Origin of the sequence: Streptomyces sp. NPDC050504 (assembly GCF_044458065.1) — a bacterium.
In the GTDB taxonomy this organism is placed as follows: Bacteria; Actinomycetota; Actinomycetes; order Streptomycetales; family Streptomycetaceae; genus Streptomyces.
This window is the reverse complement of the sequence record NZ_JBITHO010000001.1, coordinates 1,004,309-1,119,651: the sequence shown is the minus strand read 5'-3', so window position 1 is coordinate 1,119,651 and position 115,343 is coordinate 1,004,309. Positions and strand designations below refer to the sequence as shown.

88 protein-coding genes (2 of these 88 running past the window's edge) are annotated in these 115,343 nt (G+C 73.7%); 39 read left to right on the top strand and 49 right to left on the bottom strand.

What is annotated here, in order from left to right; translation table 11 throughout:
• From ACIBNE_RS04585 to dxs, 8 genes are all read right to left on the bottom strand, one after another.
• On the bottom strand, positions 1-1,510 hold the 5' portion of the coding sequence (locus ACIBNE_RS04585) for a germacradienol/geosmin synthase (RefSeq protein ID WP_399269433.1). It extends 839 nt beyond the left edge of the window; only the first 1,510 of its 2,349 coding nucleotides appear in the window; its start codon is at positions 1,508-1,510; its stop codon lies beyond the left edge, outside the window.
• Between the two features lie 90 nt (positions 1,511-1,600).
• Complete coding sequence (locus tag ACIBNE_RS04580; RefSeq protein WP_399269431.1) at positions 1,601-3,028, bottom strand: family 2B encapsulin nanocompartment shell protein; 1,428 nt, start codon at positions 3,026-3,028, stop codon at positions 1,601-1,603.
• Between the two features lie 82 nt (positions 3,029-3,110).
• A complete protein-coding gene (locus tag ACIBNE_RS04575; protein WP_399269429.1) occupies positions 3,111-4,190 on the bottom strand; it encodes a polyprenyl synthetase family protein in 1,080 nt (359 codons plus the stop codon).
• A gap of 74 nt (positions 4,191-4,264) precedes the next feature.
• Positions 4,265-5,125: a geranyl diphosphate 2-C-methyltransferase gene (locus tag ACIBNE_RS04570; RefSeq protein WP_399269427.1), complete on the bottom strand. Its 861-nt coding sequence runs from the start codon at positions 5,123-5,125 to the stop codon at positions 4,265-4,267.
• Between the two features lie 75 nt (positions 5,126-5,200).
• Positions 5,201-6,484, bottom strand: coding sequence for a family 2 encapsulin nanocompartment cargo protein terpene cyclase (locus ACIBNE_RS04565; protein ID WP_399269424.1), 1,284 nt, complete (start codon positions 6,482-6,484; stop codon positions 5,201-5,203).
• A gap of 323 nt (positions 6,485-6,807) precedes the next feature.
• Positions 6,808-8,232 (bottom strand): family 2B encapsulin nanocompartment shell protein, encoded by a 1,425-nt coding sequence (locus ACIBNE_RS04560; protein WP_399269422.1) that lies wholly within the window; start codon positions 8,230-8,232, stop codon positions 6,808-6,810.
• A 57-nt stretch (positions 8,233-8,289) separates the two neighbouring features.
• Complete coding sequence (gene ispG, locus ACIBNE_RS04555) at positions 8,290-9,450, bottom strand: flavodoxin-dependent (E)-4-hydroxy-3-methylbut-2-enyl-diphosphate synthase (RefSeq protein WP_399269420.1); 1,161 nt, start codon at positions 9,448-9,450, stop codon at positions 8,290-8,292.
• Entirely contained in the window at positions 9,447-11,369 is a 1,923-nt protein-coding gene (gene dxs, locus ACIBNE_RS04550) for a 1-deoxy-D-xylulose-5-phosphate synthase (protein ID WP_399269418.1), read from the bottom strand. The genes ispG and dxs overlap by 4 nt, the downstream gene beginning before the upstream one ends.
• A 424-nt stretch (positions 11,370-11,793) precedes the next feature.
• Between dxs and ACIBNE_RS04545 the strand changes: the two genes are divergently transcribed.
• Positions 11,794-13,173: a hypothetical protein gene (locus ACIBNE_RS04545; protein ID WP_399269416.1), complete on the top strand. Its 1,380-nt coding sequence runs from the start codon at positions 11,794-11,796 to the stop codon at positions 13,171-13,173.
• A 30-nt stretch (positions 13,174-13,203) separates the two neighbouring features.
• On the opposite strand, the gene ACIBNE_RS04540 is transcribed toward ACIBNE_RS04545, so the two are convergent.
• Positions 13,204-13,356: a hypothetical protein gene (locus ACIBNE_RS04540; RefSeq protein ID WP_399269414.1), complete on the bottom strand. Its 153-nt coding sequence runs from the start codon at positions 13,354-13,356 to the stop codon at positions 13,204-13,206.
• A gap of 215 nt (positions 13,357-13,571) precedes the next feature.
• On the opposite strand from ACIBNE_RS04540, the gene ACIBNE_RS04535 reads away from it, so the two are divergent.
• Complete coding sequence (locus ACIBNE_RS04535; RefSeq protein ID WP_399269412.1) at positions 13,572-16,721, top strand: ATP-binding protein; 3,150 nt, start codon at positions 13,572-13,574, stop codon at positions 16,719-16,721.
• Here ACIBNE_RS04535 and ACIBNE_RS04530 read toward each other — a convergent pair.
• The 5 genes from ACIBNE_RS04530 to ACIBNE_RS04510 form a co-directional block, all read right to left on the bottom strand.
• Positions 16,702-17,538, bottom strand: a complete 837-nt coding sequence (locus ACIBNE_RS04530; protein ID WP_399269410.1) for an ABC transporter permease — start codon at positions 17,536-17,538, stop codon at positions 16,702-16,704. The two genes, ACIBNE_RS04535 and ACIBNE_RS04530, sit on opposite strands and share 20 nt — an antisense overlap.
• Positions 17,535-18,521 carry an ATP-binding cassette domain-containing protein gene (locus tag ACIBNE_RS04525; RefSeq protein WP_399269408.1) on the bottom strand — a complete coding sequence of 329 codons (987 nt, stop codon included), beginning with the start codon at positions 18,519-18,521 and terminating at the stop codon, positions 17,535-17,537. The genes ACIBNE_RS04530 and ACIBNE_RS04525 overlap by 4 nt, the downstream gene beginning before the upstream one ends.
• A 90-nt stretch (positions 18,522-18,611) precedes the next feature.
• Positions 18,612-19,142 (bottom strand): hypothetical protein, encoded by a 531-nt coding sequence (locus ACIBNE_RS04520; protein ID WP_399269406.1) that lies wholly within the window; start codon positions 19,140-19,142, stop codon positions 18,612-18,614.
• Positions 19,143-19,170: 28 nt separating this feature from the next.
• Positions 19,171-19,740 (bottom strand): hypothetical protein, encoded by a 570-nt coding sequence (locus ACIBNE_RS04515; RefSeq protein ID WP_399269404.1) that lies wholly within the window; start codon positions 19,738-19,740, stop codon positions 19,171-19,173.
• 183 nt (positions 19,741-19,923) lie between these two features.
• Positions 19,924-21,867 carry a collagenase gene (locus ACIBNE_RS04510; protein WP_399269402.1) on the bottom strand — a complete coding sequence of 648 codons (1,944 nt, stop codon included), beginning with the start codon at positions 21,865-21,867 and terminating at the stop codon, positions 19,924-19,926.
• 341 nt (positions 21,868-22,208) lie between these two features.
• Between ACIBNE_RS04510 and ACIBNE_RS04505 the strand changes: the two genes are divergently transcribed.
• Positions 22,209-22,853: a dihydrofolate reductase family protein gene (locus ACIBNE_RS04505; protein WP_399269400.1), complete on the top strand. Its 645-nt coding sequence runs from the start codon at positions 22,209-22,211 to the stop codon at positions 22,851-22,853.
• 37 nt (positions 22,854-22,890) lie between these two features.
• On the opposite strand, the gene ACIBNE_RS04500 is transcribed toward ACIBNE_RS04505, so the two are convergent.
• The 4 genes from ACIBNE_RS04500 to ACIBNE_RS04485 form a co-directional block, all read right to left on the bottom strand.
• Complete coding sequence (locus ACIBNE_RS04500; protein ID WP_399269398.1) at positions 22,891-23,478, bottom strand: O-methyltransferase; 588 nt, start codon at positions 23,476-23,478, stop codon at positions 22,891-22,893.
• A 99-nt stretch (positions 23,479-23,577) separates the two neighbouring features.
• The gene (locus tag ACIBNE_RS04495; protein ID WP_399269396.1) at positions 23,578-24,762 is read right to left on the bottom strand and encodes a C45 family autoproteolytic acyltransferase/hydolase; all 1,185 of its coding nucleotides are present in this window, start codon (positions 24,760-24,762) and stop codon (positions 23,578-23,580) included.
• Positions 24,759-26,429 (bottom strand): amidohydrolase, encoded by a 1,671-nt coding sequence (locus ACIBNE_RS04490; protein ID WP_399269394.1) that lies wholly within the window; start codon positions 26,427-26,429, stop codon positions 24,759-24,761. Before ACIBNE_RS04490 ends, ACIBNE_RS04495 begins: the two co-directional genes overlap by 4 nt.
• Positions 26,430-26,436: 7 nt before the next feature.
• The gene (locus tag ACIBNE_RS04485) at positions 26,437-27,882 is read right to left on the bottom strand and encodes a purine-cytosine permease family protein (protein WP_399269392.1); all 1,446 of its coding nucleotides are present in this window, start codon (positions 27,880-27,882) and stop codon (positions 26,437-26,439) included.
• 149 nt (positions 27,883-28,031) lie between these two features.
• Here ACIBNE_RS04485 and ACIBNE_RS04480 point away from each other — a divergent pair, with 149 nt between their 5' ends.
• A complete protein-coding gene (locus ACIBNE_RS04480; protein ID WP_399269390.1) occupies positions 28,032-28,664 on the top strand; it encodes a TetR/AcrR family transcriptional regulator in 633 nt (210 codons plus the stop codon).
• A 133-nt stretch (positions 28,665-28,797) separates the two neighbouring features.
• Positions 28,798-30,144, top strand: coding sequence for a serine/threonine-protein kinase (locus ACIBNE_RS04475; protein WP_399269388.1), 1,347 nt, complete (start codon positions 28,798-28,800; stop codon positions 30,142-30,144).
• A 98-nt stretch (positions 30,145-30,242) separates the two neighbouring features.
• Here the strand turns inward: ACIBNE_RS04475 and ACIBNE_RS04470 are convergent, their stop codons facing one another.
• Positions 30,243-30,479, bottom strand: a complete 237-nt coding sequence (locus ACIBNE_RS04470) for a hypothetical protein (protein WP_399269386.1) — start codon at positions 30,477-30,479, stop codon at positions 30,243-30,245.
• 241 nt (positions 30,480-30,720) lie between these two features.
• On the opposite strand from ACIBNE_RS04470, the gene ACIBNE_RS04465 reads away from it, so the two are divergent.
• Positions 30,721-31,839 (top strand): FAD-dependent oxidoreductase, encoded by a 1,119-nt coding sequence (locus ACIBNE_RS04465; protein WP_399269384.1) that lies wholly within the window; start codon positions 30,721-30,723, stop codon positions 31,837-31,839.
• Here the strand turns inward: ACIBNE_RS04465 and ACIBNE_RS04460 are convergent.
• Together ACIBNE_RS04460 and ACIBNE_RS04455 are read right to left on the bottom strand one after the other, a co-directional pair.
• Positions 31,829-32,452 carry a DUF2867 domain-containing protein gene (locus ACIBNE_RS04460; RefSeq protein ID WP_399269382.1) on the bottom strand — a complete coding sequence of 208 codons (624 nt, stop codon included), beginning with the start codon at positions 32,450-32,452 and terminating at the stop codon, positions 31,829-31,831. The genes ACIBNE_RS04465 and ACIBNE_RS04460 overlap by 11 nt on opposite strands.
• Before the next feature lie 165 nt (positions 32,453-32,617).
• Positions 32,618-33,958 carry an aspartate aminotransferase family protein gene (locus tag ACIBNE_RS04455; RefSeq protein ID WP_399269380.1) on the bottom strand — a complete coding sequence of 447 codons (1,341 nt, stop codon included), beginning with the start codon at positions 33,956-33,958 and terminating at the stop codon, positions 32,618-32,620.
• Positions 33,959-34,047: 89 nt separating this feature from the next.
• On the opposite strand from ACIBNE_RS04455, the gene ACIBNE_RS04450 reads away from it, so the two are divergent.
• The 4 genes from ACIBNE_RS04450 to ACIBNE_RS04435 all read left to right on the top strand — a co-directional run bounded on the left by ACIBNE_RS04450 (position 34,048) and on the right by ACIBNE_RS04435 (position 38,999).
• Positions 34,048-34,956, top strand: coding sequence for a LysR substrate-binding domain-containing protein (locus ACIBNE_RS04450; RefSeq protein WP_399270074.1), 909 nt, complete (start codon positions 34,048-34,050; stop codon positions 34,954-34,956).
• Positions 34,957-35,344: 388 nt separating this feature from the next.
• Positions 35,345-36,694, top strand: coding sequence for a discoidin domain-containing protein (locus ACIBNE_RS04445; RefSeq protein ID WP_399269378.1), 1,350 nt, complete (start codon positions 35,345-35,347; stop codon positions 36,692-36,694).
• On the top strand, positions 36,694-37,968 hold the full coding sequence (locus ACIBNE_RS04440) for an MFS transporter (RefSeq protein ID WP_399269376.1): 1,275 nt from the start codon (positions 36,694-36,696) through the stop codon (positions 37,966-37,968). Before ACIBNE_RS04445 ends, ACIBNE_RS04440 begins: the two co-directional genes overlap by 1 nt.
• Positions 37,965-38,999 carry a hypothetical protein gene (locus ACIBNE_RS04435; protein ID WP_399269374.1) on the top strand — a complete coding sequence of 345 codons (1,035 nt, stop codon included), beginning with the start codon at positions 37,965-37,967 and terminating at the stop codon, positions 38,997-38,999. Before ACIBNE_RS04440 ends, ACIBNE_RS04435 begins: the two co-directional genes overlap by 4 nt.
• A 66-nt stretch (positions 39,000-39,065) precedes the next feature.
• Here the strand turns inward: ACIBNE_RS04435 and ACIBNE_RS04430 are convergent, their stop codons facing one another.
• The 3 genes from ACIBNE_RS04430 to ACIBNE_RS04420 form a co-directional block, all read right to left on the bottom strand.
• On the bottom strand, positions 39,066-41,399 hold the full coding sequence (locus ACIBNE_RS04430) for a phosphoketolase (RefSeq protein WP_399269373.1): 2,334 nt from the start codon (positions 41,397-41,399) through the stop codon (positions 39,066-39,068).
• Between the two features lie 145 nt (positions 41,400-41,544).
• Positions 41,545-43,272, bottom strand: coding sequence for a sigma-70 family RNA polymerase sigma factor (locus ACIBNE_RS04425; protein WP_399270072.1), 1,728 nt, complete (start codon positions 43,270-43,272; stop codon positions 41,545-41,547).
• A gap of 121 nt (positions 43,273-43,393) precedes the next feature.
• Positions 43,394-44,725 (bottom strand): M64 family metallopeptidase, encoded by a 1,332-nt coding sequence (locus tag ACIBNE_RS04420; protein WP_399269371.1) that lies wholly within the window; start codon positions 44,723-44,725, stop codon positions 43,394-43,396.
• Between the two features lie 219 nt (positions 44,726-44,944).
• On the opposite strand from ACIBNE_RS04420, the gene ACIBNE_RS04415 reads away from it, so the two are divergent.
• Complete coding sequence (locus ACIBNE_RS04415) at positions 44,945-46,327, top strand: tetratricopeptide repeat protein (RefSeq protein ID WP_399269369.1); 1,383 nt, start codon at positions 44,945-44,947, stop codon at positions 46,325-46,327.
• 66 nt (positions 46,328-46,393) lie between these two features.
• On the opposite strand, the gene ACIBNE_RS04410 is transcribed toward ACIBNE_RS04415, so the two are convergent.
• Positions 46,394-46,846, bottom strand: coding sequence for a winged helix-turn-helix transcriptional regulator (locus ACIBNE_RS04410; RefSeq protein ID WP_399269367.1), 453 nt, complete (start codon positions 46,844-46,846; stop codon positions 46,394-46,396).
• A gap of 112 nt (positions 46,847-46,958) precedes the next feature.
• Between ACIBNE_RS04410 and ACIBNE_RS04405 the strand changes: the two genes are divergently transcribed.
• Positions 46,959-48,191: an MFS transporter gene (locus tag ACIBNE_RS04405; RefSeq protein WP_399269365.1), complete on the top strand. Its 1,233-nt coding sequence runs from the start codon at positions 46,959-46,961 to the stop codon at positions 48,189-48,191.
• A 143-nt stretch (positions 48,192-48,334) separates the two neighbouring features.
• On the opposite strand, the gene ACIBNE_RS04400 is transcribed toward ACIBNE_RS04405, so the two are convergent.
• Positions 48,335-48,979: a hypothetical protein gene (locus tag ACIBNE_RS04400; RefSeq protein WP_399269363.1), complete on the bottom strand. Its 645-nt coding sequence runs from the start codon at positions 48,977-48,979 to the stop codon at positions 48,335-48,337.
• A gap of 165 nt (positions 48,980-49,144) precedes the next feature.
• Here ACIBNE_RS04400 and ACIBNE_RS04395 point away from each other — a divergent pair, with 165 nt between their 5' ends.
• Complete coding sequence (locus ACIBNE_RS04395; protein WP_399269361.1) at positions 49,145-50,719, top strand: alpha/beta hydrolase; 1,575 nt, start codon at positions 49,145-49,147, stop codon at positions 50,717-50,719.
• A gap of 93 nt (positions 50,720-50,812) precedes the next feature.
• Positions 50,813-51,748 carry a TIGR03564 family F420-dependent LLM class oxidoreductase gene (locus tag ACIBNE_RS04390; RefSeq protein WP_399269359.1) on the top strand — a complete coding sequence of 312 codons (936 nt, stop codon included), beginning with the start codon at positions 50,813-50,815 and terminating at the stop codon, positions 51,746-51,748.
• 109 nt (positions 51,749-51,857) lie between these two features.
• Here ACIBNE_RS04390 and ACIBNE_RS04385 read toward each other — a convergent pair whose 3' ends face one another.
• Positions 51,858-52,295, bottom strand: a complete 438-nt coding sequence (locus ACIBNE_RS04385; protein WP_399269357.1) for an RNHCP domain-containing protein — start codon at positions 52,293-52,295, stop codon at positions 51,858-51,860.
• A gap of 13 nt (positions 52,296-52,308) precedes the next feature.
• Positions 52,309-52,677: an RNHCP domain-containing protein gene (locus ACIBNE_RS04380; RefSeq protein ID WP_399269355.1), complete on the bottom strand. Its 369-nt coding sequence runs from the start codon at positions 52,675-52,677 to the stop codon at positions 52,309-52,311.
• A gap of 369 nt (positions 52,678-53,046) precedes the next feature.
• Between ACIBNE_RS04380 and argB the strand changes: the two genes are divergently transcribed.
• Together argB and ACIBNE_RS04370 are read left to right on the top strand one after the other, a co-directional pair.
• Positions 53,047-53,964: an acetylglutamate kinase gene (gene argB / locus ACIBNE_RS04375; protein ID WP_399269353.1), complete on the top strand. Its 918-nt coding sequence runs from the start codon at positions 53,047-53,049 to the stop codon at positions 53,962-53,964.
• A 178-nt stretch (positions 53,965-54,142) separates the two neighbouring features.
• Positions 54,143-54,682 (top strand): GNAT family N-acetyltransferase, encoded by a 540-nt coding sequence (locus ACIBNE_RS04370; protein ID WP_399269351.1) that lies wholly within the window; start codon positions 54,143-54,145, stop codon positions 54,680-54,682.
• A 123-nt stretch (positions 54,683-54,805) separates the two neighbouring features.
• Here the strand turns inward: ACIBNE_RS04370 and ACIBNE_RS04365 are convergent, their stop codons facing one another.
• Positions 54,806-55,018: an MbtH family protein gene (locus ACIBNE_RS04365; protein WP_399269349.1), complete on the bottom strand. Its 213-nt coding sequence runs from the start codon at positions 55,016-55,018 to the stop codon at positions 54,806-54,808.
• Positions 55,019-55,157: 139 nt separating this feature from the next.
• On the opposite strand from ACIBNE_RS04365, the gene ACIBNE_RS04360 reads away from it, so the two are divergent.
• On the top strand, positions 55,158-56,288 hold the full coding sequence (locus ACIBNE_RS04360; RefSeq protein ID WP_399269347.1) for an alpha/beta hydrolase-fold protein: 1,131 nt from the start codon (positions 55,158-55,160) through the stop codon (positions 56,286-56,288).
• A gap of 48 nt (positions 56,289-56,336) precedes the next feature.
• On the opposite strand, the gene ACIBNE_RS04355 is transcribed toward ACIBNE_RS04360, so the two are convergent.
• The 8 genes from ACIBNE_RS04355 to ACIBNE_RS04320 all read right to left on the bottom strand — a co-directional run bounded on the left by ACIBNE_RS04355 (position 56,337) and on the right by ACIBNE_RS04320 (position 76,630).
• Complete coding sequence (locus ACIBNE_RS04355) at positions 56,337-58,037, bottom strand: ABC transporter ATP-binding protein (RefSeq protein WP_399269345.1); 1,701 nt, start codon at positions 58,035-58,037, stop codon at positions 56,337-56,339.
• Positions 58,027-68,976: an amino acid adenylation domain-containing protein gene (locus ACIBNE_RS04350; RefSeq protein ID WP_399269343.1), complete on the bottom strand. Its 10,950-nt coding sequence runs from the start codon at positions 68,974-68,976 to the stop codon at positions 58,027-58,029. Before ACIBNE_RS04350 ends, ACIBNE_RS04355 begins: the two co-directional genes overlap by 11 nt.
• A gap of 74 nt (positions 68,977-69,050) precedes the next feature.
• The gene (locus ACIBNE_RS04345) at positions 69,051-70,850 is read right to left on the bottom strand and encodes an ABC transporter ATP-binding protein (protein WP_399269341.1); all 1,800 of its coding nucleotides are present in this window, start codon (positions 70,848-70,850) and stop codon (positions 69,051-69,053) included.
• 52 nt (positions 70,851-70,902) lie between these two features.
• Entirely contained in the window at positions 70,903-71,967 is a 1,065-nt protein-coding gene (locus ACIBNE_RS04340; protein WP_399269339.1) for an iron-siderophore ABC transporter substrate-binding protein, read from the bottom strand.
• 160 nt (positions 71,968-72,127) lie between these two features.
• Complete coding sequence (locus ACIBNE_RS04335) at positions 72,128-72,997, bottom strand: ABC transporter ATP-binding protein (protein ID WP_399269337.1); 870 nt, start codon at positions 72,995-72,997, stop codon at positions 72,128-72,130.
• A 64-nt stretch (positions 72,998-73,061) separates the two neighbouring features.
• A complete protein-coding gene (locus ACIBNE_RS04330; RefSeq protein ID WP_399269335.1) occupies positions 73,062-74,183 on the bottom strand; it encodes a FecCD family ABC transporter permease in 1,122 nt (373 codons plus the stop codon).
• A complete protein-coding gene (locus tag ACIBNE_RS04325; RefSeq protein WP_399269332.1) occupies positions 74,180-75,253 on the bottom strand; it encodes a FecCD family ABC transporter permease in 1,074 nt (357 codons plus the stop codon). Before ACIBNE_RS04325 ends, ACIBNE_RS04330 begins: the two co-directional genes overlap by 4 nt.
• A gap of 21 nt (positions 75,254-75,274) precedes the next feature.
• Entirely contained in the window at positions 75,275-76,630 is a 1,356-nt protein-coding gene (locus ACIBNE_RS04320; protein ID WP_399269330.1) for a lysine N(6)-hydroxylase/L-ornithine N(5)-oxygenase family protein, read from the bottom strand.
• A 261-nt stretch (positions 76,631-76,891) separates the two neighbouring features.
• Here ACIBNE_RS04320 and ACIBNE_RS04315 point away from each other — a divergent pair, with 261 nt between their 5' ends.
• The gene (locus ACIBNE_RS04315; RefSeq protein ID WP_399269328.1) at positions 76,892-77,839 is read left to right on the top strand and encodes a methionyl-tRNA formyltransferase; all 948 of its coding nucleotides are present in this window, start codon (positions 76,892-76,894) and stop codon (positions 77,837-77,839) included.
• Between the two features lie 87 nt (positions 77,840-77,926).
• Here ACIBNE_RS04315 and ACIBNE_RS04310 read toward each other — a convergent pair whose 3' ends face one another.
• Positions 77,927-81,244, bottom strand: coding sequence for a S8 family serine peptidase (locus tag ACIBNE_RS04310; RefSeq protein WP_399269326.1), 3,318 nt, complete (start codon positions 81,242-81,244; stop codon positions 77,927-77,929).
• A 318-nt stretch (positions 81,245-81,562) separates the two neighbouring features.
• Between ACIBNE_RS04310 and ACIBNE_RS04305 the strand changes: the two genes are divergently transcribed.
• Complete coding sequence (locus ACIBNE_RS04305; protein ID WP_399269324.1) at positions 81,563-83,038, top strand: hypothetical protein; 1,476 nt, start codon at positions 81,563-81,565, stop codon at positions 83,036-83,038.
• A 62-nt stretch (positions 83,039-83,100) separates the two neighbouring features.
• Here the strand turns inward: ACIBNE_RS04305 and ACIBNE_RS04300 are convergent, their stop codons facing one another.
• Positions 83,101-84,069, bottom strand: a complete 969-nt coding sequence (locus ACIBNE_RS04300) for a DUF5937 family protein (protein WP_399269322.1) — start codon at positions 84,067-84,069, stop codon at positions 83,101-83,103.
• Positions 84,070-84,141: 72 nt separating this feature from the next.
• Between ACIBNE_RS04300 and ACIBNE_RS04295 the strand changes: the two genes are divergently transcribed.
• Positions 84,142-85,086, top strand: coding sequence for an alpha/beta fold hydrolase (locus ACIBNE_RS04295; RefSeq protein ID WP_399269320.1), 945 nt, complete (start codon positions 84,142-84,144; stop codon positions 85,084-85,086).
• Positions 85,087-85,147: 61 nt separating this feature from the next.
• On the opposite strand, the gene ACIBNE_RS04290 is transcribed toward ACIBNE_RS04295, so the two are convergent.
• A complete protein-coding gene (locus ACIBNE_RS04290) occupies positions 85,148-85,789 on the bottom strand; it encodes a TetR/AcrR family transcriptional regulator (RefSeq protein WP_399269318.1) in 642 nt (213 codons plus the stop codon).
• Between the two features lie 68 nt (positions 85,790-85,857).
• Here ACIBNE_RS04290 and ACIBNE_RS04285 point away from each other — a divergent pair, with 68 nt between their 5' ends.
• Entirely contained in the window at positions 85,858-86,622 is a 765-nt protein-coding gene (locus ACIBNE_RS04285) for an SDR family oxidoreductase (RefSeq protein WP_399269316.1), read from the top strand.
• A 122-nt stretch (positions 86,623-86,744) separates the two neighbouring features.
• Here the strand turns inward: ACIBNE_RS04285 and ACIBNE_RS04280 are convergent, their stop codons facing one another.
• Positions 86,745-87,275 carry a GNAT family N-acetyltransferase gene (locus ACIBNE_RS04280; protein ID WP_399269314.1) on the bottom strand — a complete coding sequence of 177 codons (531 nt, stop codon included), beginning with the start codon at positions 87,273-87,275 and terminating at the stop codon, positions 86,745-86,747.
• Positions 87,276-87,759: 484 nt separating this feature from the next.
• Here ACIBNE_RS04280 and ACIBNE_RS04275 point away from each other — a divergent pair, with 484 nt between their 5' ends.
• The 9 genes from ACIBNE_RS04275 to ACIBNE_RS04235 all read left to right on the top strand — a co-directional run bounded on the left by ACIBNE_RS04275 (position 87,760) and on the right by ACIBNE_RS04235 (position 97,023).
• Positions 87,760-89,256, top strand: coding sequence for a DEAD/DEAH box helicase (locus ACIBNE_RS04275; protein WP_399269312.1), 1,497 nt, complete (start codon positions 87,760-87,762; stop codon positions 89,254-89,256).
• Positions 89,257-89,504: 248 nt separating this feature from the next.
• Positions 89,505-90,272: a GntR family transcriptional regulator gene (locus ACIBNE_RS04270; protein WP_399269310.1), complete on the top strand. Its 768-nt coding sequence runs from the start codon at positions 89,505-89,507 to the stop codon at positions 90,270-90,272.
• Between the two features lie 57 nt (positions 90,273-90,329).
• Positions 90,330-90,557 (top strand): ferredoxin family protein, encoded by a 228-nt coding sequence (locus tag ACIBNE_RS04265; protein WP_399269308.1) that lies wholly within the window; start codon positions 90,330-90,332, stop codon positions 90,555-90,557.
• A 14-nt stretch (positions 90,558-90,571) separates the two neighbouring features.
• Positions 90,572-91,906 carry an ABC transporter substrate-binding protein gene (locus ACIBNE_RS04260; protein WP_399269306.1) on the top strand — a complete coding sequence of 445 codons (1,335 nt, stop codon included), beginning with the start codon at positions 90,572-90,574 and terminating at the stop codon, positions 91,904-91,906.
• On the top strand, positions 91,903-92,745 hold the full coding sequence (locus ACIBNE_RS04255) for an ABC transporter permease (protein ID WP_399269304.1): 843 nt from the start codon (positions 91,903-91,905) through the stop codon (positions 92,743-92,745). The genes ACIBNE_RS04260 and ACIBNE_RS04255 overlap by 4 nt, the downstream gene beginning before the upstream one ends.
• Complete coding sequence (locus ACIBNE_RS04250) at positions 92,742-93,497, top strand: ABC transporter ATP-binding protein (RefSeq protein ID WP_399269302.1); 756 nt, start codon at positions 92,742-92,744, stop codon at positions 93,495-93,497. Before ACIBNE_RS04255 ends, ACIBNE_RS04250 begins: the two co-directional genes overlap by 4 nt.
• A 35-nt stretch (positions 93,498-93,532) precedes the next feature.
• Entirely contained in the window at positions 93,533-96,277 is a 2,745-nt protein-coding gene (locus tag ACIBNE_RS04245; RefSeq protein ID WP_399269300.1) for a fumarate reductase/succinate dehydrogenase flavoprotein subunit, read from the top strand.
• A gap of 69 nt (positions 96,278-96,346) precedes the next feature.
• Positions 96,347-96,640: an ArsR/SmtB family transcription factor gene (locus ACIBNE_RS04240; RefSeq protein ID WP_399269298.1), complete on the top strand. Its 294-nt coding sequence runs from the start codon at positions 96,347-96,349 to the stop codon at positions 96,638-96,640.
• A complete protein-coding gene (locus tag ACIBNE_RS04235; protein ID WP_399269296.1) occupies positions 96,637-97,023 on the top strand; it encodes a VOC family protein in 387 nt (128 codons plus the stop codon). The genes ACIBNE_RS04240 and ACIBNE_RS04235 overlap by 4 nt, the downstream gene beginning before the upstream one ends.
• A gap of 11 nt (positions 97,024-97,034) precedes the next feature.
• Here ACIBNE_RS04235 and ACIBNE_RS04230 read toward each other — a convergent pair whose 3' ends face one another.
• The 6 genes from ACIBNE_RS04230 to ACIBNE_RS04205 form a co-directional block, all read right to left on the bottom strand.
• On the bottom strand, positions 97,035-98,972 hold the full coding sequence (locus ACIBNE_RS04230) for an acyl-CoA dehydrogenase (RefSeq protein WP_399269294.1): 1,938 nt from the start codon (positions 98,970-98,972) through the stop codon (positions 97,035-97,037).
• A complete protein-coding gene (locus ACIBNE_RS04225; RefSeq protein ID WP_399269292.1) occupies positions 98,969-100,015 on the bottom strand; it encodes a hypothetical protein in 1,047 nt (348 codons plus the stop codon). Before ACIBNE_RS04225 ends, ACIBNE_RS04230 begins: the two co-directional genes overlap by 4 nt.
• A gap of 1 nt (position 100,016) precedes the next feature.
• The gene (locus tag ACIBNE_RS04220; RefSeq protein WP_399269290.1) at positions 100,017-101,114 is read right to left on the bottom strand and encodes a 3-oxoacyl-ACP synthase III family protein; all 1,098 of its coding nucleotides are present in this window, start codon (positions 101,112-101,114) and stop codon (positions 100,017-100,019) included.
• Complete coding sequence (locus ACIBNE_RS04215) at positions 101,098-102,171, bottom strand: acyltransferase domain-containing protein (protein WP_399269288.1); 1,074 nt, start codon at positions 102,169-102,171, stop codon at positions 101,098-101,100. The genes ACIBNE_RS04220 and ACIBNE_RS04215 overlap by 17 nt, the downstream gene beginning before the upstream one ends.
• A complete protein-coding gene (locus ACIBNE_RS04210; RefSeq protein ID WP_399269286.1) occupies positions 102,168-103,676 on the bottom strand; it encodes a beta-ketoacyl synthase N-terminal-like domain-containing protein in 1,509 nt (502 codons plus the stop codon). Before ACIBNE_RS04210 ends, ACIBNE_RS04215 begins: the two co-directional genes overlap by 4 nt.
• A gap of 67 nt (positions 103,677-103,743) precedes the next feature.
• Positions 103,744-103,989, bottom strand: coding sequence for an acyl carrier protein (locus ACIBNE_RS04205; protein ID WP_399269284.1), 246 nt, complete (start codon positions 103,987-103,989; stop codon positions 103,744-103,746).
• Positions 103,990-104,317: 328 nt separating this feature from the next.
• On the opposite strand from ACIBNE_RS04205, the gene ACIBNE_RS04200 reads away from it, so the two are divergent.
• Together ACIBNE_RS04200 and ACIBNE_RS04195 are read left to right on the top strand one after the other, a co-directional pair.
• Positions 104,318-105,625, top strand: a complete 1,308-nt coding sequence (locus ACIBNE_RS04200; protein WP_399269282.1) for a hypothetical protein — start codon at positions 104,318-104,320, stop codon at positions 105,623-105,625.
• A 178-nt stretch (positions 105,626-105,803) separates the two neighbouring features.
• On the top strand, positions 105,804-106,646 hold the full coding sequence (locus ACIBNE_RS04195) for an SDR family NAD(P)-dependent oxidoreductase (RefSeq protein ID WP_399269280.1): 843 nt from the start codon (positions 105,804-105,806) through the stop codon (positions 106,644-106,646).
• Positions 106,647-106,808: 162 nt separating this feature from the next.
• Here the strand turns inward: ACIBNE_RS04195 and ACIBNE_RS04190 are convergent, their stop codons facing one another.
• Entirely contained in the window at positions 106,809-107,648 is an 840-nt protein-coding gene (locus ACIBNE_RS04190; RefSeq protein WP_399269278.1) for an SDR family oxidoreductase, read from the bottom strand.
• A gap of 207 nt (positions 107,649-107,855) precedes the next feature.
• Between ACIBNE_RS04190 and ACIBNE_RS04185 the strand changes: the two genes are divergently transcribed.
• From ACIBNE_RS04185 to ACIBNE_RS04160, 6 genes are all read left to right on the top strand, one after another.
• A complete protein-coding gene (locus ACIBNE_RS04185; RefSeq protein WP_399269276.1) occupies positions 107,856-108,536 on the top strand; it encodes a TetR/AcrR family transcriptional regulator in 681 nt (226 codons plus the stop codon).
• A gap of 107 nt (positions 108,537-108,643) precedes the next feature.
• Positions 108,644-109,855, top strand: coding sequence for a serine hydrolase domain-containing protein (locus ACIBNE_RS04180; RefSeq protein ID WP_399269274.1), 1,212 nt, complete (start codon positions 108,644-108,646; stop codon positions 109,853-109,855).
• Positions 109,856-109,986: 131 nt separating this feature from the next.
• Entirely contained in the window at positions 109,987-111,480 is a 1,494-nt protein-coding gene (locus tag ACIBNE_RS04175; RefSeq protein WP_399269272.1) for an alpha/beta fold hydrolase, read from the top strand.
• Between the two features lie 116 nt (positions 111,481-111,596).
• The gene (locus ACIBNE_RS04170) at positions 111,597-112,208 is read left to right on the top strand and encodes a DM13 domain-containing protein (protein ID WP_399269270.1); all 612 of its coding nucleotides are present in this window, start codon (positions 111,597-111,599) and stop codon (positions 112,206-112,208) included.
• Between the two features lie 3 nt (positions 112,209-112,211).
• Positions 112,212-112,973, top strand: a complete 762-nt coding sequence (locus ACIBNE_RS04165; RefSeq protein ID WP_399269268.1) for a response regulator transcription factor — start codon at positions 112,212-112,214, stop codon at positions 112,971-112,973.
• The gene (locus ACIBNE_RS04160) at positions 112,970-114,160 is read left to right on the top strand and encodes a sensor histidine kinase (RefSeq protein ID WP_399269265.1); all 1,191 of its coding nucleotides are present in this window, start codon (positions 112,970-112,972) and stop codon (positions 114,158-114,160) included. The genes ACIBNE_RS04165 and ACIBNE_RS04160 overlap by 4 nt, the downstream gene beginning before the upstream one ends.
• A gap of 377 nt (positions 114,161-114,537) precedes the next feature.
• On the opposite strand, the gene ACIBNE_RS04155 is transcribed toward ACIBNE_RS04160, so the two are convergent.
• On the bottom strand, positions 114,538-115,185 hold the full coding sequence (locus tag ACIBNE_RS04155) for a TetR family transcriptional regulator (RefSeq protein ID WP_399269263.1): 648 nt from the start codon (positions 115,183-115,185) through the stop codon (positions 114,538-114,540).
• A gap of 147 nt (positions 115,186-115,332) precedes the next feature.
• On the opposite strand from ACIBNE_RS04155, the gene ACIBNE_RS04150 reads away from it, so the two are divergent.
• A protein-coding gene (locus ACIBNE_RS04150; RefSeq protein ID WP_399269261.1) for a MarR family transcriptional regulator crosses the window boundary here: on the top strand, positions 115,333-115,343 show its beginning. It continues 454 nt past the right edge of the window; the window shows 11 of its 465 coding nt (coding positions 1-11); it begins with the start codon at positions 115,333-115,335; its stop codon lies off the right edge, out of view.

Below are 115,343 nucleotides of genomic sequence, written 5' to 3'. Positions count from 1 at the left end.
GCTCGTTGCACGCCTTGGCCGCCGCCAGACCGCGCGTGCGGCCGAACACCTGGGGGTAGAGGTCGTCCGCGTACGTCCCCCAGGCCAGCCATCCCGAGGCCACTTCGAGGTCGGCGAGCGAGAATTCGGGGTGGATGCCCGCCGCGCACAGGGCGAAGTCCCCGGCCACGAGGCGGCCCTCGTCCCAGACGTGGGGCTGCCCCGGGAGGCCGTACTCCGGTTCCAGGATGCCCACCTCGTGGCCCCAACGGACCAGCCCGCGACGGGCTTCGTCCAGGTGCGGGTTGAGGCGGGTGCGGAAGGGCATGGGCAGTTGCGGGATGCGGTGCTCCGCCGTGTCCTGGTGCGGGAGGCCGCCCAGGCCCCTGGCGCGCTGGCCGCCGCGGTCGCGGAGCGCCCTTCGGATGCCCAGCGAGCCGGTGCCGAGCCCGCCGGGGCCCGGCGCCGGACGGTGTCCAGGGTGCTGTCCGGGCAGGCGCGCGGGCGGGTCCTCCGCGCCGAACGGCCCGGCCCGCTCCCCCGCGAAGGCGCTCGTGTAACGGCTGGAGCGCAGGTGCCACTCGTGGCCGCCGGACTGCCAGTCCTGGAGGCCCTTCACGTACGCCGCCACCCGCGCCCAGTCCAGCGGCGCAGCCCCGTGCTCGACCAGCGTCGGGGCCACCTCGGTGAGCGCGGTGTGCTCGAACTGCTGGAGGCGGGAGGTGAGGAGTTCGTTGACGGCGTCGGCGGCCTGCGGGGTGGTGCACCCGAGGAAGTTCTCGAAGACCAGCACCCCGTTGGAGAGTTCGCCCTCGCTGCCGGTCTCGCGCTGGTAGGAGAAGAGGTCGTTGCGCAGGTGCACGGCGTCCGAGAAGGAGTCGCGCAGCACCCGCAGCGCCCTGGATCCGCTGACCGCCTCCGGCACCTCCGCGCGCACGGCGAACTCCACGAGCCCCGCCGACCAGGGCGCCCCGCCGACCTTGCGGCGCTCCGCGATGTACTCGACGGGGTTGGAGATCCGCTTCGCGTTGATGTTGGACAGCTCCCACAGCGACTCGTACAGCAGCTCCTTGGTGCTCTGCGTGAAGCGCTCGCGCCAGTGGTCCGACATGGCGGGGACCGTCCTGGCCCACAGGTCGGCGAGCCCGGCCTCGACCGGGTTGGTGATCTCGGGGAAGCCGTCGGCGAGGTCGGCGGGCATGAACCGGAACAGCCGGTCCAGGTACGCCTTGCCGCCCTCCCGGTCGCCGGTGCGCTTGAAGACCTCCAGGAAGTGGTCGTCGAAGAAGAACACCCAGACGTACCAGTCGGTGATGGTGTCCAGGTCGGCGGCGGTGGCGTCCGGGTGGGTGTAGGCGCACATCAGCCCGTAGTCGTGGGCGTCGAGGTCGCTCTCCTCCCAGATGCCCGAGCCCTCCGTCATCCCCATCTCCAGGGCCCACCGCCGGGAGTGCCGACGGGCCCGTTCCATGTGGGGGTTGAGGCGCGCCGGGTACGGAACGTAGAACTCGGGCATCGTGAACTGCGGCATCGTGGACTCCTGACTCCCCGCCGCGGACCGGCGGGGCGTGCGTGGCGGGGAGGGGGCGGATGGGCGGAAGGAGCCGGACCGGGGCGGTCTTCACGCCCCCCGCGGCGCCGCGATGTCGACGTTCTCCAGGATCCCGATCGCGTCGGGCACCAGGATCGCCGTCGAGTAGTAGGCGCTCACCAGGTAGGAGATGATCGCCTGCTCGTTGACGCCCATGTGGCGGACGCTGAGGCCCGGCTCGTACTCGTCGGGCAGTCCCGTCTGGGTCAGGCCGATCACGCCCTCGTTGTCCTCGCCGGTGCGCAGGGCGATCACGGAGCTGGTCGAGAAGTCGCTGACGGGGATCTTTCCGCAGGAGTAGAACGGGACGCCGCGCCAGGCGGCCACGGAGCGCCCGTCGACGACGGCCGGATCGGGGTACACGCCGCGCTTGTTGCACTCGCGGTGGAACGCGGCGATCGCCTTCGGGTGGGCCAGCAGCAGGTCGGTCCCGCGCCGCATGCTCAGCAGCTCGTCGAGGTCGTCTGGGGTGGGCGGCCCCGACCAGGTGTTGATCCGCTGGTCGTAGGCGGCGTTGTGCAGCAGCCCGAACTCCCGGTTGTTCAACAGCTCCCACTCCTGACGCTCCCTCACCTCCTCGACGGTGAGCCGCAGTTGGTGCTCGGTCTGGTTCATCGGGTCGTTGTAGAGGTCGGCCACCCGGGAGTGGATCCTCAGCACGGTCTGGGTCAGGCTCAGTCCGTACTCCCTGGGCCCCGGGTCGTAGTCCACGAAGGTGCCGGGCAGGCTGACCTCGCCCTCGTGGCCCGCGCTCAGCAGGACCTCGGCCTCGCCGTGGCGGTTGACCGCGCGCCGGGAGTCGCCGACGTGGCGGGCGATGTGGGCGTGGAAGTGCGGCGCGCGCTCCAGGAGTCCCTGCACGTAGGCCAGCGGCAGCACCATGACGGTGCCCGAGGTGGCGGCCCGCAGGGTGCACGACCACCGCGGTTCGTCCCTGAGCAGGGCCTCCTCGCCCAGGTGGTCGCCGTCGGCCAGCATGCCGAGCGACTCGGTGGTGCCGTAGGGGCCGGTGCGGGTCTGCTCCACGCGCCCGTGGGCGATCAGGTACACCTCGTCGATCGGCACCGACTCCTCGGCGATGAGCTGGCCCTCTCGGACGTCGCGCGGGGTGAACAGGGACGCCAGTTCCGCCAGCAGTTCCTCGTCGTCGAAGCCCCGCAGCACGGGGATCTCGGTGAGCGTGGCCGGGACCACGCGCACGTCGTCGGCGCCGTTCTGGACGAAGCGCACCCGGCCCCGCCCCACGGCGAGCGACAGCCGCCGGTTGACCCGGTAGGTGCCGCCGGACACGTTCGCCCACGGCAGTTTGCGCAGCAGCCACCGCGAGGTGATGCCCTGCATCTGCGGTTCGGACTTGGTGGTGGTGGCCAGCTTGCGCGCGGCCTCGGTGCTCAGGCTCTGCCGACGGGGGGCGTTGCCGTTGAGACTGACGGAGTCCAGGGAGGTGTCGATGGACATGGTGTCTCCTCAGTTCGCCTGGATGGGGACGGGTGGACCGGGAGTTGCGCCCGCGCGGCCGGACGGGGGCGGACCCGGCCGGTCAGGTGGCCCTGCGTACGGCGGCGTCGGCGAGGCTCCGCAGGGCCTCGGCGGCATCGGGCCGGAACCCGGAGCGCTCCAGCGCCGCGAGTGCCTGCCGGTGGCGGCTCTCGATCATCTCCTCGACGGTGTCGCGGGCCCCGGTGGCGACGAGGACCGCCCGCACGGACGCCGCGCCGGTGTGGGTCAGGCCCGGTCGGCCCAGGTGGGTTTCGAGCACCGTGCGCTGCCGGGGCGTCGCCCGCCGCAGGGCGAGCACGATCAGCGGGGTGTGCTTGCCCTCGCGCAGGTCGTCGAGGATGGGTTTGCCGGTGTGCGAGGGGTCGCCGAAGACGCCGAGCAGGTCGTCACGGAGCTGGAACGCCTCCCCCAGCGGGATGCCGAAGTCCGAGCAGGCGGGCAGGAGCCGCTCGCCCGCCCCCGCGAGCGCCACGCCGGCCTGGAGGGGGCGTTCGACGGTGTAGTGGGCCGTCTTGTAGCGGGTGATGGCCAGCGCCGTGTCCATGTCGTCGCTGGGCGTGCCGGTGGAGAGCAGGTCGAGGTACTGGCCGAGGAGCACCTCGCGCCGGGTCGCGTCCACCACCGGCAGCACCGCGTCCCGCTCCCGCTGCGAGAGCCCGGCGTCGCGCAGGAGCTGGTCGGACCAGACGAAGGTCAGGTCGCCGAGCAGGAGCGCCGAGCTGGAGCCGAACCGCAGGGCAGCGCGCGGTCCCTGGCTCGCCCGCAGCGCCGCGAGGGAGCGGTGGGCGGTGGGCACGCCCCTGCGGGTGGCCGAGGCGTCGATGATGTCGTCGTGGATGAGCACGGAGGCATGCAGCAGTTCCAGCGAGGCGGCCAGGTGCAGTACGGCCGACCGGCTTCCCGTGCCGCCCGCCGCGTGCCAGCCCGCCACGCACAGCAGGGGCCTGATGCGCTTGCCGCCCGCTTCGACGAATCCCCGCAACGTGGCGACGAGCGGGGCGAGCCGGGGGTGCGGGACGGTCCTTTCGAGGGTGTCGAGATAGCCGCTGAGCGTCGCGTCGACGGCGGCCCGGACGTCGTCCAGGTCGAGCGCCGCCGACGCCAGGGGGGTGGAGGGCATGGCGGTTTCCCTTTCCCCTCCGCGCGGGCCGGAGCCGTGTCACGGCCCGCGCGGAGGGTCGTCGTGGCCGGGTCTCACACCCGGTCGGCCGCGATGAGCAGGTACTGGAAGCTGCCGTTCTTGTACGCGGTGAGGAACGCGTCCTCGATGCCGGTGACCAGCGAGGACTTGGCGCGCAGCTCCCAGTACGGGATGGTCGCCTCGGTGAGGTCGACGACGGCGACCGGCACGAGCCGGTTGTTCGCCATCTCCTTGAAGTAGGTGCTGCGGGGGTGGATGTCGCAGATGTAGTGGGCGTTGATCTCGCTCACGGCCCGCGAGGGCAGCCCGTAGGTGTCGTTGTAGCAGCCGGTGATGGTGACGTACCGGCCGCCGTGGCGCAGGAGGCGGGCGTACTCGGCGAAGAGCAGCGACAGGTCGACGTACATCGTCGACTCGTTGTTCCAGATCGAGCGGAACGAGCCGGTCTCGAAGCCGGAGTCGAGCATGTTCTTGAGGTGGTACCCGACCTTGTCCCCGACGCCGCGCTTCGCGGCCTGTTCGTTGGCGAAGTCGACCTGGGTGCGGGAGATCGAGATGCCGTCCACCCGGCAGCCGAAGCGCTGGTGGGCGACGAGGCTGCCGCCGCCGCGCCCGCAGCCCGAGTCCAGGAGCCGGTCGCCGGGGGCGACGTCGCCGAGGTGGTCGGCCAGGAAGTCGGCCTGGGCGCATTCGAGGCGGTGCAGTTCGGCGACGATGCGCTCGTCCCGGGTCTCCTCGGGGCCTTCGAGCACGGACCAGTCGGCGTCGCCGATGCCGTAGTGGTGGTGGTAGTAGCCGTCGACGTCGCCGAGGCGGAGGTTCACGGGGTTCTTCTCGCGGTTCCAGTAGTCGGCGACCGACCGCTGGTAGGGGCTGACGAGGGCGCCGGCGGGCGAGACGTCCTGCACGGTCATGAGGGGGTTCCTTTCGGTGTGCGCACGGGCGCGGGATGAAGGGTGCGGGGTGCAGGGTGCGGGGTGCGGGAAAGGTCAGGAGACCGGGTCCGGGTGGTAGCGCTTGCTGCTGGCGTGCCAGGTCTTGCCGCCGCCCATCCAGGCCCACAGGCCCGCCAGGAAGCGGCCGAGCAGCGGGGTGCCGGCGGCGGCGAGCGCCGCGGACTCGGCCTCGACGTAGCGCATCAGCTCGTCGTGGAAGTCCGCCGTGCGGTCCACCGCCTCCTGGAGCGAGCAGCCGTCCTCGGCCATCAGGACGCGGGGCATGCTGTAGTCCAGTTCGTTGATGCGCTCTTCCTTGTCCAGCGAGTGGATGTCGTTGACGAGGACGCTGCACACGCCCGCGGTCGCGACGACGCGCCGCACCCGGGGGTCGAAGTACTCGTGGGGCGGGACCTCGTAGCCGCCGACCACGTCGGTGAGCACCATGCAGGGGCAGAAGGCGTTCTCCCAGCGGTGCAGCAGGAACTCCCACACCGGCGGCATGCGCCGGGTGATCTGCCACTGGGCTTCCTGGTTGTACGCGACGAACATGATGGCCAGCTCGTGGCGGAGCCGGAACACCTGGACCGAGGTCCCGTACCGGGCCAGGTTGGTCCACGAGGAGCGGATCGCGCGCAGCACCCGGTCCCCGCGCAGCACTTCCTCGTACTGGCTCAGGTACGGCGGCGGGGGCAGCCGTGCCGGGGACATGGCGCCGTACGCCAGGGCGAGGCGCGGCCCCAGTTTCTCCGGCTCGGGCTCGGCCTCGTCGCCGTCCTGGTAGAGGTCGTCGACCGCCCACTCGGCGACGGCGCACATGCCTGCGGCGGCGAGCCGGTCCACGTCGTCGCTGTCGGGGTGGCAGAGCATCATGAGCCGGCCGAAGCCCGCGTCGCGCATGCGGCCGAGCTGGTCGGGCGAGGCGTCCGGGTCGATCTCCTCGCCCCACCACCGTACGAGGCGGTCGTCGACTGCGTCCCCGAGGGCGGGGTCGTCGCGCAGTGCGTCGGGGCAGTACAGCTCCGGGATGCGCGCCTTCGAGGAACCGACGGTGCCACAGTGCCCGGAGGCGGCTGGGTCGCCCCGGGGGGACCCGGTGGGGACACAGGGAGGTCGGTCCCCACCGGGCGCTGTAGCCCCCGGAGTACGGCCGTGGAGGGAGCGCAGGGACGAGGTGCCGAGTCCCGTGGGCCCGGAGAGGAGCCGCACGAGGGGGTGGGAGGGGTCGGCGGCGCCCCCCGGCAGGGAGCCGAGCAGCCCCGGCACGACACCGAGCAGTCCGAGGGCGGCGCCCCCGTCGCCGGGGACCGGGGGTGTGCTCCGGGGCGCGTCGCGCACAGCGGCTTCGGTCGCCCCCGGGGCGGGCATCGGTGCCCCGGGGGCGGGTTGTGGGGCGCGCCGGGCGGCGTTCCCGGTGCTTCGGGGCGCCGGGGGCGTCCCCGTGCGGCCCGCCGCGCCTCCGGCCGGGCGCACGGGCGGCCTGAGCAGCGGCACCGAGGACTTCGGGACGGACGCGGTACCGGGGGCGGACGTGACCCCCGGGGCCGGGACGGACGCGGTCCGCGGAGCCGGTACGGCACCGCGCTTCGCGCCCGACCCCGCCCGGGGCCCCGGGAGCGCGCCGCCGCTCCCGGGCCCGTGCGGACGGTCCTGTGCGGCCGTCATGACCTGCGTGCCGCGACGTCGACGTTCTCCAGGATCCCGATCGCGTCGGGGACGAGGATCGCCGTCGAGTAGTAGGCGCTCACCAGGTAGGAGATGATCGCCTGCTCGTTGATGCCCATGAAGCGGACGTTGAGCCCCGGCTCGTACTCCTCCGGGATGCCGACCTGGTGCAGCCCGACCACGCCCTGGTCCTCCTCGCCGGTGCGCAGCGCCACGATGGAGCTGGTGTGCGAGTCCGTGACGGGGATCTTGCCGCACGGGAAGATCGGCACGCCGCGCCAGGCGGGCACCTCGTGCCCCTCCACCAGGGTCGAACCGGGGTTGAGGCCCCGCTTGTTGCACTCCCGCAGGAACGCGGCGATCGCCTTGGGGTGGGCGAGCAGCATCCGCGTCTTGCGCCGCATGCTCAGCAGGTCGTCGAGGTCGTCGGGGGTGGGCGGTCCGGACCAGGTGTTGATGCGCTGGTCGTAGGCGGTGTTGTGGAGCAGCCCGAACTCCCGGCTGTTCAGCAGCTCCCACTCCTGACGTTCCCTCATTTCCTCGATGGTCAGCCTGAGTTGCTGTTCCAGCTGGTTCATCGGGTCGTTGTAGAGGTCGGCCACCCGGGAGTGGACCCGCAGCACGGTCTGTACGACGCTCAGCTCGTACTCGCGGGGGTCGAGGTCGTAGTCGACGAACGTGCCGGGCAGCGTGGGCTCCCCGGAGTGGCCCGCGGCGACCTCGACGTTCGCCTCGCCGCGCCGGTTCGTCGGGCGGCGGGAGTTGACGACGTACCGCTCGATGTGGTCGGCGAGGGCCTGGTTGCGGGTCAGCAGGTCCTGGAAGGCCCGCCAGGACAGCGCCATCAGGGTGCCCGACGTGGTGGCCTTCACGGTGTGCAGCCAGAGCGGGTCGGCGTGCTGGCCCAGCGCCTCCTCGCCGATCTGGTCGCCGTCCGCGATGACGCCGAGCAGTTCCTCGGTGCCGTACTTTCCGGTGCCGTACTTGTTGAGGCGGCCGTGGGCGATGAGGTACGCCTCCTCGACGGGCGTGCCGGCCTCCGTGAGCACGTCGCCCTCGCGGAAGTCGCGCACCGTGAACTTCGACGCCAGCTCGGCCAGGAGTTCGTCGTCCTCGAAGCCGCGCAGCACCGGCACCTCGCGCAGCGTCTCCGGCACGATCCGCACGTCGTCCGCGCCGTTCTGGATGAAGCTCACCCGGCCCCTGCCGACCGCGAGGGACAGCCGCCGGTTTACCCGGTAGGTGCCGCCGGACACATTGGTCCAGGGCAGCATGCGCAACAGCCACCGGGAGGTGATGCCCTGCATCTGCGGGGCGGTCTTGGTGGTGGTCGCGAGGTTGCGGGCGGCCTTGGTGCTCAGGCTCAACCGGCGCTGTTCGTCGTGGGGTTCGGTGGTGATGGGCTCCTGCTGGATGGTCATGACGGATCTTCCTCCCTGTGGTTGATCTCCATCGGTCCGTGGGGCGGGCGGGCCCTCTCACGCGCCCTGCCGTTGCGCCCCTTCGGCGTCCGTGTCGGCTCCGGTCTCTTCCTCCGCGGCCGCGGCGAGTTTCAGCGCCTCGTCGAGCAGCGCCTCGACGATTTTCGATTCGGGCACGGTGCGCACGACCTCGCCGCGTACGAAGATCTGGCCCTTGCCGTTGCCCGACGACACCCCGATGTCGGCCTCGCGGGCCTCGCCCGGACCGTTGACGACGCAGCCCATGACGGCCACGCGCAGTGGATGGGGGAAGCCGTCGAAGGCGGCCTCGACCTGGTTGGCGAGCCGGTGGATGTCGACCTGGAGCCGTCCGCAGCCGGGGCAGGAGACGATCTCCAGCTTCCTGGGGCGCAGGCCGAGCGAGGCCAGGATGTGGCAGCCCGCCTTGACCTGCTCCACCGGCGGGGCGGAGAGCGAGACGCGGATGGTGTCGCCGATGCCGTCGGCGAGCAGCACCCCGAAGGCGACCGCCGACTTGACGGAGCCCTGGAACGCCGGGCCCGCCTCGGTCACGCCCAGGTGGAGCGGGTAGTCGCAGTGTTCGGCGAGGAGCCGGTAGGCGGCGATCGTCGTCAGCGGGTCGTGGTGCTTGACCGCGATCTTGATGTCGCGGAAGCCGTGCTCCTCGAAGAGCGAGCACTCCCACAGCGCGGACTCCACCAGCGCCTCTGGCGTGACCTGGCCGTACTTCCTCAGCAGGCGCGGGTCGAGCGAGCCCGCGTTGACGCCGATCCTGATCGGCACGCCCGCGTCCGAGGCGGCCGCGGCGATCTCGGCGACCTTGTCGTCGAACTTCCTGATGTTGCCGGGGTTGACGCGCACGGCGGCGCAGCCCGCCTCGATGGCCTGGAAGACGTACCGGGGCTGGAAGTGGATGTCGGCGATCACCGGGATCGGCGAGCGGGCGGTGATGCGCGGCAGGGCGTCGGCGTCGTCCTGCGAGGGCACCGCGACCCGCACGATGTCGCAGCCGGCCGCCGTGACCTGGGCGATCTGCTGGAGGGTCGCGTCGACGTCCGCGGTGAGCGTGGTCGTCATGGTCTGTACGGAGACGGGCGCGCCGCCGCCGACCGGGACGGGGCCCACGTGGATCTGCCGGGACGAGCGGCGCTCGGCGGTGCGGGGGCGGGTGGTGGGCAGGCCCAGGTCGATGGTCATGGCCGGGTCTCCTGTTCCTGTCGCGACGGCCGGGACTCCTGGTCCTGGTGCCTGGGTTCCTGCTCCTGATGGGGGCGGCCGGCGCGGGCGCGCAGGACGGAGTGGACGATTCCCGCGGGGTGGAGCCCGGCGGCGGCCAGGAGTTCGGCGCGGGTGCCGTGGGGGGTGAACCTCCCGGGCAGGCCGAGGACGCGTACGGGCACGGTGGATCCGGCGTCGGACAGGGCGCGGGCGACGGCGGTGCCCGCGCCGCCCGAGCGGGTGTTGTCCTCGACGGTGACGACCAGCCGGTGGCGGGCGGCGAGCACGGTCAGCTCGGGCGGCACCGGCAGGACCCAGCGCGGGTCGGCGACGGTGACGCCGATGCCCCGGGCGGCCAGTTGGCGGGCCGCGTCCAGGGCGGCGCCCGCCAGGGGGCCGACGGCGACGAGCAGGACGTCGCGCACCCCGGACTCGTACAGCACGTCGACGGGGCCCGTGCGGTGCAGCGCCGGTACGGGAGTGTCGACCGCCGCCTTCGGGAAGCGCAGCGCGGTCGGTCCCGACCCGTGGGCGACGGCCTCGCCGAGCAGTTCGCGCAGCCGGTCCGCGTCGCGGGGCACGGCGACGCGCATGCCGGGCACCGCGCCGAGGATCGTCAGGTCCCACATGCCGTGGTGGCTGGGCCCGTCGGGGCCCGTGATGCCGGCGCGGTCCAGGACGAAGGTGACCGGCAGGCGGTGCAGCGCCACGTCCATCAGCACCTGGTCGAAGGCCCGGCCGAGGAACGTGGCGTACACGGCGACGACGGGGTGCAGCCCGGCCATGGCCAGGGCCGCCGCGGACGTCACCGCGTGCTGCTCGGCGATGCCCACGTCGAAGAAGCGTTCGGGGAACCGGTCCCGGAAGCCGCCGAGGCCGGTGGGCCCCGGCATCGCGGCCGTGACGGCCACCAGGTCGCGCCTGGCCTCCCCGACGCGGACCAGTTCGTCGCCGAACACCCGCGTCCACGTGGGCGCGCCGCCCGGTGTCCTGGGGCGGCCCGTCGCGGGGTCGAGCACGCCCACGGCGTGCATGCGCTCGGCGCGGTCCGTCTCGGCGGGGGCGTACCCCTTGCCCTTGACGGTCACCACGTGCACGACCACCGGTCGGCCCGCCGCCTTCGCGACGCGCAGGGCCTCCTCGACCGAGGGCAGGTGGTGGCCGTCGACGGGGCCCACGTAGCCGAAGCCGAGGAGTTCGAAGAGGCTGTCCGCTACCGGCAGCGGGGTCGGCACGCCCGACGAGCGGCCGTTCCCGGTGAGCCAGTCCTGCATGGAGCGTTCGCCGCGCAGCCGCTGGAGGTGGTCGGCGAGGGCGCCGACGGTGGGCGCGTACGAGCGTTCGTTGTCGTTGAGCACGACGACCACCGGGCGGTCCCGGTGCGCGCCGATGTTGTTCATCGCCTCCCAGGCCATGCCGCCCGTCAGCGCCCCGTCGCCGATGACGGCGACCACGGCGCGGTCCGTCTCGCCGGTCAGCCCGCGGGCCTTCGCCAGGCCGTCCGCGTAGGACAGGGCGGTGGAGGCGTGGGAGTTCTCGATGACGTCGTGCGCGGACTCGGCGCCCGAGGGGTAGCCGGAGAGCCCGTCGCGCTGCCGCAGGCCGTCGAAGAGCGCCGCACGGCCCGTCAGGAGCTTGTGCACGTAGGTCTGGTGGCCGGTGTCGAAGAGCAGCGTGTCGCGGGGGGACGCGAAGACCCGGTGCAGGGCGAGCGTCAGCTCCACCACTCCCAGGTTCGGCCCCAGGTGCCCGCCCACCGCGGTGACCTTCTCGACGAGCAGTGCGCGGATCTCGTCGGCGAGCGCGCCCAGCGCCTCGTACGACAGCGTGCGCAGCGCCTCGGGGCCTTCGACCTCGGTGAGCATGGGGTACGTGAGGGAGGTGGTGGACACGGTCATCGGGGCCTCGCAGCGGGGGGGGGGACGGCGGAAGGTGCCCTGGGGGCCGGGTCCTTCCATGAAGCACCCGGCCGGGTACCGGGGGGAACGGCCCCGGAAGCGTGGCGGCGCCAACGCGAACAACGCTTGTGCACAAGTGAATTCGGCTGGCCGCCCGCTCGGCGGGACGCCTCCGGCGCACGGGGTGGTGCGCGTCCGCATCAGGAGCAGAAGGAGGGCGCGCGGAGGCGAAGAAGACCCGCGCGACCTGCCGCCGTGGGACGCTGACGGCTTCGCCCGCGTCCCTTCGAGCCCGCGTCCGCTTCCGTGCCGCCGCCGCGCCGCGCGGGCCGAACCGTCCGGGCCCGACCCCTTCCCAGTCGTCAAGCCCGGCACCGCACGGGCCCGCATGTCCTTGGTACTTCGCCGGAGGAAGGGCCGCCACATGTCACGCCACGACCCCAACCACCGACTCGCCGCGCTGCTCAAGGAAGCCGACTGGAGCGCCGCCGATCTGGCCCGAGCGGTCAATTCCCTGGGCGCGGCCCAAGGGCTGGACCTGCACTACAGACGCACCGCCGTGGCCCACTGGCTGGCGGGTTCACACCCCCAGGGCGCCGTGCCGCACCTCGCCGCGCAGGCGTTGAGCCAGCGCATCCGCCGCCTCGTCCCCGTCGAGGACACCGGGCTCACCCCTGCCGTCCGGGAACAGTTGCTGCCCCGGCCCACTCCTTTCCAGGAGGCCGATCCCGTGCTCCGCCTCAACACCCTCGCCAGGGACGACGCCGACCCGGCGCGCCGGGGTTTCCTCGCGCGCACGGCCTACACGCTGACCGCCGTGGCGCTCCCCGGACTGCCCGCCCGCATCCCCGCCCAGTGGGCGGGCACCGAGCAGCGGACAGGGGCCGAACAGCGCGTCCACAGCGCCGACATACAGGTGCTCAAGGACATGACGCAGACGTTCGCCACGCTCTGCGACCGCTACGGCGGCGCCCACGCCCGCACCGCGCTCGCCGCCTACCTCGCCGACGACGCGACGAGCATCGCGTCGGCCCCCGCGCCACCCGTGCTGCACCGTCAGATCCTGGTCCAATGCGCCCAGTTGACGCACCTGCTGGCCAACATGACGACCGACGCCGGGCATCAGGGCCTCGCCCAGCAGTACTACCGCGCGGCGCTCTCCCTCGCCCTGAACGCCGACGACCACACCAGTTACGCCGTCACGCTGCGCGCCATGAGCTCCCAGGCGCTGCGCCTGGGCCACGCGCACCACGCGCACGGCCTCGCCCGAGCCGCGGCCGACGCGGCGGGCCCCGACGCCACCCCCGCCACGCGTGCGTTCCTGCTCGCCCAGCGCGCCCTGACGAGCGCGGCGGACGGGGACCGCAGGGGCGCCCTGGCCGACCTGGCGGCGGCCGAGCAGGAGCACGGCAGGGCGACCAGCCCGCCTGGGCCCTTCTCCGCGTACCCCCAGGCGGGCCTGGAGTACCAGCACGCCCAGACCCTGTACGCGCTGGGCGACCGCCGCGGCGGACTCGCGGCGCTGCGGGACGCCGCGCGCCACCGTCCCTCGTCCCGGCGCAGGCTCTACGTGCTGACCCAGGCGAGCCTCGCCGACCGGCTGCTGGACGCGGGGCACCTGGAGGAGGCGTGCGTCCACCTCCACTCGCTCCTCGACCACAGCAGCCAGCTCCGCTCGGCCCGCGCCGACAAGGCGCTGGCCCATCTGTCGCACCGGCTGCGGTCCTTCCCCCGGCAGCGGCAGGCGGCGGAGGCGCTGGAGCGCACCCGCGAGCTGTGGGCGGCCCGGCCCTGCCTGGCCTGAGTCCGGCCCCGCCCGGCCCCGGGCGCGCGCTCACCGCTCCGCGCTCCCCGGCTCGGGCGCTTCGGGCAGCTCGGGGAACCCCGGCACGGCCAGCGGGGCGTACGGGGCCGCCAGGTCGTACACGGCGGACGGGTCGTACGCGACGGCCGGAGCGTACGGAGCGGAGCACAGGACAGGGCACACGGGATCACAGCAAGGGACGGGAGCGGGTTCGTCGGCGCCCGGTGGCACCGCTCGCACCGACAGGGTTTCCAGAGCGAAAGGATCGTCCATACGGCATTCATGCGTAACGGCGCGTGATGATCCGTGCAGGCGCCCCGTACCGTCCGGCACGGACACCCGGACGGAGTGCGCCACCGCCCCGGCGCCGCCCCTCCGGACTTGGCTACTCTGCACGGATGGCCATCGACCTGACCCTGCTGCCGCGTGTCGCCCACCGCGGGCAGGAGGTCACCGCGCCCCGGGTCCGCGGCCTCGTCGCACTGCTCGCGGGCGACCTGCGGGCGGGGTGCAGCACCGAGCGCCTGGTCGCCGGGCTGTGGCCGGACGCGCTGCCGCAGCGGCCCGGCAAGGCGGTGCAGGTCCTCGTGTCCAGGGCGCGCGCGCAGCTGGGCGCCGACGTCATCGCCAGCACGCCCACCGGGTACCGGCTCGCCCTCGCCGCCGACCGCGTCGACAGCTCCGCCCTGCTGCTGCACGCCGCCGCGAGCGCGGCCCTGGCCGGGGCCGGGGAGCACGCGGGCTCGCTGGCCGAGGCGGAGGCCGGTCTCGCACTGTGGGAGGGCGCGCCCGTGGAGCCCGGCGGGGGCGACGACCCCGTGGCCGCGCTGCGCGCCGCCCGCGCCCCCGTGCGCGGGGCGCTCGTACGGGCGCGGGCCCTCGCGCTCGCCCGGCTCGGGCGGTACGCGGCGGCGGCCGGGCCGCTGGCCGAGGTGGCGGCGGAGCACCCCCGCGACGAGGAGGTGCTCGCCGAACTGCTGCGCTGCGAGGCGGCGACCGCCGGTCCCGGGGCCGCGCTCGCGCGCTACGAGTCGTACCGCCGCGAGCTGCGGGACCGGCTCGGCGCCGACCCGGGCGCCGGACTCAAGGCCGTACAGCGTCAGTTGCTGCGCGACGAGGCGCCCCCGGTCCGGCACGGCGTGCCGCACGAGCCCAACCCGCTGCTGGGACGGGAGGAGGACGTCGCCGCGGTGGCGCACCTGCTGCGCGCGTCCCGCGCCGTCACCGTCGTCGGCCCCGGGGGCCTGGGCAAGACCCGGCTCGCGCACGCCGTGGGCCGCGGGGCCGAGCAGCGCGTCGTGCACTTCGTGCCGCTCGCCGGGGTCACCGCCGACGCGGACGTGGCCGCCGAGGTGGCCGCCGCGCTGGGGGCGGGCGAGGGGCGGCGCGGCGCCGTGGGCGACCGCGCCCCGGCCGACCCGGTGACCGGCATCCTCGGCGCCCTGGGCACGGAGCCCGCCCTGCTGGTGCTCGACAACTGCGAGCACGTCGTCGGGGGCGCGGCCGATCTCGTACGCGCCCTGGTCGCGTCCTCGCGCGACCTGCGGCTGCTCGCCACCAGCCGGGCCCCGCTCGGCCTGGCGTCGGAGGCGGTGTACGCGCTCCCCGCGCTCGGTCCCGACACGGCGGCCGAGCTGTTCGCCCAGCGGGCCAGGGCCGCCCGGCCCGGCGTCCTGCTGCCGCCCGACGCGGTGGCCGAGCTCTGCCGCCACCTCGAAGGCCTGCCGCTCGCCGTGGAGTTGGCGGCGGCGCGGGTGCGGGTGCTGTCGGTGCCGGAGATCGCGCGGCGCATCGGGGACCGGTTCGCGCTGCTGCGCGGCGGGGCGCGGGACGCCCCGGAGCGCCACCGCACGCTGCACGCGGTCGTCGAGTGGAGCTGGAACCTGCTCGGCCGGGACGCCGGGGCGGCGCTGCGCACGCTGTCCGTCTTCCCCGGCGGCTTCAGCGGCGCGGCGGCGGAGCACGTACTGGGCGGGGACGCGCTGGTCCTGCTGGAGCAGCTGGCCGGCCAGTCGCTGCTCACCGTCGCCGACACCCCGCTCGGCGTGCGGTTCCGCATGCTGGAGACCGTGCGGGAGTTCAGCGCGGCCCGCCGGGACGAGGCGGGCGAGGAGGACGGGGCGCTCGACCGGTTCCTCGCCTGGGCGCGGGAGTTCGGCACCGCGCACCACGACTGGCCCTTCGGCCCCGAGCCGTTGGCGGCCCGGGAGCGGATCGGCGCCGAGCAGGACAACCTCGTCCTGGCCCTGCGGTACGCCCTGGACCGGGAGGACGGCCCCACCACCGCCGCGCTGACCGCCGTGCTCGCCGCCCTGTGGCTCACCGACTCCAACTCGCCCCGCCTCGCGGCCCTCGCCACCGACACGGGACCGCCGCTGTCCCGCTACCGCCCCGAGGCCGAGTACGTCGAAGTCACCCGCGCCGCCCTGGTGTTGTGCACCGCGATCCTGTTCATGGACTACGGCCGGGGCTCCGCGCGCCATCTCGTCGCCCTGCGCCGCCTGCCCCAGGCGCCGCCCGACACGCTGCTGCGCGCCGCCGCCGTCGTGCTCGGCGCGATCCCCGAGATGCGGCCGCCCGACTACGCGGCGCTGCGGCGGCTCTGCGCGAGCGGGCGGCCGCTGCTCGCGGGCATCGCCGAGTGCGTCGCCAGCTACGTCTGGGAGTACGAGCACGACGCCGACCGGGCGCTCGCGTCGGCCCGCCGGATGATCGCCGCGCTGGCACCGGTCGACAGCCCGCCGCTCCAGGTCATGGGCCACTCGCGGCTGAGCGAGCTGTGCCTGGAGACGGGCGAGGGCGAGGGGGCGTACGCGGCGCTGAAGGCGGCCCTGGACCTGCTGCCCAGGCTCGGCGACGAGCACGACTACATCGGCATCCGCTGGGCTCTCGCCCTCGCCTGCCTCCAGCGCGGCGACCCGGACGAGGCCGAGCACTGGGCGCGGCGGGCCCAGAGCGGCGGCGCGCCTGCCACCAGCGCCTTCTACGGCCCCGATCTCGGTGTGCGCGCCGAGATCGCGCTCGCCAGGGGACGGGTGGAGGACGGACTCGGGCTGTGGCGCGCGGCCGTGGCGCGGCTGCCGGAGACGGCGGGCGCGCTGCCCGGGGGCGATCCGTGGGGCGATCCGTGGGCGCTGGAGATCCAGTCGGCCGCGGTGACGGCGCATGCGCACGCCGGGCGGACCCGGCTCGTCGCACGGACCGCGGACCGGCTGCGGGAGCGACTGGGGACGATGCTGCGGGACCCGTCGGACGTGCGGGCCGCGCCGGGGCAGCTGCCGGTGATCGGGACGGTGCTGCACGCGCTCGGCACGACCGGGCTGGCGACCGGTGGCGGGGGCGGCGCGGAGGCCGTACGGACGGTCGCGCTGGCCGAGCGGCTGCGGGTGCTGCGCGGGTTCCAGCCGACGATGTCGGCGGCCCGCGCCCGGCGCGCGGCCGAGGACGCCGACGGGGCGGCGTACGCCGACGCGGTGTCGGAGTACGCCGCCGTGGGGCGGGACGGGCTGCGGGAGGCAGCCCGCGCGCTCATCTCGGGTCGCGGTTGAACAGCGAGACCGACCAGTAGTGGCCGAGCGCGGCGAGGCCGACGCACCAGGCGACCGCGGCGATGCCGTTGTCGCCGATCCCGGTGCCCAGGAGCAGGCCGCGCAGGGTCTCGATGGCGGGGGTGAACGGCTGGTACCTGGCGATCGGCTGGAACCAGCCGGGCATCATTTCGATGGGGACGAAGGCGCTGGAAATGAAGGGCAGGACGAGCAGCGGCAGCGCGTTGTTCCCCGCCGCCTCGGCGTTCGGGCTGGCCAGGCCTATTGCGACGGCGATCCAGGTGAACGCCGTGGCGACCAGGGCGAGCAGTCCGAAGGCCGCCAGCCACTCCAGGGGCGTGGCGTCCGTGGACCGGAAGCCGATGGCGACGGCGACCGCGCCGACGAGGACGACGCTGATGACGGCCCGCAGCACGCTGCCGACGACGTGCCCGACGAGCACGCAGCTCCGGTGGATCGCCATGGTGCGGAAGCGGGTGATGATGCCCTCGGTCATGTCCATGGAGACGGCCACCGCGGATCCGGCCGGGACGCTGCCGATGGTCATCAGCAGGATGCCCGGGACGAGGTAGGCGACGTACGCGGAGCGGTCGGCGTCACCGCCGCCGATGCCGGCGCTCATCACGTCGCCCATGACGTAGACGAAGAGCAGCAGCATGACGATCGGCATCAGCAGGACGTTCAGGGTGAGCGAGGGGTAGCGCAGCGCGTGCAGGAGGTTGCGGCGCAGCATCGTGTTCGAGTCGCGCACGGCGAGGGCGAGCGGGCCCGCGCCGCGCGACCGGGCCGCGGGGCGCGCGGAGGTCGCGGGGGTCATCGGACGGCCTTCCCGGTCTTGTCGGTGCCGCCGGTCAGGGCGAAGAACACGTCGTCGAGGTCGGGGGTGTGCACGGTCAGTTCGTCGGCCTCGATGCCTTCGGAGTCCAACCAGTCGAGTACGGAGCGCAGTTCGCGCTGGCTGCCGTCGCTGGGGACGGTCAGCGCCTGCACCTCGTCGTCGGCCGTGGAGCCGCGCAGGGCGCTCGCGGCGAACGCGTAGGCGGACCGGTCGGCGAACCGCAGCCGCACGTGCCCGCCGGGGACGATCCGCTTGAGCTCTTCGGCCCTTCCCTCGGCGGCGATCCGGCCGTCGCTCAACACGGCGATGCGGTCGGAGAGTTGGTCGGCCTCTTCGAGGTACTGGGTGGTGAGGAAGACGGTGGCGCCGCCGGACACCAGTTCCCGGACGATGCCCCACATGGTGCGCCGGCTGCGCGGGTCGAGGCCGGTGGTGGGCTCGTCGAGGAAGATGATCCCGGGGTCGCCCACGAGCGTCATGGCGATGTCGAGGCGGCGGCGCATGCCGCCGGAGTAGGTGGCGGCGGGTCTCTTCGCGGCCTCCACGAGGTCGAAGCGCTCCAGGAGTTCGGCGGCGACCCGCCGTCCCTCCCGCTTGGACAGGTGGTGCAGATCGGCCATGAGGAGCATGTTCTCCTCGCCGGTGATCAGTCCGTCGACGGCGGAGAACTGCCCGGTGACGCCGATCGCGGCCCGTACGGCCTGCGGTTCGGCGGCCAGGTCGTGGCCCGCGATCCGCGCCTGGCCGCCGTCTGCGGTGATGAGGGTGGACAGGATCTTCACGACGGTGGTCTTGCCCGCGCCGTTGGGGCCGAGCAGGGAGAAGACGGACCCGGCGGGTACCGCCAGGTCGATGCCGTCGAGGACGGTCTTGCCGCCGTAGGACTTGCGGAGCCCGGTGGCCGATACGGCGAGCGGGGGCGGCGCGCTGGGCCGTGCTGTCGGTGCTGCCTTGGTCGTCATGCCGCAGAGGTTGCGGCGGGGCGGACTCAGTACGGCTTCAACGCGGTTTCAGCGCCCTGGAACCGCGCTCGGCCGCCTTGCCCCGGCGGGCTACTCCTGCGGTTCGTGGCGGGCGGTGCGCCATGCCTCGTCGAAGGCGGCGCGGCTGATCTCCATGGGCGCGTACTGGGGGTCGAAGAGGTCAAAGGGCGGGTTGAACAGCCAGTCGTCCACGCCCGTGCGGACGGCGTCGCCGTCCGGGCCGATCTCGACCTCCCGCACCTTCCGTCCGTCCGGGCCCAGTTCCAGCAGGCAGACCTGGTCGTCGCCGTCCTCCAGCCAGCGCAGGTGCACGAGCTCCCGCCCCACCAGGGCGCCGAATCCCGGCTGGTCGCGCTGCGCCTCGCGCTGGGCGCGCAGGTCGGACAGGGGGTTGGGGTGCGGTGCGTCGATGTGCACCTCGTCCAGGGACCAGGTGCCCGCGCGCGCGAGCGCGTCCGGATCCGTGACCACCTCGACCTCGGCGCAGTTCTCGACGACCTCCTCGGCGGACCGCGCCCACACCCACCACCACAGGCCGCCCATCCCGTAGTCGTGGAGGACCAGGAAGCGCCGCTTTCGCGTCTCGTTCGGCTGTTTCACGGTGCGCAAGCGTACGGGGTGGTGGCGCTCACGCCGCCAGGTGGTGCTCTCCCCTGCGGCGGCGGTGGTACGCGACGCCGAGGGCGATGGTGACGGGTCCCCACAGGGCGATCGGCGAGACGCACACCGTCGCGAGTGCCTGCCACGCGCCGCTGGTGTAGCCGACGCCTTCGACGATGCCGTACACGGTGAGGTTGCGGCCTTCGCCGAGCGGGACGTTGGTGAACAGCGCGGTGAGGATCAGGCCGCCGACTACGGCGGGGACGGTCGCCGCCGCCGGCCGGACGGGCCTGCCACCGATGAACGGGATCCACGAGGGCGCCACTTCGCCCCAGCCGCGCACCAGTCCGACGGTCAGGATCGCGATCACTTCGCTGAGGACGCTGAGGGCCAGGACGTAGGGGATGCTCACCCAGTAGTCCGGCATGCCCCCGTCGTGGATCTGCCCCATCTCGAAGTGCAGGGCGAAGGGGAGCCGCCAGAGGCACGACGGCAGCAGGATCAACGGAAGCGCGTAGGCCAGGCGCAGCGCCCAGCGGGGGACCGGCCGCGCGGTGTCGTTGACGGGCGGGGGCGTGTGGATGATCTTCAGGGCCATGGCTCCATCCTGGTGCGGCACCGCGGGCCGGGGATCATCCGCGCGGACCGTCCCCCTCGCCCGTGCGGGGGAGGAGGCGGGAGCCGTGGTACCGGTGGCGCCCCGGACACGACGGTGCCCCGTCCGTTGTTCACGGACGGGGCACCGGGTCGAGCGGTACGTGTCAGACGGTCGTCGTGCGTCCTACAGCTGGGCGGTGCCGCACTCGCCGGCCGCGCACCGGCTCAGCCAGTCGGCGAAGTCGGCGTCGTAGCGGTTGCCGATCGTGCTGGTGAGGAAGGTGCGGGCGGCGTCCCAGTCACCGGCGCGGTAGTGGCCGAGGAGGGTGGCCACGTCCTGCGGGTGGGACTGGATCAGGTAGCGGACGGCCAGGTAGCCCCACTGGTAGACGCGGGTGGAGTCGGCGTTCTGGTAGGTGGTGTCGAAGAGCTGGCTGAGGCGGTAGGTGTTCTTGCCCGCCTCGGCGACCGCCTTCTCGTAGACCTCGTCGCGGTAGGAGTAGGAGATGTACTCGGCGAAGCCCTCCACCCACATCACGGTCGGCGTGGTCATGCCCGCCTCGAAGTCGCCGTACATGTTGTAGCGGCCGTCGAGGTAGTGGGTGTACTCGTGGTTGAGGTTCCAGATCTGGAACTCGGGGCGCACCCAGTCCGCCTCGTAGGCGATGAAGCGCGGCAGGTTGCCCGCCTTGGAGGGGTCGCCTTCCAGGTACATGCCGCCGTTGTTGGTGTCGATGCCGAAGATGATCCCGGCGTACGTCCGGTAGTCGGCGCTGGAGTCGAAGACGACCACTTCGAGGGTGGTGTTGTTGTCGTCCTTGACCGGGCCGTTGTCCTTGACCACGCCGTGGAAGAAGGCGTCCTGCTTGAGCAGGCTGTCGCAGGAGGCGGCCAGCTCGGCCTCGGACACCTGCTGCGCGACGATGTTCAGCGACGGGCCGCAGGAGTGCTTGACGGTGAGCACGGCCTCACGGAGCCGCTTCTCCAGGTCGCACGTACCGTAGGTGGAGCAGTTCTCCTTGTCGTAGTAGTACGTGGCCCCGGCCAGGGCGACCCAGAGCGGGGCGGTGGGACCGGTGATGGAGCTGCGGGCGAGCAGTTCCTTGACCAGCGGGGTGGCGGCGGGCCTGATCGCGTCGTGCTGGAGGAAGCGGCCCAGTTCGAGGCCCGAGTTGCTGACCAGGTAGGACTTGTCGGTGCCGAGCAGCTTCTCGTGCTTGACGGCGAAGTCGCGCAGCAGGGTCAGGACGCTCGGGTCGGCCTGCACGGCGGAGACGAACTCCGGCACCTGGTGGCCGCGGAAGAGCACGGTGAAGGTGTTGTTCACCGCGGCGGTCATGTACCAGGAGCTGTCGTACGAGGAGTCGTAGGCGTTCAGCAGGCGCTTGACGACGCTGTTGAGGAAGCGGGCGTTCTCCTCGGCGCTGTCGACGAGGATGACCGCCTCGGACAGGGTCGCGCCGTTGGCGTCGGTGACGTCGAAGGCGCGCGGGGAGGCGAAGAAGGTGTCGAGGCCGCCCTGGATCGCGCTCTTGAGGGCGGGGCCGTAGTCACCGACGGTGTCGGCCTGTCCCCACTGCACGTAGTAACCGGCGCGCAGGTAGAGCACCACCTGGGCGGCCGACGTGGTGTTGTCACCGGGGTAGTTGGCGGCGACGTCGCGCAGCGCGTTCGCCACCGTGACCATCTGCTCCTCGCGGAACAGGGACTTTGCGTCCGAACCGGTCACCGTGAACAACGAGTTGATGCAGTCGGTTTCCGAGTCCTTGATCTGCTGGACCAGGGCGCCACCGGTCTTCGACGCGAAGTCGCTGACGTTGCAGGCCGCGGCGGACTTGGGGCCGATGTCGACGCGGGCGCGCCGCAGGGCGTCCTTGGTGCCGCGCTGCGGCGACAGCTGGGGGTCGGCCGCCTTGCGGTCGGCGGCCCGGGTGGTGGCGGGGGCGAGTGCCTCGCTGTCCGCCGTGGCGCTGGCGGGCAGCGGGCCGGGCTGCGAACTCGGCCGCGGGGCCTTGGTCTTGGCCTCGGGTCCGACTGCGGCGGCCTGCCCGGTGGGGGTGAGCAGGCCGAGCCCCAGACAGGCGACCAGGGCGGCTATCAGGACACGTGCGAGGTCTCGCACGGTCATTGTGGGGGAACTGCGCATGCTGAAGGGCCTCCAGAATCGTGCGGCCGTGCGTGGGGGCACGGCGTGGGGGGACGCGCTGAACGTGGCGGCAGAGGGGGAGGTCAGGCCCCCGGGACTGCCGGGATCACGAACGGCGCGGATGTAAAATTGCACACTTCACATGGCAACGGAAGGGGCCCGTGGGGAACTCATTGACTGATGGGGAGTCAGACACCGTCACCGCTCAGGGTCTTGCGGCCGGGCTGACCAGCCCGGACGTCTTCTTCTCGGCAGCAGCGATGAGTTTTCCCGATGCACGTAGTCTCACTGTCGACCGGATCGACTCCGCACGAAGGAAGCCCATGGAACAGCTGCTGCGGGTACAGAACTTCAACGTCTCGGCCGACGGTTACGGTGCGGGCGAGGGCCAGAGTCTTGAACGGCCCTTCGGGCACGCCGACCCGGGAACCATGTTCTCCTGGGCCGGTGCCACGGCCAGCTGGCCCAACCGCACCGAGCCCGGCGGGAGTCGCGGGCTCGACGACTACTTCACCCGGGACTTCGCCCGCAACATCGGTGCCGAGATCATGGGCCGCAACAAGTTCGGCCCCCAGCGGGGGCCCTGGCTCGACCACGACTGGCAGGGCTGGTGGGGCGACGAACCCCCGTTCCACACCCCGGTGTTCGTCGTGACCCACCACCCGCGTCCCTCGTTCACGCTCTCCGACACCACGTTCCACTTCGTCGACGCCGACCCGGCCACGGTCCTCGATCAGGCCCGCGAGGCCGCACAGGGCAAGGACGTCCGGCTCGGCGGCGGGGCCACCCTCATCAGGCAGTTCCTCGACGCCGACCTCGTCGACACCTTGCACGTGGCGGTCTCGCCGGTGGAACTCGGCTCCGGAGCACGCCTGTGGGAGTCTCCCGACGAGCTCCTCGACCGATTCCACTTGGAGATCGTGCCCAGCCCTAGCGGGGTGAAGCACCACCTCTTCTGGCGCAAGTGATCAAAGCGGGCGCACTCGGGGCGCGGGCCGGGGCGCGTCAGGCGCGACGCGTCGCGACGAGCGCCGCGCTGCTGGGAGTGGTGAGCACTTCGGTGGCGGCCAGGGCCCGGTGCGTCAGGTAGAACAGCCGCAGTTCGTCCGCCTCGCCTTCGAACCTGGGCGGCCAGTGAACCGACGGCGTGAAGTCGTCCAGGAGCAGGATGCCGCCGGGGGCGAGCAGTTGGACGACCCTCTCCGGGTCGTCGCGCTTGCCCCCGCCGTCGCAGAAGAAGACGTCGAACGGGGCGTGCCGCTCCAGCAGCCGCCAGTCCCCCGTGACGACGTCGACGCGCTCGTCGTCCGCGAAGAGCCCGGCGGCCCGCCGGGCCAGTTCCCCGTCCCGCTCCACGGAGACCAGGCGGGCGCCGGGGCCCAGTCCGCTGTGCAGCCAGGCGGTGCCCACGCCCGAGCCCGTGCCGCTCTCCGCGACGGTTCCGCCCGGTTTCGCGGCGGCGGCCAGTGCGAGCAGCCTGCCCACCTCGGGAATGCAGCTCTTCTTGAACCCCAGTTCGGCCGCGATGCGCTCCGCGGCCGTCACCCGGGCCGGACGGGCGCGCTCCGCCGCGGTCGTCTCCACGTCACTCATGATCCCCACGCTAACCGCCAACACCACGCCCAACAGGTGGTTTTGGGACATCACCGTCCCGCCGCCCCGCGGCTGCGCCGGGCGGCCGTCCCGTACGGCTCAGGCGCGCAGGACGCGCCAGGGGCGCGTGGCGTGTTCCGCGGGCGTGCCGTCCAGGACGCGTGCCGTGCGCGCGGCGGGGTCGAGGGCGACGGTGGCGAGGCTCGCCCAGCGTTGGCCCAGGGGGCTGTTCATGTCGGGGACGCAGGTCACGGGCGGCTCCCCGGGGCCCGTGACGAGGAGTCGGAGCAGCGCGTCCGCGTCGGTGGCCGACCCGGCACCTGCCTCGTCGGCGTCGGCCGCGTCGCGTACGAGCCGGTCGCGCAGGAAGGCGTAGCGCTCGCCCGAGTCCGGCTGGTAGAGCCAGGACTTCTCGTGCCGGGCGGGGGCCGGGGTGAGGAAGTGGTTGGTGCGCAGATGGGTTCCCCCGGTCGCCCGTGGCGCCTCGAAGATCCCCTCCGGGCTGATGTCGAGCAGCAGGGCGCGGCGCGCGTCGAAGAGCATGAAGGAGCCGGACGAGGCGATGGGGGCGTCGCGCAGCAGGTGGAGCGCGTGGTCGGCGTCGTCCGCCTCTTCCAGGACCAGCGCGGCGAGGACGTGCACGGGGATGCCGCCGACGCGGTCGTCCCGGTGCCCGAGGATGTTGAAGTGCAGGGCGAGTCCCGCGCTGTTCACGCCGATCTTGGCGAGGATGCCGTGTTCGGTGATGCCCGCGTAGGAGTGGGTGCCGCCGAGCGAGTGCAGGGTGTGCCAGTACGGGCCGAGCTCGACGTGCCAGTCCCAAGTCTGTACGCCGATGTGCGTGACGTCCCCGTCGGCCGTGGGCATACGGCGTACGACGGTCGAACACTCCCCCGGCGGGACGGCGCGGCTGCGGGCGAGGATCTCGGTCCGGGCGTTCAGCGCCGCGACGCGCCACGGATCGACGCCCGCGCCTTGCGCGATGCCCTCCATCTGTTCGCGCAGGGCGGGCCGGAAGGCGTCGACGGCGTCGAGCGTCCGGTGGGCGTCGTCCGTGACGGTGGCGGGGCCGATGCCGCCCAGGGCGAAGAGCCGGTCGTACGCGCGGATCGCGCCGTGCAGGTGCGCCGCGAGCCGCTCGCCCCTGACGCGCCCGCGCTCACGGGGGTCGGCGGCGTCGGCGATGACGTGCGGCCGTCGGCCGGAAGGGACGGGCGGCACTTCGGACGAGGAAGGGTCGAACGGCACGCCGGACGAGGAGGAGTTGAGCGGTGCGGAGGTCACTGGGCCGTCTCCTGGGTGTCGTGCCGCAGCACGCGGCCGTCGATGAACGTGGCGAGTACGCGGTTGGCGGCCTGCTGTTCGGGGGTCAGGTCGAGGGGGTTGGCGGCGAACACGGTCAGGTCGGCCGTGTACCCGGGGGCGATCCGGCCCAGGCGGTCGGCCGCGCCCGCCGCCGCGGCGGTGACGCGGGTCATCGCCGCGTACGCCTCGCGCGCGTCGATCCGCTGGTCGGGCTGGACGGGCCGGGCGTCGGGCTGTTCGACCGGGCGGCGCAGCTGGGCGTCGGCGAGGGCCACGCGCGGGTCGCCCACGCCGATGGGCCAGTCGGAGCCGAGCGCCACGGCCGCGCCGCGGTCGATCAGGTCGCGGGTGCGCCAGCCGTGGGCGACCCGCTCGGGGCCGATCCGCCTGGACCAGTTGTCGCTCTGGTCGGCCCGGGTCATGCGGGTGGCGTGCACCGGTTGCAGGCTGGCCACGACGCCCAGCTCCGCGAAGCGCCCCAGCAGGTCGTCGGGGATCGACTCGACGTGCTCGATGCGGTGCGGGGCGCGCCCCGCGCTGCCCGCCTCCTCGATCGCGTCGAGCGCGAACCGCACCGCGCGGTCCCCGATGGCGTGCGTGGCGGTGGGGATGCCGCGTTCGGTGAAGTACCGCACGGCCGTGCGGTATCCGTCCACGTCCTTCCAGAGCGGCCGGCGGTTCTGCCCCAGGGAGTCGGGGTGTTCGAACCAGGCCGAGCCGTTGTCCGCGGTGCCGTCGAGCATGAACTTGACGCCTTCGACGTGCCAGCGCCGCCCGGCCAGGCCCTGCAGGGCCGCGACGGACTCCCAGGTGTCGCGCCGCGAGTCCGCGGGGACGAGCGGCGAGCAGCGGATCCGCAGCGGCAGGTCGCCGGTCCGTTCGATCTCCCGGTAGACCGCTTCGGAGGGGTCGGTGAAGTCCATCGCGTGCAGCCCCGTGAGGCCGCCGGCGGCGAGCGCGCGCAGTTGGGTGGTCACGTGTCCGGCGGCGGTCGGCAGCGGGACGTGCGGGTAGTGGTCGAAGACGAGCCGCATGGCCTGGAGTTCGACGACGTATCCGGTGGGGCGGCCGTCCGCGCCGACGACGACCTCCGAGGCGTCGTCGAAGGTCTCCGCGCCGCTCAGCCCTGCCAGCTCCACCGCGGCGGGGCTGATGACGAGGGCGTGGGCGTCGCGGGTCATCAGGGACACCGGCACCCCGGGGAAGCGCCGCTGGAAGACCTCGCCGTCCGGCTCTCCGTCGAAGGCGTTGACGTCCAGGTCGTAGCCCGTGATCCAGGCGCCGGGCGGGCTCGCGGCGATGCGGTCCGCGACGCGGGCGCAGATCCGCTCCAGCGTGTCCAGGCCGCCGAGGTCCAGGCCGCCGCCGATCTCCATGGACCCCCACACCGGGTGGGCGTGCGCGTCGGTCAGCCCGGGGGTGAGGGTCGCCCCGGGGAACTCCACGACGTCCGTCTCCGTGCCCCTGTGGCGGTCGAGCAGCTCGGCCCCTCCGACCGCGAGGATCCTGCCGTCTTTGATGGCCAGGGCGGAGTCCAGGTCAGGGTTCGATGCGGGGTTCGATGCGGGTCGGGAGCCGGTACCGGGGTCCGGGGCGGCGTCGAAGTTCTCGATCCGTGCGGCGCGCACGATGCGGTCGGCGTACATGGGTCCTTCAGTGGTGGGTGGTTGCGGAGGCGGGCGCGGCGGGCGCGGCCGGGATCGTGCGCAGGGCTCGGGACAGGGCCGCGTACAGGACCGCCGAGCCGAGCACTCCGACGGGGAGCGCGAGGTTGAGGCCGCCCGTCGCGGCCGATACGGGTCCGGCCCAGGAGCTGGAGCTGACGCAGAGCGCGGCGGCCAGGGCGCCGACGACGGTGGCGAGGAGGCCGGGCCAGTTGACCCCGCCCCGGTACCAGTACGGGCCGGTGCGGCTCTGGTCGTGCAGCGCCCGGCCGTCGTAGCGGTTGCGGCGCAGGAGGATGTCGGTGGCGTAGACCGCCATGCAGGGGCCCGTGACCACCACGGCGACCTCCATCAGGGCGTTGACGGCCGTCAGGAAGTCGAACACCAGGACCGCGAAGAGCGTCATGGCGGTGCCGATGGCCCCGACGACGAGCACGGCGGCGACGCGCGGGAGGCGGACCCCGATCGACTGCATCGACAGTCCGGCGCTGTAGGCGGTCATGCCGTTGTTCGCCATGGTGTTCAGCACCACTCCGATGACGAAGACCGGCACGAACCAGCCGGGCATGACGCTCTCCAGAGCCGTCTGCGGATCGCTCATGTCCAGCGCGGTCGCCGCGAGCGCCCCCACGGCCGTGAACACCAGGCTCGGCAGGAACGCCCCGGCGGCCGTCCACATCGTGATCGCGGCCGAGCCGGAGCCGCGCGGCAGATAGCGCGCGAGGTCGGGGCTGTTGGCGTACGAGAGCGGTGTGGAGGCGACGACGGTCAGCCCCGAGGCCAGCGCGACGAGGCGGTCGGGGCCCGTCAGCGGCGCCGCGGGGGCGTACGACCAGTCGGCGTGCGCGAGCACCATCGCCGAGAGGGCCAGGAACACCAGGGCGAGCAGGACGGTGAGCGCCGTGTAGAGCCGCACGATGGTGGCGTGTCCGTAGATCGCGACGAGTACGGTGGCGCCCGCGATCAGGGTGATGACGACCGCGTCGAGCGCGGCGGACCCGGGCAGGCCGAGCCGGGCCGCGAGGCCGATGCCCGCCACCGATGCCGCCGACCAGTTGAGCGCCAGGTAGAGCGCGGCGATCAACCAGCCCGTGACGGCGACGACGGCCTTGTTGCCGACGACTCCGTAGATCGCCCGGGAGACGACCGAGCCCGTCGTGCCCGAGGCCGGGCCGCTGATCGCGATGAAGCCGGTCAGCAGCCAGAACAGGTTGCCCGACGCGATGACGGCGAACGCCTCGGCCAGCGAAAGCCCCATGAGGACGAGGGTGGCGCCCACCACGAAGCTCAAGTAGCTGACGTTCGGCGCCGCCCAGAGCGCGAAGAGTTCGCGCGGCGATCCGTGCCGCTCGTCGTCCGGCACGCAGTCGATGCCCCGGGTCTCGACGTGACCGGCCCGGTCGGAGCCGGTGCGCGGTGGGCGGCTGTGGGCCATGGGGTGGTTCCTTCCGTACGACGAAGAGACGACGGCGCCCTCGCCGCCGCCCTGTCCTGCCCCGTCGGGGAAGGCGCGGCCGGGAAGACCAGAGTTATTGGTGTCTTCACCAATAAGCTGTTGGCGTCACATCCAATAGGCTGTCGGACATGACGTCAACCCCTCCGAACCCCCGCAGGCGCAAGGCCCCCGCCGAACGCAGGGCGGAGATCCTCCAGGCCGCCGCCCGCGTCGCCCTGGAGCAGGGTCTGGAGCGGGTGACCACGCAGCTCGTGGCGGACGAGCTGGGGGTCAGGCCGGGTCTGATCAGCCACTACTTCGCGACAGTCGACGCGCTCGTGTGCGAGGCGTTCGTGCGGGCCGCCGCGCGCGAGCGCGAGGCCCTGCTGCCGGACGCCGAGGGCGCGCTGCCCCCGAAGCTGCGGATGAGCCGGTTCCTGCACCGCGTCGGCGGCAGCGACCTCACCGACCTCGGCAGGCTCTGGCTCAACGCCCGCCACCTCGCCCGCTACCGCCCGAACCTGCGGCGCGTCGTCGCCGAGCAGGAGGCGGACACCCGGGGGCGGTTGACGGCCGTCATCGAGGAGGGCGTGCGCCGCGGGGACTTCACGGCCGACGACCCGCAGGGCGCGTGCGTGGCGGTCCTCGTCGTGATCGACGGGCTCGGCTCCTACACGAACGACGGCAGCGCGTTCTCCCACCCCGCGCTCGACGCCTTGGCCTTCACCACGGCCGAGCGCGAACTCGGCCTGCCCCCGGGGAGTTTGCGGGACGCGGGCTGAGCTTCCCCCGCGGTCGCCGAAGCGGCGGCGGGTCCCGCACTCCGACCGGGCTCCGCGCGCCGACCGGGCCCCGCGCGCCGGGCCGCCTGCGCCATACTGATGCGCCGGGACACAGGGGGAGGCATCCAAGCTCATGGAGCACGGGACGGGCGGCGCGGGCCTGCCGGAACGCATCGGCGGCTACACGGTGGAGCGGAAGCTCGGAGCAGGCGGAATGGGCACCGTGTACCTGGCGCGGTCGCGCGGCGGGCGCGCGGTGGCCGTGAAGGTGGCGCGCCCGGAGCTCGCGGCCGATCCGCACTTCAGGGAGCGGTTCCGCGCCGAGGTCGCGGCGGCGCGCAGCGTGGGCGGGTTCCACACGGCTCCGGTGGTGGACGCCGACCCGGCAGCCGAGGCGCCCTGGCTGGCCACGGCGTACGTCCCGGGGCCGACGCTCGCCGCGCTGCTGGAGGCCGGGGGACCGATGGACGAGGCGCGGCTGCGGCAGTTGGGCGCCGCGCTCGCCGAGGCGCTGGCCGCGATCCACGGCTGCGGCCTGGTGCACCGCGACCTGAAGCCGGGGAACATCATCATGGCCCCCGACGGCCCCCGCGTCCTGGACTTCGGCATCGCGCGGGCGCTGGAGTCGACCCGGCTGACGGCCACCGGAGTGGCCTTCGGGACGCCGGGCTTCCTGGCTCCCGAGCAGGCGCTCGGCGTCGAAGTCGACGGCGCGGCGGATGTGTTCGCACTGGGCGCCGTACTGGTCGCGGCGGCGGGCGGCAGCGCGTTCGGCGCGGGTACTCCGATGGGTCTCATGTACCGGTCGGTGCACGAACCGCCGGACCTGGCGGCGGTTCCGGAGGCGCTACGGCCCGTCCTGGCATCCTGCCTGGCCAAGGAGCCCGCCCAACGTCCTTCGCCCGAGCACCTGTTGGACCTGTTCGCCCCGGACACGGCCCAGGAAGCGGCCCCGTACTCCCCCACCGTGGTGGCGCCCGCGCCGCCGGCGCCCACCCCGTACGAGTCCGTGCCCCCGTCGGCACCCGCCCCGCACGAGTCCGCGCCTCCGCCGCCCGTACCGGCTCCCGCCCCTCCCGCCCCGTACGCGCCCGTCCCCGCGCCGCCCGCGGCGGTGCCCCCGCCGCCCTCCTACGCGCCGTCCAACGCCGTCCCGCCGCACCAGGCCCCCACCCGCCCCGTCCCGTGGGGCGACGCGGCAGCCGACAACGACGTCTCCTTCATGGCGATCGGGATCGAGGCGTCCCTCCTGATCGACACCACCGGAGTCGTGTTCGACGGGGAAGGGCTCGGGGACCAGGCGTTCGCCTGGTCGGAGATCAGCACGGTCGAGTACTCGGTCGAGGGCCCCAAACACCTCGGCGTAACCGTGCGCACGCACGACGGCACCCTCCACCGCTGCCTGTTCACCGCGCGCAGGCGGGCCCGCCTGCGCGAGTGGCTGCAGGATCTGCCACTGGTCCTGGAGTGCTTCCTCTAGCGGCCGGCCGGGATCGGGGACAGCCGGGCGGACGCGCACCGGTGGCAGCCGGTGCGCGCCCGCCCGCCGTAGGACACCGGGGTGTCAGGCGCTCGGTGTCACCAGTTGTAGACGATGTCCCCGTAGCTGTTGACCATCTTGAACGTGCCGTCCCCCTGGTCGATCACGCACCCGAATCCGCCGTCGCCCGTCGCTCCGCAGAAGGTGGAGGCACTGGCCTGACCCGCCGCGGCGATGCCGCCGCCCACGAGGACGCCGACGGCCGCGACGGCGACGGCGAGCCGCCCGGCCCGCCTGCGGACCGGCCCGCCGGTGGTGTTGTCGTTCCGCTGCATGGCTAACTCCCTACTGCCCATGGGTTTTCGGTCACCTGGGCTTCGTAGCCGTCGCCCCTTCGGATTGCTCCGGTTGGAAATCCGACGGCGCCCGGTCCCTGTCCGCACCGCCTTCCCGGTGCCTGTCGGTGGCCCGTCGGAGGGCGTCCGCCCGGTGTCGGTGGCCCGTCGGAGGGGCTTGGCACCTTTTCGGTGACGGCCGCCGGGGACCACCGGGCGGCCCCGTTTCCGAGGAGTAACCATGCACGCACCCGTCACGATCGTCGGCGCCGGACTCGGCGGCCTCACCCTGGCCCGCGTCCTGCACCTCCACGGGATCCCGGCCGCGGTCTACGAGGCCGAGCCCTCCCCGACCGCCCGGTCACAGGGCGGGATGCTCGACATCCACGACTTCAACGGCCAGATCGCCCTGGCGGCAGCCGACTTGACGAAGGAGTTCCGCGGGCTCGTCCTGGAGGGCCGCCAGGCCGTGCGGGTCCTCTCCCCGGACGGGACCCCGCTGTTCGACAAGGCCGACGACGGCACGGGCGGACGCCCCGAGGTGCAGCGCGGCGAGCTCCGGCAGATCCTGCTCGACTCGCTCCCGGCCGGCACCGTCCGCTGGAACCACAAGGTCCGCGCCGTCCGCCCCCTCGGCGGGGGCCGCCACGAGGTGGCGTTCGCCGACGGCGGGACCGTCACCACCGGGCTGCTGGTCGGCGCGGACGGCGCGTGGTCGCGGGTGCGGCCGCTGCTCTCCCCCGCCACGCCCGAGTACACCGGCAAGACGGTCGTCGAGACCTATCTGTTCAACGTCGGCACCCGGCACCCGGCGGTCTCGAAGGTGATCGGGGACGGTTCGACGATCGCGGCCGAGGGCGAGCTGGAGATCTTCGTCCACCGGGAGCGGGACGACGCCGTCCACGCCTACGTGGGGCTGCCCAAGCCGCGCGACTGGTTCACCGGCCTCGACTTCGCCGGAGCCCCCGGGGCGGCCGTCGCGCGGATCGTGCGGGAGTTCGACGGCTGGGCGCCCGAGCTCGTCGCGCTGATCACCGACTCCGACACCACTCCGGTCCTGCGCCCCCTCCACACCCTGCCGCCCGGCCACCGCTGGGACCGGGTGCCCGGGGTGACCCTGCTCGGGGACGCCGCCCACCTCGCGCCCCCGAACGGCGAGGGCGCCAACCTGGCCATGCTCGACGGCGCCGAACTCGGCGCGGCCCTGGCCGCGCACCCCGACGACGCCGAGGCCGCGTTCGCCGCGTACGAGCAGGTCATGTTCCCCCGCAGCGCCGAGGTCGCCCACGCGGGTCCCTCGACGTCGGGCTCCGACGGGCAGGACATGGGGCAGGCCGTCATCGAGATGCTCAGCGAGTAGGGGCGGCGCCGTCCTCGTGGGGCGCGCGGTCCCGGTTGCGCCAGGCGCGCTCCCACTGGCGGGTCAGCGCCGGGTAGACGATCAGATAGCGGAACGGTGCGATGAAGGCCATGTAGGCCCTGCCGAACAGGCCGTTGGGCTTGACCAGCACCGCCATCCGCAGCTCGTGCCCACCGTCCGCGTCGCCCGTCGGCACCCAGCCCAGGTGCATGAGGGTGTGCACGGTCTTGTTGGCCAGTTCGCTGACCGATTCGTCGTCGAGCACGTACACCGGAACGAGCGGATGGTCCCCGGCCGCCACCCCGTCCGTGGTCGCGCGCAGTTCGTCCGGCAGCCGGTCGCGCAGCGAGCCGACCCTGGCCCCGAGCCCGGCCTCACCCGCGTCCCAGCCGAGCAGGGCGCCGATCTTCCAGCGCAGCTCGAACAGGGCGCGCACCAGAAGGGGTTGCTCGTCCATGCGGCCGCCCGCCCGCATCGCGGCGAGCATCACCGGGAAGTCTCCCGGCCCCGCACCCGGCGTGCGGAAGGACCACACGTCCTCGACCCGGAAGTCCCGGGTGAACTCATGGGCACGCCAAGGCTGTTCGGTGTACGAGGTGCGAGGAAGCTTCATGTCCGCTGCCGCCTTTCCTGACCCGGGACGCGACCGGCCCCCCGGTTGTACGCCTGCGTATACATCCAGACTAGGGCTTGTATACGGTGGCGTACATCCGGGGCCCGGGTGAGGTCCGGCACACCTCGGGCGCGCTTCGGGCACACCTCGGGCGCGCGCCGGCGGTCAGCGCCCCGCGCAGGCGTCGCCGATCGCCCCGTCCAGGATCGACAGGCCGAGCGCGAGCTCGTCCTCGGTCGCGGTCAGCGGCGGCGCGATGCGGAAGACCCCGCCCATTCCTGGGAGTTGGACGATGTTCATGTGCAGGCCGAGTTCGAGGCAGCGCCGGGTGACCCGGGCGCCCAGCTCGTCCGAGCTCCGCTTCGTCGCGCGGTCCTCGACGAGTTCGAGCCCGGCCAGCAGGCCCCGGCCCCTGATGTCGCCGACGACCTCGTGGCGCCCGGCGATCTCCGTCAGGCCCGCGCGCAGGAACCGCCCCAGCGAACGCGCCCGTTCGTCGAGCCGCTCCTCGGTCAGGACGTCGAGGACGGTGTTGCCGACCGCGGCGACCAGCGGGTCGGAGACGTGCGTGGTGAAGAAGAGGAACCCGCGGTCGTACGCCTCCCGCTCGATCTCGTCGCTGGTGACCACGGCCGCGAGCGGGAGCCCCGCGCCGAGCGTCTTGGACAGGGTGAGGATGTCGGGCACGATGCCGTCGCGCTCGAACGCGTACCAGGTCCCCGTGCGGCACAGCCCGGTCTGGGCCTCGTCCAGGATCAGCAGCATGCCGCGCTCCCGGCACTTGTCGCGGAGCGCCGCGAAGTACCCGGGCGGCGGCTCGATGATGCCGCCCGAGCTGAGGATCGGCTCCACCAGGCACGCGGCCAGGCTGCCGGTCGACTGCGCGTCGATCAGGTCGAAGGCGAAGTCCAGCTGGCGCCGCCAGTCCAGGGCGCCGTCGGCGTCGGTGAAGTCGGGCCGGTACGCGTTCGGCACGGGGATGGCGAAGTTGCCCGGTGCGGCCGGTCCGTAGCCCTTGCGCCCCGCGCTGTAGGTGGCGGACGCGGCGGCCTGCGTCATGCCGTGCCAGGACCGCGCGAACGAGACGATCTCGTGCTTGCCGGTGACGAGCTTGGCCATCCGGATCGCCGCCTCGTTCGACTCGGCGCCGGTCGTCAGCAGCAGGACCTTCTCCAGCGGTGCGGGCAGGGTCGCGGCGAGCCGCCGGGCGAGGTCGACCACCGGGCGGCTGAGCATGCCGCTGTAGAGGTGGTCGAGGGTCGCGATCTGCCGCTGGACGGTCGCCACGATCGCCGGGTGCGAGTGCCCGAGGATCGCGCTCATCTGCCCGGAGGTGAAGTCGAGGATCCGGCGCCCGTCCTCGGTGAAGACGAAGCTCCCGGCGGCGCGGTCGACGACCTCGCGGGTGAACCCGCCTCCGTAGCGCACCAGGTGCGCGTCGGCATCGGCCCAGAAGTCGGCCGGAGAGTGCCCGGCGGACGGCGGAAAGTTGTTCGAAACAGCCATGCGCCGACGGTAGGTGCGGCCCGAGCGACACGTCCATCTCACAATTCCGGCTTTCCTGTTCGGAGGATCCGCACAACAATGGGGGCGTGATGAATCCCTGGAGGCTGCGGCTGCTGACCCAGCTGGACACGCTGGGCACCGTCAGGGCCGTCGCCCAGGCCGCGAACCTGAGCCCGTCGAGCGTGTCCCAGCAGCTCGCCGTGCTGGAGGCCGAGACGCGCACGCAGCTCCTGGAGCGGACGGGCCGCCGGGTGCGGCTGACCTCGGCCGGGCTGATCCTCGCGCGCCGGGCGCGGGCGCTGCTCGACCACATGGAGAGCGTCGAGGCGGAGCTGCGCGGGTTCGGCGACGAACCGGCCGGGCTGGTGCGGCTCGGCGCGTTCCAGAGCGCGGTGCACACCCTGGCCGTGCCCGCGGTGACGCGGCTGGCCCGGGAGCATCCGCACCTCGACGTCGAACTCCTCGAACTCGAACCGCACGCCAGCCTGCCGGCGCTGCGCGGCGGGGACGCGGACGTCATCATCACGACCACGAACTTCGACGAACTCCCCCTGGGGCCCGACCTCGACCTCGTGCCGCTGGCCGCCGACCCGGTCCTGCTGGTGACCCCGCGGGGCCACCCGCTCGCGGGGCGCGGCGCCGTGGACCTCGCGGCCTGCGCGGACGAGCCGTGGGCGTTCGACGCACCGCAGTCGTACATGGCGAACCTCGCGCTGCGGCTGTGCCGCCAGGCGCGGTTCGAGCCCCGGGTGGTGTGCCGGTTCAGCAACTACATGCTGACCCTCCAGCACGTCGAGGCGGGCCTGTCGATCGCGCTGCTGCCCGACCTCGCGGTCGACCGCGACCGCTACCGGGTGGTCACCAGCGAGCTGGCACCGGCGGTGACCCGGACCATCACGGCGGTGGTGCGCCGCGGTTCGCCGCCCCGCGCGGCGGTGCGCGTGGTGCTGGACGCGCTGCGCCACCGCCCCGCCCCGCCGCTGCACGAGGCGTCCTGACGGCCCGTCACCACCGGGCCCGGGGCGATGGGGCGGCGCGGGCCCGGCCGGAATGAAGAACTGGTGTCCGAAGGGTGACGAACTCGCGTTCCAGTACCCCCGAAACCCCGGTCCCCACCCCCCTCACACCCCCTCTGACCTGCTACGGAACCAATCCCAAAACCTTCATCCGCGACGCCTGTCGAACTACTGGTAGGAAACCTTCCTATCCGATACGCTCCCGGGCGGCGGCCTGGCGCGGTGCCCCTGTGACCAGGGGACATGACGCGCTCAGTGAGAGCTCTGACCCGGCCGCCACGGCAGTGCTTCCTGCCCGCCATCGGGCAGGGAGCGGTGCCCCGCAGTTCCGTCCAGCTCTCGCCCCCACCCAAGGCCAGGGAGTACAGGTATGCGCCTGACCCTCTCCGCTCCACCCCCCGTCCTCCGCAACCGCCGCCACACGGCCCTGATCGTGCTGGCCACCGCGCTCGCGCTCCTCGGCGGGCTGCTGCTCGCCTGGCCCGACCGGGCCGGTGCCGCGGCGGACCCGCTCATCTCCGGCGGCAAGCCCGCCACCGCCTCCACGCTGGAGGACTCCTCCTTCGGCGCGGGCAACGCCTTCGACGGCGACCCGGCCACCCGCTGGGCCAGCGTCGAGGGCAAGGACCCGCAGTGGATCCGCGTCGACCTCGGCGCCACCGCCACCGTCTCCCGGGTCAAGCTGACCTGGGAGGACGCCTACGCCAAGGCGTACCGCGTCGAGACCTCCGCCGACGGCACGACCTGGACGAAGATCGCCGAGGAGAAGGCCGGCAACGGCGGCACCGACGACCTGACCGGGCTCTCCGGCCAGGGCAGGTACCTGCGCGTGTACGGGACCGCCCGCGGCACCTCCTACGGCTACTCGCTCTTCGAGGTCGAGGTGTACGGCACCGTCGACGGCGGTACCCCGCCCACCGGCGCCTTCACCGTGGTCGCCGTCGGTGACATCGCGGCCCAGTGCACCGCGTCCAGCAGCAGCTGCGCGCACCCCAAGACCGCGAAGCTCGCCCAGCAGATCAACCCGAAGTTCTACGTCACCATGGGCGACAACCAGTACGACGACGCCCGGCTCTCCGACTTCAAGAACTACTACGACAAGACCTGGGGCGTCTTCAAGGCCAAGACCCGCCCGGTCCCCGGCAACCACGAGACCTACGACCCGGCAGGATCGCTCTCCGGGTACAAGTCCTACTTCGGGAGCATCGCCTACCCGCAGGGCAAGAGCTACTACAGCTACAACGAGGGCAACTGGCACTTCATCGCCCTCGACTCCAACTCCTTCGACAAGGCCGAGCAGATCAACTGGCTGAAGGCCGACCTCGCGGCCAACAGCAAGAAGTGCATCGCGGCCTACTTCCACCACCCGCTGTACTCCTCCGGCGGGCACGGCAACTCCCCGGTCTCCAAGCCGGTGTGGAAGATCCTCTACGGCGCCAAGGCCGACGTCGTCCTCGGCGGCCACGACCACCACTACGAGCGGTTCGCCCCGCAGGACGCCGACGGCAACGCGGTCTCGGACGGCATCGTCGAGATCGTCGGCGGCATGGGCGGCGCCGAGCCGTACGACATCGAGGAGATCCAGCCCAACAGCCAGAAGCGCATCAGCGGCCCCTACGGCGTGCTGAAGATGGACTTCACTGACAACGGCTACAGCTGGACCTACGTCGGGACCGACAACCAGGTCAAGGACACCAGCCCGAAGTACAGCTGCCACTGATGTACCTGGCCGCCAACGGCCGCCCGGACGCGCCGCCCCGCCCCGACGGGGTGCGGCGGCGCGTGCCCGGCACCGTCATCGCACTCGGCGCGGTCAGCCTCGTCACGGACGTCTCCTCCGAGATGGTCACGGCGGTGCTGCCGCTCTACCTGGTCCTGGGCCTCGGCCTGTCCCCCCTCCAATTCGGCTTCCTCGACGGCCTGTTCAACGGCGCGACCGCACTCGTGCGGCTGCTCGGCGGACGGCTCGCCGACCGCGGCGGACGGCACAAGCGGGTCGCGGGGGCGGGCTACCTGCTGTCCGCGCTCTCCCGGCTCGGGCTGCTCCTCGCGGGCGGTTCGACCGTGGGCATCGCCGGCTCGCTCGCCGCCGACCGGCTCGGCAAGGGCGTCCGCACCGCGCCCCGCGACGCGATGATCTCGCTCAGCGGGCCGCCCGAGACGCTCGGCCGCGCCTTCGGCGTGCACCGCGCGATGGACACCACGGGCGCGCTCCTCGGGCCGCTCGTCGCGTTCGCCGTGCTGTGGGCCACCGCGGACGCCTACGACGCGGTGTTCGTCGTCAGCTTCTGCACCGGCCTGCTCGGGGTGCTCCTGCTCGTGCTGTACGTGCCCGGAGCCTCCGCTTCACCGCCCCGAGCGCCCGCCCCCGCCGTCCGCTACAAGGCGCTGCGCGACCCGGCGTTCCGCCGCATCCTGTACGCCGCGTCCCTGCTCGGCGCCGCCACCATCGGCGACGCCTTCCTGTACCTGCTGCTCCAGCAGCAGCTCGACCTCCCGCCCTCCCTCTTCCCGCTGCTCCCGCTCGGCGCGGCCGGCGGCTACCTCCTGCTCGCCGTCCCCGCGGGCCGGATCGCCGACAGGACCGGGCGCAGGGTGCCGTTCCTGTTCGGGCACGTCGCGCTGCTCTGCGCGTACGCCGTGCTCATCGCCCCGGTCTCCTGGCCGACCCTGGTGGCCGTACTGGCGCTGCTGGGCGTCTTCTACGCCTCGACCGACGGCGTCCTGATGGCCCTCGCCGGTCCCGTGCTGCCCGCCGAGAACAAGGCGGGCGGGTTCGCGATCATCCAGACGGGCCAGGCGCTCGCCCGGCTCGTCGGCGCGGCCGGGTTCGGCGCCGCCTGGACCGTGTGGGGGCAGGGACCCGCCCTGTGGGTCGCGGTGTTCGCGCTGGCCGCCGCGCTCGTCGCGGCCTGGCGCGTGCTGCCCGCGGCGCACCCGACCGCCCCGACCCTCCCCGCGCCCCCGCGATCCCCCGCACAGGAGACGTCATGAACCTCTCCAGGCCACTGCGCCTCACGCTCGTCGTCACCGCCGTGCTCCTGCTCGTGGGCGGCTCGGTCGGCTACGTCCTGCACGCCAGGCACCGCGACGGACCGAACAAGCAGGTCGCGGCCGACGCCTCGTTCGGCGGCCTCGCCCGGGGCCTGTACTTCCGCGACACGGACACCGGACGCGTCGCCCGTCTGGAGGACCGGGCGCCCAGGAGGACGACCGGCGCGCAGCAGGCGGCCGTCCGGGGCACCGCCGGAAAGCGGGTGGAGGGCGGGCCCTCCTGCGACCGGTTCTACGCGGTGGGCGAGCGGGCCCTGTGCCTGCGCAAGCTGCCCGGCATCCCCGTGCGCACCCGCGTCCTCGTGCTCGACCGGCAGCTGCGCGAGACCCGCAAGCTGACCCTGCCCGGCATCCCCAACCGGGCCAGGATCTCCGCTTCGGGCAACGTGCTGTCCTGGACGACGTTCACGACCGGCGACTCGTACAACACCTCCGCGTTCTCCACCCGTACCGGGATCCTGGACCTGCGGACCGGCTATCTGATCAAGTCGATCGAGTCGATCCCGCTGACCATGAACGGGAAGCGGTACCACGCGCCCGACGTGAACTTCTGGGGCGTGACCTTCGCCCGCGACGACAACCGCTTCTACGCGACCGTCTCCTCCAAGGGCCGCACCCACCTCATCGAGGGCGACCTGCGGGCGTGGAAGGCGAAGACGCTGCGCGAGAACGTCGAGTGCCCCTCCCTCTCGCCCGACAACACCCGGATCGCCTTCAAGAAGAAGGTGTCGGACAGCACCAAGTCGCCCTGGCGGCTGTACGTGCTCGACCTGGCGGACCTGAGCGAGCACCCGCTGGCCGAGACCGAGAGCGTCGACGACCAGGCCGCCTGGCTGGACGACCGCACGATCGGCTACGCCCTGCCGGGGGCCGAAGGGCGCAAGAGCGACGTCTGGTCGGTGCCCGCCGACGGCACGGGCACGCCGCGCCTCACGGTGCCCGGCGGCTTCTCCCCCGCCTCGGTGCGCTGAGGGCCCGCACCGGCCGGACGCCGCCGCTCGGTAGGACCGCCCGGTAGGGCCGCTCAGCAGAACCGCTCAGTAGGGCCAGGACCAGTGGGCCACCTCGGGCAGGTCGGTGCCGTGCTCGCGGATCCAGTCGTGGTGGCGGGCGCGTGCGCCCGCCATCGCCTGGCGCACGGACGCGGCGCGGACGCCGAGCCCGGGGACGCGGTCGATGACGTCCATGGCCAGGCGGTACCGGTCGAGGTCGTTGCGCACCACCATGTCGAAGGGGGTCGTGGTGGTGCCCGCCTCCTTGTAGCCGCGCACGTGGAGGTGGGCGTGGCCGGTGCGGCGGTAGGCGAGGCGGTGGATCAGCCACGGGTAGCCGTGGTAGGCGAAGACCACCGGCTTGTCCGGGGTGAACAGCGCGTCGTACTCGAAGTCCGCCATGCCGTGCGGGTGTTCCTCGCGCGGCATGAGGCGCGCGATGTCGACGACGTTGACGACCCGCACCGCGAGCCCGGGTACGTGCTCGCGCAGCAGCGCGGCGGCGGCCAGGGTCTCCTGGGTGGGCACGTCCCCGGCGCAGGCGAGCACCACGTCCGGGTCGCGGCTGCCGTCCTCGGTCCCCGCCCACTCCCAGATGCCCGCGCCGCGGGCGCAGTGGACCTTGGCGTCGGCCATGGACAGCCAGTCGAAGCAGGGCTGTTTGCCCGCGACGATCACGTTCACCTGGTCGCGCGAGCGCAGGGCGCCGTCGGCGACGCACAGCAGGGTGTTGGCGTCCGGCGGCAGGTGGACCCGGACGACTTCCGGGCTCTTGTTGAGGACGTGGTCGACGAACCCGGGGTCCTGGTGCGAGAAGCCGTTGTGGTCCTGGCGCCAGACGTGCGAGGTCAGCAGGTAGTTGAGGGAGGCGACCGGGGCCCGCCAGGCCAGCCGCCGGGACGTCTTGAGCCATTTGACGTGCTGGTTGACCATCGAGTCGACGATGTGGACGAACGCCTCGTAGCAGGAGAACAGGCCGTGCCTGCCGGTGAGGGTGTAGCCCTCCAGCCAGCCCTGGCAGAGGTGTTCGGAGAGGACCTCCATCACCCGGCCGTCGCGGGCGAGGTGTTCGTCGGTGTCGGCGAGCTGTCCCTGCCAGGCCTTGCCCGTGACCTCGTACAGCGCCTGGAGGCGGTTGGACGCGGTCTCGTCGGGGCCCACGACGCGGAAGTCGCGGCGCTCGGCGGTGGCCGCCATGACGCGGGCGAGGTAGCCGCCGAGCACGGCGGTTGGTTCGTGCAGGCTCGCTCCGGGCTTGTCGACGTGGACGGCGCACTCCTCGGGGCGGGGCAGCGGGAGCGAGCGCAGCAGGAGTCCGCCGTTGGCGTGCGGGTTGGCGCCCAGGCGGCGGGGGCCCTCGGGCACGCAGGACAGGACGCGTTCGGTGGGACGGCCTTCGGCGTCGAAGAGCTCGTCGGGGCGGTAGGAGCGCAGCCACCGCTCCAACTGCCGCAGGTGGTCGGGGTTCTCGCGGACGCCGGGGAGCGGGACCTGGTGGGAGCGCCAGGTGCCCTCCACCGGTACTCCGTCGACTTCGCGGGGGCCGGTCCAGCCCTTGGGCGTACGCAGCACGATCATCGGCCAGCGGGGGCGCCCGCCCGACTTCTTCGCCGCGTCGATGCGGTCCAGGGCCTCGTCGAGGGCTCGGGCCATCGCCTCGTGCACGTGGCGCGGCTCGCCGCCGGTCACGTGCAGCGGCTCGTGCCCGTATCCCCTCAGGAGGGAGTCGAGTTCGGACTGCGGCAGGCGGGCCAGTACGGCCGGATTGGCGATCTTGTAGCCGTTGAGGTGCAGGATCGGCAGGACCGCGCCGTCGTGGAGCGGGTCGAGGAACTTCGTGGAGTGCCAGGAGGCGGCGAGCGGCCCGGTCTCCGCCTCGCCGTCGCCGATCACGCAGGCGACCAGCAGGCCCGGGTTGTCGTAGGCGGCGCCGTAGGCGTGGGCGAGCGAGTAGCCGAGCTCGCCGCCCTCGTGGATCGAGCCCGGCGTCTCGGGGGCGACGTGGCTGGGCACGCCGCCGGGGAAGGAGAACTGCCGGAACAGTGCCGCCATCCCCGCCGCGTCCCGCGTGATGTCGGGGTACGTCTGCGTGTAGCTGCCCTCCAGCCAGGAGTTGGCGAGGACGGCGGGTCCGCCGTGCCCCGGGCCCCAGACGCAGATCGCGTCCAGGTCGCGTTCCTTGACGACCCGGTTGAGGTGGGTGTGCACGAGGTTGAGGCCGGGAGAGGTGCCCCAGTGGCCGAGCAGCCGGGGTTTGACGTGCTCGGGGCGCAGCGGCTCGGTCAGCAGGGGGTTGGTCATGAGGTAGATCTGGCCCGCGGCCAGGTAGTTGGCGGCGCGCCAGTGCGCGTCCAGGGCGTCGAGCAGGTCGTTCACCATGCCTGCGGCTCCTGTCGGTCGGGTGCCACCGACGTTGCCACTGGGCCGCGGGGTCCGGGGAGGGGCTAACCGGCCCCTTGGGCGCGTCCACCCGGACGCACCCCGCCCGGACGCGTCCGGGCGGACGCGTCCCGCCGGGGTGCGTTCAGAACCCGAAGACCTGCGTCCAGGTCCAGTCCTCCTCGACCAGGCCGACGCCCATCGTCTTGAGCGAGCAGTTGAGGATGTTCGCGCGGTGGCCCGGCGAGTTCATCCACGCATCCATCACGGCGGCGGGCGAGCCCTGGCCCCGTGCGATGTTCTCCGCGCCCGGCGACGGGTAGCCCTGGGCCTGGGCCCGGTCGCTGAAGCTGCGGCCGTCCCGGCTGGTGTGGTCGAAGTAGTCGTTGGCCGACATGTCCTCGCTGTGCAGCCGGGCCGCGCGCGCCAGTCGGTCGTCGGGCCGCACGGGTCCGCAGCCCGCCTTGGCCCGTTCGTCGTTGACGATGGCCAGGACCTGTCCCGACGGAGTGCCGTCGGGGGCGGTGGTGGGGGTGCGCGGGGGTTCGGGGCGGGGCTCGGGCGGCGCCGTCCTGGTCTTCGTCGCGGTCGGCTTCGGTTTCGGCTTCGGCTTCGCCTTGCTGGGGGTCGCGCTCGGCCTGGGCGAGGGCGACTTGCTCGGCGAGGCCGACGGGGAGGGCGCCTCGGGGGTGGGGGCGGGGGCCGCGGCGGTCTGCGCGGGGGCGGTCGACGGGGTGTCGCCCGCGGAGGTCACGGTCTCGCCCTCCCCGTCCGACGGCAGCAGGTTCGTGCCCACGAACGCACCGCCCGCGACGAGCACGGCGACGGCCGCGGCCACCGCGGTGGTCCTGCGCTTCCTGCGTATTCGCTCCTGCGCGCGACGGCCGAGCCGGCCCTGCCCGGCCGGACCGCGCACCGCGCCGAGCACGGCGGTACCCTCGCCCGCCCCGGCGTCCTGTCCCGCCCAGGTCCCCTGTCCCGTTCCGGAGCCCTGTCCCGTTCCGGAGCCCTGTCCCGTTCCGGAGCCCGGCGCCGTTCCCGGCGCGGGCGCGCCGAAGGCCACCGGCTCGGCCGGAACGCCGCCGCCCTGGAGCGCCGCGAGACCGGCGAGGCCCGCGGCCGCCACCGGCACCAGGCCGAGCCCCACCAGCAGCCCCTCGGCGGGGACCAGTCCCGCCTGGTGGCCCGAGCAGGGCACGCAGTCGCGCACGTGGCGCGCGATGCGCTTGCGCCACAGCGCCGACGGGTGCCCGTCCCAGACGCCGATCACATCGCCGAGCCGCGGGCACGGCGGCACCGCGGCGAGCGCGCGCACCACCAGACGGGCGGTCTCCAGCTGCGCCTTCATCCGCTGGACCCGTACGCCCGTGTGCTCGGGCGACAGCTCCAGGGCCGCCGCCACCTCGGCGCGGCTCAGCTCCCCCGCCGCCTCCAGCCACCACAGGGACAGCAGCGCCCGGTCGGCGGGGTCCAGCCAGCGGGTGGCCTGCGCGACCTCGCGGCGCTGGCCTTCGAGGCCGAGGCGGACGATGGTCAGGTCCACGAAGTCGGCGCCGGGGTCGGCCAGGTCGTAGGCGTCCTGGAGGTCCGAGTCGGCCGGTACGGACTGCCTCTTCTGCCAGTACGTCCGGACCTGGTTCATGGTGATGGCCACCAGCCAGGACCTGAAGCCGCCCGGGTCGTGCAGCGAGCCGAGCCCGCGCAGCGCGCGGAGCATGATCTCCTGCACGACGTCGTCGACGTCGGCGTGCCCGTTCAGCGCGCGGCCGACGATGTTGTACACCAGCGGCAAATGCGTGCTGACCAGTTCGTCCTGCGCCCACAAGGCGCCGCCGCGCGCCGCCTCGACCACCGCGCGGTCCGGTCCACCCATCGCTGTCACGCCTGTCCACGTCCTTTCCCGGTGCCGACATTCTCTGTCCGACACAAGGGGAGACCTGCGGCAGGGGGCCCGATAACGGAAACCGGGCCCCCTTTTTTCCGCGGCGCCTCGCTCAGCGCTTCACCCGCCAGCTGCGGCTGTCCGTCAGCAGCTCGCGCAGCTCGGGGTCGCGCACGGCGTCCGTGGGGTCGGCGGCGTGCACGGTGACGGTGTGCGGGCGGCCGTCGGCCGGGACGCCGAGCGAGCGCGGGGTGGGCCGCTTGCCGTCCCGCACCCCTGGCTTCACGGTGCGGCCGTCGACGGACCAGGTCAGCCGGGCACCGGGGATCGTCGTCACGTCGATGCGCCGGTCGCGGCGGATCGCCCGGTCCGTGGAGGTGCCGCCGACGATGACGGAGGCGTGCCGGTGGAAGCCCGCGACCATCGCCTCGCGCCCCGGCAGGTTGAACTCGCGGCCGAGCGTCCGCATGATCGAGTTCTCGGTGGGCCGGTTGATGCCGCGCCCGTAGTAGCCGCCGCCCTCGAACGCGCCGACGGTCCCGCCGTCGGGCGACGCCTGGCCGATCCAGCGGTACCACTTCTTCTGCTGCGCGGTCAGCTGGGCGGCCGACAGCTTGCTGGTGTTGCTCTCCCAGGGCTCGGGGCCCGTGTAGGCGCTGTCGTCGTACCAGTACTCGTCGGCGAGCTTGCCGAAGGAGTGGCCGGTCTCGTGGACGACGACCTGCCCGGAGTCGGCGTTGTCGGACGAGGCGGTGGCGATGCCGTCGTAGCCGTAGGGCGAGGTGATGTCGTTGTAGCCGGCGCCGCCGTACTTGGTGGAGTTGGAGAGGACGATGACGAGGTCGGGGTCGGCGGCCTTCGACGCGTAGGACTCGACCTTGTTGGTGTCCACGCACAGCAGCCGCTCGATGCCGTCGCAGTGGAAGTACGAGCCGAGGGCGGTGTCGCGCACGACGCCGGGCGAGGGGTCGCCGGAGACGCCGGAGTCCCGGGAGACCGCGTCGACGGCCCAGACGTTGAACAGGCCGCGGTACGAGGCGTACGGCTGGACCGCGGAGACCTGCGCCCACTTGGCGCGCACGTCGGCGTGGAAGTCCTCCTGCTGGGCCGCGGTGTAGCCGTCGCCGATGAAGACGACGTCGACCTTGGTGCCGACGGGGCCGTTGTACACGATCGGCACGACGGTGCCGTCGCCCGCGATGGCGGACTGCTGCTGCCGGGAGAGCGCGGCGGGCGCGGGGACCTCGGTGTGGCGGGGGTGGCCGTCGGGGCCCGTGAAGTACTCGACGCGGTGGGTGGGGCGCGGATCGTCGGCGCGTCCCGGGTCGGCGGCCTTCGCGCCGCCGGCGGCCGCGAGGGCCGCGGTGGCGGCGAGCCCGGCGGCGATGGCGACGCGGATACGGGCGCGATGGGGCGTTTTGTTGGGGGTTATCTCTCTGCGCATGGGGGTACGGCTCCGAAGTCCGGGGTTTAAGTGGGGGGTTAAGCGGGGTTAAGGTGCCGTTCAAGCTAGAGAACCACGCAGTGTTTTGCAATGGCCATGACATAGGCGATCCCGGGCGGCTCCCCCGTCTTCCGCATCCCGCCCTCCATCGGCTTAGCTCGACGCGGGACCGACAGGCGGCACCGGAACACCGGCAGGCAGCACCGAAGTGGGGAAGCAGTGGCACACACGAGTCCGCAGGGCGTACGGGCCGACAGTCCGGCCACGATCGGCCGCCGCGTCCTGCGGCTGCGCACGGAACGCGGGCTGACCCAGCGGGAGCTGGCCGAACCCGCCTACACCCCCGCGTACGTCTCGACGCTGGAGTCGGGCAAGGTGCGGCCCTCCGAGGCGGCGCTGCGCCACATCGCGGCGCGGCTCGGCGTCGACTACGAGGAGCTGGCCACAGGCCGCCCCGCCCGGCTCGCCGCCGACCTGCGGCTGCGGCTGACCGACGCCAGGCGCGCCCTGGCCACCGGCACCCCCGGGGAGGCCGCCGCGCTGTTCCAGGAGCTGCACGGCCTGGCCGTGGAGCAGGAACTGGCGGCCGAGCAGGCCGCCGCCCTCCTCGGTCTCGGCGACTGCCTGCTGGAGTCGGGGGACCTCGACGGCGCCCGGGAGCGGTTCGCCGCCGCCGAGCGCCTGCTCGCCGACGAGCCGCTGCCCGCCCGCGTCCCCGCGATCCGGGGCCGCGCCACCGTCCACCTGCTCACCGGCGAACTGCGCTACGCCTGCTACCTGCTGGAGACCGCGCTCGACGAGCTGAACGCCTCGGGCCTGCACGACCCCGAGGCCCTGCTGCTGCTGTACACGGCGGCCATCGCGCCGTACATGGACATGGGCGCCCACGCCCGCGCGGCCCACGCCGCCGAGCTGGCCCTGGCCCTGGCTCCTGGCGTGGGCGATCCCGCGCTGGTCGCCGCGATGCACCGGGGCGTCGCCCGGACCCTGATCGCGACGGGCCGCATCGCCGAGGCGGACGCCTCGCTGGCCAAGGCCCAGGAGCTGTACCGGCAGTTGCAGATCCGCACGGAGCTGGCGCACTGCCACTGGATGCGCGGCTACGTGCACGCCCAGGACGGCGACCTGGAGCGCGCCGAGCACGAACTGCGGACGGCCAGGGAGATGCTCGCGTCCAAGCGGGCGGCGCTCTTCACCGAGCAGGTCGAGGTGGAGCTCGCGGACGTGCTGCGGCGGCGCGGCAGGGCCGGGGAGGCCAGGGAACTGCTGCGGCCGCTGCTGGACCCGGGCGGCGAGAGGGGGGCGCTGCGCGCGGGGCGCGGCGCGGTGCACGCGGGCGGGGCGCACCGGCTGCTCGGCCTCATCGCCGAGGAGGACGGGGACGCGGCGGGCGCCGAGGAGCACTACCGCGCGGCCCTCGCCCTGCTCCAGGACTCCAGCGCCGCGGGCGATCTGGCGGACCTGTGCCGCCTCCTGGGCGATCTGCTGCGGCGTACGGGACGGGTCGAGGACGCGCTGGACGCGTACCGCACCGGGCTCGGCCACCGCGCCGCGCCCGGCACCACCACGCTCGGCCCGGCGCCGGCCGCGCCTCCGATGTAGCGCGTCGGCCGCACCCGGCCGCTCCGACGGGCGCCTCCCTCCGGCCCCCGAGGAGCGCGGGGGCGCCTACGCCTTCGGGAGCTTGTCGACGACCGTCTCCTCGGGGGCGAGGGCCCGGCCGTCCCCCGCGCGGACCTGGAGCGGGTGCAGCGGAAGGCCGTCGCGGCGGTCGGTGAGCTTCGAATGGGGCTCGCCGGGCGCGAAGAAGTGCGCCTCTCCCCACTGGCGCAGCGCGACGACGACGGGGAAGAGGTCCCGGCCCTTCTCCGTCAGCACGTACTCGTGGTGGGCTCCCCCGTCGGGCGCGGGCACCATCTCCATGACCCCGCCCGCGACCAGCGCGCGCAGCCGGGCGCTCAGGATGTTCTTCGCCACGCCGAGGCCGCGCTGGAACTCCCCGAAGCGGCGGCTGCCGTCGAAGGCGTCGCGCACGATCAGGAGCGACCACCAGTCGCCGATCGCGTCGACCGACCGCGCCACCGGGCAGTCGCTGTCGTCGAAGCGGGTCCGTTTCACCATCGCGCTCTCCCTCATTGACCGGCCACCACTACGAAGGCGGTTGCATCATGCTACCAGTCACGCCTACGGTCAGCGGTAGCAACATGCAACCGATCCGTACGGGAAGGCCCCCATGCCCCGGACATCCGACACCGCCCCGCCCGCCACCCTCCCCCGGGGCTCCACCGCGCTCTTCGCGCTCGCGGGCGGCATCGCGGTCGCGAACGTCTACTTCGCGCAACCCCTCCTGGTCTCCCTCGGTGAGGAGTTCGCCATCTCCCCTGCGGCTCTGGGCGCCGTCGTCACGCTCACCCAGGTCGGCTACGGCCTGGGGCTCTTCTTCCTCGTCCCGCTGGGCGACCTGCTCGATCCGCGACGCCTGATCACCGGCCAACTGGCCCTGCTGGCCGTCGCGCTGCTGTGCGTCGCCGGTGCGAACTCCGCGACCGCGCTGCTCGCCGCGATGGCCGCCGTTGGCCTGCTCGCCGTCGTGACGCAGTCCCTCGTCGCCTGCGCCGCCGCCCTCGCGGAGCCCGGCCGCAGAGGGCACGTCGTGGGCGCCGTCACCAGCGGTGTCGTCATCGGCATCCTGCTCGCCCGCACCGCGTCCGGGCTGCTCTCCGACCTCGCGGGCTGGCGCTCGGTCTACCTCGTGTCGGCTGCACTGGTCTGCGCCGCGGCCCTCGCGCTGCGCCGCGTCGTACCCCCGCGCACGGCCCCCGCCCCGGCCATCGGATACGGCGGTCTGCTCGCCTCCACCGTGCGCCTGTTCGCCCGCGAACCCCTGCTGCGGCTGCGCGCGTCGTACGCGCTGCTCGTCTTCGCCTCGTTCAGCACCCTGTGGAGCAGCGTCGCCCTCGTCCTCAGCGAACCCCCCACCGCGCTGTCACCGACCGCGATCGGCGCGTTCGGACTGCTCGGCGCCGCGGGAGCGCTCGCCGCGAACGCCGCGGGCCGCCTCAACGACCGGGGCCACGCGCACCGTACGACCGGCGCGGGCCTGGCCCTTCTCTGCCTCTCCTGGCTGCCGCTCGGCTTCACCCGGCACTCGCTGTGGGCCCTCGCGGCCGGGGTGGTGCTGCTGGACCTCGCCGTACAGGCCGTCCACGTCACCAACCAGAACGTGATCCACGCGCTGCGCCCCGACGCGGGCAGCAGGCTCATCGGCGGCTACATGGTCTTCTACTCGATCGGCAGCGCGGTCGGCGCGTCGGCCGCGACCGCGCTGTACTCCGCGGCGGGCTGGACGGCGGTGTGCGTGCTGGGCGCCGGGTTCAGCGCCCTCGCGCTCGCGGTCTGGGCGTTCGACCCGCGCCTCACGGCCCGGTCGTCTCGTTGTCCTCGACCGTTCCCTTACGGGCCCTGAAGACCGCCGTACCCCGCGGGAGGCGCGCGGTGTTGCGCCGGACCGCTCCGCCCCGCGTCGCCCGGATCCTCAGCCGCGCGTGCGCCCGCCGTGCCGCTTCCGGCTGCCGGGCCCCGGGCCGGTTCGCGCTCGTCAGGAAATCGTCAGGACGGCGTGCGGATGCCGTCGGCGGAGCGCCGCGACAGGTTCCCGCCGTCGATCGCGCGGCACACCCGGTCGGGGAGGTCGCGCCAGGGGCGCGGGGCGACGACGGGCACCCCGTGCGCACCGGCCCGCTCGGCGAGCCACTGCCCGTACAGCACGCTGACCCGCGCCCTGTGGTGCTGCGGCCCCGCTTCCGGCTCGCGCGCGAGGTAGTTGGCCGCCACTCTGGCCTCGTCCCGCTCGTGGACGAAGACCCCCTTCACCCGGCCGTCCACCGCCGCCGCCAACTCGGGCAGCACGTAGTCGCCTTCGAGGATGACGGGGGTGTCGGTGTCCAGGTGGTTGGCCACCACGGCCGCCACCGCGGGCGCCAGCGCGCGGGCGATCGCGATCTGCCGCTCCACCACCGACTCCGGCTCCCCCGCGGCCGCCTCGGGGTGGGTGCGCCAGTGGTGCACGTCGGGCAGGTGCTCGGGGCGGGTCACCGCGAGCAGCGCCTCCACGATGTCGTCGACCTCCACGACGGGCACGGCGTACCTGCGGGCCAGCGCCCGGCTGACCGTCGTCTTGCCCGTGCCCGATGCCCCGCCGACGACGAGCACGCGCCAGTCGGGGTGTTTCTGCAGCTCGCTGGTGTCGTTCACGCGAAGACTGTATCGGCCCACGATCGGGCGGCCGTCCGTGCGGGGGACAGCCCCACCTCCGTCGGCGGGACAGCCCCATGTCCGCCCCCACCGGGCTTCCCTAGCCTCGTTGCTGATCGTCCGTCATCCCCCGTGCGCGGTTCGCCCGCCCTTCGAAGGAACACCATGCGCCTCGCCCTCACCGTCACCATCGGCCTGACCCTGACCGGCGTCCTGGCCGGGGCCGTACCCGGGACGGCGGCCTCCGCACCGTCCGCCCCCCGCCCTCGGGCCGCCCTCTCCGCCCCGCCGCTCGCCGCGTACGAGAGCCAGCACCTGACCTGGGGCCCGTGCCCCGCCGGGCAGCAGGACCTGGTCGCGGCGGGCGCGCAGTGCACGGAGGTGACCGTGCCGCTGGACTACGCGGCGCCGCGGGGCCGGACGATCCGCGTGGCGGTCTCCCGCGTCAAGGCCGCTCCCGGCGCGCACCGGCGCGGCATCCTGCTGTCCAACCCCGGCGGTCCCGGCGGGACCGGGCTCTCCACCACCCTCGCCCTGCGGCCCGCGTTGAAGGACGTCGCCGACCGCTACGACCTGATCGGCTTCGACCCCAGGTTCCTCGGCGAAAGCACGCCCCTGCGCTGCGCCGCCCCCGCGCCGCGCCCACCGGTGCCGTCCGGCACCCCGTCCTCCGCCCGCGCGGACTTCGACGAGTCGGTGGCGGCCGCGCGCGACACCGCGCGCCGCTGCCACGCGGAGGGCGACAACGCGGCGCTGCTCCCGCACGCGTCGACCCGCAACGTCGCCCGGGACGTGGACGTGATCCGGGCCGCGCTGGGCGAGCGCGTGCTCTCCTACTACGGGGTGTCCTACGGCGCCGACCTCGGCGCCGTCTACGCCCAGTTGTTCCCCCGCCGCGTCGACCGCATGGTCATCGACTCCTCCACGGACCCGTCGGACACGCAGTACGAACTGTTCCGGAGTTCGGGCCGCCCCGCCGAGCAGGGGCTGGACGAGTGGGCCGCCTGGGCCGCCGCCCGGCACGGGACGTACCGGCTCGGCCGTACCCCGCGGGAGGTCCGGCACACCGTCGAGGGCCTGCTCGACCGGGCCGAGCGCCGCCCGTTCGCCGTGGACGGGCAGCGCGTCGGCGCGCCCGTGCTCCGGATGATCCTGAAGCAGTTCGTCCAGCACGGAGAGTACGACGCGGCGCTGGCCGACCTCTCCGTGGAGCTGGTGGACGTCGCGGCGGGCAGGCCCGCGGGACCTCAACTGAAGCAGATGATCGCCATGTTGGCCTCTCCCGAGCTGGAGAGCGGCATGACGGGCGGGGCGATCTTCATGTGCGGGGACGGCGGCTGGCCCGCGGGCGGCTGGCCCGCCGATCCGGAGACGTACTGGAAGAACAGCCGGCGCAGCCGCGCGACCCAGCCCGTCTTCGGCCCGTTCGTGAACGGCATGATCGCCCCCTGCGCGTTCTGGGAGTCGGCGCCGCGCGAGCCGGGCACCCGGATCGGCAACGACGTGCCGGTGCTGATGCTCCAGGCGCGGCGCGACAACAACGTTCCGTACGAGGGCGCGGTGGCGCTGCACCGCAGGCTGACCGGGTCGCGGCTGGTGACGGCGGACATCCGCTCGCACGGCGTGTACGGGCGCGGCACCGACCCCCGGCTGCGCCCCGTGCCCTGCGCGGACCGGGCCGTCAACGACTACCTGCGCGGCGGGGCGCTGCCCGCACGCGACGTCGTCTGCGCCCCCTGACGCCCCTTTCGCGGGCGGTCCGCCGGGCGAGACGACACACAGCCGTCACACCGGGCCGGAATGGGCGGCCGTCCCCAGCTGGTTCGTACGGACATGACCATTGGAGTAGCGCTCAACGCGACCGGTCCCGAGAACCAGATCGACGCGTCCGTGCGGTTGGCGAAGGAAGCGGCCCTGGCCGGGCTGCGCTCGGCCTGGTTCGGGCAGACCTTCGGCGCGGACTCGCCCCAACTCGCGGCGATCGTCGGCCGTGAGGTGCCGCAGCTGCACGTCGGCACCTCGGCGATACCGGTCTTCGGCCGCCATCCCCTGCCGGTCGCCGGCCAGGCCCTGACCGCCCAGGCCGCCACGCACGGCCGCTACCACCTCGGTCTGGCGCTGGGCACCAAGCTCCTCACCGAGACGGGCTTCGGCCTCCCCTTCGAACGGCCGATCGCCCGCCTGCGCGAATTCCTCACCGCGATCAGGCAGTTGACCGAGACCGGCGCGGCCGACTTCCACGGCGAGCTGCTCACCGCGACCACCCCGATCCCCGCGCGTGTGCCGGGCGCCGACGCGGGAGTGCCGCTGCTCGTCGCCGCGATGGGCCCCCAGGCGCTCCGCGCCACCGGTGAACTGGCCGACGGCACCCTGCCCTATCTGGCGGGGCCGCGCGCCCTGGGCGAGCACATCGTGCCCGCGGTCACCGCGGCGGCACGGGCCGCGGGGCGTCCGGCACCCAGGATCGTCGCGCTGGTGCACGGCGTCGTCACCGACGACGTCGACGCCGTGCGGAAGAAGGTCACCGAACAGCTCGCGTTCTACGAGCAGATCCCGTCCTACGCACGGGTCATCGAGTTGTCCGGCGGGCAGCGGGCCGGTGACGTGTCGGTGATCGGCGACGAGGAGACGGTCGCCGCGGAGGTGCGGCGCTACCGGGACGCCGGGGCGACGGAGGTGGTGTTCGCGGGCACGGAGGTGGCCGGGGACGCCGACCGGCTCCGCACCTGGCGGCTCCTGGGCGAACTGGCCGACCGACCGACCGGCTGACCCGCCGACCGACTGACCGACCGGCTGACCGGCTGACCGCCGCCGCGGAACCCGCGCCGCGGGGGGCTTGGGGCAGCACTGCCCCAAGCCCCCCGTACGACCGGCCGTCCTACTCCGGGAACCCCGTCCCCGGCAGTCCGGCCGCGGCGCGTTCGCCGAACCGCCGGTCGGCGACGGGCCGCAGGGCCAGGCGCATCAGGGCGACCACGTTGTCGTCACCGGCGATGCGGTTGGCCTTGAGCGCGCGGCAGGAGTGGCACTGGTGCACGAGCAGCCATTCGCCGTCCTCCCGCACGGCCATGGACAGTGCGCTCATCCGTCCCCCGCAGGCCGCGGCGCGGCTGCCCGGAACCCGGCCGTCGACGTGACGGCTGGTCAGACAGTGGGGGCAGTGGTTGCGGTGGGCCGTGCCCGGCGCCGCCACGGGCACGTCCAGGCGGCAGCCGACGCAGCGGAAGCTGTCGCCGCGTTCGCCGCCGGGGCCGTGCAGGACGCTCTTGGGCCGCTGCGGTCTGCGCCGAGCGGCCGGTGAAGCCTTGCGTGGCATGTGTCCACCGCTCCTAGATCTCGCTGAACGCTTCGAGCGGAAAGGGCGGTTGTGCGAGCGGCCGGACCGCGAGCCGCATCAGCAGCAGTTGGTTGTCGTCGTCGCCGACCGGGGCGGCCGACAGTTCCTGGCAGTGCGTGCAGCGGTGGACGACCGTCCAGTCCCCGCCGCGTACGACGGCGATCGAGATCGGCGCCATGCGCGCGCGGCAGTCGGACGGCCCGCCGTCGGCGGGGTCGGTGACGTGCCGGGAGTGCAGGCAGGACGGGCAGTGGTCGCGCGGGGTTCCGTCGGGCGCGAGGGCGGTGACGGTGAGGCCGCAGTGGAGGCAGGAGAAGGTGTTCGAAGACGTGCGGTTCGAAGAAGAGCGGTTCGAAGACAAGCGTAGAGACCCTTGAACGGGGACTCCGATCCGCGCGGAGCGCTCGCCGCGCCAGGGGCAGCAGCCACTGCGGACGGGCGGGGATCACAGCTCAGACCGGAGCCCGGGACGTGAGGATGGTCCGGGCGCCGCACACGGCGGCGGCCTCTACGGCAGTCATCAACTCACCTCCCTCTCCCCCATGACGGCATGAACACGGCGGGATGAAAATACCCGCTTCCCGGCCGGTGGCCAACCGGTTTTCCCGAGATCCAAAGCCATTTAGGTTAGGCTAAGCTAAGCGTCGCTCGACGGTTCGGACCCGGCGGTGCGTGCGTCTCCTGGAGCAGAGAACTACGCCTACGGCTCATGAACGGAGTGGGGTCAGATATGGGAACGGCCGTCACGGGGCGCGCGGACGCGGATCCGTCAGCCGGGTCTTCCCTCCGCGCGGAGGAGTCGCAGGGCCGCACGGTCGTCGTCAAGTTCGGCGGCAACGCCATGGTCGACGCCGACCTGCAGAAGTCCTTCGCCAAGGACGTCGTCGACCTGTGGCGCGCGGGCGTGCGCCCGGTCGTCGTGCACGGGGGCGGCCCGCAGATCAGCGCGATGCTGGACCGCCTCGGCCTCCCGACGCGGTTCGAGGCCGGGCTGCGGGTGACCACTCCGGAGACCATGGACGTCGTACGGATGGTGCTGACGGGCCGGGTCCAGCGCGAACTGGTCGGCCACATCAACGCCCACGGCCCCTTCGCGGTCGGCATGTCGGGCGAGGACGCGCACACGATGACGGCCGTGCGGCGGCCCGCCGTGGTCGAGGGACGGGCGGTGGACATCGGCCTCGTCGGCGACGTGGTGGACGTGAACCCGGGAATGGTGCGCGCGCTCCTGGCGCAGGGGCACATACCGGTGGTCTCCCCCGTGGCGCGCGGCGAGGACGGACAGGTCTACAACGTCAACGCCGACCTCGCGGCCTCGGCCCTCGCCGTGGCCCTGCGCGCCGACCGGCTGGTGACGCTCACCGACGTGGCGGGGCTGTACGCGAACTGGCCGCACAGCACCGAGGTCGTCGAGCGCCTGACGGCCGGCGACCTGGACGGGATGCTGCCGGGGCTGGCGAGCGGGATGCTGCCGAAGATGGAGAGCTGCCTGCAGGCCGTACGGGGCGGTGTGCGCAGGGCGCACGTGCTCGACGGCCGCGTGCCGCACGCGGTGCTGCGCGGCGTGCTCGACGAGAGGAGTCCCGGTACCACGATCGTGCCGGACCCGGTCCGGGGCCGCGTGGAAGCACCCGCCGACGGTCACTGAGACCGCGTTCGGGGCGGCCGGGGCGGGGCGTTCAAGGCAACCGCCCCCACCACCACGGCTCCTGTCGCCCTCCAGCGCCCCCGTGTCCCATGGGAGCCGAAATCCGCATCCCGCTCGCCTCGCCGACTCCACACGGAGGCAAGCCGCTCGACCGTTCGTGGAATCGAGGAGGACCCCCTTGACCACAGCCGCGGCCGCGCCGCACCGCGCCACGCCGCCGCACGCGCCCCCCGCCACGCCGCTCGCCCCGCCGCTCACCGTGCGCCGGGCCCGCAAGGAGGACGCTGCCGCGCTCGCCGAGCTGTCCCTGCCCTTCGTCCGCTCGGGCGCCCTGCGGGAGCGGCCCGTCTCGCTCTTCTCCGCCCACGCGGCCGAGTTCCTGGTCGCGCAGGCGCCAGGAGGGCCGCTGGAGGGCTGCGTCGGGCTGCGCGTCCACCCGGCGGGCCCGGAGGCGGACGGCCGGTCCGCGGGCGTCCTCTACAACTTCTGCGTGGCCGGGCGGCAGCAGGGCCGCGGCGTCGGCGTCGGCCTGCTGCACGCCGCGCTGGCCCTGGCCCGCGCCCGGTCCCTCGACGCCCTGTTCACCGCGACGACCGGCGGCGGCGCGCTGTTCCTGCGCAACGGCTTCACCCCCACGACCGCGCGCCTGGCACCCCCCGCGTGGGCGGCGTCGCTCGACCCCCGGCGGGGCGCGCGCATCCTCACGAGGGCTCCGTAGCCACGCGCCGCCCGCGCGCCATCCGCGCGACGGCCGCACCCGGCCGCACCCGCGGCGGCCCCGGGAAAAGCGAACGGGCGAGTCGGCGGATGCCCGACTCGCCCGCGACGCGGCCCGAAACCCTCAGGAGTCCATGGCCTCCACCAGGGAACGCGGGCGCAGGTCGGTCCAGTTGGCCTCGACGTACTCCAGGCACGCCTGCCGGGTGTTCTCCTCGAAGGCGATCGTCCACCCTCCGGGCACCTCGTTGAAGGACGGCCAGAGCGAGTGCTGCCCCTCGTCGTTCACCAGGACCAGGAAACGGCCGTCGGGGTCGTCGAACGGGTTGGTGCTCATGCTGTAAGTGCCTCCATGGGCCGACGGGCCTGTGGGTGATCGAGGATGGAACGGCAGGTCACGATTAGGTTAGGCTCCCCTAATCTAAGTTCAGGTTCGAGCTTAACCTTTCCCCTCCCCCGCTCACAAGGAGACGTACATGCGCCAGGTGACCGCGACGGAGCACGCCTTCGCCGCGTACGGACTGTCCGGCGCACCCGGCACCGAGGCGTTCTGGGCGGCGGCGCGCACCCCGCTCTCCGTCCCCGCCGACGGCGGCGGCTGGACGACCCTCTTCCTGTGGCGCGGCGCGCCCGCCACCCTCTCCTTCGAGAGCTGGTCGGCGCCCGTGCCGTTGCGCCGCTGGGCCGGGACGGACTGCTGGTACGCCGAGGTGCCGATGCCCGCGCGGCTGCGCGTGACCTACCAACTGCTGGTCGGCGAGACGGAAGCGGACCGCGACGCGTACGCCGACCCGCTCAACCCGCTCGGCGCGGGCGGCGACCGCTCCATCGCCGCGACCCCGGACGCCCCCGACCAGCCGCACTGGCCCGTCGTCGACGCGTCCGACGTCCTGCCCCTGCCAGCCGCCCGGCTGCGCTGGAACAGCGCGCGCCTCGGCGGGCGGCGCACCGTGCGGGTCCATCCGGCGGGCGGCGGCGGTCCTGTGGTGCTGCTGCTGGACGGCGACGACTGGCTGTACCTGCACCCGGCCGTGACCGCGTTCGACTCGGCCGTCGCGAGCGGCGACCTGCCGCCCGTCACGCTCGTCTTCCTCCCGGCCAGGAACAGGCTCGCCGAGCTCGGGTGCGATCCGGTGCTGTGGGAGGCGGTCAGGGACGAACTGCTGCCGCTCGTCGCGGAGTCCGGGCTGCCCGCCGACACGGACCGGCTGGTGGTGGCGGGGCAGAGCCTGGGCGGGCTGAGCGCGCTGTACGCGGCGCTGGAGTTCCCCGGCCTGGTGTCGCGGGTGGCCTGCCAGTCGGGGTCGTTCTGGTGGACGCCGGACGCCATGGGCACGGCCGACCCCCTGGGCGGCCCGCTCGGCGGCACGATCGCCGCGCGGCTGCGGGAGCGCCCCGATCTGTCCGGGCTGCGGATCGCCTTCGACGTGGGGGAGCACGAGACGCGGATGCTGCCGCACTGCGCGCTCGCGGAGACCCTGACCGAACAGGCGGGTGCCACCGTGCGCGTCTCGCGCTCGGCCTCGGACCACGACCGGGCGGGCTGGCGGCACGCCCTGCTCAGGGACGTCGGCTGGGCGCTGGGCCACGAGCCCGTGGAGCCCTAACGCGAACGGCCGCCCCCGGCACGCTGCCGGGGGCGGCCGCTCGGACGGTCAGCGCGCCACGGCCAGGCAGTACGCCTCGTCCGTGGCGAGCAGGTTGCGGTGGGTGTCGTCAGCGACGACGGCGCCCCCGTCCAGCACGAGGACCCGGTCGGCCGCGTCCAGGAGCGCCGGGCTGCTGGTGAGCACCACGGTCGTACGGCCCCTGCGCAGCTTCGCGACGCCCCGCGCGATGAGCTGTTCGGTCACCGCGTCGACGGCCGTCGTCGGGTCGTGCAGGACCAGGACGTCGGTGTCGGCGGCGAGCGCGCGGGCCAGGGACAGCCGTTGGCGCTGCCCGCCCGAGAGGTTCGCGCCCCGGTCGCGCACGGCGTGGTCGAGCCCTTCGCGGTGGAGGGCCACCACGTCGGTCAGCATGGACGCCTCGACGGCCTCGGAGAGCGTACGGCTGGTGCCCGACGGGTCGATGTTCGTCCGCAGGGTGCCGGCGAAGATCTCCCCGTCGTACGGGTTCACCAACACGTGCGCGCGGACCGCGTCGACCGACAGGTCCGCGTACGCCCGCCCGTCGAGCCGTACGGCTCCCTCGTACGCGTCCGGCGGGACGTTCACCGCGAGGACCGCCGCCAGGTCGGCCGCCGCGCGCGGCTGGTAGACGGCCACGGCCACGAACTCGCCCGCCCGCACCCGGAACTTCAGGCCGGTCAGCTCCCCGTGGGTGACCGAGTCGACCTCCAGGTCCCCGCCGTCGGCGGGCCGCCCGTCGCCCGGGACCGTGACCGGCGGCGCGGCGAGCACCAGCGCCATCCGGTCGGCGGAGGCGCGCGCGATCATCACGTACTTCGGCATCTCCGAGAACAACTTCAGCGGTTCCATGATGAACTGCGCCAGGCCCACGGCCATGACCAGCTCCCCGATGGTGATCTGGCGGTCGAACGCCAGCCAGCCGGCCGTCAGGGTCACGGCGGCGGCGAGCACCGCGTTGAGGGCGAGCGCGGTGCCCTCGTAGACGCCGTTGACGCGGGCGACTGTGATCGCCTGGCGCTTGGCCTCCGTGCTGACCTTCCGGTAGGAGCCGAACGCCGCGTGGTTGCCGCCGAAGCCGTGCAGCGGGCGCAGCCCGGCGATCAGGTCGGCGACCTTCGCACCGGCCCGCGCCACCCTGGCCTGCTGCTCCCTGGTGCTCGCGCCGATCCGCCGGGACATCACGCTCAGGACGGTGAGGATCGCCGCGGTTCCCGCGATCACCAGCGCGCCGAGCCTGAGGTCGGCCAGGCCCAGCGCCACCGCCGCGACCACCACCGCGACCAGCGAGCTGATCAGCATCGGCACCACCTCGACGATGTCGGCGGTCTGGTCGGCGTCCTCGGTGGCGATGGTCAGCACCTCGCCGGACTTCAGGTCGACGTCCCTGGCGACGGGCTGGAGCCCGCAGGACGCGACCTCCACCCGCCAGCGGTGCGCCTCGGTGGTGTTGGCCTTCTGCAGGATCCGCATGCCGAACCGCCACGACAGCGAGACCGTCGTGATGATCACGGCGAGCGCGCCGATCGAGACGGCGAGCGGGCCGAGACCGCGCTCGCCCCGCATCGCGTGCTCGACGATCAGGCCGAGCGCGATGGGGAACGCGGTCTCGCCCGCCTGGTAGAGGCCCATGAGGACCGTGCCCCAGACCATGGCGCCGGTGTTGCGGCGCAGCGCGGTGCGCAGGATGTCGGCCCCCGGGCGGGGGCTCTTCTGGTCAGTTGTCATCGATGTGGCGGGCAATCGCTTCCGGGGTTCGCAGGGTGAACAGGTCTCGTACGGTGACCACGGGACCGTACTCCCGGCGGAGCAGGCCGATCAGCCGTACCGCCAGCATGGAGTGCCCGCCCAGGGAGACGAAATCGCTCACCGCGCTCACCTCGTCCTCGTCCAGGTCGAGCGCTTCGGCGAAGTGCTCGCACACCGTGGTCTCGGTCCCGGTCCTCGGGGCGCGCTCACCCCCCGTGGTCAGCGCGCCGAGCGGTCTGGCCTCGGGCAGTGCCCTGGTGTCGGCCTTGCCGTTCACGGTGAGCGGGATGGCGTCGACCTCGGCGTAGTGGGTGGGGCGCAGGAAGTCCGGCAGCCCCGCGCCGACCTCCGCCGCGACCGCCGCGAGGCCGGCGCCTTCGAGCACCAGGTAGGCGGCGAGCCGGTGGGCGCCGTCGACCCGCGGGTCGGGCTGGGCGAGTGCGGCGACGAAGCGTACGGCCGGGTGCAGGGCGAAGGCGGCCTCCACCTCGCCGAGTTCGACGCGGTGGCCGCGGATCTTGACCTGCTGGTCGGTGCGGCCCAGGTACGTCAGGTTCCCGTCGGGCCGCCGCACCACCAGGTCGCCGGTGCGGTACATGCGCGCGCCGGGCGGGCCGAACGGGCAGGCGACGAAGCGGTGCGCGCTCTGGGCGGGCTGCCCGAGGTAGCCGCGCGCGATGCCGATGCCCGACACGTACAGCTCGCCGGGCACCCCGTCGGGCGACGGGCGCAGCCACGGGTCGAGCACGTACACGTCGGTGTTGTCGATCGCCACGCCCACCACCGGGTCCTGGCACTCGAAGGTGCCGACGCCCAGGGTGTTGATGGTGTACTCGGTGGGCCCGTACAGGTTGTAGCCGACGGTGCCCTCGGTGTCGGCGAGGCGCCGCCAGAGCGTCGGGGTGACGGCCTCGCCGCCGAGCAGGACGAGCGCGGGCCGCCGCCCGGGGTCCTCAAGCAGCCCTTCGGCGACGAGCTGCTGGGCGTAGGTCGGGGTCACGTTGACGACGTCGATGCCGTGCTCGCGGCAGTAGGCGACCAGCTCGGGCGCGTCGCGGCGCAGTTCCTCGTCGCAGATGTGCACCTCGTGGCCGTCCGCGAGCCAGAGCAGTTCCTCCCAGGACATGTCGAAGGCGAACGACACGGTGTGGGCGATGCGGAAGGTCCGGTGGCCGTGCGCGGCCAGGACCGGTTCGAAGATCCGCCGCTGGTGGTTGACGAGCATGTTGGTGAGCCCGGCGTACTCGGTGACGACGCCCTTGGGCCTGCCGGTGGATCCGGAGGTGTAGATGGTGTACGCGGGGTGGCGCAGCCGGTCCGGGTCGCCGGGCGCGAACGTGGTGTACGGCTCGGCGGCGGGCAGCGGGCGGTCGAGTTCGACGAGGTCGCCGGTGAGCCGGTGCGCGACCGCGCTCACGGTGAGGGTCACGTCGGGGCGGGCGTCCGCGACGATCGCGGCGATCCGCTCGTCGGGGTGGTCGAGTTCCAGGGGGACGTACGCGGCGCCGACGCGCAGCACCGCGAAGAGCGCCACGATCGAGTCGAGCGAGCGGGGGATCGCCAGGCCCACGGCCGTCTCGGGTCCGATGCCCCGCCGGGCGAGTACGCCCGCCAGCGCGCGGCTGCGGTCGCGCAGTTCGGCGAAGGTCAGGGCCGCGCCCCGGGCGACGAGCGCGGTGCGCCCCGGGGCCAGGTCGGCGGCGCGGTCGAAGCGGTCGACGACGGTGTCCGTGCCGATGTCGGTGCGCCCGGTGGGCTCGGGGCGCTCCCCGAAGCCGGGCAGCGCGCCGAGGGGCCGGGTCCAGCCCGCCAGGTCGTCGAGGGCGCGCAGGTAGGCGTCGAGGAGGCGGGCCGCGTGCGCCGCGTCGCCGTGGCGGTGCTCCAGTTTGACCGTGAGGCGCTCGCCAGGGGTGACGACCCAGGTGTACGGGTAGTGCGTGGAGTCGTCCGCCGTGACCGAGGTGATGCCGTGCCTGGCGTTCATCTCGGCGAACGCGTCCAGGTCGAGGAAGTTCTGGAGCACGAACAGGTTGTCGAAGAGGACGTCGTGGCCGGCGGCCCGCTGGATCTCGCCGAGTCCCAGGTGTTCGTGGTCCATCGCGCCGACCCTGGCCGCCTGCACGGCCGCCAGGTAGTCGCCGACGCTCTGTTCCGCCGCGGCCCGCGTCCACTGCGGCACGGTGTTGAGGAGCACGCCGACGACGTCGGACAGGCCCTCGCCCTCGCGGCCGGACACGGTCACGCCGAACACGGCGTCGGTGCGTCCGGTGTGCGCGCCCAGGAGCAGGCCGAAGGCGCCGGTCAGGACGGTGTTCAGGGTGACGCCGTGCGCCTTGGCCGCGTCCCGCACGCGCCGCGAGGCCTCCTCGCGGAGCGTGCGCACGAGCGGCCGCGGGAGTTCGGCGGACAGCTCGGGGGCGGGCCCGGCGAGCAGCGTCGGCCCCGTGAGGCCCGCCAGGTGCTCGGCCCAGAAGCGTTCGGCGGCGGCGGTGTCCCTGGCGGCGAGCGCGCGGGCGTGGCGCTCGAAGCCCGGTTCGGCGGGGGCCGGGTCGAGTGCCCGGCCGGCGAGGACGGCCTCGTAGGCGTCGAACAGGTCCCGCAGCACGATCTCGCGCGACCAGCCGTCCCACAGCAGCAGGTGGTAGCTGAACAGCAGTCCGTCGCGGCCGTCCGGCAGGCGGACGACGGTCAGCCGGATCAGCGGCGGTTCGCCCGGGTCGAACCCGGCGTCGCGGTCGCCCGCGCGCACCGCCTCGACCTCGGCGTCCGTGGTGAGCGCGATCGTACGGACGTCGACCCGCCTGCCCGCCTTGAGCACCTGGACCGGGTTCCCGTCGTCGTCGGTGGTGAAGCCCGCGCCCACCACCGGGTGGCGCGCGATGACGTGCGCCATCGCGTCGGCCAGCGCCCCGGCGTCCAGCCGCCGGTCGAAGGTGAACCAGCTCTGCGCGACGTAGTGCCCGGCCGCGCCCGCCAGCTGGGCCTGGAAGAACAGGCCGCGCTGGAGCGGGGTGACGGGCGCCGTGCGTTCGGCCGTCGCGGCGGCGTCCGCGAGCTGCTCCAGCGCGTCCAGCCAGTGTGCGGCGATCGCGTCGGGCACGCCGTCGGCGAGGGTGAACGCGGCGCGCAGGGTGCCGGTGGCGTCGTCGAGCCAGGCGTTGACCTCGACGGCGTACGGGCTGCCCTGGTCGCCGCCGGTGAGGGGCAGCGCCCGGGACTCGCTGCCCCGGCCGAGGTAGTTGAACAGCACCTGGGGGCGGGCGGTCAGCAGGGGCGCCGTCTGCGGGTTGAGGTGGCGGAGCTGCCCGTACGCGACGTGGCGGCGTTCGTCGGGCCTGCGCGCGAGGACCTCGCGCGCCGCTTCGAGCGGGTCGGTGTGCGCGGTGAGCCGTACGGGCGCCACGGCGGTGAACCAGCCGACCGTACGGGTGTAGTCGTGGTGGTCGAGGGCGGGGACGCGGCCGTGCCGTTCCAGGTCGACCGCGAGGTCCGTGGGCGTCCGCTGGACGCGGGTGAGCGCGGTGCGCAGCGCGCCGCACAGCAGCTCGGTGAGGTCGATGCCCAGCGCGGTGGGGGCGGTGCGCACGAGGCGGTCGGTGGAGCCCGGTGGGAGGACGGCCGTGGTCTCGCGCGGTTCGTCCGCCCCGCGCGGTCCTTCGGACCCGGGCAGCAGCGCGGGGGCCCGGAGCGTGTCGAGCCAGTGCCCGAGGCTGTCGGTCGCGTGGGCGGCCGTGAGGGTCAGCGCCTCGGCGTATTCGGCGTAGGACGTGGTCGGCGGGGGCAGCGGCGCTCCGCGCAGGGCGGTGGCCAGGTCGTCGAGCAGGACCAGCCAGGACACGGCGTCGACGGCGAGGTGGTGGACGGTGACGACCAGGGTCCGGCTCGGCTCCAGCCAGGAGAACGCGACGACCTCGCCGGTTTCCGGGTCGAGGCGGCCCGCGGCCTCGTTCGCGGCGCGCACCGGGTCGGTCGTGCCGCTCCGCACGACGTCGGCCCCCTCGACCGGCCGGGTGCGGAGCGTCCACACGCCGTGTTCGACGTGCAGCCGCAGGCGCAGGGCCGGGTGCGCGGCGACGACGGCGCGCGCGGCGCGCGAGACGTCGGCGAATCCGCTGCCTTCGGCCACCACGAGCGCCCTGGCCTGGGCGAACCGGGCGAGCGAGCCGCCGAGTTCGCGCTGGCGCAGCACGATCGGCGGCGCGGGCAGCGGGCCGTCCTGGCGGTGGGACCGAGCGGGCGGCTCGGCCTGCGGGGCGCGGGTGCCGAGGTGGTCGGCGAGCGCGCGGGGCGTCTTGCGCAGGAACACGTCCCTGGGCGCGACGGGCAGGCCGAGCGCCCTGGCCCGGTTGATCACCGTGATGGCGGTGATGCTGTCGCCCCCGGCGCCGAAGAAGTCGGTGTCCGCGTCGACGTCGGTGCTGTTCAGGGCCTCGCCGAAGATGCGGGTGAGCGCGTCCAGCGCGTGGCCGTCCGCGAGGGCCCCGGCGCCGTGGACGTCGTCGGTGCCGCGGTCTTGTGCCGTCTCCCGCTCGGCGGCGCGGGCGGTCAGGGCCGCGCGGTCGAGCTTGCCGTTGACCGTCAGCGGCAGGGCGTCGAGCGGCAGCACCCGGCCCGGCACCATGTGCGCGGGCAGTTTGGCGGCGAGCAGTGCGGTGAGGTCGCCCGGCACCCGGCCCACCACGTGCGCCACGAGGTGGTCCCCGGTGTCCGCGACGGTGACGGCCGCGTCCACGACCCCGTCCAGCTCCCGCAGCGCGGTCTCCACCTCGCCCGACTCGATCCGGAATCCTTTGAGTTGGAGCTGTCCGTCGGAGCGCCCCACGAAGACGAGTCCGCCGTCCAGCGTGCGGCGCGCGAGGTCGCCGGTGTGGTACATCCGGGAGCCGTCGCCCGCGAAGGGGTCCGCCACGAACCGCCCCGCGGTGAGCCCCGGCCTGCCCAGGTAGCCGAGCGCCACCTGGTCGCCCGCGACGTAGATGGCGCCCACCCGCCCCGGCGGCACCGGCCGCAGCCGCTCGTCGAGCAGGTGGGTGAGCAGGCCGGGGATCGGGCCGCCGATCGGGGCGGCGGTGTCCTCGCGCCCGAAGTCCTCGTCGGTGAGGACCCGGTGGGTGACGTGGACGGTGGTCTCGGTGATGCCGTACATGTTGACCAGTTCGGGCGAGTGGGTGCCGTGCCGCTCCACCCAGCCGCGCAGCCGCCCGAGGTCGAGCGGCTCGCCGCCGAAGACGATGCGGCGCAGCGCGGTGCCCGGCGACCCGGCGTGCCGGTCGGCCTCGACGAACCGGTGGAAGGCCGAGGGCGTCTGGTTGAGTACGGTGACCCCGCGTTCGACGACCAGCCGGTGGAAGTCGACCGGCGAGCGGGTCAGCGCGTGCTCGGGCACCAGCAGTTCGCCGCCGTGCGCCAGCGCTCCCCACAGCTCCCAGACCGCGAAGTCGAAGGAGGAGGAGTGGAACTGGACCCAGACGTCGTCGGGTCCGAACCCCATGGCGGGGCGGGTGTTGGCCAGGAGCGTCACCACGCTGGAGTGCGGGACGACGACGCCCTTGGGCCTGCCGGTCGACCCCGAGGTGTAGATGACGTACGCGGGGTCGTGCCACCCCGCGCCGGGGCCGGTCCCCACCGCGCCCGGCAGCGGCTCCTCGCCCTGGACGAGCAGCCGGGCCGCAACCCCCGCGCGGTCCAGCAGGGCGGTGAACCGCTCCCGCTGCCCGGGGGCGACCAGCACCACCTGCGGGGCGGCGTCCGCGATGACGTACGCGAGGCGCTCGTCCGGGTACGCCGGGTCGAGCGGTACGTACGCGCCGCCCGCGTCGACGATCGCGACCAGGGCGACGACCTGTTCGGCGGAGCGCGGGACGGAGACGGCGACGCGCTTGCCGGGGCCGACCCCGGCCGCGCGCAGCAACGAGGCCAACTCGTCCTTCGCGTGCAGCAGTTCGCCGTACGTCAGGGAGCGGGTGCGGCCGTCGAGCGCGCACTGGGTCACGGCGGTGGCGGCCGGGTCGCGGCGCGCGGCGGCGTCGAAGAGTTCACCGAGGGTGGTCGGGGCGACCGGCCCGGGGCGGCCTGCGGCTTCGGGGTCCCACCGGCCGACCGGCGCGTCCGGGTGGCCGAGCAGTCCGTCCAGCGCGCGGGTGAACGCGTGGAGGATCGTGCGGGCGGCCGCCTCGCCGAGCAGTTCGGCGTCGTGGATCAGGACGAAGCGCGGGCGTCCGTCGGGCGCGCGCTCCACGACCAGCGTCAGCGGGTAGTGCGGGGCGCCTTCGTTGACGATGCCGGTGACGACCAGGGTGTCGCCCTCCCCGCGCAGGGCTCTGACGTCGGTGGCGACGTCGAAGACCACCAGCGTGTCGAAGAGGGGGCCGGTCCCGACGAGGCGGCCGACGCGCGACAGCGAGACGTGCTGGTGCGGCAGGACCGCGCTCTGGTGCTCCCGTACGGAGGCGAGCAGTTCGCGCGCCGTGGTGGCGCCGCCCCAGCGGGCGCGTACGGGAACGGTGTTGATGAACAGGCCCACCATGTCCTCGATGCCGGGCACGTCCACGTCGCGACCGGAGACCGTGGAGCCGAACACCACGTCCTCGCTCCGCAGGATGCCGCCCAGGGTCAGGGCCCAGGCGCTGTGCACGGCCACGCTCAGCGGCACGCCCGCCGCGCGGGCCGCCGCGTCGGTGTCGCCCCCCGGTTCGGCGGCGACGTCGGCGAACCGGCCGGACGGGGTGTGGCCTTCGGCGACCAGGGAGGGGCCCGGCAGTGCGGCCAGTTCCGCGCGCCACACGCGGTCGCTCTCCTCGGCGTCGCGCGCGGCGAGCCTGCGCACGTAGTCGGGGAAGCCGCCGATCGGGTGGACCGTGCCCGGCGCGTGGTACTCGGCCAGCAGCGTGCGGAGCATCGGCGGCACCGACCAGCCGTCGGCGACGATGTGGTGCACGGTCTGCACCAGGACGCTGCGGCCGATCGCCGTGCGGATCAGCGTGTAGCGCGTCAACGGGCCCGCGGCCAGGTCGAATCCGGCGCGGCGGTCCCGTTCGGCGTACTCCCGCAGTTCCTCGTCGGTGATGCCTGGGCGGTCCAGGAGCGTGAACGGCGCCCGGACGCCGCTCTCGACGACGGAGACCACGCGGCCGTCCGCGAGGGCCGTGAAGCGCGCGGCCAGGTTCGGGTGGACCGCGAGGAGCCGGGAGGCCGCCGCCGCGAGCCGTTCGGCGTCCACTTCGCCTTCCAGGGTGAGCAGTTGCTGCTCGACGTAGGCGCCCGACGAGGCGTCGTCGTACACGGAGTGGAAGTAGAGCCCTTCCTGGAGCGGGGTGAGCGGCAGGACGTCCCGCAGCGCGGGCCCGTCCAGGGCGTCGACGTCGGCCTGGGTGAGCGGCACGAGGTCGAAGTCGCTCGGGGTGTGGCCGCCCTCGTCGAGCGCGGCGAGCCCGGCGAGTGCCACCCGGTAGTACGTGCCGAGCGCGGTGACGTCCGCCTCGGTGAACACTCCGTCGGGCCAGGAGAGGGTGGTGACGAGTTCGTACGCGCCCTCGCGCGCGCCGTCCGGGGCGGGCTCGGCGATCGCGTTGAACTCCAGGGCGCGCGGCAGCCGCATGCGCGGATCGCGCCTCTCGCCCAACTGCTGCGTACTGCCGGTGAGTTGCCAGTCGCCCTGCGCGCCTGCCTCGAACCTTCCCAGGTAGTTGAAGAGGACCTGCGGTGCGGGCGCGGCGAAGTAGGCGCCGTGCAGGTGGCGCAGCGCGCCGTAGGACAGGCCGTTGCGCGGCACGCGGGCGAGGTCCTCCTTGACGGCCTTGAGCGCACCCGCCAGGTAGCCGGGGTCGGTGAAGTCGGCCGCCGCGCCGGGGTCGACGGTGACGGGGAACAGCGTGGTGAACCAGCCCACTGTCCGCGAGAGGTCGGGGTCGAAACCGGCGGCGTCCGCCACGTGGCCGGCCTCGCGGCCGTGGCCCTCCAGTTCGACGTGGGCGAAGGTCTGCTCCTGGCCCCGCTCGCGCCGCCACCGGGCGAGGGCGACGGCGAGCGCCGTCAGGAGCACGTCGTTGACCCGCGCGTGGAACTTGGCGGGGATCTCGCCGAGCAGCGCGGCCGTGACCTCGGGGCCGACCTTCACGGTCCTGGTGCGTTCGTGCGCGACGGTGTCGGAGGCGGACAGGGCGCGCCGCCCCAGGAGCGCGTCGGGTCCCGGCAGGGGCCGCTCGTAGTGGGCCAGGTCGGCGGTGAAGTCGGCGCGTTCGAGCAGTTGCGTCCAGCGGCGGAACGACGTGGTGGCCCAGGGCGGTTGGACCGCTTCGCCCGAGCAGTGCCGACGCCACTCCGCGGCCAGGTCCTCCAGCAGGACGCGCCAGGACACGCCGTCGACCACGACGTGGTGGACGGTGAGGACGAGCTGGCGCGCGGCGCGGCGCCAGACGGCGCCGAGCATCGCGCCGCGCTCCGGGTCGAGCCCTTCGGCGGCCAGGGCCACGCACTCCGCCAGGGGGCCTTCGCACTCCTGGCGGTACGTGAAGGGGGCGCCGGGCGGCGGGACCTCGAAGCTCCAGCGGTCGCCGCGCACCAGCCTGGCGCGGAGCATGTCGTGCCGGGTGACGAGGGCGGTGAGGACCGCGTCGAGGGCGTCGGCGGTCAGGTCCGCGGGGGTGGTGAGGACGACCGTCTGGACGAAGCCGTCGATCGCGTCGGTGGTGTCGCCGAGCCACCGCAGGACCGGCGATCCGGTGACGGCGCCGGTGGCGATGTCGTCGTGGTCGACCGCGGTGGTGTCCTCGCGGCTCGCGACCGCGGCCAGCGCGCCGATGACGCTGTGGGTGAAGACCTGGCGCACGGTGACGTGCAGGCCCGCCGCGCGCAGGGCGCCGAGCAGGGAGATCGCGAGGATGCTGTCGCCGCCGAGCTGGAAGAAGTCCTGGTCGACGCCGACCTCGTCCAGTTGGAGCAGGGCGGCTACCGCGGCGCACACCGCGCGCTCGTCGTCGGTGGCGGGCGGGACGTGCGCGCCGCCCGCCCTGACCGGCTCCGGGAGCGCGGCCCTGTCGACCTTGCCGTTGGCGGTGAGCGGGAACTCGGCCATGACGACGACGTGGGCGGGCACCATGTACTCCACCATGTGCGCGGCGGCCCAGGTCCTGAGCTCGTCCGCGCTCAGCCCCTCGTGCCCCGCCGCCGGGATGGCGTAGCCGGTCAAGTAGGTGCCGCCCGCCGCGTTCTTGCGCGCGACGACGCAGGTGTGGCGCACGGCGGGGTGTTCGGCGAGGCCGAGTTCGACGTCCTCGATCTCCAGGCGCATGCCGCGGATCTTGATCTGGTTGTCGGCCCTGCCGAGGAAGTCGAGGGAGCCGTCGGGGGCGAACCGCGCGAGGTCGCCGGTGCGGTAGAGGCGCGAGCCGTCGTCGGCGAAGGGGTTGGCGACGAAGCGGGCGGCCGTCAGGCCCGGCGCGTTGACGTAGCCGCGGCCGAGGAGGAGCCCGCCGACGTACAGCTCCCCGCCGACGCCGACCGGGACGGGTCGCAGTTCGTCGTCGAGCACGTAGAGCTGGGTGTTGGGGTTGGCCCTGCCGATCGACGTCGACAGGCGCGCGGCCGCGCCCCGGTAGACGACGTGCGAGACGCCGATGGTCGTCTCGGCCGGGCCGTAGCCGTGGTACATGGGGATGTCGAGGCGGGTGCGGAACCGCTCGTACAGCTCGGGGGTCAGCACCTCGCCGCCGCACCAGACGTGCCGCAGGCTGGCCAGGCCGCCCGAGTCGCCCGCGATGTCGAGGAGGACGTCGAGCATGGACGACACGAGGTAGGTGAAGGTGACGCGGTGCCGGGCGATCACGTCGAGCAGGTGGTGCGGATCGCGTTCGCCGCCGGGGCGCAGGACCACCACCCGGCCGCCGCGCACCAGGGGCAGGAAGATCTCGTTGACGGAGATGTCGAAGGACAGCGGCGCCTTGAAGAGCGACGCGTCGTCGGGGCCGAAGTCCAGGACCTCGCCGCCCTGCCACAGCAGTCGTTCGCTGATCGCCTCGTGCCGGATCATCGCGCCCTTGGGGCGGCCGGTGGAGCCCGAGGTGAAGATGACGTAGGCGAGGGCGGAGCCGGGGACGGTGACGCCGGGGTCGTCGGTGGGGAGGGCGGCGTGGCGCCAGTCGTCGAGGTCGACTGCGACGGCGTCCGGTTCGCCGGGGGCGCTCGTGCCGGTGGCGTTGAGCTGCGCCGCGACGCGGGCGTCCTCGACGACGACGGCCCTGCGGGCGGCGGGCCACCGGGGGTCGAGGGGGACGAACGCGCAGCCGGCCCTGAGGATGCCGAGGAGGCCGACGACCATGTCAGCCGAGCGTTCCAGGGACATGCCGACGACGTCTTCGGGGCCGAGGCCGCGCGCGATCAGGCGGTGGGCCAGCTGGGCGGAGAGCTCGGCGGTCTGACGGTAGGTCAGTGAGCGGCGCTCGTCCACGACGGCGATCGCGTCGGGCCGCGCCGCGGCCTGTTCGCGGAACATCGCCACGACGGCGGGGCGGGCCCGGTCGGCGCCGGTGGCGTTCCAGCGGGCCAGGGTCGCGAGCCTGGCCGCCGCGCCGCAGGGGCCTATGGTGCCGAGGGGCCGTTCGGGGAAGTCGGCGAGGTCGTCGAGGGCCAGTTGCGCGTCGGCCGCGTCGACCCCTCCGGGGAGTTCGATGCTCCGGCCGTCGGCCCCGACGGCCCAGCCCGCGGGCCCGGCGCCGCCGCCCTCGACCCAGCCGAGCACGTCGGTGAAGAGGGTGGCGGGGGTGAGGTCGAGCCCGTCGGGGCGGCTGCCCGTGGCCCAGTGGGCGAGCCCGATGGCGCAGGCCGTGGCGACGGTCAGGTCGGAGCGTTCGCCGGTGCGTCGGCGTACGGCGTCCAGGCGGGCGGGAGACAGCAGCACGAAGCGGGCACGCGGTTCCATCATCGAAAGACTCAACCCTTCCAAGACCCGAAAACCCCTCAAGATCCGAAAGTTAGGTTAGCCTAACTTAGGATTCCCTAACTACCCTCCCGCCAGGCTTGCCACAGGCGTGCGTAACGGCCGCCCAGGGCCACCAGCTCGTCGTGGGTCCCCTCCTCCACCACGCGCCCCGCGTCCAGCACCGCGATCCGGTCGGCCGCCATCGCCTGCGTCAGCCGGTGCGCCACGAACAGCGTGGTGCGGCCCGCGCACGCGGCCAGCACGGACCGCTCCAGCGCGGCGGCGCCCTCGCTGCCCGCCTCGGCGGTGGACTCGTCGAGCACCACAACGGGCGCCCGGCCCAGCACCAGCCTGGCCAGGGCGAGCTGGGCGACCTTGGTCCCGTCCAGCCGCTCCCCGCCCTCGCCGACCTCGGTCCCGAGCCCCTCGGGCAGGGCCCGCGCCCAGCCGTCGGCGCCGACCGTGCGCAGCGCGTCCAGCAGTTCGGCGTCGCTCGCCCCGGGCGCCGCGAGGCGCAGGTCGTCGGCGAGCGTCCCCGAGAAGACGTGCGTCTCCTGGGTGAGGATGCTCACCAGGGCGCGCGCGCCCGCCTCGTCCAGCTCCGCGAGGTCGTCGGACCCGATGCGCACCGAGCCCGACAGCGGGGTGCCGATGCCCGCGATCAGCGCGGCGAGCGTCGACTTGCCCGCGCCCGTCGCCCCCACCAGGGCGAGCGAACCGCCCGCGGGAATCGTCAGGTCGACGTCCCTGAGGACCGGCTCCTCGGTGTCCGGATAGCTGAACGTCAGCCCCCGCACCACCACCGGAAGCGGCTCCTCGCCCGCCGCCGCGACGGAGTCGTCGCCCACCAGCCGCTCCCCCGCGGACTCGCCCAGCACCCCGACGAGCCGGGTCAGGCTCGCGCCCGACTTCTGCGCCTCGTCGAAGGTGAACATGATGGCGCCCAGCGGGGTGAACAGCCGGTGGAACATCAGCGGGGCCGCCGCCACCTCGCCCAGGGACGCGGCGTCCGCCTCCAGGAGGGCGTACCCCACGACGAGGATCAGGACGAGGCCGATGAACTCGGCGCGGTTCTCCCGGCCGACGAAGCGGCCGAAGAACCGGAACACCTCGACACCGAGGTCGCGCACCCGCCACGACTCGTCGGTGACCTTCTCGCGGAAGGCACCTTCGAGGCGGTACGCGCGGACCGTGTCGATCCCGTCCAGGCCGCTGATCAGCGCCTGGGCGCGGTCGGCCTGGGCCGTGCGCTGCGCGCGGTAGAGCGGGGCCGAGCGGGGCAGGTACCAGCGCAGGGCCAGGGCGTACGCGGGCAGCGCGCCGGCGCCCGCGAGGCCGAGCCGCCAGTCGAGGCCGAACATGCCGACGGTGGCGATGAGGACGAGCACGCCCGCCGAGAACACCGTGGGCACGGCCGAGCGGATGCCCCTGGAGAGCACCGCCACGTCGTCCCCGACCCGGGACAGCACGTCCCCCCTGCCGACCTGTTCGATCCGGGTGCTGGGCATGCCGAGCACCGCGCGCACCGCCTGCTCCCGCAGCCGGGCGAGCAGGTCCGCGCCGAGCCGCCCGATCAGGTAGGTGGAGGCGGCCGCGGCCGCGGCACCGAGCAGCGCCGCGGCCACCAGCAGGGTGCCGACGGTGGTCAGGACCGAGCGCGGCCCGCCCTCCACCACCGCGTCGACCACCCGGCCGAGCAGCAGCACGGGGAGCACCTGGAGCGCGGCCCCCGCCACCGTGCTGAGCACGGTGGCGGCGGTCAGCCAGGGCACTTGGCGGCAGTGCGCCAGGACCCAGCGGGTGGCCTCGCCGCCGTTGGCCGTGCGCAGGGCGGCCGGGGCGGGTCCCTCTTTGGCGGTCGTCACGGGGGTCGTCACGGGGGTCGTTCCTGTCGTTGCGGTGGTTCTGGTGGTTCCGGTGGTGCTCAACTCAGCCGACCGACTTGACGAGCTCGTCGATCGCGTACGGCAGGGAGAGCAGCGTGGCCTGGGACATGGCGGCGCCGACGGCCGGGCCCTCGCTGTCCAGCAGGTACGAGACGTTGCCCTTCTTCACCGCGTCCAGGTTGGCGAACAGCTTGAACTTCTTCAGGGCTTCCTGGTCGGCCTTGTCGTTGATGACGACGATGCGGTCGACGTCCACCAGGTCGATGCGCTCGGGGGAGAGCGTGGTGTAGAACTTGCCGCCCGCGACCTCGTCGATCTTGGTCTGGTAACGGTAGCCGATGCCGGTCAGCAGGCGACCGCGCACGTCGGTCGAGGTGAAGGGCGCGACGGAGTTCTTGTAGTAGGAGAGCGCCACGGAGGTCTGGGCCGCGAACTTCGGGTGGGCCTTCTTGGCCGCGTCGAGCTTGGCCTGGATGCCCCGCACCAGCTCGGCGCCCTCGGCCTCCTTGCCGAGCGCCTTGGCGATGTGGACGGCGTTGTCCTGCCAGGGGGCGCTGAACGGCTCTTTCTCGGCCTTGGTGCGGCCGACGGTCGGCGCGATCCGGGAGAGCTTGTCGTAGGCGGCCTTGTCGATCTCGGAGTAGACCGCGATGATCAGGTCGGGCCTCAGGGCCGCGATCTTCTCGTAGTTGGGGCCCGCGTCGCCGTTCTTCATGATGACGTCGGGGCGGGCGTCGCCCCACTTGTCCTTGACCCAGGGCCACTGGGTGTTGATGTCGGGGGACGTGCCCGCGGGGTTCGGGTACTGGTCGACCATGCCGACCGGCTTGGTGCCGAACGCCAGGACGGCCTGGTCGTCCGTGTAGCCGACGGTGACGACCCGCCCGGGGGCCTTGGTGACCTCCGTGGAGCCGAACGCGTGCTCCACCGTGACCGGGAACGAACCGGAGGCCGCGGCCGGGGAGTCGTTCCCGCCCGACGCGCCCTCGTCGCCGTCCTTCGTGTCGGAGCCGCAAGCCGCGAGGAGCCCGGCTCCGAGTGCCGCGGCGGACAGGGAGACCGCGAGGCGCCGCCACGGCTTCGTACGCGTCGTTCGTTGGAAGAACATCGAGAACCCCTTGCTTTCGCGCTGTCCGCCACCCGTTACCTAAGGGCAGCCAAACCTTATCCGCAGCGAATGAGGCAAGCCTAGCCTTACTTCACGGTTCCCCCGTTCGGAACCGCGTCGCGATCCGGGCCGGTCGACGGACCCGCGGTTCGCGCGGCCCCTAACCGAGGCCGGGCCGAACGTGCGTACGGCCGATCGGAACGATGAGCGGCCGGTCCCCCACCGGGTCGTCGACGATCTCGGCGCGCAGCCCGAACGCCTCGTACAGCACCTCGGCGGTGATCACCTCGCGCGGATGCCCCTGCGCGAGGATGGCCCCGTCGCGCATCACGACGAGGTGGTCGCTGTAGCGCGTCGCGAGGTTGAGGTCGTGCAGCACCATGACGACGGTGCGGCCCGACTCGTGCAGGTCGTCCACCAGGTCGAGCACGTCGATCGCGTGCGCCAGGTCAAGATAGGTGGTCGGCTCGTCGAGGAGCAGCAGGTCGGTGCCTTGCGCCAGGGCCATCGAGATCCAGACGCGCTGGCGCTGACCGCCGGACAGCGAGTCGACGGGGCGGTCGGCCAGGTCCGCCACCCCGGTCATGGCCAGCGCGCGCTCCACCACGTCGGCGTCGTCCGACGACCACTGGCGCAGCCAGCTCTGGTGCGGATGGCGCCCCCTGGCGACCAGGTCGGCCACGGTCAGCCCCTCGGGCGCGACCGGTGCCTGCGGCAGCAGGCCGAGCTTCTTCGCCACCTCCCTGGTCCTGAGCCCGGCGATGTCCTCGCCGTCCAGCACGACCGTGCCCTTCGACGGCTTGAGCAGCCGGGTCAGGGTGCGCAACAGGGTTGACTTCCCGCAGCCGTTGGGCCCGATGATCGTGGTGATCACACCGGGCGGGACCGTCACGTCCAGGTCGTCGATGACGGCGCGGGTGCCGTATCCGACCGTGACGCCCCGCGCCGCCAGCCGCGCCGCACGCCCGCTCCCGGCGCCAGCACCGGAGTCGGCGCCCGGCTTCGTGCCGGTGATGAACTGAGCGCCCACGGGCCCCCCTCACTCGTCGGGTCCATATCGATATCGATTAGGCGTGCCCAACCTTCGCAATTGTCTATCTGAGGTTGGCCCGCACCAACAGGTAGACCAGGAAGGGCCCGCCGATCGCGGCGGTGACCACGCCGACGGGCAGACCGACCGGCAGCGCCGTACGGGCCGTCAGGTCCGCGCCGAGCAGCAGCAGCGCCCCGACCAGCCCCGAGGCGGCCAGCGGGGGCGTGGGGCAGCGCGCCAGGCGCATCGCGACCTGCGGCGCGACCAGTGCGACGAACGGGACGGGGCCCGCCGCGCCCACCGCGAGGGCGGCCAGCAGCACGGCGCACAGCAGCAGGAGCGCCCGCACCCGGGAGAACCGCACGCCCAGTCCGGCGGCGACGTCGTCGCCCAGGTGCAGCGGCTTGAACTGGAAGGCGGCGCAGGCCACGACCACCAGCAGGACGGGCGTGCCCCACAGGGCCGTACCGACCTCGTCCCAGGACCGGTTGTCGAGCGAACCGACCAGCCACGCCTGGGCCCTGGCCACGTCGCGGATGTCGGCCGAGACCAGCAGCCAGGTCGTGATCGCCTGCATCACGGCGCTCACCGAGATGCCGATGAGGACGAGCCGGAAGCCGTCGACGCCGCGCCGCCACGCCAGGAAGTAGACCAGCAGGCCCGTGCCGAGCCCGCCCGCGAGCGCGGCGGACGACAGGCCGACCGAGTCGGTGACCGCGGTCGCGGCGCCGCCCGACACCGTCACCAGGAACACCGCGACCGTGCCGGCGCCCGAGGTGATCCCCAGGACGTCCGGGCTGGCCAGCGGATTGCGCGCGATCGACTGGGTGAGGGCCCCCGAGACGCCCAGCGCGACGCCCACGACGAGCCCGGCCAGGGCGCGCGGCATCCGCAGGTCCATGATGACGAACTCGTCGACCCGCTCCCCCCGGCCGAAGAGCGTGGCGACCACCCGGGACAGGTCGACGGGGAAGTCTCCGACGCTGATGGACAGGCAGAACACCAGGAAGGTCGCCCCGGCGAGCAGCAGCGTGACGCCGAGGAGCCAGGGCCGCCACACGAACGACACCGGGCCGAGCCGTACGCCCGGCGCCACCGCCGCCCGCACCTCCGTCGCGTCCGCCCGCGCGTCCGTCGCTTCCGTCGCTTCCGTCGCGTTCGCCCGCGCGTTGGTCCCGTTCATGCGTTCTTGAACTTTCCGCGCCAGACGAGCAGCGCGAAGAACGGCGCCCCGACGAGGGAGACGACGACGCCCGCGTCCAGTTCGCCCGGCCGCACCACGAGCCGTCCCGCGATGTCGCAGACCAGCAGGACGACCGCGCCGAGCAGACCCGCGTACGGCACGAGCCAGCGGTAGTCGGGGCCGGTGAGGTACCGCGCGACGTGGGCCACCATGAGCCCGAGGAACGCGATCGGGCCGCAGGCCGCGGTCGCCGCGCCCGCCATCAGGGTGACGGCGGCGATGCCGACCGTACGGCTCAGGGCGATGTTGACGCCGAGGCCCCGCGCCACGTCCGCGCCCAGGTTGAGCAGGTTCAGGGCGGGCAGCACGGTGAGCGCGAGGGTCAGCCCGACCCCGACGAACCCGGCCACCGGCCAGATGACGTCGAATCCGACGCCCGCCACCGAGCCGGAGTTCCAGAAGCGCAGGGCGTTCAGCGACTCCTTGTCCGACAGCGCGACCGCCGTGGTCATCGCCGTGAGGAACACGGTGATGCCCTGTCCCGCCAGGGCGAGCGTGAGCGGGTTGCCCGCGCCCCTGCCGATGCTGGCGAGGCCGAACACGACGACACCGGCGACGGCCGCCCCGAGGAACGCGAACCACACGTACTGGAACGGGCTGGAGAGCCCGAACACGGCGATCACCGACACCACGGCGAACGAGGCGCCCGCGTTGACCCCCAGCAGTCCCGTGTCCGCGATCGGATTGCGCGTGTACCCCTGGATCAGCGCGCCGCCGACGCCCAGGGCGGTGCCCGCCACGAGGGCGAGCACCGTCCTGGGCACCCGCACGGTGCGCACGATGAGCCTGATCTCGGTGAGCCGCTGATCGGGCTCGGGCGCGGCGAACAGCCCGTGCCACACCTCGGCTGGGCTCAGCGCCCGCGCGCCGACGGCGAGGGAGGCCACCGCCGCGACCAGGAGGAGCGCCGCGAGCACGGCCAGGCCCGCGGCCCGCCTCCCGCGGGGCGTCGGCGTGCCCCGGGAGGCGGGGCGCTCCGCCGCGGTCGTGCGCGTGTCGACGTCCGGCACCCCGTTGCCCCCGGCCGTGCCCTAGCGGACGACGCTGCCGGTGCCGTCCACGACCGGCCTGGCCTCGTCGGGCGCGGACTTGACGCTCCGGTCGACCACCGAGTCCAGGATCTCGCCGACCCGGATCGCGATGTTGGACAGCAGCGACGACGTGATGCCGTGGGTGTGCTCCGTACCGCCCTGGAGGTAGATCCCGCAGCGCAGTCCGGGGTCGGTGACGAGGCGGTAGTCGCGCTCGACGCGCACCCGTCCGTCCTCGTCGCGCAGGCAGCGCTCGCCGACCTCGCCGAGCAGCCCGAGCGGGTCGGCGTGGCGGTAGCCGGTGGCGAACACCGCGACGTCGGCGTCCAGCGGCGTCTCCTCGCCCGTGACGAGGGACTTCACGGTGGTGCGCACCTTGTCCTGCGTCTCCTCGACCTCGGTGAGGCGGGAGACGTTGAGGAAGCGCAGCCGCTCGGTGCCCAGGACCTTCTCCTGGTAGGTCTGGCGGTAGAGGTCGTCGATGAGGTCGATGTCCACCACGGAGTAGTTGGTGCTCGCGTGGTAGCCCATCAGCCGGCGCTTGACGTCCTCGGGCGCGGTGTAGAAGTCGTCGACCGCGCCGGGGTCGAAGATCCGGTTGGCGAAGCTGCTGTCGTCGGCCGGGCTGTAGCCGTAGCGCGAGAAGACCGCGCAGACCTCGGCGTCGGGGAAGCGGCGGTGCAGGTACGCGACGTTCTCGGCGGCGCTCTGGCCCGCGCCGACGACGACGAACCGCGAGGGCGACGTGCCTTCGAGCGAGTCGACCTTGGTGAGCAGTTCGGAGCTGTGCCAGACGCGCTCGCCGCGCTCCACGCCCTCGGGCATGAGGGGGCGCAGTCCGGTGCCGAAGACCAGGTTGCGGGCGCGGTGGACGGCCAGGCCCTCACGGGACCTGACGGTCACGTCCAGGTACTCCACGACGCCGTCGCTGACGAACGGGGTGACGCTGACGACCTCGTGGCCGTAGGAGACCATGTCGTCGACCTGCGCGGCGGCCCATTCGAGGTAGTCGTGGAATTCGACGCGCAGCGGGAAGAGGTTCTTGTGGTTGATGAAGTCGATCAACCGCCCCTTGCTCTTCAGGTAGCAGAGGAAGCTGAACTCACTGGTGGGGTTCCGCTGCGTCACCAGGTCCTTCAGGAAGGACACCTGCATGGTCGCGTCGTCGATGAGCATGCCACGGTGCCATCCGAAGTTCGGCTGCTGCTCGAAGAAGTGAGCGGTGACCGTCTCCTGCCTGTCGACGCGTGCGTTGTGCTCGCTGAGCGCGATAGCCAAGCCCACATTGGACGGGCCGAAGCCTATGCCAATGAGGTCGTGGACCAGTGGGGCGTCGCCAGGAAGAACCTGTGACATGTCACTCCCATCGTGCGGGGAAGCCGCCTGTCAGGCGTGGGACAGATACGCATACGAATGCGGGCACGCCGAGCGGCGACCCTTAACTTAGGTGAGCCTAAGCTAATCCTCGGAAACTGTCGATACCGGCACCCGTCGAACGGGGCTCCCGCCCCGTCAAACGGACTGCGGAACCCGCCCGTTGCGAGCTAAGGCAAGCCTTGCTTTACTTGCGGTGCTTTACTTGCGTTCGTCATTTCCCTGTTCCAAGGAGGAACCCCCATGCGGGTCGTCATGTTCGGTTACCAGACCTGGGGGCACCGCACCCTGCAAGCCCTCCTGGACTCCGAGCACGACGTGGTCCTGGTCGTGACGCACCCCAAGAGCGAGCACGCGTACGAGAAGATCTGGAGCGACTCGGTCGCCGATCTCGCCGAGGAGCACGGCGTCCCGGTGCTGATCCGCAACCGCCCGGACGACGAGGAGCTGTTCGAGCGCCTCAAGGAGGCCGACCCGGACATCATCGTCGCCAACAACTGGCGGACCTGGATCCCCCCGCGCATCTACGGCCTCCCGCGCCACGGCACGCTGAACGTCCACGACTCGCTGCTGCCGAAGTACGCCGGCTTCTCCCCGATCATCTGGGCGATGATCAACGGCGAGTCCGAAGTGGGCGTCACCGCGCACATGATGGACGAGGAGCTCGACGCCGGGGACATCGTCCGGCAGGAGGCCGTCCCGGTCGGCCCGACCGACACCGCGACCGACCTCTTCCACAAGACGGTCGACCTCATCGCCCCCGTCCTCACCGGCGCGCTCGACCTCATCGCGGCGGGGCGGACGGAGTTCACCAAGCAGGACCGCTCGCAGGCGAGCTTCTTCCACAAGCGCGCCGAGGAGGACGTCCGCATCGACTGGACCTGGCCCGCCGAGGTCCTGGAGCGCCTGGTGCGCGCCCAGTCCGAGCCGTACCCGAGCGCCTTCACGTACCACAGGGGCAAGCGCCTCGAAGTGCTCGCGTCGGTGGTCTCCGAGGGCCGCTACGGCGGTACGCCCGGCCGCGTCTTCTACCGCGAGGGCGAGGGCGTGGTGATCGTCGCGGGCGCCGACGCCCGCACCGGCCGCAACCACGGCCTGGCCATCACGCGCGTGCGGACCGAGGACGGCCGCGAGCTGCCCGCGACGGAGTACTTCACCTCCATGGGCGGCTACCTCACCGACCGCCCCTGATCCCCGCGGGGTCCGGACGGAGAACGGGCCGGGCCCCGGGCGGAATCACCGCCCGGGGCCCGGCCCTCCCGCGTCAGCCGCCGTGCGTCACGGGACGAGTCGGTACGCGTTCGTGATCGTCTCGGTCACGGTGTTGCCCGCCGTGTCCTTCAGGTACACCTGGTACGTCGCGGCCCCGGCCGTCGCCGGGTGCTTCACGGACACCGAGCGCGCGCCCTTGGCGTTGGTGGTGACCGGCAGCGCCTTCCAGGTCCTGCCGCCGTCGTAGGAGACCTTGACGGTCAGCGCGGCGACCTTGCCCGCGCCCGCCGCCGCACCGCCCACGTACAGCGGGACGGCCAGCGTGCCGCCCGCCTTGGTCGTGCCGTTCAGCGCCAGGTTCGGCGCGAGCAGGACCGTGGACAGCGGGAGCGCGGTGGGCGGCTCGTCGGGCGTCCTCCCCGAGGTGAACGTCCACGCCACGGCCACCTTCGTGCTGGTGGACGCGACCTTGGGCGAGCGCGTCGCCTCCATGCTCAGGCGGTACGGCGCCGGGGCGTCGGGCAGGTCGGCGAAGATCGCGCCGGGGTCGCCCTGGGCCACCACGCGGCCCTTCGACTCCAGCTTGGTGAAGCCGCCGGTCGTGACGGAGTCCCCGGCGTGCGCCGAGCCGTCGTTGAACAGCCGCACGTACGCGTCCATCGAGTTGCCCGCGCGGCGCGCGCCCTGGCCCGTGTCGGCCCGCAGGTCGGGGCCGATCACACCGGTGTTGAAGTGCAGCTTGTAGCTCTTGCCCGGCAGGTAGGCGATCGGGTTGGCACCGTAGTTGATGCTCGTGTCGCCCGCCGGGTCGAGCTGGGCCATGGACCACGTCCAGCGCAGCCCCTTGGTGTTGACGTACACCGTGCCCGACGCGGGCAGGGCGAGGTTGAGCTGCGTCTGGAGCTGCGAGCTGTAGTCGTTGGCGCCGAGCGGGATCGCGGAGAGCGTGCCCTTGCGGCCGGTCACGGAGGCGCCGACGCCGTACTTGACCGCGGCGACGTCGGCCTTGGCCAGGGTCTGGCTCAGGCCGCTGAACCAACTGCCCGTGCGGTTGAAGGCGAACCGGTAGTCGACGCCCTTGCCCGCGGCTCCCGCCGCCTTCCACGCGCCGTTGTACTGGGCGTTCAGGCTCGGCGACGCCGGTCCGATGCCCAGCGTGCGGATCACCGTGGAGCCGTCGACGCTCCAGCTGTTGGCGATGGCCAGCTCGGGGTCGTCGTAGCTGATGTTCGCCGTCCGCAGCTTCGCCGTCCGGTCCGGGGCGACCACGGACATCGGCTTGGCCTTGCGGGTGTCCAGCGTCACGGCGGCGTTGGCGCCGACCTTCAGCGTCGGCTGGACGAAGATCGCGAAGCTCCCCGCCGGCGCGAAGACCGAACTCTCCAGCGCGTACGTGCCCTTGGGCAGGCGCACGGTGGCGGCGCCGGTGCTGTAGGGGACCGTGACCTTGTGCTGCGTGGCGCGCTCGGTGAGCGTCGTCGTGTAGCTGGACGCGGGCTTGCCCTGGACGTCGAGGTGCGTCAGCTTCAGGTCGTACGACTCGACCTCGCGCTCGACGAAGAGGCCGGTGCGCACCGCCTGGCCGTCGCCCTCGGCCAGCACGGTGCCGCCGTAGGAGCCGTCGGCGTCGCCGAGCCGGGTGTTGACGGTGACGGTGGTCTTCGCGGTGCCGCCCGCCGGGACGGTCAGCTTGGCGTCCTTGACGGTGAACATGCCCGCGGGGCCCGGACGGCCCGCCGGGTCCACCGCGGTGGTGCTCAGCGCGAGGGTGACCGGCTTGGTGCCGTAGTTGCGGTACGTGACGGTCTTGCCGACCGGCTTGTCGTCGGTGTGCGGCCACAGCTGCGTGCCGAAGGAGACCGTGCCCGGCTCCGTGACGACGGACGCGGTGACCGCGCGCGTCAGGTCGATGCGCCCCGCCCCCTGCTGGAGGCCGTTGAGCGCGGGGTTGGGCTTGGCCGAACCGATGAGCGCGGCCTTGAGCTGCTGGCCCGTCCACGTCGGGTGCTGCTGGAGGAGCATCGCGGCGGAGGCCGCGGCGTGCGGGGTCGCCATCGACGTGCCCGACATGGAGACGTAGTCCTCGCCGCCCGAGCCGCCTTCGGCCTGCGTGGTGCGTGCCGCGGTGATCTCCACGCCGGGGGCGGTGAGGTCGGGCTTGGCACCGCCGTCGGCCGTCGGGCCGACGCTGGAGTCGCTCGCGAGGTTGTCCTGCTTGTCGACCGAGCCGACGGTGAGGGCGGCGGGGGCGCTGCCCGGCGAGTTCAGCGTGGTCTTGCCGTTGCCGTCGTTGCCCGCCGCGATGACGAAGAGCGCCTTGCCCGAGAGCCGGGCGACGGCCGCCTCCAGGGTGTCGGTACCCGGGCTGTCCAGGCTGCCGAGGCTCATGTTGACGATCTTCGCGCCGCTGTCGACGGCCCACTGCATGCCGGCGGCGATGCTGGACTCCGTGCCGAAGCCGTCGTCGGCGATGACCTTGCCGTCCAGGACCTTCACGTCGGGCGCCGCGCCCTTGTACTTGCCGCCCGACTTGGCGCCGGTGCCCGCGATGATCGAGGCGACGTGCGTGCCGTGGCCGAGGCGGTCCTTGGCGTCCGGGGACTCGGTGAAGTTCTTCTCCGCGAACTGGACGGTCCTGAGGTCGGCGTGCGTCTGGTCGACGCCGGTGTCCAGGACCGCGATCTTGACGCCCTTGCCGGTGTACCCGGCCTTCCACATGGTGGGGGCGCCGATCTGCGGCACGCTCTTGTCGAGGGTGGGGCGGACCTTGGCGTCCAGCCAGACGTGCGCGACGGCCGGGGTCGCGGTGGTGCGCAGGTTCATCCGGCCCTTGGCCGCGCCGGTGCCGCCGGTCAGCGCCGACCACAGGTCCGCCGTGGTGTCCTTGGGCGCGCTGAACGCCTCGCCGTCGACGACGGGCAGCGTACGGCGGTCGCGGACGAGGCCCTTGAAGGCGTCGCCCGCCGCGCGTCCGTTGTACCGGGCGAGCCGGTAGCCGACGACCAGCGGCACCGACGTGCGGTGCGCGTCGTCGTACTTGTCCGCGACGAGCCGCGTGACGTCGAAGAGCCGGCGGTCGAGCCGTCCGGCGTCGATCAGCGCCTGGGCGTCCTGCGGCACGACGAACACGTGCCCCGCCTCGCGCCGCACGGAGATCACGACCTTCTCGCGGCCCTCGCCGCGCACCAGCCCGACGACCTTCCCCTTGGCCCCGACGACCACCTTGTCACCGGTGATCAGGGTGACGGAGGCGGTCCCGCCGTCCCCGCTCCCCCGGTCCTGCCGGCTCTCCTTGCCCCCGGCGCCGTCCGGCCGCGTCCCGGAGTCGGCCGCGGCCATTCCCGTGACGAGCGCGCCGGACACGACGGCGGCCGTGGCCGCCACCCCGACCCTCGATATTGCTGACACCCGTTTTTTGCCTGTCTTGTGAGCATGCCGATGCTGTCGCACGTAGAGAGCGGGCCTCGGGGCGGGTGGTTCACAGGACACCGGAAGTATTTACGTAAAGAAGAAGTTAACCCTGCTTCAGAAGGGCCCAAATCATCCAATACGGGGCGCGTGGGGCTCTTTTCGTCGTGTGGATCCCTTGCCTCGAAGGGCTGGTGCCGGGACGGCCGCGCCGGGACCATGGGGCGACGGGCGGTACCCCGGCGGCGATCGTGCCCGGGGAGCGGGGTGCGGGATCGAATCCGAGGTGGGGCAATGCGCGGCTATGCCGGTACGTTCATCGGCAACCTTCTCTTCATCATGCTCTGCTCCTTCCCCGTCCCGCTGGTCGTCCTCGTCGGACTGACCGCATGGCAGGAGGGCGAGAGCTGGGCCTGGATCGCGATCACCGGCGGCCTGGCGGGTTCGGCGCTGCTGGTCTTCCTCGCCCGGCGGACCACCTGGCAGGAACTGCCCCTGTTCACGCGCCGCCACCGGCTGAAGGTCACGAGCGTGTCGTACGGGGAGCGCAGCTTCGTCCTGTGGGCGCCGCGCCCCGACGGAGACCTGCCGACGGGGGCACGGCTGACGCGGGCGGACGTCCTGGAGGCCTCGCTCGTGCGCTACAGCCCCGACGGCGAAGCCACGTTCACGACGCACTTCGGCAACTACACGCCCGACGAGTTCACACCGCTCGTCCGGCTGAGGCTGCGGGTGCACGGGATGGGGGCGGACGGTGCGGAGCCCACCGACGCGGTCGAAGGGTTCGAAGAGTTTGAAGGGTTCGAGGTCATCGGCGAGTGGCGCGTCCCCTCCCTGTGCCTGTCCGCGGTCACCGCGGGCCGCCTCGCCGTCCTCGTGAGCCCCGCCGACCCGTCGACCGGCGCGGACGCGGACGCGTCGGCGCGGAACCGGGTCGTCCCGCTGTGGCCCCGCAGCACCATGCTCGCGGGGACGAGGACGTGCCGGGTCGTCGAGCCGGACGGCCGGACGGTCGAGGTGACCGGACGCATCGGTCGCCAACTGCGCCAGATGCGGATCTCCTTGGACGTCGGCGGCGTCGCGATGGACGGCGACACGATCGACATCCGCCGCCTGGACCCGCCGGTCGCGGCGCGCTACGCCGAGGTGGCCGAGTGGGCCAGGGCTCATCCCGAGGACCGGGTGCCGGTGACCGAACCGGGTGAGGAAGCCCGGTGGCTCGTGGACGAACTCCCGGGCGAGAGAGCGTCGTTCGGCAGCGTCGGACGGGGCTGGTCGCGCCGGGGCGGCGTGCTCGTGCGGGGCCGGTTCCTCCAGATGGCCGGCACGCACACGTTCCAGGACCACGGGCCGGTCGTCAAGGCGGTGCTGCGCGTCCACCCGGCCGACGGGACACCGCCGTTCGACGCGGCCCGGAAGGTGACCGTGCCGATGGACTACCTCACCGTCCTGCACCGCACCAGGGAGGTCGTCCTCAGCGCCAGTCCGGACGGCAGGCTGTTCGTCGTCGACTGGGCCCGCTCCAACCTGCTCGCGGGCACCGCGGCGGCCACCGTCGTCTCCCCGGAGGGCGAGGAGTTCCCCGTGACCGGGCGCCCCGACGTGATCTGGGCCCTGATGAACCTGCTGGCGTCCCACGGCCTTTCGAACCCGAAGCCGGTCCTGGACCTCCGCAAGCGCCCGCTTCGCCCGGTGGCCGCGGAGGTCATGGCCGTGGTGCGGGGCGGCCGGGCGGCGACGGGCACGGTGGCGGACGCGGCCAGGGCCTAGAGCCTGCCACTCCTCTCGGACACGGCTCCCGATTCGGGGGCGGCTCGCGTTTCGGGCGCGGCTCACGGTTCGGGGGCGGTTCCCAGAAGGTGGTCCGCCCGCTCCGTCCGCAGGTGGAGGGCCGTGCGCCCCTTCCGCTGGGTCGACACCAGGCTCGCCCCGCGCAGGGCGCCCAGGTGCTGTGAGACCGCGCTCGGCGTGATGCCCAGCCGGGCGGCCAGGGCCGCGGTGCTCAGGGGTTCGCCCAGCGCCGCGAGGATCTCCGTCCTGGCACGGCCGAGCACGGGCGCCAGGCCCGTCAGCGTCGGCGGGGGCGGCTCCCAGAGCAGGCCGACGCCCACCGCCGGATAGCGGATCGAGGCGGCGGCGACGGGGGCCTTGTCGACGCCCGCGTTCGGCCAGTTGAAGACGCTGGGCAGCAGCACCAGACCGTGCCCCGCCGTGTCGACCGTGTGCACGGTGCGCGGGGCGCGGCGGCCGTGCACCACCAACTGGCCGCCGTCCCAGGCGATGTCGGGGTGCAGCTCGGCGAAGAGCGCCTGCGTCCCGCCGTCCACCAGGGTCAGCGCCCGCCGTGCGACGTCGGCCTCCAGGAGCGCGCTCATCCGGCCCCAGTGCGGGGCGATCAGCCGGTCGTGGCAGCGCCGGAGCGCCCCCGCCAGCCGGGGCAGCAGGACTCCGGGGTCGGGGGCCTCCCGCGCCGGTGCGTTCAGGACCGCGCCGTACTCCCGTCGGTAGAAGTCCTCGTCCGTGGCCCGCAGCAGGTCGAGCTCGGCGGCCACCGTGGGCAGCCGCTCGGTCGGCACGGGGAACAGGAACGACGGCATGGGCCCGGCGATCAGCGACCGCAGCAGCGGCAGCTCGGGCTCGTCCGCGAGCAGCGGGCGCGCCGCGCGCGTCCAGGCCCGGTGCACCTCGTGCCCGCCCGCGCCCAGCAGGACGCGCAGCGCCAGCACGGTCTCGCCCAGCGGCGAGAGAGCGAAGCGCACGCGCGCGACCGACGCCGCGGTGAATCTGATCTGGACTGCCATCCGGTCCCGCCTCATCGTTAAGCTGTGGCTAAACAATAGGGGGAGCCGCCGCCCGTCCCCCAGGCTGCGGCCATGAACCTCTCCACCCCCGCGGGCTCCCCCGCCCCGACGCGCTTCTTCACCTCGTACGACGGCACCCGGCTCGCGTACCACCTCTCCGGCGAAGGCCACGGAGAGCGTGCGGGACACGAAGCGGGACACGAAGACCGTGGCGGACGCGCGGGCCGCCCCGTCGTCTGCCTGCCCGGCGGGCCGATGCAGGACTCCGCCTATCTGGGCGACCTCGGCGGGCTCGCCGCCCACCGGCGGCTGATCAGGCTGGACCTCCGGGGCACCGGCGCCTCCGCCCTGCCGGACGACCCCGCCTCGTACCGCTGCGACCGGCTGGTCGACGACGTGGAGGCCCTGCGCACGCACCTGGGGCCCGACCGGATGGACCTGCTCGCCCACTCCGCCGGGGCGAACCCCGCACTGCTGTACGCGGCCCGGCACCCCCGGCGCGTCGGCAGGCTCGCGCTGATCACGCCGAGCGTCACGGCCGTGGGCCTGGAGGTCGCCGGGGACGTGCGGCGCGGGACCGCGCGGCTGCGCGCGGGCGAGCCGTGGTTCCCGGAGGCGTACGCGGCGCTGGAAGCGGTCGTGGCGGGGCGCGGCGACAGCGAGGCGTTCAAGGCGATCGCGCCCTTCTGGTACGGCCGTTGGGACGAGACGGCCCGGACCCACAGAGCGGCCGGGGAGCGGCAGCGCAACGACGGGGCGGCGGCGGTCTTCGCCGCCGAGGGCGCCTTCGCTCCCGAGGAGACGCGCGCCGCGCTCGCCCGCTTGGCGTCGCCCGTGTTCGTGCTCGCGGGCGAGGTCGACCTCAACTCCCCGCCGCCCGCGATGACCGAGCTCTCCGGGCTGTTCCCGCACGCCCGACTCCACGTCCAGCAGGGCGCGGGACACTTCCCCTGGCTCGACGACGCCGAGCCCTTCGCCTCTACCGTGGGGGCCTTCCTGGGGCGGGACGCGGAGTGAAGGCGCGGCGCGGAGGCGGGCCTCGGACGACAGGGAGGCCGAGCTGCCCGACAGGCCCCGCTCACATCTCCGGAGCGGGCTCCGTGACGTCTTGGCCGAAGGCCGCGGCGAGCGCCTTCGCGATCAGTCCGGGCAGCTCGGTCTCCCCGTCGTCCGCGGCCCAGCGCATCAGCGCCGCGTGCATGGCCGCCAGGCAGGCGCCGATGGCCGCCTGGGCGCGGAACTCCGCTTCGGGGTCGGCGGGATCGACCGCTTCGGTGCCCAGCGCCGTCACGATCGCCTGCTGGAGCGCGTAGTCGTTGTCCAGGTGCTTCGCCCGCAGGGCCGACGTGGAGATCATGAGCCGGAGGCGGGCCAGCAGGAACCGCTCGTCCGCCGACGGCGCGTCGCCCCCGCCCCCCGTCATCGCCGCGGCCGACGCCACGAGCGCGCCGCCGACCCGGTGGACCAGGGGCAGCTCGACGGACGAAGCGGCGACCCGCTCGGCGACGAGCTCCGCGCGCCGGTCGACGAGGACGAGGTCCTCCTTCGTCGGGAAGTGCCGGTACACCGTCATGGGCGAGACGCCCGCCGCCCGCGCGACGTCGGTCACGGTCGTCGCGTCGTAGCCGCGATCGGTGAACAGCCGGACCGCGTGCGCCTGGATCGCGCGCCGCGTCTCGGCCCGCCGCTGCGCCCGCAGCGTTGAGTGCTGGTCGGTCATGTGGTAGACCCTACCTTCATGGTAGTGACTACCAAATTGATAGTCACTCTCGTCACGAGGTGGTGGACATGAGTGATCTGACCGGCAGGACGGCCCTCGTCACCGGAGCGTCGCGCGGCATCGGGCAGGCGATCGCGACGCGGCTCGCGGCACGGGGGGCCGCGGTCGCCGTGCACTTCGGCACGGACGAGGAGGGCGCCGCGGCGACGGTGGACGCGATCGCGCGCACCGGCGGGTCCGCGTTCGCCGTCGGAGCCGAGCTGGGCGTGGACGGCGACGTCGAAACCCTGTTCGCGGGGGTCGAGGCGGGCCTCGCGGGACGGCCGCTGGACGTCCTCGTCAACAATGCGGCGGCGGCGCCCGCGGGTCCGCTCGGGGTGACGACGCGGGAGGAGTTCGACCGGCTCTTCGCGGTGAACGTACGGGCGCCGTACTTCATCGTCCAGCGGGCGCTGCCGCTGATCCCGGACGGCGGCCGCATCGTCGCGGTCTCGTCCGTGGCGACCCGGATGGCCAACCCCTCCCAGACGTCGTTCGCCATGACGAAGGGCGCGGTGGAGACGATGACCATGACCTTGGCGCACGAACTCGGGGCGCGCGGCATCACGGTCAACGCGGTGGCCCCCGGCGCCACGCGGACGGCGAGCAACGGGGCCGCGTTCGAGGCACCGGGGCTGGCCGACTCCATCGCGGGAGCGACGGCGCTGGGGCGCCTCGGCGGGCCCGAGGACGTCGCCGACGTGGTCGCGTTCCTCGCGTCGGACGGCGCGCGCTGGATCACCGGCCAGGTCATCGACGCGAGCGGAGGACTGTTCCTCGGGCCGCGCGCCTGAGACGGACAGGGCGCGGCCCTGGACGGCGAGGCAGGCGGCCCAGGCGGCGCGCCGCCTCTCCCGGCCCTCCGTACCGCCCGGCTCCCCGTATCGCCCAGCTCTCCGTACCGCCCGGCGGCCGCCTACAGCTCGATCCAGTAGCGGCGCTTGACGTACGCCCCGGTGGTGCGGACGTCCTCCAGGACGCCCCCGTTGCGCTCGATGGTGCGCATCGAGGCGATGTTGTCCTCGTCGCAGGTGACGAGGACCCTGTCCAGGCCGAGCGCGCGGGCCTCGGGCAGGACCGCCCCGAGCGCCCATCCGGCCAGACCCTTCCTGCGGGCGGAGGGGCGGACGCTGTAGCCGATGTGCCCGACGACGGCGAGCATGAAGTCGTTCAGCCGGTGGCGCAGGTCGATGGCGCCCAGATAGGTGCCGCCCTCGACGATCCACCGGTTGGTGGCGTGGACGGACCCTTCCGCCAGCACGGCCGACGGGTCCGCGTGCAGCCGCAGCCGCTCCGTCCACGCCGAGAAGACCGCCGGGTCGGCGAGGTCCGCGCCGTCCGCCAGGCGCATGCCGGTCCCGTCCTGGTGCGCCCCGTCGGGCCACTCGTCGCGCGCATCGAGCCACGAGGCGTGCAATCGGTCCGTGGGCGTGATCAGTTCGGGCATGCGGGTGAAGATAACACCGGACCGAACACGGCGATCCGGTATTCCGCCGCACCACCAGGGGCGGCGCGGTTGCCACCGGCCGCCGGGAGGTAACCGGCGGCAACCGCTTGTGCGAGCCGCCCAGGCCCGCGGGGAGGCAGGCCACAGAGGGGAATGCGACCGCACGGTCCACGGGCCCGTCGCCATACCGCACAGGACGGCCGCCCGCTTTCCGGTCACCGAACCTACGCCCCACCCTCACATCGCACATACATGCGAACTGGCCCTTCTTGGCCGTGCCTTCAGGCCGCCGCGTCCGGTTCTGGACGCCCTCCGCGCACCGGGCGACCCGTACCTGCCGACCAAGGCCCCCTGGCCCCTTTGTGTTAACCTGACGCGTTTGCACGGGCGGGCGCGCCCCTTGGCCGTCCCGTATCGTCCCGTGCGTCGGATCCTCGTTCCTGCCGGGCCTTCCTCGGTACGTTCCTCACGCGGAAGGCCCGCCATGAACCACCCGGACCGCACCAGCGCCCCGCACGACGACCTCGCCCCTGCGGCTCCCCCGGCAGCGACCCCTGCGGCCCCCGCGACCTCTGCGCCCCTCGCTGCCCCCACTGCCCCCACTGCTCCCGCCGCCTCCTTCGCCGAGCTGCGGCTGCCGGGCGAAGTGCTGCGCACCCTCGCCGAGCACGACGTGCGCGAGCCGTTCCCGATCCAGGCGGCGACGCTGCCCAGCGCCCTCGACGGCCGGGACGTGCTAGGCCGCGGCCGCACCGGCTCGGGCAAGACGCTCGCCTTCGGTCTTCCGCTGCTCGTACGGACGGCCGGGCGGCGCGCGGATTCCAAGCAGCCGCTGGCGCTGGTCCTGGTGCCGACCCGGGAGCTGGCGCAGCAGGTCTCCGACGCGCTCGCGCCGTACGCGCACGCGCTCCGGCTGCGCATGGCGACCGTCGTCGGCGGCGTGTCGATCAGCCGTCAGATCGCCGCGCTGCGCGACGGGGCCGAGGTCGTCGTCGCCACCCCCGGCCGACTGCACGACCTGATCGAGCGCAAGGCGTGCCGCCTGGGGCGGGTCCGGATCACCGTCCTGGACGAGGCCGACCAGATGTGCGACATGGGGTTCCTGCCGCAGGTCACCGAGGCGCTGGACCAGGTGCACCCCGAGGGGCAGCGGATGCTGTTCTCGGCCACCCTCGACCGCGACGTCGACGACCTCGTGCACCGCTACCTGCACGACCCCGTCGTCCACTCGGTCGACCCGTCGGCCGGCGCGGTCACGACGATGGACCACCACGTGCTCGTCGTCCACGGCCCCGACCGGTACGCGGTCGTCACGGAGATCGCCGCGCGCGACGGCCGCGTCCTGCTGTTCCTGGACACCAAGCACTCCGTGGACCAGCTCACCAGGCACCTGCGCGCCAGCGGGGTGCGCGCCGCCGCCCTGCACAGCGGCAAGTCCCAGCCGCAGCGGACGAAGACCCTGGCACAGTTCAAGGACGGGCAGGTCACCGCGCTGGTGGCGACCAACGTGGCGGCCCGCGGGCTGCACGTGGACGACCTCGACCTGGTGGTCAACGTCGACCCGCCCGCCGACCCCAAGGACTACCTGCACCGCGCGGGCCGCACCGCGCGGGCCGGTGAGTCAGGCCGGGTCGTCACCCTGGTGCTCTCGGGCCAGCGCAAGGAGCTGAGCCAGGTGATGTCCGAAGCGGGCGTCCGGCCGACCGTCACCAAGGTGCGCTCGGGCGAGGCCGAGCTGAGCCGGATCACCGGCGCCAAGGCCCCGTCCGGCACCCCGCTCGACGGCGGCCCCGCCGCGCCCCGCCCCAAGAACACCAACACCCCCTTCCGCGGCCTGGGCACCTCCAAGGACGCCTCACGCGGCGGCAGCAGCGGCGGCGGCAAGAGCGGCGGCTCAGGCGGCGGCAAGTCCCGCAAGGGCGGCGAGGCCCGACTGCTCGCCGAGGCCCGCAAGGCCGCCCGGGTCCGCCGCGGCGGCTGACGGCACAGCGAGCGCCCCCCGCCGACACCACGGCCGCACCCGCCAACACCACGGGCGCGCCCCCGCCGACATCGCGGCGCGCGGCGGGACGCGGCGGCACGCACCGGCTCCCGCACTCTGGACAGCGAGGTGGCGGATCTTGCCACTCCCCCGCTGAACCAGCAGGTCAGAGCGGCACCCCTCGGCTTTCAGGTGGCGCAATACTGCCGCAACACCATCCGGGGCACCCCGCCGGTACGTTCCCTGCCATGCCAGCAGAACCCACCCCCGCCTCGCTCCCGGTGGCCGCCGCGCGCCGCCGGAGGCTCCGCGCCGACCAGGCCAGGCAGCTCGCCGACCTGCTGCGCCACCAGATCCTGGCGGGCGGTTTCCCCGACGGCGTCCTCCCTCTTGAGGACACCATCGCCGCCGACTACCGGGCCAGCCGCAACACCGTGCGCCAGGCCCTGGACATGCTGCGCGACGAACAGATCGTCGACCGGCAGCCCGGCGTCGGGACCGTGGTGACCTGTGAGAAGTACGCGCACGGCCTGAACAGGCTGCAGGGCCTGGCCGAAACCCTGCACGAGCACGGCCGGGTCACCAACGAGGTCCGCACGGTCGGACCGCTCCGCGCGCCGGGCCCCGTGGCCCACCGCCTCGGCCTGCCCGAGCACAGCGACGTGCTCTGCATCGAGCGGCTGCGCCGTCTGAACGGGCTGCCGCTCTCCCTCGACCTGTCCTACCTGCCCATGGACGTGGGCGGCGAACTGCTCGGCTGCGACCTGGAGAACACGGACGTGTTCCGGCTCCTGGAGTCGCTGACCGGCGGCCCGCTCGGGCACGCCGAGGTCACCCTGGAGGCGGTCAACGCCGACGCGCACTCCGCCGCGGTGCTCCAGGCCCCGCGCGGGGCCGCCGTGCTCATGCTGGAGCGGCTGACGCACCTGCCCGACGGACGGCCCGTGGACCTGGAGTTCATCCGGTTCCGCGGCGACCGCATCACGATGAGCGGCGTGCTCCACCGCTCCCTCTGACGCCCCCGTCCTTCCTTCTTCCCTTCTCTCCCTCCCCCTTCTCTCCTGGAGACAGCCATGCCCCTGGTCCCGCAGCGCGCCGACGTGCCCGTGACCGTCGACGAGTCCAAGTGCATCGACGGCTGCACGCTCTGCGTCGACATGTGCCCGCTCGACTCGCTCGCGATCCACGAGGACAGCGGCAAGGCGTACATGCACATCGACGAGTGCTGGTACTGCGGCCCGTGCGCGGCCCGCTGCCCCACCGGCGCGGTCACGGTCAACATGCCCTATCTGCTCCGGTGAGAGGCCGAACCCCCATGCACGTCAGAAGAGTTGCCCTGCCCGTCGCGCTCGCCGCGCTCCTGGCTCCGCTCACCGGCTGCGGCGGCCCCGCGGGCGCCGACGGCGACACGGTCACCGTGACCGTCGGCTACCAGTCGAAGACCATCAACACCGTCACCGCCGGAACCCTGCTGCGATCGCTCGGCTACTTCGAGGAGGAGCTGGCGGCCCGCGGGAAGAAGGACGGCGTCACCTACGAGGTCGAGTGGCAGGACTACGCGACCGGAGCGCCGATCACCGCCCAGATGGTCGCCGGGAAGATCGACATCGGTTCGATGGGCGACTTCCCGCTCCTCCTCAACGCGGCCCGCGGCAAGGCCCTCAAGCAGCCGACGCGGCTCGTCTCGGTCACCGGGTACAACCTGCGCGGCGGCCTCAACACCGTGGTCACCGCGCCCGGTTCGCCCCTGCGGTCGCTGGCCGACCTGGCGGGCAAGAAGGTGTCGACCAGCATCGGATCGGCCGCCGACGGGACTCTCGTACGGGCACTCCAACACGCCGGGATCGACCCCGAGAAGGGCGTCCGCAAGCTCAACCAGCAGCCGAGCGTGGGCGCTTCCGCGCTGACGGCCGGCAGCGTGGACGCGCTGTCGCAGTTCGTCGCCTGGCCGGGCCAGCTCGCCTTCGAGGGCAAGGCCAAGGCGCTCTACGACGGAGCCGAGCTGAACCTGCCGACCTTCCACGGCGTCACCGTCCGCGAGAAGTTCGCGAAGAAGCACACCAAAGTCGTCGACGCCTTCCTCGCCGCGCAGCGCAGGGCCACCGACCACCTGCGCGCCCGGCCGGTCGAAGCCGCCGAGTCGGTGGCCGACGAGACGGGGCTGCCCGCCGAGGTGGTGTACCTGTACAACGGCGCGGGCGGCATCGCCACCTTCGACCCGGCGCTGCGCCCCGAGCTGATCGACGCCCTCAAGCAGGACGTGCCGGTCCTCAAGGACGCGGGCCTGGTGAAGGACGTCGACGTGGACGCCTTCGTCGACCCCGGGCCGCTGGGCCGGGCGGCGCCGTCCGCGCCCCACCCGGGGGCGTCGGCCGCCACGTCCCAGCTGTGGCTGAAGGGGCAGCGGTCCCTACGCTCCTTCGACAGCCCCCGGCAGCTCCTCGCGGCCGCGAAGGGCCGTGACGTGCGCGCCGCGTACGTGCCGGACGCCGTCACCGGCACGCTGTGGTTCGCGGACAGGGCGGTCTGGGTCGCCGAAGGCGCCGAGCTGCGCGCCTTCGTCACCGAGGCCGGCGCGCTGAGGTACGTGGCCCGGCACGCCGCGGCCAGGACCGTGAGCTACACCGAGGCCGTCGGGCTGGCGGCGTGAGCGCGGGCCGCCGCCTGCTGCGGCTCGGCTCGCTCGCCGCGGCGCTCGGCCTGTGGCAGTTGCTGACCTCCTACGACGTGAACCTGTGGCTGCGGTTCGAGCAGTTCCCCACGGTCGGCGAGATCGCGTCGGCCTTCGGGGAGCGGCTCGGCACCGACGCGTACCGGCAGGACCTGGGGCACAGCCTGCGCCGGATCGCGGTCGGCTTCCTGCTGGCGGCCGTGCTCGGGGTGGCGGCGGGGACGGCCGTCGCCCGCTCGCGGTGGGCGGCCGACCTGCTGGGCCCGCTGCTCGAAGTGGCCAGGCCCGTACCGGCCATCGCCCTGGTGCCGGTGGCGATCCTGCTGCTGCCCACCAACGAACAGGGCATCGTCTTCATCACGTTCACCGCGGCGTTCTTCCCGGTCACGGTGTCGACGCGGCACGCGGTGCGCGCGCTCGCCCCGGTCTGGGAGGAGGCCGTGCTCACCATGGGCGGCGGCCGGCTGCGGGTGCTGTTCTCGGTGGTGCTGCCCGGGGCGCTGCCGGGCATCTTCGGCGGGCTCTCGGTGGGCATCGGCGTCTCGTGGATCTGCGTGATCTCGGCGGAGATGATCTCCGGGGAGTACGGGGTCGGGTACCGCACCTGGCAGGACTACACGGTCGTGGACTACCCCGGGGTCTTCGTCGGCATGGCCACCATCGGCGTGCTCGGCTGGCTCACCTCCACGGCGGTGGAACTGCTGGGCCGCCGCGCCACCGCCTGGCTGCCCCGCCCGGCCGCCGGCGCCCCCGGACCCCGACCGCGCGGACCGGCCACCGCCGCCGCGCCCTCCCCGCAGAAGGAGCCGGTCGCATGAGCACCGTCGCCCTGCCCGCGCACACCGTCTCGCACGGCGCCGAACTCGACCTGAGCGGGGTCCGGTTGGGGCACCCCGGCGGCCCTCCCGTGCTCGGGCCCCTCGATCTGCGCGTCGCCCCGGGGGAACTCCTCGCCGTGGTCGGCCCCTCCGGCTGCGGGAAGTCCACGCTGCTACGCACGATCGCCGGTCTGCTGCCCCCGCTGGACGGCCGGATCACCCAGGACGGGACCCCGGTCGAAGGGCCGGGCGCGCAGCGGGCGCTGGTGTTCCAGCACGACGCCCTGCTGCCGTGGCGCACGGTGCGCGCCAACGTGGAGCTGCCCCTCGCGATCCGGGGCGTCCGGCGCGAGGAGCGGCGCCGGGTGTCGGCCGCGTGGCTGGAGCGGGTGGGCCTGGCCGAGCACGCGGCCCGGCTGCCGCACCAGCTGTCGGGCGGGCAGCGGCAACGCGTCCAGCTGGCCCGCGCGTTGGCGGCGAGGCCCCGCGCGGTGCTGATGGACGAGCCCTTCGGCGCGCTCGACGCGCACACCAGGGCCGGGATGCAGGACCTGCTGGTGGAGATCCTGTACGACACCGGCGCGACCGTCGTGTTCGTCACGCACGACGTGGACGAGGCCCTGTTCCTCGGCGACCGGATCGCCGTGCCGTCCCGCGGCCTGCTCCTCGACGTGCCGCGGCCGCGCGACAGGTCCGCCCGCCCCGCCGCCGACACGGCCGCCCTGCGCCGCCGCGTCCTCGAATCCCTCTGAACCCGATGCCAGGACCCCGCCCCGAAAGGCGCCCCATGAACACCCCTCTGTCCGTACCCGAACTCGCCGACGCCACCGAGCTGTCCTGCGACGTCCTCGTGATCGGCGGCGGCACCGCGGGCACCATGGCCGCGCTGACGGCCGCGGGCCGCGGGGCGAACGTGCTCCTGCTGGAGAAGGCGCACGTGCGGCACTCCGGGGCCCTGGCCATGGGCATGGACGGGGTCAACAACGCGGTCGTCCCCGGCCGGGCCGAGCCCGACGACTACGTCGCCGAGATCACCCGGGCCAACGACGGCGTCGTCGACCAGTCCACGGTCCGGCAGACCGCCACGCGGGGCTTCGCGATGGTCCAGCGCCTGGAGTCGTACGGGGTGAAGTTCGAGAAGGACGAGCACAACGAGTACGCGGTCCGCCAGGTGCACCGCTCCGGTTCGTACGTGCTGCCCATGCCGGAGGGCAAGGACATCAAGAAGGTCCTCTACCGGCAGTTGCGGCGCCGCGAGATGCGGGAGCGGATCCGCGTCGAGAACCGGGTCATGCCGGTGCGGGTGCTCACCCACCCGGACGACGGGCGGGCGATCGGCGCGGCCGGGTTCCACACCCGCACCGGCGCGTTCGTGACCGTGCGGGCGGGCGCGGTGATCCTGGCGACCGGACCCTGCGGGCGGCTCGGCCTGCCCGCTTCCGGCTATCTGTACGGGACGTACGAGAACCCGACGAACGCGGGCGACGGCTACGCCATGGCGTACCACGCGGGCGCCGCGCTCACCGGCATCGAGTGCTTCCAGATCAACCCGCTGATCAAGGACTACAACGGCCCCGCCTGCGCGTACGTCGCCAACCCCTTCGGCGGCTACCAGGTGAACCGGCACGGCGAGCGGTTCGTGGAGTCGGACTACTGGTCGGGGCAGATGATGGCGGAGTTCTCGGCCGAACTCGCCTCCGACCGGGGCCCGGTGTACCTCAAGCTCAGCCACCTCCCGGAGGAGACGGTCGCCGCCGTCGAGGGCATCCTGCACACCACGGAGCGGCCGACGCGCGGCACCTTCCACGAGGGCCGGGGGCACGACTACCGCACGCACGACATCGAGATGCACCTCTCGGAGATCGGGCTGTGCGGCGGGCACTCCGCTTCGGGCGTCCGGGTCGACGCGCACGCCCGCACGACGGTGCCCCGGTTGTACGCGGCCGGCGACCTGGCCTGCGTACCGCACAACTACATGATCGGCGCGTTCGTCTTCGGCGACCTCGCGGGCGAGGACGCGAGCCGGTACACCGCGTACGAGGGCGAGTTGCCGCACGACCAGCTCGCCGCGGCGCACGAGCTGGTGTACCGGCCGCTGCGCAACCCCCAGGGTCCGCCGCAGCCGCAGGTGGAGTACAAACTGCGGCGGTTCGTCAACGACTACGTGGCGCCGCCCAAGACGGGGGCGAAGCTGTCGCTCGCGGTGGCGGCGTTCGAGCGGATGACGGGCGAGATCGCCGGGATGGGCGCGCGCACCGCGCACGAGCTGATGCGCTGCGCCGAGGTGTCGTTCATCCGGGACTGCGCGGAGATGGCGGCCCGCGCCTCGCTCGCCAGGACCGAGTCGCGCTGGGGCCTGTACCACGAGCGGCTCGACCATCCCGGGCGGGACGACGCGGGCTGGCTGCACCACCTCGACCTGCGCAAGTCCCCCTCGGGGACGATGGAGTTCACGGCGCGGGCGGTCGAGCCGTACGTGGTGCCGGTGCCGGGCTTCGCGCCCGCGCCTGGGCCCGACAGGCCGCTGGGCGAGGTCGCGCTGGTGCCGGTGGCCACGGCGGGCCCGCGGGACGCCGCACCGGCCGCGCGCCGGGAGCGGGATCCCGGGGTGCGGGCCCCGGAGCCGCAGGAGCCCCCGGCCACCGCGCCCGGCGCGCCCGGCGCGGCCCTGCTGCACGTGCTGGCCCTGGCCGACGGGTCCCCCGACCTGGCGGCGCTGCGGCCTCATCTCGCGGACCCCGATCCCGCCGTGCGGGCGGCCGCCGTCACCGCTCTCGCGGAGACCGTGCCGCGGGGGGCGGGGCCCGCGCTCGCCGCGCGGCTGCGGGACGCCTCGCCCCTGGTGCGCGCCAAGGCCGCCGCAGCGCTGCGCGAACTGGTCGAAGTCCTGCCCGCCGACGCCGGGTTGGGCGTCGCTCTGCGGGCCGCGGCCGACGCCCCCGACCCGGCCGTCCGGGCCGCCGTCCTCGAAGTGCTGCGGGCGCTGCGCCTGGGCGACGCCCCGCTGTACGCCGCCGCGCTCGCGGACGCCGACGTCGAGGTGCGCATCCACGCGGTGCGGGCACTGGTGTCGGTGGACGCGGTCGCGGACCTCGTGGCGGCCTCCGAGGATCCGGCGCGCGAGGTGCGGGTGGCGGTGGCCCGGGGCCTCTCCGCGGTGCGCGATCCCGCTCCCGCGTCGCTCGACGGGCTCGTCGGGGACGCGGACCCGCTGGTCAGGGGCGCCGCCCTGGCCGCGCTCGCCACCACCGGCTGCCCGCCCGGGTACGCCGAGAGCGCGGCGGCCTCGCTCGGGGACCCCGCCTGGCAGGTCAGGGCGGGTGCGGCGACCGCCCTCAAGGCGGCCGCCCCGGCCCTGGCCGTGCCCGCGCTGGCCGAGGCGCTGGCCGATCCCAACGCGGACGTCCGCAGGGCCGCCGTGCTGTCCCTGCTCCCCCACCGCGCCCACCCCGACGCCCGGACGGCCCTGGCCTCGGCCACCGCGGACGGCGACGCCGACGTCAGGGCGTACGCGGCCCGCGCGACGCCGTGACCCGTCGGGACGACCCCGGCCCCGGCCCCGGCTTGATAGGCAAGTCACGACTTGCCTATGGTGGTGGGCATGGCTGAGGATGTTTTCAAGGCACTGGCCGATCCGACCCGTCGGCGCATCCTCGACGAGCTGGTGGAGCGGGACGGCCAGACCCTGTTCGAGATCTGCACGCGGCTGGTGTCCAAGCACGGCCTGGCGCTGTCGCGCCAGGCGATAAGCCAGCACCTGGCCGTGCTCGAATCGGCGGGGCTGGTGGTCTCACGGCGCCAGGGCCGCTACAAGTTCCACGACCTGAACACCGCACCCCTTGAGCGCATCGCGACCCGGTGGCTCAGGCCCGATGCATCGGAGGGCACCCCATGAGGATCCACCTGACCAGCGTATTCGTCGACGACCAGGACAAAGCCCTGAGCTTCTACACCGGCGTGCTCGGCTTCGTGAAGAAGACCGAGGTCCCGCTGGGCGAGGACAGGTGGCTGACCGTCGTGTCGCCCGAGGCCCCCGACGGCACCGAACTGCTCCTGGAGCCCGACGGCCACCCCGCCGTGAAGCCGTACAAGACGGCACTGGTCGAGGACGGCATCCCGGCCGCGTCCTTCGCCGTCGACGACGTGCGGGCGGAGTTCGAGCGGCTGAGCGGGCTCGGCGTGCGCTTCACCCAGGAGCCGCTGGCGATGGGCACGGTCACCACCGCCGTACTGGACGACACCTGCGGCAATCTGATCCAGATCGTGCACAGCGAGTAGCCCTTCAGGCCCTACCGCGCCTCCCGCCTTCCGTCGAACTCCGCCACCAGCCCCTGCGAGGTCGTACGGGCCCCCAGGCGCCGCGCCGTGAGACCGAGCCCCGCCGTCAGGGGGCCGATGTGGGCGCGGACCCGGTCCAGGCGGCTGGGGAGCGCCGCCCTCAGGGCCCGCGCCCGGTCCGGGGAGAGCGTGCCGTTCTCCAGGTGCCAGGCGGCCGCGTCCCGCACGGTGAGCAGCCCGTACAGATCCCGTACGGCCTCCAGGGCCTCGCGGTCCCCGTCCGCCCGTGCCCGCCCGGCCAGGGCGTCCAGCGCCTCGCACATCAGCCGGGTGGTGTGCGCCTCCGCGAACGTCAGGGCGTCGGGCAGCAGGTCGTTCCAGAGCGCGAACCCTTCGAGCCCGGCCTTCGTGCCCTGCGCGACGCGCTCGGCGTGCACCCGGAAGAGGCCCGCTTCCCTGGCCCGCGCCAGCGCCGTGGGGCCGTCGGCCGCCAGCGGGTCCGGCGCGGTGCGCGGCGCGAGCGGGGGCACGTACTCGACGCCTTCCAGCAGGGTGCGGGCCGCGTCCGCGGTCATCAGGAGGTTGTCCCCGGCCGCCGAGTTGGACACCTGCGCCAGGCCCACCATGTCGGTGAGCCGGAACGACGACACGTTGCCCTGCCCGCCGCAGCGCCGCCGCGCCTCGCTCGCGACCTCTTCGGCGACGGCCGTCGAGCGCGCCTTGAGCAGGGCGAGCGAGCGGTTGACCGCCGCCCAGGGAGCCGCCTTCATCCGCTCCTCGTCGCCGGGTTCTGGCGCGGACGTCGGCCCGCCCCCGGCCACGTGGAGGCCGATCACCTCCCTGCCCCAGGCGGTGAGGGCGTAGGCGCGCGCCATGCCCCCGTACAGCGACTCCTGCTGCGTCCTGTACTCCATGACGCCGCGCCGCGGGCCGCCGCGCTCGTGGCTGGGGCGGTCCGCGCAGAAGGCCAGCGCGCCGTAGACCGCGGCGCGGGCGCCGGTGGACACGGCCGCGGCCATCGTCGCGGCGGCGGGGGCGAACGTGACCAGCGAACGCAGCAGCCGGTGGTCGTCGTTGGGCGCCGGGTCGCGCAGGACGCCGTCCACGATCTCCGCCGAGTCGCGCAGCCAGTACTCGTACGGGACGTGGACGTCGTCGAGCCGTACGGCGGCGTAGTCCAGGGGCGCGCCCGGCATCTCGATGCGCTCGCCGAACCGCAGCCCCGGCGGCGGGAGGCCGTCGGAGCCCTGGAAGGGCAGCAGGAAGACGTGGGTGCCGTACGAGGTTCCGCCGACGACCAGCCGGGCGTAGACGACGTCGTGGCGCGGGTTGTCCGTCAGGGCGGCGCCCGCCAGGAGCTTGACCGCGCCCGGGTGCGGGGTGCGCAGCGTGAAGGCGTGCCGCTCGGGGTCGTAGTGGGCCTCGGTGTCGACCCCGAGGTGGCTGTTGCTGCGCCCGGCCTCCGTCAGCAGGATGCCGCCGATGTGGGTGCCCCGGTCGAGGTCGTCGACGATCCGGTCCATGGCGGGGCCCGGCCGGTGCAGGGCGAGCACCGTGGGCATGGCGATGGCGTAGTGGATGAGGGCGGCCAGGGCGAGGGAGGGGCCGCGCACCGCGCACCACTCCACGAGCGCGGTGAGCGAGAGCGGGTCGTCGAGCAGGGCCCGTCCGCCGCCGACCGCGGCGTTGACGGCACGCACCTCGCGGTACGCCTGAGCGGCCTGCCCCAGGTGGGTGTCGGGGCGCGGGTCGGTGAAGGGCGGGGTGTCCAGGAGGCGGTCGAGTGCGGCGATCAGTTCGGGGCGGGCCGCTCCGCTGCTGGCGTCCAGCGGGGTCAGGGGCGCCTCGGGGTTCGCTTCGGGGTTCCCTTCGGGGGTTTCTCGGTGGACTTCTCGGGGGGCTTCGGAGGTTTCGGGAGTGAGCAGCACAGAAGACGGGGGTGTACTCATGCGGACGGCTCCGGGAAGTAGAGGGCGCAGGCGGCGCTGGGGCCCGCGCCCGCGGTGAGGAAGAGGAGGGGCCCCGTCGGTGCCTGGGCGCCTGGCGGGTCGGTGGACGGGACGCCGGCCCGGACCGCCCGGGACGATCGGGCCGGCCGGGCCGGGGCGGTTCTTCGGGCGTGTACGTAGCCGATGACGGGCGCCGCGGTGTGGGCGCGGAGCCGGGGCGCGTCCTGGGTGACGAGCGCGTGCGGCGGCAGTCCGAGCCGCCGCACGGTCCGTGCGCCGAGCCCCGGCGGGCTGTCGGACGCGATGACGCGGACCGTTTCGATGCCCACTCCCGCCTCGTCCACCGTCCGCAGCGCCAGCTCCGCCGCGCAGGCGGCGATGCGTTCGACGGCGTCGGGGGCGCTGCGGACGTCCACGGCCCCCGGCGCGTCGGGCGCCGACAGGTCGCAGTAGCCCTCGACGGCCCAGCCGCCGTCGGCGGTGAGCGCCGTGCGCACGGGGCCGAATCCCGTTCCCGGCAGGTCGCTGCCGGTCAGCAGGAGGGCGCCGCCGCAGTTGTCGTAGGGGAAGCCGGGCGGGGGCGGTCCTGAGCCCGGATGGGCGTCCGCGGTCACGATCAGCGCGTACGCGATCGGGTCGGCCGCCAGGAAGGCCTGGGCCACGGCGACCGCGTCGAGCACCCCGCAGGCGCCGTTCGCCATGTCGAAGGAGACGGTGGGGACGGGCCGCGCGGTGTCGCGCGCGTAGTCCGGGTTGATGCCGAGCCGGTGCTGGACCAGGGCGGCCATGGCCGGCTCCATGAGGTTGCCGTCGCGGTAGACGCCCGTGTGGATCAGCATGCCGATCCGTCCCGGCGCCACGTCGGTCTGTGCGAGGCAGTCGCGTGCGGCACGTACGCAGTGCGCGATGGAGCCGTTGTCCGCGTCGCCGTACCGCGCGCCGCTCCGGTCTCCTGGCCGCTCACCGTTCGCGGCGCTGTCCGCACCGCCCGCGCTGCCCGCACTGTGCGCGCTGACGGCCGCCGCCGTGATGACCACTCCCATGTCAGCGCTCCGGGGGTGAGATCGTCAGGGCCATGAACCCGGCGACGAAGCCGGAGGCGCACGACACGACGAGGTACGTCGACGGGCCGCCGTCCCGCTCGGTCGGACAGTCCCCTTCTGTCGGGCGGTTCCTCTCCGTCGGACGGTCCCGCCCGGTCAGGTGGTCGTGGAGGGTGAGGAAGAGCGAGTTGGACGCGGTGTTCCCGTAGCGCTCCAGGCTCGACAGCATCGGCGGCATGGGGCCGATCCCCTTCTCGCCCGCCTCTTTGACCCGGTCGATGAAGCTGCGGCTCACCTGGTGCGCGATCAGGTGGTCGAAGTCCCGCGGCGCGAACAGCTGCCCCGTACGGGCGAGGAACGCGCGGTGCAGGGCGGGCCACTGCTCCATGACCGAGGTGTCGTGCAGCGCCCTGCTGTCGGTGAACATCGACATGCCGGTGTTCGGGCCGCTGGGTCCCGCCAGACAGAGCCGGGCGAACGCCCCGCTGGTCATCTGCTCGATGTAGTGCAGCCGGTCCGGCTCCCCGTCGTCCGCCGCGTCCATGATGACGGCGCTGCCCGAGTCCCCGACGGTGAGGGACGCGAGCCGCTCGTCCCGCAGCCCGGTGATCTCCCGCAGTGCGGTGTCGGTGATGGTGGTGACGCATTCACCGCTCACCACCATGCCGGTGCGCACGAGACCCGCCTTGATCATCCGGTCGAGCACGAGGACGCCGCTGAACATCCCCGCGCAGGCGTTGGAGAGGTCGAAGTGGAGCGCGGACAACGCCCCGGTCTCCCGGCACAGGAGCGCCGCGAACGACGGCTCCCACCGCATGCGCGGCCCCTCGTGCAGCCGGGTGATCGACGCGGAGACGACGACGTCCAGGTCCTGCGGGCGGTACCGCGAGCGGGCGAGGCAGTCGCGGGCCGCCCGCAGGGCGAAGGCGTACGAGTCGTCCGTCCCTTCCGGCTCCGGGCGGCGGACCCGCCGCTCGCGGATGCCGGTCAGGGCGGCGAGGTCCACCCGTACGGGACGGTCCAGTGCCTCGATGAGCTCCGCGCTGGTGACCACGGTGTCGGGCACGAACGCGGCCAGGGACTCAATGCGCGTCTGCACGGGCTGCGGCCCTTTCCCTCGATGCGGCGCCGCACGGAGCGCGGTCCGCGGTCCGGACGGCGGGGACGGCCGGCAGGGCCTGCGCGACCGGGACGGCCCGCGTCGTCATCGCGGGCGCCACCGTCCGCACCAGGGGCGTCAGCAGCGGGCGCGGCGCCGCCTCGACGACGGCCGAGACGCCGGTCAGGGCGAGGACGCGCACGGTCTGCCGGAACCGGACCGGCCTGACCAGGTGGTGGGTTACGGCGTCCCGCAGCGCGCCCGCGTGCCGGGGCAGCGGGACGGGCGCCGACGAACGCACCGGGAACCTCGGCGGGGCGAAGCGCACGCGCTCGGCGACGTCCCGCACGTCGTCGGCGACCGCGCGCAGCACCGGGCTGTGGAAGAGGGTGCGCGTGGCGACGCGCGTCGCCGTGACGGCCTGTTCGCGCGCCGCGGCGCCGAGCGCGTCGAGTTGGTCGGCCGGGCCGCAGACGACGCTCTGGCGCGGCGCGTTGTCGCAGGCCAGCTCAAGGCCGGGGAAGGGGCGCTCGTTCAGCAGCCGTACGGTGTCGGCGGCCGAGAGCCGCAGGGCCAGGAGCCCTCCGGGGGGTACGCGGTGGCGGCTGCGGGCCACCGCGGTCGCCAGCAGCAGCCGGGCGCCGTCCCCGGCCGTCACGGTGCCGACGGCCGCGAGCGCCGCGATGTCGCCGAGGCTGTGCCCGATGACGACCGTGGGGCGCACGTGCTCGGTCGCCAGGAGGAGGCGGAACAGTGAGAGCGCCTGGGCGTAGACGGCGAGGTGGAACACGACTTCGGCGGGGCGGGGCGGGTCCGTCCGCCATGGCGGACCGGCCGGTTCTGCTCCTACGCCGCCGCTGCCGCCGAAGCCGTCGCCGTCGCCGTCGCCGAGCAGCAACGCGGAGGGCGGCGGCACCACGCACGCCCCCGCCACCGCCCCGTCGATCTCGGACAGCGTCGCGCGCACCACCGGGTGGTCGCGCACGGGCGCGAGCGCCCCCGGCACGTACGAGCCGATGCCGGGCAGGAGCACGGCGGTCGCCGCGCCCCCGCTCATCGCGACCGCCCGAGGACGCCGGCGGGAAGGGTGCGCTGGACGACGGCGACGTTGTGGCCGCCGAAGCCGAGGGAGTTGTTGAGCGCGACCAGGGAACCGTCCGGCAGCGGGCGGGGTTTGTCCAGGACCAGTTCGAGGCCCACGTGCTCCTCCGTGTCGTACGAGTTCAGGGTCGGCGGCACGGTCCTGTGGTGCAGCGACAGGGCCGTGATGACGGTCTCCACCGCTCCCGCGGCCCCTTGGAGGTGGCCCATCCCCGACTTGGGGGCGCACACGGGCACCTCGGGCAGCCGCCTGCCGAACAGGGCGCGCAGGGCCCGCGCCTCGGCGGCGTCGCCGATCGGGGTGGAGGTGGCGTGGGCGTTGACCAGCGCCACCCGGTCGGCGCTCTCGCCCGCCTGGCGCAGCGCCAGGCGCATCGCGTCGGCGAGGCCCCTGCCGTCGGTGAACGGCTGGGCGATGTGGTGGCCGTCGGAGGTCACGCCGCCGCCCGCGACCTCGCAGTACGCCCCGGCGCCCCGCGCCCCGGCCAGCGCCGCGTCCTCCAGGACCACCATGCCGGCGCCCTCGCCGACGACGAAGCCGTCGCGGGAGCGGTCGAAGGGGCGGGAGGCTTCCGTCGGGTCCCCGGTGCGCCGGGACAGGGCGCGCATCGCCGCGAACGCGGCGATGGTCAGCGAGGTGACCGTCGCGTCGGTGCCGCCCGCGACGACCACCTTGGCCCGGCCCGAACGGATCAGTTCGAGTCCGAAGGCGACGGCTTCCGCGCCGCTCGCGCACGCGCTGGCCACGGTGTAGACCCCGGCGCGCGCGCCGACCGCGATGCCGACCTGGGCGGCGGCCGTGTTGACCAGGTACATCGGCATCGCGTAGGGCGAGACCAGGTTGGCGCCGCGCTCCTTCAGGCGCTCGTACGAGGAGAGGACCATGCCCTGCGGGCCGTGGCCGGTCCCGACGACGACCGCGACGTCCTCGGGCCGTACGAAGGGGTCGGGGCACCCGCCGCCCGCACCGCGACGGGTGCCCGTCCCGGGGCCGTCGCCCGCCCCGGGACCGGTGTGCGGCTCTGGGCCTGGGCCGTTGCGTGCTCCAGGGGCGCCGCCGGAGCCTCGGGGCGCGTCCTGGCCCGTGTCTCGGGACGGGTCGGGGCAGGTACCTCGGGACGGGTCGGGGTCCATGCCCCGGGACGGGTCGGGGTCCGTGCCCCGGAGCGCGTCGGGGGCCGGGCCGAGTCCCGCGTCGGCCCATGCCTCCCTGGCCGCGACGACGGCCAGTTGCGCGGAGCGGTCGAGCCTGCCGAAACCCCGCTCGCCCGGCGCGGCCCCGGGCTCGGCCGCGACCGGGGCGGCGATGCGCACGGGCAGGTCCCCGGCCCACGGTTCGTACAGCTCCCGGATGCCGGAGCCGCCCGCGAGCAGCGCCTGCCACATCGTCGGGGCGTCCCTGCCGAGCGGCGTGAGGGCGCCCACACCGGTGACCACGGCGAGCGGTGGTGCCGATTCCATGTCGAATGTCCCCTTCCGGCGGCCGCGTTCGGCCGCTCCAGAGTCCTCGGCGCGCGTCGGCGCCGGCTCAGACTTCCTTGAGTACGCGGGCGACCACGTCGTCCACGGTGAACAGTTCGTCGGCCTGCTCGTCGGGGACGAGCACGCCGAGCCGGTCGTGCAGGGCGGTCAGCAGCTCGACCAGCCCGAGCGAGTCGAGGCCGAGGCCCTCGCGCAGGGCGTCGGTGGGGCGGACGTCGGCCTGGGGGATCTCGGCGATCTCCGCGACGATCGCCGAGACGCGGGGCAGGACGTCGTGGGCACTGACGGTCATGGACGGCTCCTCTGTCGAAAAGGTGGAGGTGGGAGTGGGGAGGACCGCATGTTCGGGCGGGCCAGGGACCATTAGGAGCCGGGATCCGCGGAACCTGGAATCACCCTCCGGTTGCCATCGTGTTGAACGGCGTTGAACGACCGGGACGGCGCGACCGTGCCGTTCCGCCCCACGCGTACCGCGCCCGTCAGCTGCCGTAGGGGGATATCACCGGCATATGCGCCCCCTTTGCCGCAGAGCGCCCTGTTGCGGCCGGAGGAGCTGAGGCACGAATGGACCTTGCTTGATCCACCGAAAGGAACGACCGCGAGCGATCTGGACGGTTGCCATGCCCCGCACGAAAACCCCCAACTCCTCCCTGCGCGCACTGCTCGTGGAGGCGTCCTGGACCCAACAGGCCCTGGCCCGAGCCGTGAACGCCGTCGCCGCCGAAACCGGCGAAGAGCTCCGCTACGACCGCACCACGGTCGCCCACTGGCTCCGCGGCAGCCGACCCATGTCCACCGTCCTCCCCCTGGTCTGCGAGGCCCTGGGCCGCCGCATCGGCAGGACCATCACCCCGCGGGACCTGGGGTTCACCGACCCCGAACGCGTCGGGCGTCAGCGTGCGCGGCCCCGCGCGGAGGAATCGGCGGGCGAGGCGCTGGACAGGCTCTTCGCCGTGCCCCTGAGCGGCACGCTCTACCGCCCCGTGGACTGCGTCCCGCCGCTCCCGCCCGCCGCGTGGCTCGCCCCGCAGCGCCCCGCGGCCGGCGGGGCGGCCCGTACTCCTGCCACCGCCCGGCCGTTGCTGCCCGCCTCGTCAGCGGTGGACTTCTTCGCCCAGGTGCTGGACGAGGGCGGCGGTTCCCGGGCCCCGGCGACCCTGCGGACGTATCTGAGCGAGGTGGTGACCGGACGGCTGCGCGGATCGGGCGACGCGACGGCGGCGGAGTACGTGGAGGGCGCGCGCCTGGTGCTGCTGCTGGGCCGGATGTACGAGGACCAGTTGCGCCAGGGAGCGGCACAGCGCTGCTACGCCACGGCCAGGGACCTGTCCGTGACGGCGGACGACCCGGCGACGTGGGCGATGGCCGTGCGGCTGATGAGCACGCAGGCCCATCGGCTGGGTCATCTGCGCGCCGCCGCCACCAGTGCGCGGGCCGCCGTCTCGGTCGCGACCGTCGCCCCGCACGGCGTCCTCGCCCACGCCCAGGCGCAGCTCGCCCTCGTCCGGGCGAGCGCGGGCGACCGCACGGGGACCCAGTTGACCCTGGCGAAGGCGCTCGTGTCGCTCCGCCGCCAGGACCAGGAGGCCGGTGCTTCGGCGTTCGTCACGTACTCGGCCGCCTCGTTCGAGTACCAGCGGGGCGAGGCCCTGCTCGCGCTGGGCCTGGCCGACGAGGCGGTGGGCGCGTTCGAGCGCTCGCTGCGGCTGCGCCCGGCACAGGACCAGCGCGGCACGGCGCTGGTCCTGGCGCGGCTGGCCTGCGCGCTGCTGTACGTGGGGCGGGTCGACGAGGCACGGCGCCACGGCCGGGCGCTGACCGAGGTCGAACTCTCCCTCAGATCGGCCGCGGTGCGCCGGGCGGTCGCCCAGTGGCGCGCCGCGGCCCGGGGGTTGCAGGGGCGTGAGCATCCGTGGCGCACCGCGTGACTCCGGGCGGCGCCGTTCAACACGGTTCAACATCCGCGCGTCCCGCGCCGGTTGCTCCCACCGGGCGGGCGAGGGCTCACTGAGAAGCGGCCGATCACCGGCACGTTCGACCAGTTCCACTCAGCAGTTCCACCTGGCAGTTCCACCTGGCGGTTCCGTTCAGCAACAGGAGTGTGCGATGTCCGTATTCGACGCCTTCCGAATCGACGGGGCGAAGGTTCTGGTAACCGGCGCCTCACGCGGCATCGGCCGCGCCGTGTCCCTGGCGCTCGCCGAGGCGGGGGCCGATCTCGCGCTGTCCGCGCGGACGGCGGACGCACTCAAGGAGACCGCGTCCCTCGTCTCGGAGCACGGCCGCGCCTGCGCCCTGGTGCCGGGCGAGCTCTCCGAACGGGGCGCGGCGGCACGCGTCGTCGACGGGGCGGCCGAGCAGTTGGGCGGCCTGGACGTCGTGGTGCACAACGCGGGAATGCTGCCGTCGGGCGAGGACGGCCTGACCAGGGTCGTACCGCTGGAGGAGTCCACGCAGGAGGACTGGGACGCGGTCCTGTCGGTGAACCTCAACGCGACGGCGGCGGTGTGCCGCAGCGCCTACCCCCATCTGGCCCGGTCCTCGCGCGCCGCCGTCGTGCTGATGTCGTCGGCAGCCGCCCTCGTGGGCGCTTCGCGCATCGAGGCGTACGGGGCGTCGAAGGCGGCCCAGGTGTCACTGGCCCGCAGCCTGGCCGTGCACTGGGCGCGCGACGGGATCCGGGTCAACGCGATCTGCCCCGGCTGGATCCGCACGGACCTGACCACGTTCGCGTCCGGGACCGAGCCGCTGTCGGACTGGCTGATGGCCCACGTCCCGATGGGGCGTTGGGGCGAGCCGCACGAGGTGGCCAGCGCGGTGCTGTACCTGGCGTCGCCCGCCGCGGCGTTCATGACGGGCCATGCGCTGGTGCTCGACGGCGGCGTCTCGGTCCCGGACGGCGGCCTCGCGGGCATCCCGAAGCCCGCTTCCCCGTTCGTGGTCGCGTAGCGGTCGAAGCCCCGCGAGGCAGCGGGCCCATGGTGCCGAAGGCCTGTGCGTCACGGGGGCCGTGGCTCGACCGGGCGGCCGTGGACACCAGCCGTGGACGCCGCGCGGCCCGCCGGTCGGTCCCGTGGGGCGGTCCCGTGGGGCGGACCCGTGGGGCGGCCCTCAGGAGGCGGTGAAATCGGCGGCGTGGTCTGCCGCCCAGGCCGCGAAGGGGAGGGCGGGGCGGCCCGTGAGTTCCTCGACCGTGCGGGTGAGGGCCACGGGCCTGCCGTCGGTGGACTCCCACCAGTCGAGGAGGGCGTCGGAGTACGCGGCGGGGATGTAGTCGGCCGTCTCTTCCTTCCACTGCTCGCGGGTGACGCGGTCGACCGCGATGGACAGCCCGGTGGCTGCGGCGAGTTGGTCGAGCTGCTGGGCGAACGTCAGCGACTGGGGCCCGGTGAGCGTGAAGCTGCCGCCCCGGTGGCGGGGGTCGGTGAGGGCCGCGCGGGCGCACTGGGCGACGTCCCGCTCGTGGATGGGGTCGTTGTGCGCCCCGGGGTACGGCAGGTTGACGGGGCGCCCGGCCTTGACGGACCAGGCCCAGGCCCCGGCGTTGGAGGAGAAGGAGCCGGGGCGCAGGACGGTCGTGGCGATGGACGAGGCCAGCAGTGCCTTCTCGACGGTGAGGTGGGCGGCGGCGAGCGGGCTGCTCTCGGGGTCGGACCCGAGCACGGACGAGGAGGAGAGCAGCACGATGTGCTCGACGCCCGCCCGCCGGGCCTCGTCGACGAAGTCGTCCACGCGGTCCGGGGACGCGTAGAGGAAGACGTCGGTGACGCCGGCCAGGGCGGCGGGGAAGGTCGACGGGTCCGTGAGGTCGAGGGCGACCGCGTCGACGCCGTCGGGCGGGGTGAGGTCGGCGGGGGTGGAGGAGCCGACCCGCAGGGGCAGGCCGTCGGCGTGCAGCAGGTCGAGCAGGCGGGTGGCGACCGCGCCGCGGCCTCCGGTGATCAGGATCATGGCGGGTGGTTCTTCTCTCTGCTGGTGGGGAAGGGGGTGCGGTCCGCGGAGCGGGCGCGGCCAAGGAGGAGCACGGCCCGACACGGGCGTGCCCGGCACGAGCACCCCGACGCGAACGATGTTCGACACGAACACCGTTCGCCGACAACGCTAGGAAACGAACGCCGTTCGTGTCAAACAGCGTTCGCCGCGGGCTAGGCTCACCCCATGAGCACGCAGCCGACGACTCCCCGCCCGATCAGCCGCCGCGCACGCCCCGCCAAGGCCCCCCTCAGCCGCGAGGTGATCGTGCGGACCGGGCTCGCGGTCCTGGACCGCGACGGCCTGGACGCCCTGACCATGCGCCGCGTCGCCAAGGAGCTCGACACCGGTCCCGCCTCGCTCTACGTCTACGTCGCCAACCGCGACGACCTCATGGCCGCGATGCTCGACGAGGTCCTCGCCCGGGTCCCCCTGGACGCCCCGGGCACCTGGCGCGAACAGCTCCACGCGGTGGCCGCCGCCACCGTCGCGGTCATGGGCCGCCACGAGGGCCTGGCCGCCGTCGCGCTCGGCGCCATCCCCACGGGCGACAACGCCCTGCTCGTACTGGACCGCATGCTCGCCCTGCTCAAGCGGGGCGGCCTGGACGACACCACCGCCGCCTGGGCCGTCGACCTGCTCTACCTGCACGTCGCGGCGGCCGCGGCCGAGCAGAGCACGTACGACAGCAAGGGCTCCGACGAGGAGTCCGCCATCACCGCGGCCGACCGCCGCTACGCCGCCCTGCCCGCCGACCGCTACCCGATGGTCACCTCGCTGCGCCGGGCCCTCTTCTCCCCCGGCGACCGCGACGCATGGGGCCTGAACGTCCTGATCAACGGCATCCTCCAGACGCCCGCGCCCTGACAGCCGCCCCTCCCGCACCTCCCCACCGGATACCCGCTGTACGTTTCCGGTGATCATCTGTGATGATCGGCGACAGGTAAATGATCATGCTTTTACGGAAGGCAGACATGTCCCGAGCTGTCGCACGGATACGTACGTCCCTGCTCACCACGGCCACGGCCGTGACCGCGGCCCTCGCGCTCGCGGCGCCCGCGGTCGCCGCACCCGCGCCCCTCGCCCCCACCCCCGCGGCGAGCGCATCCCCGGCGGGGAACCCGACCCGGTCCGCGATCGACGCCCTCGTGAACACGGGCGGCATGCCCGGCGTCGCCGCCCAGACGGTGGACACCTCGCAGGGGTACGCACGCGGCTGGTTCGGCTCGGCGGGCGTCGCCGACACCTCGACGGGCCGGGCCCGCACCCCGCAGGACCACCTGCGCGCGGGCAGCATCACCAAGACGTTCGTCACCGTCGTGCTCCTCCAGATGGAGGCCGAGGGCAAGCTCAGTCTCGACGACACCGTCGAGCGCTGGCTGCCGGGCGTCGTCCAGGGCAACGGCAACGACGGCAGCAAGATGACGGTCCGTCAACTGCTCAACCACACCAGCGGGATCAAGGACATGGTCTCCACGCCGGAGTGGCACGCGTACATGAACGGACCCGGCTTCCTCGACCACCGCTTCGAGACGCGCACCCCGCGGCAGATCGTCGACATGGCGCTGAAGTACCGGCCCGACTTCGCCCCGGGCACCGGCTGGAACTACTCCAACACCAACTTCGTGCTGGCCGGAATGATCATCCAGAAGGTCGACGGCAAGTCGTACGCCGCCGAGGCCGAGCGCCGCATCATCAAGCGCCTCGGGCTGACCCGGACGTCCTTCCCCGGCACCAACCCGAAGATGCCGCTGCCGCACGCCGTCGGCTACTCCAAGCTGTACGCGACGAACCCCGGCCCGGAGGTCTACGACGCGACCGAGTACAACCCGGCGTGGTCCGGCGCGACCGGCGAGATCATCAGCACCACGCGCGACCTCAACACCTTCTACAGCGCGCTGCTCAAGGGCCGGCTGCTCCCGGCCGCCCAGCAGAGCGAACTGCTGACCACCGTCAAGACGGGGACGTTCTTCGACTACGGCCTCGGCCTGATCGTGCGCCCGCTGAGCTGCGGCGTGAAGGTGTACGGCCACGACGGCATCGTGTGGGGCTCGCTGACGAGCACGGCGACCACCGCCGACGGCAAGCACACGCTGACGTTCCACATCAACGGCGACTGGTTGGAGGACCAGCACCTCGGGCTCTACCAGGACGTGTTCGAGGCGGAGTTCTGCGGCAAGAAGTGAGCCGCCGTACGACCGCGGCGTTCGGCCCGGGGGATGCTCCCCGGGCCGAACGCCCTCTCGGCCGGGCTTTGTTACCCGCTCATCACGTACGCATGGAAACGTCATCATGTGGGCGCGGAACAGTGCCGCGCATGAACACGAACACGCACGTGAAGACGGTGCCGAACACCGGGCGGCGGGCCCTGCCCGTACTCCTGGCCCTCGCCGCCGCCACGGCGCTGACCGCCCCCGCCGCCCTCGCCGCCCCGGGGACGGCCGCCGCCAAGGCCCCCCGCCCGTCCCTCGCCTGGGGCCCCTGCCCCAAGGGCGAACCGCCCCACCCCAGCCCGAAGGCGCAGTGCGCGACGGTCGAGGTGCCGGTGGACTGGTCGCGGCCCGACGGCCCGAAGACCGACATCTTCGTCGCCCGCCACCGGGCCACCGGTCCCGCGAAGCGCATCGGCGTCCTGATGTCCAACCCGGGCGGCCCCGGAGCGCCCGGGGCCGACGACGCGCTCCGGGCGGACGACCCGTACGACGGCTACTCCCCCGCGATGCTCCAGCGCTTCGACGTGATCGGCTTCGATCCACGCGGCATCGCCCGGAGCGCGGGAGCCGTCTGCGACGAGTCGCTCATCCCCGAGATCCCCCTGCGGCCGCGCGACGCGGCCGGATTCCAGCGGCTGCGCGCCCTCAACGGCAAGCTGGCCGAGAGCTGCCTGAAGGGGACGGGACCGCTCGCCGCCCACATGGACAGCGAAAGCGTGGCCCGTGACATGGACGCGATTCGCGCGGCCCTCGGCGAGGACCGGATCAGTTTCCTCGGACACTCCTACGGCACGGCACTGGGCCGTGCCTACGCGCGGCTGTTCCCCGCGCGTCTGCGCGCCCTGGCCCTGGACAGCGCGGTGGACCCGGGCCGGCCGGACGCCGAGCGCTTCCTCACGGACGGCAGCGTCGCGGCCGAGAAGGCCTTCCTGCGGGTCGCCGACTGGTGCGCGAAGAACGCCGACTGCGGATCGCGGGGCAAGCCCCTGGGGACCGTGGTCGACGAGCTCTTCGCCCGCGCCGACGCGGGCACGCTCCGCCGCCCCGGCCCGCAGGGGCCGACACGCGAGAAGGTCGACGCCGACCAGCTCTCCGACTTCCTCACCGAACGACTCGGCGAGTGGCAGCCCCGCGACGTGGCGCGCGAGATCCTCGCCCTGCACACCGGCAGGGGCGAGGCCCGCTGGGGCACCGGCGCCCACGAAATCGCCTGGCGCCTGGTGATGTGCCGGGACCACGACTTCCGGATCCGCGACCAGCGGCACTACCGGGCCGTCCTCGGGCGCGTGGCGAAGGCCGCGCCGCACGTCCGCCACAACTCGATGCACCTGGACATGATCATGGGCTGCCAGGGCTGGCCGATGCCCCCGAAGCCCGCACCGGCCCAGGCGCAGGGCGCCCTGCCACCCGTCCTCGTGGTGAACGCGGCCCTCGACCTGGCGACCCCGCTGCCCGGCGCCCGCCGCATGGCGCGCTCCTTCCCTGAGGCGACCCTGCTGACCCGGGACACGGTCGGCCACTGGCTGTACCGCGTCACACCGGCGGACAACGAGCCGCGGCGGGCGATCGACGCCTACCTGAGCAGCCGGAAGGACTGATTACCGGTGTCTTACGGGGGCACTGTCCGCGGTGCCCCGGCGGGGTGGTCGGCGGTTTGCTGGACACCTGGTGGCCGGCGGAACCCGGCCGGCCACCCCGTCCCCCGGAGGTCCAGATGTCTCGTTCGGCCCTGCTGTCCCGCCGTACCGTCGTCCCCGCCCTGCTCGTCCTGGCGCTCCTCGTCGGCACCGGCCTCTACCTCTTCCAGCCCTGGAAGGCGTTCACCGACACCACCGTGAACGAGTCGCTGCCGACCACCGCCCCCACCGCGCGGGACGGCGCGATGAACGGCGGCGCGATGAAGGACGGCGCCATGAAAGGCGATGCCATGAAGGACGCGTCCGGGACGAAGGACATGCCCGGCATGAAGGACTCCCGGCCGACGGACCTCGCCCGGGGCGGCTTCGTCTCCCACGAGCACGGCACGAGCGGCACCGCCCGCACGGTCCGCCTCGCGGACGGCTCGCGGCTGCTGCGCCTGGAGGACCTCAAGACCTCAGAGGGCCCCGACGTGCGCGTCTACCTCTCGACCCGGGACGCCGACGCCGTGGAGTCGGGGCTCGGGGACGGGGCGGTCGCGCTCGGCAAGCTGAAGGGCAACCTGGGCAACCAGAACTACGCCGTCCCGGCAGGCACTGACCTCTCCGCGTTCCACAGCGCCGTAATCTGGTGCAAGCGGTTCTCGGTCTCCTTCGGGGCCGCCGACCTCCTCCCCGCGAAGGCGTGACCGTTGCACCCCAGCCCCGCCCTCCCTCCCGCGTCCCGTCCGGCCCGCCGGATCCTCGTCGTCGAGGACGATCCGACCGTCGCCGAGGTCGTCACCGGCTACCTCGGCCGGGCCGGTTACGAGGTCGCGTACGCGGCCGACGGTCCCGCCGCCCTCGACCTGGCCGCCGGTCTGCGACCGCACCTGGTCGTCCTGGACCTCATGCTGCCGGGCATCGACGGCCTGGAGGTGTGCCGCAGGCTGCGGGCGGGCGGCGGGCCGCCCGTGCCGGTGGTGATGCTGACCGCGCGCGGCGAGGAGGCGGACCGCGTCCTCGGGCTCGAAGTGGGCGCCGACGACTACGTGACCAAGCCGTTCAGCCCGCGCGAACTGGTCCTGCGGGTCGGTGCCGTACTGCGCCGCGCCGAGGCCCCGCCGCCCGCGGCCGTCACCGCGGCCCTGCGGCTCGGCGACCTGCTGGTCGACCCGACCGCGCGGCGCGCGGAGCGCGGCGGACGCGAACTGGCGCTCACGGGCCGCGAGTTCGACCTGCTGCTGTTCTTCCTGCGCCATCCGGGCCGGGTGTTCTCCCGCGAGGACCTGCTGCGGCACGTGTGGGGCTGGGAGTTCGGCGACACCTCGACCGTCACCGTGCACGTGCGCAGGCTGCGCGAGAAGGTCGAGGACGATCCGGCGGCGCCGCGGCTCATCAGCACGGTGTGGAGCGCCGGATACCGCTTCGACCCGCCCGGGGACCCCGCGGCGGGCGAGGGGGCCGGAGCATGACCGACGTCCTGGTCATCGTCGCCCTCGCGGCCCTGGGCGCACTGCTCGCCGGGCTGGTCGCCGCCCCCGCCGTCGCCCTGCTGCGGCGGCGTTCGGTCGTCCTGTCGATGTTCGCGGTGGCCGCGCTCGCCGTCGTCGCCATGGCGGCCGGGACCGTCGCGGTGGCACTGGAGATGTTCCTGTCGGGACACGACTTCCGGGTGGTGCTGATCGTGGTCGCGGTGTCGGGCACGGTCTCGCTCGCCGCGGCGCTGCTGTTCGGGCGCCGGATCGCCGCCGGGAGCCGGGAGTTGGCCCTGGCGGCGCGCAACGTCGGCAGCGAGACCGGTTTCACCGCGCCCGCGGACCCGCCGACGGCGGAGCTGGCCGCGCTCGCCGCCGCCCTGGAGGAGACCGGCACGAGGCTCGGGGAGGCGCAGGAGCGCGAGCGGGCGCTGGACGCGTCGCGGCGGGAGCTGATCGCCTGGATCTCGCACGACCTGCGCACCCCGCTCGCCGGGCTGCGCGCGATGGCGGAGGCCCTGGAGGACGGCGTCGTCCAGGACCCGGGCCGCTACCACGCGCGCATGCGCACCGAGGTCGAGCGGCTGTCCGGCATGGTCGACGACCTCTTCGAACTCTCCCGCATCCAGGCGGGCTCGCTGGAGCTGGCCCTGACCCGGATATCGGTCTTCGACCTGGTGGACGACGCCCTCACCACCGCGGGACCGCTCGCGGACGCGCGCGGGGTGCGGCTGGTGGACGGCGGCGTCGCCCCCCTGCCGGTCCGCGTCGACGGCCAGGCCGTCACGCGCGCGCTCGGCAACCTCCTGGTCAACGCGGTGCGGGCGACGCCGGCCGACGGGACGGTCGCGGTGAGCGCGCGCTGCGAGGGCGCACTGGTGGTGCTCGCGGTCGAGGACTGCTGCGGCGGCATCCCCGAGGAGGACCTGCCGCGCGTGTTCGACACGGGCTGGCGCGGCGGCGAGGCCCGTACGCCGCCGGGCCGTGCGGGCCGGGAGACCGGCGCGGCCGCGGGAGCCGGGCAGCGGCGCCACGGCGACACGGGCGCCGGTCTCGGGCTCGCGATCGTCCGGGGCATCGTCGAGGCCCACGCGGGCCGCGCCTCGGTCCGCAACACCGAGGTGGGCTGCCGCTTCGAGATCACCCTCCCCGCGGCGGACCGGCCGTCCGAGCGGTCCGGGTGAACCCCCGCGGCCGGGGCGCCCGGCGTCAGCCGGCCGGGACCGTCACGGCCTGTTCCGCCGATACGTTGCCCGCCGCGTCGTACGTCCGGACCGATGCCGCCACCGGAGTGCCGCCGGGCACCGGGACGGTCGCGGATCCGGCCGCGTCGACGGGGACCGCCGTGCCGTGGTCCGTGGGCGTCGGGGCGTCGGGGCCCGCGTGCCGGCGGACCAGGGCGGTGACGGCCTCCGGGGTCTGCGGGCCGGTCCAGGTCAGCGTGACCCGTTGCCCGCCCGTTCGGCCGTGAGCCCGGTGGCATGGGTGCGGCCGTCCACCGGAAGATCACCACAGACCCTGACCAGGGCGGTCGAAGCGGCGGCGGACGCCGCGGGTGGCGCTACTCGCCGGCGGAGAGCTCCAGGCTCGCCGGGATCGCCGCGAAGGCGGCCTCGACGCGGCCAAGGAGGGTCCGCAAGGTCTCGCGCCCCTCGGAGTGGACCCAGGCGCGGGCCGCGATGCTCCATCCGGTGGTGGTGAGCTGCGCGAGCACCCTGGGCCTGAGGTCGTCGGCCGGCACGCCGAGCCTGGCGGTCAGCAGGTCGCCGATCCGCTGCTCGGCCCCGGTGCGGAAGTGCGCCGTGTACGCCATCAGCGCGGGCTCCTTCAGGAGCAGCCTGCGGGTGGCGGCGTACCGCTGCGCCCAATCCGCGCCCAGCTCGGTGACGACGCCGCGCAGGACGTCGTGCAGTTCGGAGAGTACGGGCCCGGTCAGCGCACGGGCCTCCAGCGCCGCCTCGCAGGCCGTCCACAGTTCGGCCTCGGCTTCGATCGCCGCCGCCTCCTTGGCCGGAAAGACCCGGAAGAAGGTGCTCTTGGACACCTCCACCGCGTCGACCACCTCGTCGACCGTGGTCGCGTCGAAGCCCTGCTCGGCGAAGAGGCGCAGGGCGGCGGCAGCCAGCTCCTGGCGGGTGCGCAGCTTCTTGCGCTCCCGGAGCGGCAGCGGGCGGGCAGCGGAGGAGGGCGATGAGCCGGTGGTCGACATGGCGACATCTTAGCCACGACGACCCCAAGGTCCTATCGAATCTAAAACCCAATTAACCCTTGGCAACTTTTGAGACTGAGTGCCATAATCTACTCAACCGCACGGCATCACGGAGCCCGTCGCGGACACCCACCCGAGGGAGCACCCATGTCCACCGC

Coding starts and splice junctions, on each gene's coding strand:
- ACIBNE_RS04360 (WP_399269347.1), top strand. CDS start 55,158: ATGCGCCAGGTGACCGCGACGGAGCACGCCTTCGCCGCGTACGGACTG.
- ACIBNE_RS04185 (WP_399269276.1), top strand. CDS start 107,856: ATGAGCACGCAGCCGACGACTCCCCGCCCGATCAGCCGCCGCGCACGC.
- ACIBNE_RS04210 (WP_399269286.1), bottom strand. CDS start 103,676: ATGGAATCGGCACCACCGCTCGCCGTGGTCACCGGTGTGGGCGCCCTC.
- ACIBNE_RS04275 (WP_399269312.1), top strand. CDS start 87,760: ATGAACCACCCGGACCGCACCAGCGCCCCGCACGACGACCTCGCCCCT.
- ACIBNE_RS04465 (WP_399269384.1), top strand. CDS start 30,721: ATGCACGCACCCGTCACGATCGTCGGCGCCGGACTCGGCGGCCTCACC.
- ACIBNE_RS04560 (WP_399269422.1), bottom strand. CDS start 8,232: ATGACCATCCAGCAGGAGCCCATCACCACCGAACCCCACGACGAACAG.
- ACIBNE_RS04190 (WP_399269278.1), bottom strand. CDS start 107,648: ATGATCCTGATCACCGGAGGCCGCGGCGCGGTCGCCACCCGCCTGCTC.
- ACIBNE_RS04505 (WP_399269400.1), top strand. CDS start 22,209: ATGGAACAGCTGCTGCGGGTACAGAACTTCAACGTCTCGGCCGACGGT.
- ACIBNE_RS04235 (WP_399269296.1), top strand. CDS start 96,637: ATGAGGATCCACCTGACCAGCGTATTCGTCGACGACCAGGACAAAGCC.
- ACIBNE_RS04330 (WP_399269335.1), bottom strand. CDS start 74,183: ATGAACGGGACCAACGCGCGGGCGAACGCGACGGAAGCGACGGAAGCG.
- ACIBNE_RS04295 (WP_399269320.1), top strand. CDS start 84,142: ATGAACCTCTCCACCCCCGCGGGCTCCCCCGCCCCGACGCGCTTCTTC.
- ACIBNE_RS04245 (WP_399269300.1), top strand. CDS start 93,533: ATGAACACCCCTCTGTCCGTACCCGAACTCGCCGACGCCACCGAGCTG.
- ACIBNE_RS04405 (WP_399269365.1), top strand. CDS start 46,959: ATGCCCCGGACATCCGACACCGCCCCGCCCGCCACCCTCCCCCGGGGC.
- ACIBNE_RS04545 (WP_399269416.1), top strand. CDS start 11,794: ATGTCACGCCACGACCCCAACCACCGACTCGCCGCGCTGCTCAAGGAA.
- ACIBNE_RS04200 (WP_399269282.1), top strand. CDS start 104,318: ATGCCCCGCACGAAAACCCCCAACTCCTCCCTGCGCGCACTGCTCGTG.
- ACIBNE_RS04480 (WP_399269390.1), top strand. CDS start 28,032: ATGACGTCAACCCCTCCGAACCCCCGCAGGCGCAAGGCCCCCGCCGAA.
- ACIBNE_RS04205 (WP_399269284.1), bottom strand. CDS start 103,989: ATGACCGTCAGTGCCCACGACGTCCTGCCCCGCGTCTCGGCGATCGTC.
- ACIBNE_RS04175 (WP_399269272.1), top strand. CDS start 109,987: ATGAACACGAACACGCACGTGAAGACGGTGCCGAACACCGGGCGGCGG.
- ACIBNE_RS04440 (WP_399269376.1), top strand. CDS start 36,694: ATGTACCTGGCCGCCAACGGCCGCCCGGACGCGCCGCCCCGCCCCGAC.
- ACIBNE_RS04515 (WP_399269404.1), bottom strand. CDS start 19,740: ATGGCCCTGAAGATCATCCACACGCCCCCGCCCGTCAACGACACCGCG.
- ispG (WP_399269420.1), bottom strand. CDS start 9,450: ATGACCATCGACCTGGGCCTGCCCACCACCCGCCCCCGCACCGCCGAG.
- ACIBNE_RS04410 (WP_399269367.1), bottom strand. CDS start 46,846: ATGGTGAAACGGACCCGCTTCGACGACAGCGACTGCCCGGTGGCGCGG.
- ACIBNE_RS04265 (WP_399269308.1), top strand. CDS start 90,330: ATGCCCCTGGTCCCGCAGCGCGCCGACGTGCCCGTGACCGTCGACGAG.
- ACIBNE_RS04430 (WP_399269373.1), bottom strand. CDS start 41,399: ATGGTGAACGACCTGCTCGACGCCCTGGACGCGCACTGGCGCGCCGCC.
- ACIBNE_RS04240 (WP_399269298.1), top strand. CDS start 96,347: ATGGCTGAGGATGTTTTCAAGGCACTGGCCGATCCGACCCGTCGGCGC.
- ACIBNE_RS04230 (WP_399269294.1), bottom strand. CDS start 98,972: ATGAGTACACCCCCGTCTTCTGTGCTGCTCACTCCCGAAACCTCCGAA.
- ACIBNE_RS04290 (WP_399269318.1), bottom strand. CDS start 85,789: ATGACCGACCAGCACTCAACGCTGCGGGCGCAGCGGCGGGCCGAGACG.
- ACIBNE_RS04570 (WP_399269427.1), bottom strand. CDS start 5,125: ATGACCGTGCAGGACGTCTCGCCCGCCGGCGCCCTCGTCAGCCCCTAC.
- ACIBNE_RS04470 (WP_399269386.1), bottom strand. CDS start 30,479: ATGCAGCGGAACGACAACACCACCGGCGGGCCGGTCCGCAGGCGGGCC.
- ACIBNE_RS04280 (WP_399269314.1), bottom strand. CDS start 87,275: ATGCCCGAACTGATCACGCCCACGGACCGATTGCACGCCTCGTGGCTC.
- ACIBNE_RS04425 (WP_399270072.1), bottom strand. CDS start 43,272: ATGGGTGGACCGGACCGCGCGGTGGTCGAGGCGGCGCGCGGCGGCGCC.
- ACIBNE_RS04270 (WP_399269310.1), top strand. CDS start 89,505: ATGCCAGCAGAACCCACCCCCGCCTCGCTCCCGGTGGCCGCCGCGCGC.
- ACIBNE_RS04250 (WP_399269302.1), top strand. CDS start 92,742: ATGAGCACCGTCGCCCTGCCCGCGCACACCGTCTCGCACGGCGCCGAA.
- ACIBNE_RS04530 (WP_399269410.1), bottom strand. CDS start 17,538: ATGACCCCCGCGACCTCCGCGCGCCCCGCGGCCCGGTCGCGCGGCGCG.
- ACIBNE_RS04475 (WP_399269388.1), top strand. CDS start 28,798: ATGGAGCACGGGACGGGCGGCGCGGGCCTGCCGGAACGCATCGGCGGC.
- ACIBNE_RS04160 (WP_399269265.1), top strand. CDS start 112,970: ATGACCGACGTCCTGGTCATCGTCGCCCTCGCGGCCCTGGGCGCACTG.
- ACIBNE_RS04315 (WP_399269328.1), top strand. CDS start 76,892: ATGCGGGTCGTCATGTTCGGTTACCAGACCTGGGGGCACCGCACCCTG.
- ACIBNE_RS04385 (WP_399269357.1), bottom strand. CDS start 52,295: ATGCCACGCAAGGCTTCACCGGCCGCTCGGCGCAGACCGCAGCGGCCC.
- ACIBNE_RS04395 (WP_399269361.1), top strand. CDS start 49,145: ATGCGCCTCGCCCTCACCGTCACCATCGGCCTGACCCTGACCGGCGTC.
- ACIBNE_RS04525 (WP_399269408.1), bottom strand. CDS start 18,521: ATGACGACCAAGGCAGCACCGACAGCACGGCCCAGCGCGCCGCCCCCG.
- ACIBNE_RS04455 (WP_399269380.1), bottom strand. CDS start 33,958: ATGGCTGTTTCGAACAACTTTCCGCCGTCCGCCGGGCACTCTCCGGCC.
- ACIBNE_RS04215 (WP_399269288.1), bottom strand. CDS start 102,171: ATGAGCGGGGGCGCGGCGACCGCCGTGCTCCTGCCCGGCATCGGCTCG.
- ACIBNE_RS04300 (WP_399269322.1), bottom strand. CDS start 84,069: ATGGCAGTCCAGATCAGATTCACCGCGGCGTCGGTCGCGCGCGTGCGC.
- ACIBNE_RS04305 (WP_399269324.1), top strand. CDS start 81,563: ATGCGCGGCTATGCCGGTACGTTCATCGGCAACCTTCTCTTCATCATG.
- ACIBNE_RS04510 (WP_399269402.1), bottom strand. CDS start 21,867: ATGACCGTGCGAGACCTCGCACGTGTCCTGATAGCCGCCCTGGTCGCC.
- ACIBNE_RS04170 (WP_399269270.1), top strand. CDS start 111,597: ATGTCTCGTTCGGCCCTGCTGTCCCGCCGTACCGTCGTCCCCGCCCTG.
- ACIBNE_RS04155 (WP_399269263.1), bottom strand. CDS start 115,185: ATGTCGACCACCGGCTCATCGCCCTCCTCCGCTGCCCGCCCGCTGCCG.
- dxs (WP_399269418.1), bottom strand. CDS start 11,369: ATGACCGTGTCCACCACCTCCCTCACGTACCCCATGCTCACCGAGGTC.
- ACIBNE_RS04320 (WP_399269330.1), bottom strand. CDS start 76,630: ATGTCACAGGTTCTTCCTGGCGACGCCCCACTGGTCCACGACCTCATT.
- ACIBNE_RS04355 (WP_399269345.1), bottom strand. CDS start 58,037: ATGACAACTGACCAGAAGAGCCCCCGCCCGGGGGCCGACATCCTGCGC.
- ACIBNE_RS04340 (WP_399269339.1), bottom strand. CDS start 71,967: ATGTTCTTCCAACGAACGACGCGTACGAAGCCGTGGCGGCGCCTCGCG.
- ACIBNE_RS04435 (WP_399269374.1), top strand. CDS start 37,965: ATGAACCTCTCCAGGCCACTGCGCCTCACGCTCGTCGTCACCGCCGTG.
- ACIBNE_RS04195 (WP_399269280.1), top strand. CDS start 105,804: ATGTCCGTATTCGACGCCTTCCGAATCGACGGGGCGAAGGTTCTGGTA.
- ACIBNE_RS04580 (WP_399269431.1), bottom strand. CDS start 3,028: ATGTCCATCGACACCTCCCTGGACTCCGTCAGTCTCAACGGCAACGCC.
- ACIBNE_RS04445 (WP_399269378.1), top strand. CDS start 35,345: ATGCGCCTGACCCTCTCCGCTCCACCCCCCGTCCTCCGCAACCGCCGC.
- ACIBNE_RS04350 (WP_399269343.1), bottom strand. CDS start 68,976: ATGATGGAACCGCGTGCCCGCTTCGTGCTGCTGTCTCCCGCCCGCCTG.
- ACIBNE_RS04490 (WP_399269394.1), bottom strand. CDS start 26,429: ATGTACGCCGACCGCATCGTGCGCGCCGCACGGATCGAGAACTTCGAC.
- ACIBNE_RS04575 (WP_399269429.1), bottom strand. CDS start 4,190: ATGCCCTCCACCCCCCTGGCGTCGGCGGCGCTCGACCTGGACGACGTC.
- ACIBNE_RS04420 (WP_399269371.1), bottom strand. CDS start 44,725: ATGCGCAGAGAGATAACCCCCAACAAAACGCCCCATCGCGCCCGTATC.
- ACIBNE_RS04500 (WP_399269398.1), bottom strand. CDS start 23,478: ATGAGTGACGTGGAGACGACCGCGGCGGAGCGCGCCCGTCCGGCCCGG.
- argB (WP_399269353.1), top strand. CDS start 53,047: ATGGGAACGGCCGTCACGGGGCGCGCGGACGCGGATCCGTCAGCCGGG.
- ACIBNE_RS04260 (WP_399269306.1), top strand. CDS start 90,572: ATGCACGTCAGAAGAGTTGCCCTGCCCGTCGCGCTCGCCGCGCTCCTG.
- ACIBNE_RS04365 (WP_399269349.1), bottom strand. CDS start 55,018: ATGAGCACCAACCCGTTCGACGACCCCGACGGCCGTTTCCTGGTCCTG.
- ACIBNE_RS04485 (WP_399269392.1), bottom strand. CDS start 27,882: ATGGCCCACAGCCGCCCACCGCGCACCGGCTCCGACCGGGCCGGTCAC.
- ACIBNE_RS04460 (WP_399269382.1), bottom strand. CDS start 32,452: ATGAAGCTTCCTCGCACCTCGTACACCGAACAGCCTTGGCGTGCCCAT.
- ACIBNE_RS04535 (WP_399269412.1), top strand. CDS start 13,572: ATGGCCATCGACCTGACCCTGCTGCCGCGTGTCGCCCACCGCGGGCAG.
- ACIBNE_RS04390 (WP_399269359.1), top strand. CDS start 50,813: ATGACCATTGGAGTAGCGCTCAACGCGACCGGTCCCGAGAACCAGATC.
- ACIBNE_RS04285 (WP_399269316.1), top strand. CDS start 85,858: ATGAGTGATCTGACCGGCAGGACGGCCCTCGTCACCGGAGCGTCGCGC.
- ACIBNE_RS04450 (WP_399270074.1), top strand. CDS start 34,048: ATGAATCCCTGGAGGCTGCGGCTGCTGACCCAGCTGGACACGCTGGGC.
- ACIBNE_RS04180 (WP_399269274.1), top strand. CDS start 108,644: ATGTCCCGAGCTGTCGCACGGATACGTACGTCCCTGCTCACCACGGCC.
- ACIBNE_RS04225 (WP_399269292.1), bottom strand. CDS start 100,015: ATGGGAGTGGTCATCACGGCGGCGGCCGTCAGCGCGCACAGTGCGGGC.